The 115343-nt window shown below is 50.1% G+C and carries 99 protein-coding genes, 1 tRNA gene, 3 pseudogenes and 1 riboswitch; of the genes and pseudogenes, 57 read left to right on the top strand and 46 right to left on the bottom strand.

Going from position 1 to position 115343, the window contains the following annotated elements:
• Window positions 1-65: 65 nt before the first annotated feature.
• Window positions 66-1148 (bottom strand): malate/lactate/ureidoglycolate dehydrogenase, encoded by a 1083-nt coding sequence (locus A9B99_RS19470; protein ID WP_064600462.1) that lies wholly within the window; start codon window positions 1146-1148, stop codon window positions 66-68.
• A 326-nt stretch (window positions 1149-1474) separates the two neighbouring features.
• On the opposite strand from A9B99_RS19470, the gene A9B99_RS19465 reads away from it, so the two are divergent.
• On the top strand, window positions 1475-1729 hold the full coding sequence (locus A9B99_RS19465; protein WP_064600460.1) for a hypothetical protein: 255 nt from the start codon (window positions 1475-1477) through the stop codon (window positions 1727-1729).
• A 136-nt stretch (window positions 1730-1865) separates the two neighbouring features.
• Here A9B99_RS19465 and A9B99_RS19460 read toward each other — a convergent pair whose 3' ends face one another.
• From A9B99_RS19460 to A9B99_RS19425, 8 genes and pseudogenes are all read right to left on the bottom strand, one after another.
• Window positions 1866-2051 carry a hypothetical protein gene (locus A9B99_RS19460; RefSeq protein ID WP_064600458.1) on the bottom strand — a complete coding sequence of 62 codons (186 nt, stop codon included), beginning with the start codon at window positions 2049-2051 and terminating at the stop codon, window positions 1866-1868.
• Window positions 2038-2256, bottom strand: coding sequence for a hypothetical protein (locus A9B99_RS19455; protein WP_064600456.1), 219 nt, complete (start codon window positions 2254-2256; stop codon window positions 2038-2040). The genes A9B99_RS19460 and A9B99_RS19455 overlap by 14 nt, the downstream gene beginning before the upstream one ends.
• Before the next feature lie 770 nt (window positions 2257-3026).
• Complete coding sequence (locus A9B99_RS24060) at window positions 3027-3395, bottom strand: hypothetical protein (protein WP_197499298.1); 369 nt, start codon at window positions 3393-3395, stop codon at window positions 3027-3029.
• On the bottom strand, window positions 3386-3823 hold the full coding sequence (locus A9B99_RS19440) for a hypothetical protein (protein ID WP_064600450.1): 438 nt from the start codon (window positions 3821-3823) through the stop codon (window positions 3386-3388). The genes A9B99_RS24060 and A9B99_RS19440 overlap by 10 nt, the downstream gene beginning before the upstream one ends.
• A pseudogene (locus tag A9B99_RS24535) lies at window positions 3800-3925 on the bottom strand (RHS repeat-associated core domain-containing protein); the annotation flags it as partial. The pseudogene A9B99_RS24535 and the gene A9B99_RS19440, both read right to left, overlap by 24 nt.
• 176 nt (window positions 3926-4101) lie before the next feature.
• Window positions 4102-4650, bottom strand: a complete 549-nt coding sequence (locus A9B99_RS19435) for a hypothetical protein (RefSeq protein WP_064600732.1) — start codon at window positions 4648-4650, stop codon at window positions 4102-4104.
• 13 nt (window positions 4651-4663) lie between these two features.
• The gene (locus A9B99_RS19430; RefSeq protein ID WP_082917914.1) at window positions 4664-8902 is read right to left on the bottom strand and encodes an RHS repeat-associated core domain-containing protein; all 4239 of its coding nucleotides are present in this window, start codon (window positions 8900-8902) and stop codon (window positions 4664-4666) included.
• A gap of 12 nt (window positions 8903-8914) precedes the next feature.
• Complete coding sequence (locus A9B99_RS19425; RefSeq protein WP_064600449.1) at window positions 8915-9367, bottom strand: DcrB-related protein; 453 nt, start codon at window positions 9365-9367, stop codon at window positions 8915-8917.
• Between the two features lie 819 nt (window positions 9368-10186).
• Between A9B99_RS19425 and A9B99_RS19410 the strand changes: the two genes are divergently transcribed.
• The gene (locus tag A9B99_RS19410) at window positions 10187-10441 is read left to right on the top strand and encodes a hypothetical protein (protein ID WP_064600444.1); all 255 of its coding nucleotides are present in this window, start codon (window positions 10187-10189) and stop codon (window positions 10439-10441) included.
• A gap of 182 nt (window positions 10442-10623) precedes the next feature.
• Here the strand turns inward: A9B99_RS19410 and A9B99_RS19405 are convergent.
• The 5 genes from A9B99_RS19405 to rpsU form a co-directional block, all read right to left on the bottom strand.
• A tRNA-Ile gene (locus A9B99_RS19405) sits at window positions 10624-10699 on the bottom strand.
• A gap of 307 nt (window positions 10700-11006) precedes the next feature.
• Complete coding sequence (locus A9B99_RS19400; protein WP_231889219.1) at window positions 11007-12305, bottom strand: NCS2 family permease; 1299 nt, start codon at window positions 12303-12305, stop codon at window positions 11007-11009.
• A 479-nt stretch (window positions 12306-12784) separates the two neighbouring features.
• Window positions 12785-14623 (bottom strand): RNA polymerase sigma factor RpoD, encoded by a 1839-nt coding sequence (rpoD, locus tag A9B99_RS19395; RefSeq protein ID WP_064600443.1) that lies wholly within the window; start codon window positions 14621-14623, stop codon window positions 12785-12787.
• 354 nt (window positions 14624-14977) lie between these two features.
• Entirely contained in the window at window positions 14978-16729 is a 1752-nt protein-coding gene (gene dnaG, locus A9B99_RS19390) for a DNA primase (RefSeq protein WP_064600442.1), read from the bottom strand.
• Between the two features lie 121 nt (window positions 16730-16850).
• Complete coding sequence (rpsU, locus tag A9B99_RS19385) at window positions 16851-17066, bottom strand: 30S ribosomal protein S21 (protein WP_001144069.1); 216 nt, start codon at window positions 17064-17066, stop codon at window positions 16851-16853.
• Window positions 17067-17309: 243 nt separating this feature from the next.
• Here rpsU and tsaD point away from each other — a divergent pair, with 243 nt between their 5' ends.
• Window positions 17310-18326 carry a tRNA (adenosine(37)-N6)-threonylcarbamoyltransferase complex transferase subunit TsaD gene (tsaD, locus tag A9B99_RS19380; RefSeq protein WP_064600441.1) on the top strand — a complete coding sequence of 339 codons (1017 nt, stop codon included), beginning with the start codon at window positions 17310-17312 and terminating at the stop codon, window positions 18324-18326.
• Window positions 18327-18374: 48 nt separating this feature from the next.
• Here tsaD and plsY read toward each other — a convergent pair whose 3' ends face one another.
• Window positions 18375-18995: a glycerol-3-phosphate 1-O-acyltransferase PlsY gene (plsY, locus tag A9B99_RS19375; protein ID WP_064600439.1), complete on the bottom strand. Its 621-nt coding sequence runs from the start codon at window positions 18993-18995 to the stop codon at window positions 18375-18377.
• Window positions 18996-19101: 106 nt separating this feature from the next.
• Here plsY and folB point away from each other — a divergent pair, with 106 nt between their 5' ends.
• Both folB and bacA read left to right on the top strand, forming a co-directional pair.
• A complete protein-coding gene (folB, locus tag A9B99_RS19370; protein ID WP_064600438.1) occupies window positions 19102-19467 on the top strand; it encodes a bifunctional dihydroneopterin aldolase/7,8-dihydroneopterin epimerase in 366 nt (121 codons plus the stop codon).
• A gap of 108 nt (window positions 19468-19575) precedes the next feature.
• Window positions 19576-20397, top strand: coding sequence for an undecaprenyl-diphosphate phosphatase (gene bacA / locus A9B99_RS19365; protein ID WP_064600437.1), 822 nt, complete (start codon window positions 19576-19578; stop codon window positions 20395-20397).
• Window positions 20398-20410: 13 nt separating this feature from the next.
• Here bacA and A9B99_RS19360 read toward each other — a convergent pair whose 3' ends face one another.
• Together A9B99_RS19360 and A9B99_RS19355 are read right to left on the bottom strand one after the other, a co-directional pair.
• The gene (locus tag A9B99_RS19360; protein ID WP_064600435.1) at window positions 20411-21652 is read right to left on the bottom strand and encodes a multifunctional CCA addition/repair protein; all 1242 of its coding nucleotides are present in this window, start codon (window positions 21650-21652) and stop codon (window positions 20411-20413) included.
• A 122-nt stretch (window positions 21653-21774) separates the two neighbouring features.
• The gene (locus A9B99_RS19355; protein WP_064600433.1) at window positions 21775-22395 is read right to left on the bottom strand and encodes a TIGR04211 family SH3 domain-containing protein; all 621 of its coding nucleotides are present in this window, start codon (window positions 22393-22395) and stop codon (window positions 21775-21777) included.
• A 319-nt stretch (window positions 22396-22714) separates the two neighbouring features.
• Here A9B99_RS19355 and A9B99_RS19350 point away from each other — a divergent pair, with 319 nt between their 5' ends.
• From A9B99_RS19350 to hldE, 3 genes are all read left to right on the top strand, one after another.
• Entirely contained in the window at window positions 22715-24025 is a 1311-nt protein-coding gene (locus A9B99_RS19350; protein WP_064600431.1) for a CYTH domain-containing protein, read from the top strand.
• A gap of 17 nt (window positions 24026-24042) precedes the next feature.
• Window positions 24043-26883, top strand: a complete 2841-nt coding sequence (gene glnE, locus A9B99_RS19345; RefSeq protein WP_064600429.1) for a bifunctional [glutamate--ammonia ligase]-adenylyl-L-tyrosine phosphorylase/[glutamate--ammonia-ligase] adenylyltransferase — start codon at window positions 24043-24045, stop codon at window positions 26881-26883.
• Window positions 26884-26951: 68 nt separating this feature from the next.
• On the top strand, window positions 26952-28376 hold the full coding sequence (hldE, locus tag A9B99_RS19340) for a bifunctional D-glycero-beta-D-manno-heptose-7-phosphate kinase/D-glycero-beta-D-manno-heptose 1-phosphate adenylyltransferase HldE (protein WP_064600427.1): 1425 nt from the start codon (window positions 26952-26954) through the stop codon (window positions 28374-28376).
• Window positions 28377-28451: 75 nt separating this feature from the next.
• Here the strand turns inward: hldE and ubiK are convergent, their stop codons facing one another.
• On the bottom strand, window positions 28452-28715 hold the full coding sequence (gene ubiK, locus A9B99_RS19335; protein WP_064600425.1) for a ubiquinone biosynthesis accessory factor UbiK: 264 nt from the start codon (window positions 28713-28715) through the stop codon (window positions 28452-28454).
• A 120-nt stretch (window positions 28716-28835) separates the two neighbouring features.
• A riboswitch (FMN riboswitch) is annotated at window positions 28836-28985 on the top strand.
• A gap of 102 nt (window positions 28986-29087) precedes the next feature.
• On the opposite strand from ubiK, the gene ribB reads away from it, so the two are divergent.
• Entirely contained in the window at window positions 29088-29741 is a 654-nt protein-coding gene (gene ribB / locus A9B99_RS19330; protein WP_064600423.1) for a 3,4-dihydroxy-2-butanone-4-phosphate synthase, read from the top strand.
• A 69-nt stretch (window positions 29742-29810) separates the two neighbouring features.
• Here the strand turns inward: ribB and A9B99_RS19325 are convergent, their stop codons facing one another.
• Together A9B99_RS19325 and A9B99_RS19320 are read right to left on the bottom strand one after the other, a co-directional pair.
• A complete protein-coding gene (locus A9B99_RS19325; protein WP_064600421.1) occupies window positions 29811-30752 on the bottom strand; it encodes an AEC family transporter in 942 nt (313 codons plus the stop codon).
• Between the two features lie 373 nt (window positions 30753-31125).
• Window positions 31126-32811, bottom strand: coding sequence for an NAD-dependent malic enzyme (locus A9B99_RS19320; RefSeq protein ID WP_064600419.1), 1686 nt, complete (start codon window positions 32809-32811; stop codon window positions 31126-31128).
• 747 nt (window positions 32812-33558) lie between these two features.
• Here A9B99_RS19320 and ygiD point away from each other — a divergent pair.
• On the top strand, window positions 33559-34350 hold the full coding sequence (gene ygiD / locus A9B99_RS19315) for a 4,5-DOPA-extradiol-dioxygenase (RefSeq protein ID WP_064600418.1): 792 nt from the start codon (window positions 33559-33561) through the stop codon (window positions 34348-34350).
• 80 nt (window positions 34351-34430) lie between these two features.
• Here ygiD and A9B99_RS19310 read toward each other — a convergent pair whose 3' ends face one another.
• The 3 genes from A9B99_RS19310 to tolC all read right to left on the bottom strand — a co-directional run bounded on the left by A9B99_RS19310 (window position 34431) and on the right by tolC (window position 37999).
• A complete protein-coding gene (locus A9B99_RS19310) occupies window positions 34431-35594 on the bottom strand; it encodes a glutathionylspermidine synthase family protein (protein ID WP_064600416.1) in 1164 nt (387 codons plus the stop codon).
• A 3-nt stretch (window positions 35595-35597) separates the two neighbouring features.
• Window positions 35598-36263 (bottom strand): DUF1190 family protein, encoded by a 666-nt coding sequence (locus A9B99_RS19305; protein ID WP_064600415.1) that lies wholly within the window; start codon window positions 36261-36263, stop codon window positions 35598-35600.
• Window positions 36264-36547: 284 nt separating this feature from the next.
• Complete coding sequence (tolC, locus tag A9B99_RS19300; RefSeq protein ID WP_064600413.1) at window positions 36548-37999, bottom strand: outer membrane channel protein TolC; 1452 nt, start codon at window positions 37997-37999, stop codon at window positions 36548-36550.
• Between the two features lie 211 nt (window positions 38000-38210).
• Here tolC and nudF point away from each other — a divergent pair, with 211 nt between their 5' ends.
• The 5 genes from nudF to parE are packed head-to-tail and all read left to right on the top strand — an operon-like array spanning window position 38211 to window position 42627.
• Window positions 38211-38843 carry an ADP-ribose diphosphatase gene (gene nudF / locus A9B99_RS19295; protein WP_064600410.1) on the top strand — a complete coding sequence of 211 codons (633 nt, stop codon included), beginning with the start codon at window positions 38211-38213 and terminating at the stop codon, window positions 38841-38843.
• 2 nt (window positions 38844-38845) lie between these two features.
• Window positions 38846-39268: a DUF1249 family protein gene (locus A9B99_RS19290; protein ID WP_036105661.1), complete on the top strand. Its 423-nt coding sequence runs from the start codon at window positions 38846-38848 to the stop codon at window positions 39266-39268.
• Between the two features lie 24 nt (window positions 39269-39292).
• Window positions 39293-40120, top strand: coding sequence for a 3',5'-cyclic-AMP phosphodiesterase (cpdA, locus tag A9B99_RS19285; protein ID WP_064600409.1), 828 nt, complete (start codon window positions 39293-39295; stop codon window positions 40118-40120).
• Window positions 40120-40695 (top strand): esterase YqiA, encoded by a 576-nt coding sequence (gene yqiA, locus A9B99_RS19280; protein ID WP_064600408.1) that lies wholly within the window; start codon window positions 40120-40122, stop codon window positions 40693-40695. Before cpdA ends, yqiA begins: the two co-directional genes overlap by 1 nt.
• 39 nt (window positions 40696-40734) lie before the next feature.
• Window positions 40735-42627 (top strand): DNA topoisomerase IV subunit B, encoded by a 1893-nt coding sequence (gene parE / locus A9B99_RS19275; protein WP_064600407.1) that lies wholly within the window; start codon window positions 40735-40737, stop codon window positions 42625-42627.
• Between the two features lie 103 nt (window positions 42628-42730).
• Here parE and A9B99_RS19270 read toward each other — a convergent pair whose 3' ends face one another.
• Window positions 42731-43729: a LysR family transcriptional regulator gene (locus A9B99_RS19270; protein WP_064600405.1), complete on the bottom strand. Its 999-nt coding sequence runs from the start codon at window positions 43727-43729 to the stop codon at window positions 42731-42733.
• Between the two features lie 140 nt (window positions 43730-43869).
• On the opposite strand from A9B99_RS19270, the gene argH reads away from it, so the two are divergent.
• From argH to A9B99_RS19235, 7 genes are read left to right on the top strand one after another with little or no spacing between them, the layout of a single operon-like run.
• On the top strand, window positions 43870-45297 hold the full coding sequence (gene argH, locus A9B99_RS19265) for an argininosuccinate lyase (protein WP_064600403.1): 1428 nt from the start codon (window positions 43870-43872) through the stop codon (window positions 45295-45297).
• Window positions 45298-45307: 10 nt separating this feature from the next.
• A complete protein-coding gene (locus A9B99_RS19260) occupies window positions 45308-46186 on the top strand; it encodes an amino acid ABC transporter permease (RefSeq protein ID WP_064600401.1) in 879 nt (292 codons plus the stop codon).
• 12 nt (window positions 46187-46198) lie between these two features.
• Window positions 46199-46963, top strand: a complete 765-nt coding sequence (locus A9B99_RS19255; RefSeq protein WP_064600399.1) for an amino acid ABC transporter ATP-binding protein — start codon at window positions 46199-46201, stop codon at window positions 46961-46963.
• A gap of 16 nt (window positions 46964-46979) precedes the next feature.
• Window positions 46980-47807, top strand: a complete 828-nt coding sequence (locus A9B99_RS19250) for an ABC transporter substrate-binding protein (RefSeq protein ID WP_064600398.1) — start codon at window positions 46980-46982, stop codon at window positions 47805-47807.
• Between the two features lie 14 nt (window positions 47808-47821).
• Window positions 47822-48670, top strand: a complete 849-nt coding sequence (locus tag A9B99_RS19245; RefSeq protein WP_064600397.1) for a polysaccharide deacetylase family protein — start codon at window positions 47822-47824, stop codon at window positions 48668-48670.
• On the top strand, window positions 48660-49565 hold the full coding sequence (locus A9B99_RS19240; RefSeq protein ID WP_082917913.1) for a polysaccharide deacetylase family protein: 906 nt from the start codon (window positions 48660-48662) through the stop codon (window positions 49563-49565). The genes A9B99_RS19245 and A9B99_RS19240 overlap by 11 nt, the downstream gene beginning before the upstream one ends.
• Complete coding sequence (locus A9B99_RS19235; protein WP_156519106.1) at window positions 49558-50937, top strand: MmgE/PrpD family protein; 1380 nt, start codon at window positions 49558-49560, stop codon at window positions 50935-50937. Before A9B99_RS19240 ends, A9B99_RS19235 begins: the two co-directional genes overlap by 8 nt.
• 130 nt (window positions 50938-51067) lie before the next feature.
• Here the strand turns inward: A9B99_RS19235 and A9B99_RS19230 are convergent, their stop codons facing one another.
• The gene (locus tag A9B99_RS19230) at window positions 51068-51385 is read right to left on the bottom strand and encodes a putative quinol monooxygenase (RefSeq protein ID WP_064600396.1); all 318 of its coding nucleotides are present in this window, start codon (window positions 51383-51385) and stop codon (window positions 51068-51070) included.
• Between the two features lie 30 nt (window positions 51386-51415).
• On the bottom strand, window positions 51416-51997 hold the full coding sequence (locus tag A9B99_RS19225; RefSeq protein ID WP_064600391.1) for an NAD(P)H-dependent oxidoreductase: 582 nt from the start codon (window positions 51995-51997) through the stop codon (window positions 51416-51418).
• A 198-nt stretch (window positions 51998-52195) separates the two neighbouring features.
• Here A9B99_RS19225 and parC point away from each other — a divergent pair, with 198 nt between their 5' ends.
• The 4 genes from parC to A9B99_RS19205 all read left to right on the top strand — a co-directional run bounded on the left by parC (window position 52196) and on the right by A9B99_RS19205 (window position 59355).
• Window positions 52196-54463, top strand: coding sequence for a DNA topoisomerase IV subunit A (gene parC / locus A9B99_RS19220; protein WP_064600389.1), 2268 nt, complete (start codon window positions 52196-52198; stop codon window positions 54461-54463).
• A 235-nt stretch (window positions 54464-54698) separates the two neighbouring features.
• Entirely contained in the window at window positions 54699-55457 is a 759-nt protein-coding gene (locus tag A9B99_RS19215) for a 1-acylglycerol-3-phosphate O-acyltransferase (RefSeq protein ID WP_064600387.1), read from the top strand.
• A gap of 70 nt (window positions 55458-55527) precedes the next feature.
• Entirely contained in the window at window positions 55528-56937 is a 1410-nt protein-coding gene (ftsP, locus tag A9B99_RS19210; protein ID WP_064600386.1) for a cell division protein FtsP, read from the top strand.
• 147 nt (window positions 56938-57084) lie between these two features.
• Window positions 57085-59355, top strand: a complete 2271-nt coding sequence (locus A9B99_RS19205) for a YgiQ family radical SAM protein (RefSeq protein ID WP_064600384.1) — start codon at window positions 57085-57087, stop codon at window positions 59353-59355.
• Window positions 59356-59460: 105 nt separating this feature from the next.
• Here the strand turns inward: A9B99_RS19205 and dkgA are convergent, their stop codons facing one another.
• Window positions 59461-60288, bottom strand: a complete 828-nt coding sequence (gene dkgA / locus A9B99_RS19200; protein WP_064600383.1) for a 2,5-didehydrogluconate reductase DkgA — start codon at window positions 60286-60288, stop codon at window positions 59461-59463.
• A gap of 75 nt (window positions 60289-60363) precedes the next feature.
• On the bottom strand, window positions 60364-61527 hold the full coding sequence (gene yqhD, locus A9B99_RS19195; RefSeq protein ID WP_064600382.1) for an alcohol dehydrogenase: 1164 nt from the start codon (window positions 61525-61527) through the stop codon (window positions 60364-60366).
• Between the two features lie 184 nt (window positions 61528-61711).
• On the opposite strand from yqhD, the gene A9B99_RS19190 reads away from it, so the two are divergent.
• A complete protein-coding gene (locus A9B99_RS19190; RefSeq protein WP_064600381.1) occupies window positions 61712-62644 on the top strand; it encodes an AraC family transcriptional regulator in 933 nt (310 codons plus the stop codon).
• Window positions 62645-62659: 15 nt separating this feature from the next.
• Here A9B99_RS19190 and A9B99_RS19185 read toward each other — a convergent pair whose 3' ends face one another.
• Both A9B99_RS19185 and metC read right to left on the bottom strand, forming a co-directional pair.
• Window positions 62660-63349, bottom strand: a complete 690-nt coding sequence (locus tag A9B99_RS19185) for a DedA family protein (protein ID WP_064600379.1) — start codon at window positions 63347-63349, stop codon at window positions 62660-62662.
• A gap of 135 nt (window positions 63350-63484) precedes the next feature.
• Window positions 63485-64672, bottom strand: a complete 1188-nt coding sequence (gene metC, locus A9B99_RS19180; RefSeq protein ID WP_064600377.1) for a cystathionine beta-lyase — start codon at window positions 64670-64672, stop codon at window positions 63485-63487.
• A 246-nt stretch (window positions 64673-64918) separates the two neighbouring features.
• On the opposite strand from metC, the gene exbB reads away from it, so the two are divergent.
• Together exbB and exbD are read left to right on the top strand one after the other, a co-directional pair.
• The gene (gene exbB / locus A9B99_RS19175) at window positions 64919-65653 is read left to right on the top strand and encodes a tol-pal system-associated acyl-CoA thioesterase (protein WP_156519105.1); all 735 of its coding nucleotides are present in this window, start codon (window positions 64919-64921) and stop codon (window positions 65651-65653) included.
• A gap of 6 nt (window positions 65654-65659) precedes the next feature.
• Window positions 65660-66079: pseudogene (exbD, locus tag A9B99_RS19170) on the top strand (TonB system transport protein ExbD); the annotation flags it as partial.
• 283 nt (window positions 66080-66362) lie between these two features.
• Here exbD and A9B99_RS19165 read toward each other — a convergent pair.
• Both A9B99_RS19165 and A9B99_RS19160 read right to left on the bottom strand, forming a co-directional pair.
• Window positions 66363-66755, bottom strand: coding sequence for a hypothetical protein (locus A9B99_RS19165; RefSeq protein ID WP_064600375.1), 393 nt, complete (start codon window positions 66753-66755; stop codon window positions 66363-66365).
• Between the two features lie 4 nt (window positions 66756-66759).
• Window positions 66760-67170: a hypothetical protein gene (locus tag A9B99_RS19160; RefSeq protein ID WP_064600373.1), complete on the bottom strand. Its 411-nt coding sequence runs from the start codon at window positions 67168-67170 to the stop codon at window positions 66760-66762.
• Between the two features lie 103 nt (window positions 67171-67273).
• Between A9B99_RS19160 and A9B99_RS19155 the strand changes: the two genes are divergently transcribed.
• Complete coding sequence (locus tag A9B99_RS19155; RefSeq protein ID WP_064600371.1) at window positions 67274-67777, top strand: ESA_00282 family adhesion-associated protein; 504 nt, start codon at window positions 67274-67276, stop codon at window positions 67775-67777.
• Between the two features lie 56 nt (window positions 67778-67833).
• On the opposite strand, the gene A9B99_RS19150 is transcribed toward A9B99_RS19155, so the two are convergent.
• Genes A9B99_RS19150 through A9B99_RS19140 form a run of 3 tightly spaced genes read right to left on the bottom strand, consistent with a single transcriptional unit; the run spans window position 67834 to window position 70678 of the window.
• A complete protein-coding gene (locus A9B99_RS19150; RefSeq protein WP_064600370.1) occupies window positions 67834-69135 on the bottom strand; it encodes a TRAP transporter large permease in 1302 nt (433 codons plus the stop codon).
• Window positions 69135-69638, bottom strand: coding sequence for a TRAP transporter small permease (locus tag A9B99_RS19145; protein WP_064600368.1), 504 nt, complete (start codon window positions 69636-69638; stop codon window positions 69135-69137). Before A9B99_RS19145 ends, A9B99_RS19150 begins: the two co-directional genes overlap by 1 nt.
• A gap of 50 nt (window positions 69639-69688) precedes the next feature.
• The gene (locus A9B99_RS19140; protein WP_064600366.1) at window positions 69689-70678 is read right to left on the bottom strand and encodes a TRAP transporter substrate-binding protein; all 990 of its coding nucleotides are present in this window, start codon (window positions 70676-70678) and stop codon (window positions 69689-69691) included.
• A gap of 459 nt (window positions 70679-71137) precedes the next feature.
• Here A9B99_RS19140 and A9B99_RS19135 point away from each other — a divergent pair, with 459 nt between their 5' ends.
• The 3 genes from A9B99_RS19135 (at window position 71138) to A9B99_RS19125 (ending at window position 76727) form a co-directional block, all read left to right on the top strand.
• Window positions 71138-73150, top strand: coding sequence for a heparinase II/III domain-containing protein (locus A9B99_RS19135; RefSeq protein WP_064600364.1), 2013 nt, complete (start codon window positions 71138-71140; stop codon window positions 73148-73150).
• 556 nt (window positions 73151-73706) lie between these two features.
• Window positions 73707-75482, top strand: a complete 1776-nt coding sequence (locus tag A9B99_RS19130) for a sodium:solute symporter family protein (RefSeq protein ID WP_064600362.1) — start codon at window positions 73707-73709, stop codon at window positions 75480-75482.
• Window positions 75483-75641: 159 nt separating this feature from the next.
• Window positions 75642-76727 carry a mechanosensitive ion channel family protein gene (locus A9B99_RS19125; protein ID WP_064600360.1) on the top strand — a complete coding sequence of 362 codons (1086 nt, stop codon included), beginning with the start codon at window positions 75642-75644 and terminating at the stop codon, window positions 76725-76727.
• Here the strand turns inward: A9B99_RS19125 and A9B99_RS19120 are convergent.
• Window positions 76724-77149, bottom strand: coding sequence for a universal stress protein (locus A9B99_RS19120; RefSeq protein WP_064600358.1), 426 nt, complete (start codon window positions 77147-77149; stop codon window positions 76724-76726). The two genes, A9B99_RS19125 and A9B99_RS19120, sit on opposite strands and share 4 nt — an antisense overlap.
• A gap of 302 nt (window positions 77150-77451) precedes the next feature.
• Between A9B99_RS19120 and A9B99_RS19115 the strand changes: the two genes are divergently transcribed.
• Window positions 77452-78822, top strand: coding sequence for a uracil-xanthine permease family protein (locus A9B99_RS19115; RefSeq protein WP_064600356.1), 1371 nt, complete (start codon window positions 77452-77454; stop codon window positions 78820-78822).
• Window positions 78823-78885: 63 nt separating this feature from the next.
• Here the strand turns inward: A9B99_RS19115 and A9B99_RS19110 are convergent, their stop codons facing one another.
• On the bottom strand, window positions 78886-79128 hold the full coding sequence (locus A9B99_RS19110; RefSeq protein WP_064600354.1) for a hypothetical protein: 243 nt from the start codon (window positions 79126-79128) through the stop codon (window positions 78886-78888).
• A 295-nt stretch (window positions 79129-79423) separates the two neighbouring features.
• Here A9B99_RS19110 and A9B99_RS19105 point away from each other — a divergent pair, with 295 nt between their 5' ends.
• Complete coding sequence (locus tag A9B99_RS19105; RefSeq protein ID WP_064600352.1) at window positions 79424-79852, top strand: TOBE domain-containing protein; 429 nt, start codon at window positions 79424-79426, stop codon at window positions 79850-79852.
• 171 nt (window positions 79853-80023) lie between these two features.
• On the opposite strand, the gene A9B99_RS19100 is transcribed toward A9B99_RS19105, so the two are convergent.
• A complete protein-coding gene (locus A9B99_RS19100) occupies window positions 80024-80530 on the bottom strand; it encodes a phenolic acid decarboxylase (RefSeq protein WP_036105768.1) in 507 nt (168 codons plus the stop codon).
• Between the two features lie 98 nt (window positions 80531-80628).
• On the opposite strand from A9B99_RS19100, the gene A9B99_RS19095 reads away from it, so the two are divergent.
• The 3 genes from A9B99_RS19095 to A9B99_RS19085 all read left to right on the top strand — a co-directional run bounded on the left by A9B99_RS19095 (window position 80629) and on the right by A9B99_RS19085 (window position 83401).
• Window positions 80629-81510, top strand: a complete 882-nt coding sequence (locus A9B99_RS19095) for a LysR family transcriptional regulator (protein WP_064600350.1) — start codon at window positions 80629-80631, stop codon at window positions 81508-81510.
• 75 nt (window positions 81511-81585) lie between these two features.
• Window positions 81586-82644, top strand: a complete 1059-nt coding sequence (locus tag A9B99_RS19090) for an ABC transporter substrate-binding protein (protein ID WP_405027779.1) — start codon at window positions 81586-81588, stop codon at window positions 82642-82644.
• Between the two features lies 1 nt (window position 82645).
• Window positions 82646-83401: a substrate-binding domain-containing protein gene (locus tag A9B99_RS19085; protein WP_064600348.1), complete on the top strand. Its 756-nt coding sequence runs from the start codon at window positions 82646-82648 to the stop codon at window positions 83399-83401.
• Here A9B99_RS19085 and A9B99_RS19080 read toward each other — a convergent pair.
• Window positions 83375-84355: a GGDEF domain-containing protein gene (locus A9B99_RS19080; protein WP_064600346.1), complete on the bottom strand. Its 981-nt coding sequence runs from the start codon at window positions 84353-84355 to the stop codon at window positions 83375-83377. The two genes, A9B99_RS19085 and A9B99_RS19080, sit on opposite strands and share 27 nt — an antisense overlap.
• Before the next feature lie 183 nt (window positions 84356-84538).
• On the opposite strand from A9B99_RS19080, the gene A9B99_RS19075 reads away from it, so the two are divergent.
• The 4 genes from A9B99_RS19075 to A9B99_RS19060 all read left to right on the top strand — a co-directional run bounded on the left by A9B99_RS19075 (window position 84539) and on the right by A9B99_RS19060 (window position 87555).
• Window positions 84539-85438 carry a LysR family transcriptional regulator gene (locus A9B99_RS19075; RefSeq protein WP_064600344.1) on the top strand — a complete coding sequence of 300 codons (900 nt, stop codon included), beginning with the start codon at window positions 84539-84541 and terminating at the stop codon, window positions 85436-85438.
• Between the two features lie 109 nt (window positions 85439-85547).
• Window positions 85548-85958 (top strand): DoxX family protein, encoded by a 411-nt coding sequence (locus A9B99_RS19070; RefSeq protein WP_064600342.1) that lies wholly within the window; start codon window positions 85548-85550, stop codon window positions 85956-85958.
• Between the two features lie 27 nt (window positions 85959-85985).
• Window positions 85986-86945, top strand: coding sequence for a glutathione S-transferase family protein (locus A9B99_RS19065; RefSeq protein ID WP_064600339.1), 960 nt, complete (start codon window positions 85986-85988; stop codon window positions 86943-86945).
• Between the two features lie 10 nt (window positions 86946-86955).
• Window positions 86956-87555, top strand: a complete 600-nt coding sequence (locus tag A9B99_RS19060; protein WP_064600338.1) for an alpha/beta hydrolase — start codon at window positions 86956-86958, stop codon at window positions 87553-87555.
• Window positions 87556-87563: 8 nt separating this feature from the next.
• On the opposite strand, the gene A9B99_RS19055 is transcribed toward A9B99_RS19060, so the two are convergent.
• Window positions 87564-88313, bottom strand: a complete 750-nt coding sequence (locus A9B99_RS19055) for a hypothetical protein (RefSeq protein ID WP_064600336.1) — start codon at window positions 88311-88313, stop codon at window positions 87564-87566.
• A 494-nt stretch (window positions 88314-88807) separates the two neighbouring features.
• Window positions 88808-90469 (bottom strand): methyl-accepting chemotaxis citrate transducer, encoded by a 1662-nt coding sequence (gene tcp / locus A9B99_RS19050; RefSeq protein ID WP_064600335.1) that lies wholly within the window; start codon window positions 90467-90469, stop codon window positions 88808-88810.
• Window positions 90470-91006: 537 nt separating this feature from the next.
• Here tcp and A9B99_RS19045 point away from each other — a divergent pair.
• Together A9B99_RS19045 and mrdA are read left to right on the top strand one after the other, a co-directional pair.
• Window positions 91007-91684, top strand: coding sequence for a hypothetical protein (locus A9B99_RS19045; RefSeq protein ID WP_064600333.1), 678 nt, complete (start codon window positions 91007-91009; stop codon window positions 91682-91684).
• A 367-nt stretch (window positions 91685-92051) separates the two neighbouring features.
• A complete protein-coding gene (mrdA, locus tag A9B99_RS19040; RefSeq protein WP_064600331.1) occupies window positions 92052-93974 on the top strand; it encodes a penicillin-binding protein 2 in 1923 nt (640 codons plus the stop codon).
• Here the strand turns inward: mrdA and A9B99_RS19035 are convergent.
• From A9B99_RS19035 to A9B99_RS19025, 3 genes are read right to left on the bottom strand one after another with little or no spacing between them, the layout of a single operon-like run.
• Entirely contained in the window at window positions 93971-94732 is a 762-nt protein-coding gene (locus tag A9B99_RS19035; protein WP_064600329.1) for an inositol monophosphatase family protein, read from the bottom strand. The genes mrdA and A9B99_RS19035 overlap by 4 nt on opposite strands.
• Window positions 94729-95778 carry a LacI family DNA-binding transcriptional regulator gene (locus A9B99_RS19030; protein WP_064600327.1) on the bottom strand — a complete coding sequence of 350 codons (1050 nt, stop codon included), beginning with the start codon at window positions 95776-95778 and terminating at the stop codon, window positions 94729-94731. The genes A9B99_RS19035 and A9B99_RS19030 overlap by 4 nt, the downstream gene beginning before the upstream one ends.
• Window positions 95775-96539, bottom strand: coding sequence for an MBL fold metallo-hydrolase (locus A9B99_RS19025; protein WP_064600325.1), 765 nt, complete (start codon window positions 96537-96539; stop codon window positions 95775-95777). Before A9B99_RS19025 ends, A9B99_RS19030 begins: the two co-directional genes overlap by 4 nt.
• 156 nt (window positions 96540-96695) lie before the next feature.
• Between A9B99_RS19025 and A9B99_RS19020 the strand changes: the two genes are divergently transcribed.
• From A9B99_RS19020 to ggt, 5 genes are all read left to right on the top strand, one after another.
• Entirely contained in the window at window positions 96696-97718 is a 1023-nt protein-coding gene (locus tag A9B99_RS19020) for an ABC transporter ATP-binding protein (protein WP_064600323.1), read from the top strand.
• A 61-nt stretch (window positions 97719-97779) separates the two neighbouring features.
• Window positions 97780-98904, top strand: coding sequence for an ABC transporter substrate-binding protein (locus A9B99_RS19015; protein WP_369937221.1), 1125 nt, complete (start codon window positions 97780-97782; stop codon window positions 98902-98904).
• Between the two features lie 66 nt (window positions 98905-98970).
• A complete protein-coding gene (locus A9B99_RS19010) occupies window positions 98971-99804 on the top strand; it encodes an ABC transporter permease (RefSeq protein WP_064600319.1) in 834 nt (277 codons plus the stop codon).
• Between the two features lie 59 nt (window positions 99805-99863).
• Window positions 99864-100664 carry an ABC transporter permease gene (locus A9B99_RS19005; protein WP_064600720.1) on the top strand — a complete coding sequence of 267 codons (801 nt, stop codon included), beginning with the start codon at window positions 99864-99866 and terminating at the stop codon, window positions 100662-100664.
• Between the two features lie 221 nt (window positions 100665-100885).
• Window positions 100886-102649, top strand: a complete 1764-nt coding sequence (gene ggt / locus A9B99_RS19000; RefSeq protein ID WP_064600317.1) for a gamma-glutamyltransferase — start codon at window positions 100886-100888, stop codon at window positions 102647-102649.
• A gap of 108 nt (window positions 102650-102757) precedes the next feature.
• On the opposite strand, the gene A9B99_RS18995 is transcribed toward ggt, so the two are convergent.
• A complete protein-coding gene (locus A9B99_RS18995) occupies window positions 102758-102925 on the bottom strand; it encodes a DUF4223 family protein (protein WP_064600315.1) in 168 nt (55 codons plus the stop codon).
• 634 nt (window positions 102926-103559) lie between these two features.
• Here A9B99_RS18995 and A9B99_RS18985 point away from each other — a divergent pair.
• Window positions 103560-104837, top strand: a complete 1278-nt coding sequence (locus A9B99_RS18985) for an OprD family outer membrane porin (protein ID WP_064600310.1) — start codon at window positions 103560-103562, stop codon at window positions 104835-104837.
• Window positions 104838-105084: 247 nt separating this feature from the next.
• Here A9B99_RS18985 and A9B99_RS18980 read toward each other — a convergent pair whose 3' ends face one another.
• Window positions 105085-106413 carry a glycoside hydrolase family 28 protein gene (locus tag A9B99_RS18980; protein WP_231889216.1) on the bottom strand — a complete coding sequence of 443 codons (1329 nt, stop codon included), beginning with the start codon at window positions 106411-106413 and terminating at the stop codon, window positions 105085-105087.
• A gap of 1113 nt (window positions 106414-107526) precedes the next feature.
• Here A9B99_RS18980 and tssK point away from each other — a divergent pair.
• From tssK to A9B99_RS18945, 7 genes and pseudogenes are all read left to right on the top strand, one after another.
• Window positions 107527-108876, top strand: a complete 1350-nt coding sequence (tssK, locus tag A9B99_RS18975; RefSeq protein WP_064600308.1) for a type VI secretion system baseplate subunit TssK — start codon at window positions 107527-107529, stop codon at window positions 108874-108876.
• Complete coding sequence (tssL, locus tag A9B99_RS18970) at window positions 108873-109598, top strand: type VI secretion system protein TssL, short form (RefSeq protein ID WP_064600306.1); 726 nt, start codon at window positions 108873-108875, stop codon at window positions 109596-109598. Before tssK ends, tssL begins: the two co-directional genes overlap by 4 nt.
• Window positions 109598-111280: an OmpA family protein gene (locus A9B99_RS18965; protein ID WP_064600304.1), complete on the top strand. Its 1683-nt coding sequence runs from the start codon at window positions 109598-109600 to the stop codon at window positions 111278-111280. Before tssL ends, A9B99_RS18965 begins: the two co-directional genes overlap by 1 nt.
• 4 nt (window positions 111281-111284) lie before the next feature.
• Entirely contained in the window at window positions 111285-111500 is a 216-nt protein-coding gene (locus A9B99_RS23665; RefSeq protein WP_082917918.1) for an Hcp family type VI secretion system effector, read from the top strand.
• Between the two features lie 167 nt (window positions 111501-111667).
• On the top strand, window positions 111668-111904 hold the full coding sequence (locus A9B99_RS18955; protein WP_064600300.1) for a hypothetical protein: 237 nt from the start codon (window positions 111668-111670) through the stop codon (window positions 111902-111904).
• Window positions 111904-114258 (top strand): type VI secretion system Vgr family protein, encoded by a 2355-nt coding sequence (locus A9B99_RS18950; protein WP_064600298.1) that lies wholly within the window; start codon window positions 111904-111906, stop codon window positions 114256-114258. Before A9B99_RS18955 ends, A9B99_RS18950 begins: the two co-directional genes overlap by 1 nt.
• 11 nt (window positions 114259-114269) lie before the next feature.
• Window positions 114270-115343: pseudogene (locus tag A9B99_RS18945) on the top strand (hypothetical protein); the annotation flags it as partial.

Raw genomic sequence — 115343 nt, 5'->3', positions numbered from 1 at the left:
TGCTGTAAGGCTGGGGTAATGAAATGACCAGGGCGTGTTTCCGCACCCTGGTCTGAAGGGAGTAATTAATGAACGAGCAGGCGAAACTGCTCCAGTTCTTCTTGTGGCATACCTGCTTTCAGTGCGGCTTCACAAATAGCCTGCCAACTGCCATTATCCAGCGGGATCCCTTCAGCCCTGCGTATTGCACGGTTGGTTGCTTCCCATTCACCAGGCACCAGAATAGGCTCATCTGCTGCCTGCGGTGAGGATTTCACCCAATTGATAAACGCATCCGTTTCTTTTTCCATTTCGGGCGTACCGAACATTTCCGGGTTAAGAATAATGGTTGTCATGCCATTAAAAATCGCGTCAACGCTGCCGTGCAGTGTTTCTTTATGGGTTGTTTTCCCGCCAGATAACGCGCCACCCAGAATTTCACACATGGTTGCCAGCGCATACCCTTTATGCTGTGCGAAGGTGAGCAGCGCGCCTAAAGGCGGGGTCTGCATCACGGCCGGGTCGGTGGTGGGAGCACCTTGTGAATCAATCAGGCAGCCTTCCGGCACCTGCTGGCCTTTATGCCAGGCAACCCGGGTTTTACCAAACGCAATGGCGCTGGTGGCGAAATCCAGCAAGAGCGGGTCTTTATCTTTGCGTGGGAATACCACGCAGAAAGGGTTGGTGCCAAAACGGCTGTCGGTGCCGCGGAAAGGGGCGACCATTGGGTCGCCAGGGACATTCACAAAATGGATAGAGATAAACCCGGCAGCGGCGCACTGTTCAGCCCAGTAACCGATACGGCCAATGTGGTGTGCGTTATGTAATGCCACGGCAGCAATGCCAAACTGCTTCGCCTTTTCAATCCCCATATTGATAGCTTCCAGCGCCGCGACCTGACCAAAGGCGGCATTGCCATCAACCGTGACGATGGCACCGGCATCCCGCACGACTTTTGCGTGCTGGTTCAGTTGTAAATAACCCAGTGCCAGTGAGTTGATATAGCTTGGGATCATGCCGGCGCCATGGGAGTCGTGCCCGGATAAGTTCGCCGCGACTAGGTGGTCAGCCACCCGGCTGGCTTCTTCGGCTTCACTTCCCGCATGGCGAAAGAGCGCTTCAATAAACTGATGGAGGTGTTGTGCTTGTATACGTATTCCTGTGTTCACGTTGTATTCATCCTCTTGCGTGCCCCTTGTCGTTCACGTTACGCGCACAAGGCTCCACTGTCCTCAGAAGGTGGATGAAAAGGCGTAGCCTGGGGTACGGCAACGTGAAATCGATGGGGTTATTGGTCTTTTTTTATCTGTCCGGGTTTTATACTGCGCCAATGGTGGGCTGAGCTCAAGGCGTGAATCGATGATGAGAAGACTTTAAAATGTTTGTGGTTTTTTTGACATGATTTGACACATTTATCCTGATTTGTGCCGCAAATTACTCACAATTTTTGGTGGGGATGGGGCCAGAATAAGCAAAAAACTTCTGGGACAATAATATGTGTAAATTTGCGATAGTGCTACTGGCCGCGGCCAGCGCCATGTTTACTTTTGCCAGTGTTCAGGCTGCTGAACCGGCATCCACCACTCACCCGGTAGATTGCAAAAAGCCACCTGAACCACCAAAAGGTAGTGATGGTAAACCACTTCCTCCACCAGAGGGTAAACAACCCCCCATGGGAAAAGATGGTAAGCCACTGCCACCACCAGATGGATGCAAGCCGCCGAAAGAGGGTGTGGCGCCTGGGAAGTAAGCCTTACCTTAGACACGCAACAGAAAGGCTTTTCCGTTGCGTGTTCCTGTAATTATTGCTTTTGCTGATTGCATCCTCAGAAATATTGAGAAGTGCCGGGTGATAACAAATTGTGCTCACAATGGTTTTTATGGGTTCAATAACCTTTAATTTTGTTGCGACTGGTGTGTTTTTTACCCTGTGAATGTTGAACACTCTTCATCTGGGATAACGCATCCTGAACCGCAATGAATGCTTTTATAAACGCATCTTTAGGGGTGGCTTCATTAGCTAAAATAGTGAATTGCTTTTCTGTGTCACTTAATGATTTATGATTTTTCACCCTCATACTCATCTTTTCCTAAGTTAATGAGCAGTTCGCCATTGATACCACTTTCCCCTGAAGCCAGTCCTTTAGGCTCAGTTGATTTGTTTTCGCCCATTTCCTTGATGAGATTTTCCAAACCAGATTTTATTTTCTCTTCTTGCTCTCGGGTATTAGACTCTTCATGGTGCACTGACGCTGGTTTCTTTGCCTTTTTATTCATCAGACAATTCTCCGAATACAGCCATTGGATCTCTCATCATAACAAAAGCCTTTGCTTTCGTAATAATCCAGAACATCACTGTTAATTGGATTCATTATTTTTACATGGGTGGCACCTAATAGCGCAGCATAAGCATAGAGAGCAAGATACGTCAGGTCTAAATGTGGCCCGCTTGCTTCTGGCGATTTTTCTATGTAATCAAGCCTGAGCCCAGAAGACTGGTAAGTGGGACGCCCCATCGAAAATCCGATAAGACGATTACCATTCCAGGTTGCGCATTCAAATCGCTTTGGGTTGTTTTGTGATAATTTATTGCTAATTGCTAATTGCTAATTGCTAATTGCTAATTGCTAATTGATTTTTATGTTATGTTTATGCGTGATTTATGGAGGTGATTTTTTAATTTTTTAATTTATTTTATATACTACTAGTTTAGATGAGTGTCGTGATGGTTGATTTTTCATCTTCTTTGCATTTCCTATTACATAGAATATGGTTGTATGTTTAAATTTATTTTCACAATCAATTTTTATAGCCTCGATATCTAATTGAGGCTATATTTTATGAGTTTAGGAAAACTGCCAAAACCCTGCGATTATATTTCCTGATGATTTATTCCTATATAAATATAAGGCTCCATATCCAAAGATATAATTACCTCTAAGAGTACTATCAGTATAATAATCCTCATCTAGTTGGAGGTAAAACTCATAATTATCTTTCAAAAGATTTTCTGTATAGTAGCTCTCATCTTGAATTAGTTGGGGGTGTTAGTTTGTGTGATAAATCCAAAAGTGTCGCTTTTTTCCTCCCGATATCCATATATCATTGATTGATTTATTTATTGTTTGTATGGTTAAATCTTCTTTTTGGCTTTCTTCTGATTTATCATGAAGAAAAATTCGCACAGAACAATTAGGGTAAATATTTTTTTCAATCATTGTGTTGTAATCATTTGGGACGAATATTGAAATATATTTTTCATTATTTTCAGGATCTTGAAATGTTGCATAAAATCTCATATTGATAAGTTCTTTATTATTAACCTCAAGGATTTTAGGTATATTCCCACCAACTCGCCCTATTACATCCCCAATGTCTGGTTGCTCTATTTGTGTTATAAAATTATTTATTTGCATGTTGTTAACCCATTACTTTTGGCAAAATTTGAGGCTTCTTCGCGTAGATGTAATGATACACTTGTTGCATACTTTTTAGCATTCACTTTCTCCCACCCTCTATTATTTACTAAGTCCATATAAATCCCTTTTCTGGTTAGTGCAGTATTCTTTTTTATATTTTCAACTGCTGTTTGGTTTTTGAGAACTACAGGGTTATGTAATCCATATTTAGATTGTAAGCTGGATATTGTTTTATGCATCTTGTTTTCTTGTAAGGCAATTGCCGGATTTTCTTTGGCTATACCTGATGTTCTGCCAGATACAACTCCATTGTTTCTTAACCAAGCATTCTGTAATAACTCATGGGCACTAAAGCCATCTTTAGCATGCAGAGGACTGCCATATCCTGCAATATCAAATTCGTTTAAAAGTCCTAACGGATCCACCCACCCCAGCGGATTCGGCGCATACTGATACAGGTTCCAGCCACCGGCCAGCCCAATCGGGTCCTGGGTGGTAAAGCGGCTTATCGTCGGGCCGTAGTAACGATGTCAACAACACTGACACTGCCTAATGATCGCTTTGGGGTCTTATATCTGTGTTGCTGACATTCCTTCACTGTCCTGTGTCTACCCGAACAGCAGGCCAAAGCTGCCGCTCCAGCGGTGCGTCATTAAAGTCCGTGATGAACAAGCGATGAGTAATCTATCCAGCTCCCCTTATCTTATACCGGACTATCAAAATTTATTTTCAGATTTTTAGAGTGGCAAAAATCCACAAAAGATTGAGAAACAACCAAGCGCTCTTTAAAATCAACGTCACGCGCAATAATGAAATCATCCTCAAAAGTATCTTTATATACAGCCTTTGATAAAATCTTCTCTCCATCACTTAGCACTCTAAAGAAAGATTTATCCTTATCAATTAAACTCAGATATCTATTTACCTTGCATAAATTACAAGCAACATCACGTCCCTCGCATGAAATAATGATCTTATACCATTCTAACTTGCCTGGAATAAAATCATCAATTTCATTCATGGCTTTTTCTGAGAAAATTGGTACTCCAATATTAGCAGAAAGGAAATCCAACTCAGACACATCAGAATATCTTATTTTTTTTTGCGCCACCCCGTGTGGAGTCATGAAATTCAAAAAGCTACCATTGCCTTCACTCCAGATAAAGTAAGAGGATATTCTTCCTTTAGGATCACTGATATCAATTACATCTCCACCAGAATTAATTTGACTTTCAAGGCTATATAGTTTCATTTTAATCCTCTCATTAAGCACACGTATATCTTCCAGTTTTAAAACCAGCTCTTCTCTCATGTTGCAAATTGAGTACTTCTCTTTGAGCTCGTCGATAGTCCCAGTTATTTTTTACGGCTTTCTGTTCTAAAGCATCAAGCTCTGCTCTAATTTCACGATTATAATCCGCATGCTCTGCTGTCCACCCTCTATGTAAACCAAGATTTGGATTTGGATCAATTCCGGGGGCTACAGGCAAGCGCATCATATTAGATGCACCATTTATATCCATTCCAGAGCGAGAAAAGAATGGATGCTCTTTCAAAGAATAAGGAATTAAATGCTGTCTCTGATACCCTCTGGTTGTCTCCATCCAGGATGGGAAACGGTCGGGAGTTAACCCCCACGGATCCACCCACATCAGAGGGTTCGGCGCATACTGATAAAGATTAATCCCACCAGCCAGCCCAATCGGGTCCTGGGTGGTAAACCGGCCCACCTCCGGCTCATAGTAACGGAACAGATTATAGTGCAGGCCGCTTTCATTGTCCTGGTACTGCCCGGCAAAACGCAGGGGCTGGGCGTAAGCCGCGCCGGTGCGCAGCCCGGCACTGCCGGGTGTCTGGCCGCGCAGTTTCCCGAAGGTGTCGTACTGCCCGGACCAACGCAGGTTACCGTCTTCATCGGTGACTTCCAGCGGTGCGCTGTTCAGGTCGGTGTGCAGCCAGTAAATGTCGGCCTGCGGTGCGTTCCCCGCCTGCTCAATGGCAGCCAGCGGCGCCCACGGGCTGGCCGGGTCATAGCTCCAGGTGCGGCGGGTGGCGTTATCCCGTTGCTCCTGCAGCAGGCGGTAGCCCTGCCACAGGAAACGGGTGGTTTCCGTTCCCCGGTTGCGGTAATCGACGGTTTTGCGTATCCGCCTGCCCAGGGCATCGTAATGATAGTGTGCGGTGAATTCGCCTTCCGGGCCACGGCCACGGGCGCTTATCAGGCGGTTGTCGGCATCATACGTATAATGCTGCTCATGCTGGCCATGACGGCGGCTGACCAGGTTACCCCAGGCATCATAGCGGTAAAATAACTGCTGCCAGGTGGTGAGGCGGTTGCTCACAATGGCTGCGGGCTGTTGCCGGGCACCACCGGAACTGAGCGGGTCTTCACCCAGCAGGTTATCGGCCAGGTCGTAATGCAGGTGGCGGCTGCGCAGGCTCTGCCGGGGTTCCGTGTGCTGCTGCAGGCGGCCTTCGGCATCATAGCCGTAATGTATCTCGCCACGAAGCGCATCACTCACCCCTTCCAGCTCACCACGGCCGGTATAGCGGAACACCCGCCACAGCAGGCCTTCTTCCGGTTTGCTGATTTTCCCGTTACGGAAACTGCTTTGCCAGCGGCGGCGGCCCAGTTCATCATACTGCCGTTGCTGAAACAGTGAGCCCTGCGTGCGCCCGGTTTCGCGGTGTAACCTGTCGCGGGTGAACTCACTGACCAGTTGCTGGTTAAATTTGATGGCACTGGTATGCCCTGAGCCATAATACAGCCACTGTAACTGGTCGCCCTGGGGCAGGACCAGGGACAGCAGATTCGCCAGCGCATCCCATTCATAATCCAGTTTGCCATTCACGCCCTGTTCAGACAGCAGGTTACCGGCGCTGTCGTAGTGCAGTTGCACGCGGTCTGGCTCAATACCCTGTTCAGCCCCTGCGGCAGTGGGAGTGCGCGAAACCTCATTCAGGCGGCCGGTTGCGCTGTACTGGTACTGCCAGACGGCACTGTCGTTGCTGCGCAGGCAGAGTTGCCCCGCTTCGTCATAGCGGAACTGATGCACCCGCTGTGAAGGCTGTGCGCTGCTGTTCTGTGGGCCGGTCTCCCGGTGTTCAGATAACAGGCCTTGAGCATTGTAATGGTAGAAATGGTCGGTATTATCCGGGCGGCGCTCCCCGGTAAGCCTGCCTGCCGGGTCGTAACTGAACTGGTACTCTCCGCCATTGCCGTTTTCCAGACGGGTGAGCCAGCCACGCGCGTTATAGTGCCAGCGGCGGGTACGGTTGATACGGTCAGTGACGGCGGTTCGCTGCCCCAGTTGGTTATATTGCCAGTGAGTTTCGCTACCCAGCGGGTCCTGATGGCAGGTTAACTGCCCGCGCGCATTCCAGAAAAAGTGTTCTTCACTGCCATCCGGGTGGATGAGCCGTTGCAGGCGGCCCGCTCTGTCCCGCTGGTATTGTGTGAGGTTGCCTTCGGCATCTGTGCTGTGGGTCAGTTCACCAAACACATCCCAGGCATACGTGGTGATACTGCCGGAACAGTCGGTATGGCGCAGCAACTGGCCCTGCGCGTTCCATTCCAGTTTTACCTCGCCACCCAGTGCGTTAATAACAGAAGATGGCAGGCTGTCTTCCTCATCCGGGTAGTGATAGCGGGTGATGTTGCCCAGTGCATCTGTCTGTTGTGTCAGCCGGCCCTGCTGGTCGTGTTGTTCGAACTCCTGGCTGCCATCCGGCCAGGTGACGGAGACCAGCCGGTCAGTGTTGCGTGAGTACTGCCAGGTGGTTGTGCGACCCAGTGGGTCTGTTTCACTGAGTAACCGGCCATAGATGTCCCATACACAACGGCGCTGCCCGCCACCGGGCAGGATCACACCACACAGTTCGCCCTGCTCGTAGAGAAAGGCCAGGCTGCGCCCGTCGAAGTTGGTGAACTGCGCGACGTTATCGTCATCATCCAGTTGCCACACAGCCTGTTTCCCGTCATCGCGCACCACCCGGCGGACACCACCGGCAAAGTCATAAAACATCGAGAGGGATTCACCGGCGCTGTGCCGCCAGGCAGTGACCCGGGGTAAGCCTTCAATTTCCTGCCACTGGTATTCACTTAGTAGCCCGTGTCGGTCCTGGTGGCCTGCCATCAACCCGTTATGCCAGGTAAACTGCCGGGTGATTTCACCGGCACGGTTGGTAACTGTGCTTAGCTGGCCTTCGTCGTCATAGGTGTAACTGACCAGCGGGACATCGCCACCGGGTGTGTGTAACAACACGCAGGCCAGGCGGAGCAGGCCGTTGGCGGTGGTGATGTAGCGGCAACTCAGGTGCTGGCCTGCACTGTCGTCCAGCCCGGAAAGCTGGCCCTCGTCCGTGTAAACCAGAGAAGTCATGTTACCGGTGGCGTCTGTCATCATGACCAGGCGGCCGGGTTGCTCTCCAGCCGGGGCCTGATAATGCCAGGCCTGTTCGCTGACATCGAAAACCTGCCAGGTGCCGTCCGGGTTATGCATCAGCCAGCATTTTTCCGCTTCACAGTAGGTTTTGTGCCCGCGGGGAACGTCCGGGAAGGAAATGTAGTCGCCAGACGGCGCCCGCCATACCAGCCCATCCTGGTACGGTATCAGGCAGCTTTCCCAGAACAGGCTCCAGCCGCGCCCGAGCACGCTGTCGCCGGGGTTACCACTGCGCCAGTAGCGTTGCCATTCAACCGGGAAGCGGGAAGGCAGGACAAAATCCAGGTCATCATCACCTGCGAGAAATTTCTGCCCAGAGATAATGTCCACCGGGCGGGCGATGATACCACCGGCCTCAGCGACAATAGCGACTTTACCCAGGCGGCAGGCTGTTTTCATGAACCAGTTGATGCCTTTGAGTTTGCTGAATAACTTGCCAAGAGCACCCAGTTTACTGGCAGCACCACCCGCGCCACCAAGTAACCCGGCGAACAGTAATGTCAGGTCTGAAGCTTTGTACAGCCAGTTCGGCACTTCAGGGTCGATGGGGAGTGTGGTGGCGGTACCGCCACCAATAGTGACATCAGCCGAACCTTCCATGACCTGGGCGTCACAGTTGGTTTTATCGCCTTTACGTGAAGCGGGTTGCTTGTTGATAAATACGTTGTCAGAGCCCTGTGCCATTTGCATGGCCGGGCCATCCTTGCTGCACGACACCTGGCTGATTGTGGCAATGGCTGCTGGTTTACCATTGATAAATACGTTGGGGGAACCGGTCTGTATGGCCCCGGAGGGCGACAGACTCCCGGCTCCGGCACCGGCAAGGCCATCCCGGGCGGCCGTTGCCAGTTTCCCGGTGAGGTAACCGACCAGAAAGCTGGCACCTATCAGCAACACACCCACACCAAGGCAGGATGCAGCCAGGCCTGCGGTAAACAGTGCCCCGGCAGCGATACCGCCCGCGGCAGCAATCAGCCCACCCACAAGGGTGCCGGCAATCATACCGGTCAGGGCATGTGAATGCCCAATGGGGTCTCCGAGGCGTGCAGCTTCACTCATGAAAAATCCCTTTTATGGCTGTGTGGTTACGTCGGCGGCGGGCTGGTAGCTTTCCAGCACCTGCCGGAGCAGGGCCTCATCCTCTGGTGATAATTTGCGGGTCATGGCGAGGGTGAACACCAGAACGTGACCACCCTGTAATGCGAATACAGCCTGGCGTTGCCAGATACGGCGGCCATCGCGCAGGTAACTTGCCAGCACGCATTCTCCAGGTAGTGCATCCTGGCCAAGCGCCACGGGTTCCCGGCTTTTCAGTACCCAGCCTTTCAGCCCGGTGGAAAGTGTATCCAGCTGGCGTGTCACATAATCGGCCAGTAATTCATTTTCCTGCAGGGCATCGCGGGAGATATTCAAAGAAGGGGAGGCATCATCCCCCGCCAGCAGCACGTTCACGGTGCGGTCGCGGTAACCTTCAGGTAACGCCACACTGCCTTCCGTAAAGCTACAACGTGAAAAGTCGGGCATCTCGCAGGGTCCTTTTGCTTCACAGGGTTAAACACTGTATCTAAAAAGATGAATAACATTTCCCCGGAATGCGTTGCATAGCAGCAGGAACGGCTTTGGCTGTAGTGAACCCGCCTGGTTTGCGCCAGCGGGTGGTAGCAATAACCGGTTCACTTATATCGGGAAAAGGGTATTTCACCTTTCGGTTTAACCAGTGGATATAGGTTTTGTCTGAATTTGGTTTTTTGTTTGTGCGAGTGTAAAGCACCGTTATTTATTGCCGGGGGAGCAAGGAGTATTGGGTTAACCCAGGTCACGTTATGGGCCCGTTCATGTGAATGGGTTAAGTCCACTTGCTGTAGCGGATATAAACATATGCAACAATTATAATCCACAGTACGACAAACACGCCCGGGTGAAAGGGAACAAAACGAAGAATTATAAATGCTCCGACAATAGTGAAAATGGCAGGGACGAGATAAAAAAAAGACTGTAATAGCCACAAAACCAACCGCTTCATTTTTTTAAAATCTCATATAAAGCATCACCTATTACTTCAGGTTTGTTATCTCCTGATTGTATCTGGTAAATGATTTTCTTCATATGTGGTTCGATTATAAAATACAGCATTTCTAAATTTTCTTTATACAGGAGGTGATAATATTCCAGGTCCTGAAAACGCAATCTGTTAACAGCGCAAGCTGCAAAGTGCGCCTTTCCATATATCGATGTTCCGGCAATAAATAATGAGGAAAATCGGTTAATCATACTGATGTGACTTCTTTTGAAATCACCGGAGCTTATAATTGACCATAACTGTTAGAAAGGGCAAGGAAGATAATGAAAAAAAGTGGTAAGGCGGCAATTTACTTTTTGGTGGTGATTGTTTTCTTTCTAACTATCCCGGAGATTGTGATTCGTGTACTGACCCCGGAACAATTTGCACGGCTGAGTGATTTTTCTAGCCTTGGAGGGTTGTTCAGCAACCTTCTTTCGATACTGATTTTCCTCGGTATTGTTTCTATTTTGCTGGGAGTTCTGGCAATTTTTCTGACGAAGAAAATTTACCGATATCTGTATCGCTCCAGAGGCTGATCGATATGACTTCTGCATGCTTTTGATCATTTTCTCTTACTGCCCGCCGTGTGCGGGTTTTTTTATGTGCTCAGGAAAGTGGCGGTAAAAAATCCACCGCCATTTCATCGCCACTAAAAATTCAGGCAACAAAAAAGCCACCGCATTGGGTGGCTTAAGTGTCTGTATTAACAGCTAAAATCTGGTGGCCCCTCCCCGGCTTGAACGGGGGACCAAGCGATTATGAGTCGCCTGCTCTAACCACTGAGCTAAGGGGCCGTGGCGGACGATTATAATGGAACTGACTGCCTCAATCCAGCCATTATAATGCGTATGCTGATTTTATAAGCAGTGTTAACCCGTTAGAAAATCAACAAGAATTAGAAATGCCCGCTTGTCAGTAGCCTCGTTGCGGATGCACTGGAGTATTAAACGCGTTAAGAGTAACTGTATGGGCTCCAGAGCCATTGCAGAGGAGAAGGTGAGTCGGGGCCGTTAAGGTCACTTGCTATGGCATATATGCAGTATGAAGGAGAAAGGGCCGCTACCCGAAGGTCGCAGCCCTTAGTGCTAATCACAAAACTAATCAGGCACTCAGCCAGCCGAGTTTGATAACAAACAGGATGGACATGATAATCAGTGCCGCATTCACTTCTTTAGTGCGGCCGCTCAGCAGTTTTACTACTGTCCAGGTGATAAACCCGAAAGCAATACCGTTAGCGATGGAATAAGTCAGCGGCATGGTCAGTGCGGTTACGGTAACCGGTGCAGCAGTGGTGACATCTTTCCAGTCAATCTCTGCCAGTCCTGAAGTCATCAACACAGCAACGAACAGTAATGCCGGTGCAGTTGCATAAACCGGTACGCTGCCAGCCAGTGGTGAGAAGAACAGGCTCAGCAGGAACAGAATTGCAACCACAATTGCTGTCAGACCCGTGCGGCCACCGGCGCTCACGCCTGCGGCAGATTCCACATAACTGGTGGTGGTGGAAGTACCCAGCAGTGAACCAAACAGTGCTGCAGCGCTGTCGGCAACCAGTGCACGGCCCATTTTCGGCAGGTTACCGTCTTCATCGGCAAGACCGGCGCGTTTGGTTACACCCAGCAGTGTGCCGGTGTTATCGAATACATCGACAAACAGGAAGGCAAAAATAACGCTTACCAGGCCCACATTAAATGCACCGGCAATATCCAGTTGCAGGAAGGTTGGGGCGAGTGATGGCGGAGCAGAGAATACGCCACCGAACGGTGTCAGGCCAATCCCCATAGACAGGAAGGTAACAATCAGAATACCTATCAGTACTGCGCCTGTTACACGGCGGGCTTCCAGTACCACAATGATGATAAAGCCTAACAGTGCCAGCAACGGACCTGGTTTGGTCAGGTCGCCCAGGCCAACCAGCGTTGCCGGGTTATCAACCACAATCCCGGCACCTTCCAGCGCGATCAACGCCAGGAACAAACCAATGCCTGCGGCAATCCCGGAACGTAGTGGTAACGGAATACTGTTGATAATCCATTCACGGATTTTGAATATCGACAGCGCAAAGAAAATACAGGCAGAAAGAAATACCGCACCCAGCGCAATATGCCAGGTGTAGCCCATGTGTAATACCACGGTGTAAGTAAAGAAGGCATTCAGCCCCATACCCGGTGCCAGCGCAATGGGGTAGTTGGCGATAAGGCCCATCAGCACACAGCCAATTGCCGCAGCCAGGCAGGTGGCAACAAACACCGCACCTTTATCCATGCCGGTGGCACCAAGGATGCTGGGGTTAACAAACAGAATATAGGCCATTGCCAGGAAGGTAGTGATACCCGCGATAACTTCGGTGCGAACCGTTGTATTGTGCGCTTTTAGCTTGAATAGTTTTTCTAACATCATCATCTCTCGTGATGGGGAGACGTCACTGACGTGCGTTCTCTTGCCAATAATGGGTTGCATGCGCGTTATTGTTTCGGGAAAAGGCTGACAGCTGCATGCTCGGCTATCAATCCGGCGATTTTTCGCCAGCGCCTTGTATACCAACTCCTTTCCCTGAATTCACATAGCAATTGCTATGCCATGCCTGGACGCAATCGTTTACCTTCTTCGTTGCATCACTGGCTAAGACTATTCCGAACCAGAATGAGGCGTGATTATGGTGCATTGCACCATGTGTGCGCAATCGTTTTCCCACATGAAAACAGCATGGCTGGTTCTGGTTATGCGGGTTTATTTAGTGAACGGTACAAAAGACAAGGCGTTGAAGGAATGTTGAAGGAATAAGGCAGGTTTCTGTGTATGTTTTTCCGTGCAGCAGGTTACAGCGTACCAATAAAAAAGGCCCCGTAGAGGGCCTTTTCACGTTGGAAGATTATATATTAATCATCCAGGAAGCTGCGCAAGACTTCCGAGCGGCTTGGATGGCGCAGTTTACGCAGTGCTTTCGCTTCAATCTGACGAATACGTTCACGGGTTACGTCAAACTGTTTACCCACTTCTTCCAGAGTATGGTCAGTATTCATATCAATACCAAAGCGCATACGCAGAACTTTTGCTTCACGGGCTGTCAGGCCGGCGAGAACATCGTGGGTGGCGGCACGCAGGCTTTCCGTTGTGGCGGAATCCAGCGGCAGCTCGAGGGTGGTATCCTCGATGAAATCACCCAGATGCGAATCTTCATCATCACCAATTGGTGTTTCCATGGAGATAGGCTCTTTGGCGATTTTCAGTACCTTACGGATTTTATCTTCTGGCATCAGCATGCGCTCAGCCAGTTCTTCCGGAGTGGGTTCACGGCCCATTTCTTGCAGCATCTGGCGTGAAATACGGTTGAGTTTGTTGATGGTCTCAATCATATGTACCGGAATACGGATGGTACGCGCCTGGTCAGCGATAGAACGCGTGATAGCCTGACGAATCCACCAGGTGGCATAAGTTGAGAACTTGTAACCACGGCGGTATTCGAACTTATCCACTGCTTTCATCAGGCCGATGTTACCTTCCTGAATCAGGTCGAGGAACTGCAGACCACGGTTGGTGTATTTCTTGGCGATAGAAATAACCAGACGCAGGTTTGCTTCAACCATTTCTTTTTTGGCGCGACGAGCTTTCGCTTCACCAATCGACATACGACGGTTGATGTCTTTAACCTGCTCAATGGTCAGGCCGGTTTCTTCTTCAATCTGACGCAGTTTTTGCAGGCAACGCTGAACGTCTTCTGTTACTTCGTTCAGTTTTTCAGACCAGGGTTTGTTCATCGCGATAGCCGCGTTGAACCAGGTTTCGCTGGTTTCGTTGCCGGTAAACAGTGTGATGAAGTTTTTCTTCGGCATTTTGCATTGTTCAACACACAGTTTCATGATCAGACGTTCCTGGGTACGAACACGGTCCATCATGGCACGCATGTTGTTTACCAGGTAATCAAACTGTTTTGGCACCAGGCGGAACTGTTTGAATACTTCAGACAGTTTCAGGATTTCTTCCTGTGCAGCTGCGTGGCTACGGCCTTTCAGTTTGATAGTGTCACGAGTAACAATGTATTGTTCACGCAGTTCAGTAAATTTCTCGCGCGCCAGTTCCGGGTCGATGCTGTTATCGTCGTCGCTGTCGTCGTCGTCTTCATCTTCGTCGTCGTCATCGTCCATATCTTCCTGGGACAATTCAGAACCAACGTGAGTGGCAGTCGGGGCAAGATCTTCTTCTGCGTTCGGGTCAACAAAGCCCGTAATCAGGTCTGACAGACGAGCTTCTTCTGCTTCAACACGATCATACTGTTCTAACAGATAGGTGATAGCTTCCGGGTATTCGGCAACAGAGCACTGTACCTGGTTGATCCCATCTTCAATGCGCTTGGCGATGTCGATTTCGCCTTCGCGGGTCAGCAGTTCAACGGTACCCATTTCACGCATGTACATACGTACGGGATCGGTGGTGCGGCCAATTTCAGATTCAACACTTGAAAGCACTTGTGCGGCTGCTTCAGCGGCATCTTCGTCCGTGTCATTCGTGTTTTCAGCCAGCAACAGATCATCGGCATCCGGCGCATGTTCCATCACCTGGATGCCCATGTCGTTGATCATTTGGATGATGTCTTCGATCTGGTCGGAGTCGACGATATCCTCCGGCAGATGGTCATTGACCTCGGCATAGGTCAGGTAGCCTTGCTCCTTACCACGAGTGACAAGAAGCTTGAGCTGTGACTGCGGGTTTTGCTCCATAAGACGGTATCCACACTTAAGTCATGAGAGTTGGTGTTGGTCGGCGAAACTGCCAACAATAACGTTATACCCGTTTCTTTCAAACTGCGGCGTTGTATGACCTGGTCTGTGTTCACCCGGCGGTTTCTTTCCGCCCGGGCCACGCCATCACTGTCATGCTGCACCCTGAAAAATCTCAGGTACGGCGGGCTGGTTTATTTTCTGGCCGCTGCCCGTCTTTGCGGCATTCGGGGTCTTCCCGAGGTATATTCGGCAGTTAAGCCGCTTAAATTCTTTCTCGTCATACTTCGCGCCGCAGGTGTGTTTTCACTTCCTTCACAACACAAAGCATGTTAATTCTGTAGTGCCTCGCGCCTATTTCTTTGCGCGTTTTAACGCTTCAGTAATCACGCGAACTTCTTCGCGTTCGGCAGCGTTTAAGCCTTCGGTCCTTGACCGTGCGATAAGCTCAGTAAGCCTGAGTTCGAGCACCGTATCAAACATATGGCTGAGCGCATCGGTGAAGGTTTGTTCTGCGATGTCCTTATCTGCTATATCGTCCCAGGTTGCCAGTTTTTCAAGGGTTGGCGCTTCTTTTCTTCCACGATAAAGCTCAAGTAATTGCCCGGTGTTCAACCCAGGTTGCGCCAGACAGGCTGCAACCAACTCAGAGAACAACCCCAGTCCTGGCAATTTGGCCTGTTCCAGCCCTGCCAACGAAGGAACCAGCGGTGCAAGCTGTGGGTTTTGTATCAACAACCCTATCAGTATACGCATGGTTGTCCGTTTTAGCCCGGCTGGCTGCGGATTTACTGGTGTTTCCGCCTGGCGCGGCATCAACCGTTCCAGTTGTGTTTCGTCCAGAATACCGAGTTTGTTACCCAACTCCTGGCGCAAAAAAATGCGTAATGTTTCGCCGGGTACCTGGCTGATTAATGGCAAAGCCAGTGTACTTAACTGTGCCCGCCCATCCGGTGAACTCAGATCTACCTGTGGCAGCAAACTGTTAAACAGAAACGCAGAGAGCGGCTGAGCCTGCTCAATCCGGGTTTCAAAGGCGGCTTTGCCTTCTTTGCGAACCAGTGTATCCGGGTCTTCGCCATCGGGTAGAAACATAAAGCGTAGCTGACGACCATCAGTCATGAAAGGCAGCGCTGTTTCCAGAGCTCGCCACGCCGCGTCACGACCTGCCCGGTCGCCGTCATAACAACAAACTACGGTGTTCGTTGCCCTAAACAGCAATTGAATATGATCTGCTGTTGTTGACGTACCCAGAGAGGCAACAGCATAGTTAATGCCATACTGCGCCAGCGCCACTACGTCCATATAACCTTCAACCACTAATAACCGTGCAGGAGAAGGCTGGCTTTGCTGTGCTTCATAAAGGCCATATAGCTGGCGGCCTTTATGGAAAATATCAGTTTCCGGTGAGTTGAGGTATTTCGGAAGCCCGTCACCTAACACGCGACCGCCAAAGCCAATGACTCTGCCGCGTTTATCCCGGATAGGGAACATAACGCGTTCCCGGAAACGGTCATAACTACGACCGTTATCGTTGGTTACCAGCATCCCGGCATCAATCAACGCCTGTTTATTTTCGGCATGCTGACCAAAACGTTTAAGCACATTATCCCAACCAGCCGGTGCATAACCGATGGCGAAATGTGCAATAACTTCCTGGCTGAGGCCGCGTTTTTCCAGATACTGGCGCGCGTTTTCAGCAACGGGTTGAGTCAGTGATTGTTGGTAAAATGCATTCAGCCCATCGAGCAACTGGTACAGGTTTTGCCGCTGATGGCGTTCAATCTGCCCCGGGCCGTTACCGGCTTCGTAGGGAACATCCAGATTGTGCATGGCAGCGAGCTCTTCAACGGTTTCGACAAACTCAAGCTTGTCGTAATTCATTAAAAAGTCGATGGCATTACCATGAGCGCCACACCCAAAACAGTGATAAAACTGCTTCTCGCCATTCACCGTGAAAGAAGGGGTTTTTTCATTATGGAATGGGCAACACGCGTGGTAATTCTTACCTTGCTTTTTCAGCTTTACACGCGCATCGATCAAATCGACGATGTCGGTGCGAGCCAGCAAGTCATTGATAAAAACGCGTGGGATACGTCCAGCCATAGGCCCCGGTTTTTCAGCTCTTAAACGAGAATAAGCCGCGCATTCCTTTCGGAAGCACGGCCTTTACAACTAAAACTCAGTCTGTGTGACAGTTGTATTGCGGAAAATCCGCAGTCAACAATTAGTACAGACGAGTACGGCGTGCGTTTTCGCGAGCCAGTTTCTTCGCGTGACGTTTTACCGCAGAAGCTTTAGCGCGTTTACGTTCGGTGGTCGGTTTTTCATAGAATTCACGACGACGAACTTCCGCCAGAACACCCGCTTTTTCACAGGAACGTTTGAAGCGACGCAGTGCTACGTCGAATGGCTCGTTTTCACGTACTTTAATTACCGGCATGTGCCTCTCACCTTTACTAAATTCGGTTTGCCACTGGCATCAACGCCAGCATATTTCAAAATGGTGCGGAATTTTACTTCAACTATTGCTGCTTTGTAAAGCACCTGCTGCAAGCTGAAGAGGGCTTTTCTGTCAGGCCTTTCTAAAAGTCCGGCATTATACACTACGATGCACCAGGATGAGCAAAGTTTTACAAGCCGCGCATCTGGGCATACACTTCGCGCTGACAAAAGAGGGTGAAGTATGCGTGTACTGGGTATCGAAACATCCTGTGATGAAACAGGAATAGCCATCTATGATGATGAAAAAGGGTTGTTAGCCAACGAGTTATACAGCCAGGTTAAATTACATGCCGACTACGGTGGTGTGGTGCCTGAACTGGCATCACGGGATCATGTCCGTAAAACTGTGCCCCTTATTCAGGCGGCGCTGGCATCTTCCGGGTTATCTGCGAAGGATATTGACGCCGTAGCGTATACCGCAGGGCCTGGTTTGGTAGGTGCATTATTAGTTGGCGCAACCGTTGGCCGCTCACTGGCATTTGCCTGGAATGTTCCTGCAGTGCCTGTTCATCATATGGAAGGGCACTTGTTAGCCCCGATGCTGGAAGATAACCCACCTGATTTCCCTTTTGTTGCATTACTGGTGTCTGGTGGTCATACCCAACTGATTAGTGTGACGGGTATTGGCGAATATGCCTTATTAGGTGAATCCATTGATGATGCCGCCGGGGAAGCGTTTGATAAAACCGCGAAACTGCTTGGCCTGGATTACCCTGGCGGGCCACTGCTTTCGCGTATGGCGCAGCAAGGGCAGGAAGGGCGGTTTGTTTTTCCGCGCCCAATGACAGACCGGCCCGGGCTGGATTTCAGCTTCTCCGGCCTGAAAACTTTTGCGGCGAATACCATTCGTAGCAACAGCGACGACGACCAGACTCGTGCCGATATCGCCAGAGCTTTTGAAGATGCTGTGGTTGATACGCTGGCAATTAAATGCAAGCGCGCACTGGAGCAAACCGGGTTCCGTCGCCTGGTGATGGCGGGTGGGGTCAGTGCTAACCGGGCACTGCGCGCGAAACTGGCGCAGGTGATGGAAAAACGTGGTGGCGAAGTTTTTTACGCACGCCCGGAATTCTGTACCGATAATGGCGCAATGATTGCCTATGCGGGCATGGTGCGCTTTAAAGCGGGTAGTGTGTCTGATTTAGGTGTGCGTGTACGCCCACGCTGGCCACTGGCTGAATTACCGCCAGCGCAATAACTGTTCTTGCCTGCCTGTTCTTATTCTGTGCCGTGTTGTGCCACGGCACTATTCTTCACTCTCACCTTTCTTTTTACGCCGCAGTTTTTCCCAAATTTTGGTTTCCTGCCCGCGCCACAACCGCTGAATATTATCGTGATGGCGCAGCAGAATCAGGCATGAAAGCATGGCAACGGGGAAAGTGAACTGAGGTTTGAACCACCAAACATAGAACGGAGCAATCAGGGCGCTGATAATTGCCCCCAGCGAAGAATAACCACTCAGCAACACGGAAAGCAGCCAGGTTACTGCCATAACACCCGTCAGATCCCAGCCAATAGGCGCGATAGCACCAAAAGCCGTTGCAACGCCCTTACCACCCCGAAACCCGAAAAAGACAGGCCAGATGTGCCCAATACAGGCGGCAATGGCAATAAAACCGAGCCACATCGGGCCGACGCCTAATGCCCATGCACCCCAGACAGGCAACATGCCTTTCAGTATGTCAAAAACCAGCACGGCTGCGGCGGCGCCTTTTCCACCGATACGCAACACATTGGTTGCTCCGGGGTTGCCTGAGCCCTGGCCACGCGGGTCGGGGAGACCTGTAAGCCGACAGACAATAATGGCGCTGGATATCGAGCCACAAAGGTACGCGAGGAGCACTATTCCGGGCGCGATTGCACTCATAACGCTGTTCCGTTTTGAAAATGTCGTTTTATTCTCTGCATCAGTGGATAATACGCATATTTCGCCGGAAGTGGTATCCGGCTGGGCTAAAAAGCGGCGGGACGTGATGGATATTGTATTTATAGAGCAACTTTCGGTAATCACCACTATCGGTGTTTACGACTGGGAACAAACGATTAAACAAAAACTGGTGTTCGATATCGAAATGGGCTGGGATAACCAGAAAGCTGCACAAAGCGATGATGTTAATGATTGCCTGAGTTATGCCGATGTGAGCGATGCAATATTAACCCATGTCTCTGGCGGGCGTTTTGCACTGGTAGAGCGCGTGGCTGAAGAAGTTGCCAGTTTGCTGCTGGCCCGGTTCCCCATCCCCTGGCTGCGTCTGAAAGTCAGTAAGCCGGGCGCGGTCGCTGAAGCATCCAACGTTGGTGTGATAATTGAGCGTAGGCAAAGTCTGAAAAGCGAATAACGTCATCTAAATTAAATTATTTCCGGTTAAGCTGGTCTTACGGATAACCATTTGCGGTGGCCTGAATGTCTGCCGTTTTTTTATATCTTTTTTAGGGGTAACGTTGTCATGAGCGATCTGAGTTCGCTTGGTGTTGCGGGTATCTTAGGGGTTGTCGAAGGTTTGACGGAGTTTCTCCCGGTATCCAGCACAGGCCATTTGATCATTGCCGGCCATTTATTGGGTTTTGAAGGTGATAAAGCCGATACTTTTGAGGTTGTGATTCAGTTGGGGTCAATCCTCGCCGTAGTGGTGATGTTCTGGCGGCGGTTATTTGGCCTGATTGGTATTCATTTTGGCGCTGTGCCACATGAAGGCACAGGAACCGGGAAACTCACCCTGTTGCACATTATTGCTGGCATGGTACCTGCGGTTATCCTTGGGCTGGTTTTTCATGATTTCATCAAGACCCTGTTTAATCCGGTGACTGTCATGTACGCGCTCATTGTGGGCGGTTTGTTATTAATAGTTGCTGAGTATCTGAAACCTAAAAAGCCACGAGCTGAAGGGGTGGATGATATGACAATTCGTCAGGCGTTTGTGATTGGGTGTTTCCAGTGCCTTGCATTATGGCCGGGTTTCTCCCGCTCGGGTTCAACAATTTCAGGTGGGATGCTAATGGGCGTGAGCCGTTACGCAGCCTCTGAGTTTTCGTTTCTGCTGGCCGTGCCAATGATGATTGGCGCAACCGGGCTGGATCTCTATAAAAGCATTGGCTTTTTGACCCTGGCTGATGCACCGATGTTCGCGGTTGGGTTTGTGATGGCGTTTGTTGTTGCATTGATTGCCATTAAAACCTTTCTGGAATTAATTAAACGAATCTCGTTTATTCCGTTTGCCATTTACCGGTTTATTGTCGCAGCAGCCGTTTACCTGGTTTTTGTGCATTAATCCCTGGCTGCCCTTAACCCTCAGGTTGAGGGCAGTGCTCTTGCTTCCAGGCTGCAACTGCCTGTATACGGCGGCGTGTCAGTTCTTCCCTAATTTCCGCTCCCTGAAAACCGGCCGCCACTACCGCTTTGCTGTCAACCGAGCGGGCAACCTGCCAGGCGGCACGTAACAACCTTCCCTGGGGGTAATCGCTGGATTCAAAACCGGTTCGCCCACGGGCATCGGCTTCACTGGTTAAAGCCAGTTGCTCAACACGTTCTGGTTTACGCCAGGCATCAAGATTATCAAACAACTTCACCAGGGTTTTTGGCTGCAGTATTTGTATGGTGTGAATCAGGTCGTGGAACTCCGCAACCAGTTTCGCCAGGTCACGGATGGCAACTGGCACTTTATAGCGCTCACATAAACGGGCTACCAGTTTCACCCCTGCAGGGCCATGCCCATGATGGCGGGGCCACAGTTCTGGCGGCGTCAGTCCTTTGCCCAGATCATGGCACAGTGTGGCAAAGCGTACATCCAGTGCCGGGCTGAGCTGGGCCGCAATAGTCAGCGTCATTAATGTGTGAATGCCAGTATCAATTTCAGGGTGCCATTTCGCAGGGGCTGGAACGCCAAACAGGGCATCCACTTCCGGGAACAAAACGCTCAGTGCATCGCAGTCTCGCAGTACCTGGAAAAAGACCTGTGGGTTGCGTGTTAACAGTGCAGCTTCCGTTTCTTTCCAGACCCGTTCAGGTGTCAGGTGAGACAGTTCACCAGCCTGAGCCATTTGTTGCATGAGCGCCAGTGTTTCCGGCGCAATACGAAACCCCAAATGGGCATAACGGGCAGCAAAGCGAGCCACCCGTAACACGCGTAACGGGTCTTCACAAAAAGCAGGAGAGATGTGGCGCAACACACGCTGCGAGATATCTTTTTGCCCGTTCCAGGGGTCAATAAATTCGCCCTCTTCACTTTGGGCAATCGCGTTGATGGTCAGATCACGGCGCAGTAGATCCTGCTCAAGAGTGACGTCTGGTTCAGCGTGGCAGATAAAACCGGTATAGCCGTGGCCATTTTTGCGTTCAGTGCGGGCCAGCGCATATTCTTCATGGGTATCCGGGTGCAAAAAAACGGGAAAATCACGACCCACCTGCTGGAAGCCTTTATCGAGCATTTCTGCTGGCGTGGCCCCCACAACAACCCAGTCCCGGTCTTGCACCGACAGGCCTAACAACGAATCCCGTACTGCACCACCCACCAGAAAAATCTTCACCCGCTACCTCATTGATGGCCACTTTGCCCAATATCATACGTTAAGTGTAACCATAATGGAGCAAGAACAAGAAGAGAACGCCCGGTTTACCAGAATGGTAAACCGGGCGTTTACAAACAGACTTAGTTCATCCAGCGGTCTTTACGGCGGCGACCAGGAATAATATGGGGCAGGATCAGGCCCAGTAACAACCCAATGCCCGCAACACCGCCGCCATACATAAACCATTGCATGATGATGGTCCGCTGCTTGTCATCCAGTTGCAGGTTAGCCATGTTGACCTTTTTCTGGGCAACGGTCAGTTCATTCTTCAACTTCTGGTTTTCGCTTTTCAGTCCATTGATAATACCATCGCTTGCGGCCACTTTTTTCTGCATATCTGCCGTGCGCTGGTTCCAGGTGGCATCAATATTATTGAGCTTGTCGGTCAGGGTTTTCACCTGCGCTTCCAGTGCTGGTACGCGTGTGCGCATGCTGGGGTCAGTATTCAGTTCTTTCAGTGGTATCCAGGCTGTGCGCCCGTCTTTGTCACGAACCTGACCATAATTTGTGTTTTCATTGGTTTGCAGCAATGTGACAGCTTCGCCCGCAGAAAGGGTGCCAACCAGACGGTAGTTGTCCCCCGGCCCGCTGCGCAGCCAGGTGGTGAGATCATCGGATACATAACGTGTTTCATCCGCGACAGCCGTAGCGGAAACGCTTAAAGCAAATAAAGAGAGACAAATCAGGCGTAATTTCTGCATTAGTAAGTCATTATTGTCGTTAATGGTAGAAAGATAGTAATGGCAACAGTCTGACGACGCAAAAACTAAACCTGAATGGGAATCTTCCTGGTGTGATTTTTACCACCAAAAAGTCAGTTTGCGCCGAAGCCAGCTACCCTTAGCGTTATTGGGTGTCACTCACCATCCCTGGGGTTTCATCAGCTGTTACTGCGTTAGCTGGGTTTCTGGATGCAGGTTCATTTTGCAGCCCTGAAACCCGAATTATTTAGAGTATACTGACAGTTAAATGTTTTTTAAGTTCACTTCCCAATTTGTGGAACGACAGTAAGTAGAGACTATGGCACAAGAAATCGAATTAAAGTTCATTGTTCAACCGCAAAGCGGTGATGCGTTATGCGCTTTTCTGAATACGCTTCCCGGCCAGCATAGTGAGCCACGAAAACTGAGCAATATCTATTATGAAACGCAGGATAACTACTTGCGGCGCCATGATGCTGGCTTGCGCATCCGTGGTGTGGATGGCCGGTATGAAATGACGATTAAAACGGCCGGGCATGTTGTGGGTGGGTTGCATCAGCGCCCGGAATATAACGTTGCTCTGGATGCGCCTGTCTTAGCGCTGGATAAGTTTCCGGCTGAAATCTGGCCACAAGGTTGTGATGTGGCCGAACTGGAAAAAGCGTTGCACCCGCTGTTCAGTACCGATTTTTTGCGGGAAAAGTGGGTGGTTACTCACGGTGACAGCGAAGTAGAGATAGCTTTTGACCAGGGCGAGGTGAAAGCGGGTGAGTTCAGCGAAGTCATTCATGAACTTGAACTGGAGCTGATTAAAGGCAATACGGAAGATGTCCTGAGCCTTGCGGGGGTTCTGGCCTCCCGGCCGGGAGTTCGCCAGGGGCTGCTCAGTAAGGCGGCCCGGGGTTACCACCTGGCGAAAGGAAATCCTGAACGCCCTCATCAGGCGTTACCCATTATGCAACTTCCGTTGAAGTCCAGTGTAGAGAAAGGCCTGGAGACGGCACTGGATATTGCGCTCAATCATTGGCTCTACCATGAAGAGTTGTGGGTGCGTGGCGATCAAAAAGCGAAGAACGAAATTATTGAAAGTATTGGGCTTATTCGTGCAACACTGGTGCTGTTTGGTGGCATTATTCCCAGAAAGGCGAGTACTCACTTACGTGACATGCTCACCCATACTGAAAGTGATCTGGCGCTGGATGTCTCAGCAGAAAGCGTGGTATGGGAAACTCGTTTCACGCAAACCAAACTGGCGTTAACCCAATGGCTGGTGACCCGGGGCTGGCGTCCGTTTTTGGATGAGAAAGCACTGCGTAGCCTTGACGAAGGGTTTAAGCGTTTTGCTGATATTAATTTGTCACGCCACAGCGCGGAACTGAAGCGTACATTTACTCACGTAACAGGCGACAGCCTGCGGGATCAACTGCCGCGTCTGAGCCGTGAAGTCCATATTTTACGTCTGTTGTCTGGCTTTTATGATCAAACCCAGGCCAGCCACTGGCTGGATAACTGGCAGGAACTTTGTCTGGCTATCAGGCAGGGCAGCCGCCATGAAGCAGACCACTTCCGCCATGAGGCACTGGCTCAGGCACCTTTCTGGTTACACAGCGGGCAATCAGGGAAACACTAAATTAAGGGAAAATGGTGATGATTCCTCTCTCTCCTGTTTTACAACAACACTGGCAGACGCGCCTGGCGCGCCTGCCGGAATCTTTTGCAACTCAGGCGCTTTCTCAGCAGGCACAAAGCGTACTGGCATTCAGTGATTTTGTGTGTGACAGCGTGCAGGCCTGGCCGCAATGGCTGGAAGAGTTGCAGGTTGCACAGCCAGGCCCTGATGAATGGCAAAACTATGCTTCAGCACTGGAGCGGTTGTTGGACAGTATTGAGAGCGAAGCAGAACTGATGCGCGAACTGCGTATTTTCCGCCGCCGGGAAATGGTCCGTATTGCGTGGGGGCAGGTGACAGAAAGCAGCAGTACTGAACAGTCACTGGTGCAATTAAGTGCGCTGGCCGAAGCGTTAATTGTTGCTGCCCGAGACTGGGTATATCAGGCATGCTGCCGGGAATGGGGAACGCCATCTAATAAAGAGGGCGTCCCTCAGTCGTTATTTATCCTGGGTATGGGGAAACTGGGCGGCGGAGAGCTTAACTTTTCTTCGGATATTGACCTTATTTTTGCCTGGCCGGAAAGCGGCGTGACACAAGGTGGGCGCAGGGAGCTGGATAATGCGCAGTTTTTTACACGCATGGGGCAACGTTTAATCAAAGTACTGGATCAACCAACACAGGATGGCTTTGTCTACCGGGTGGATATGCGCCTGCGTCCTTTTGGTGACAGCGGGCCACTGGTAATGAGCTTTGCGGCTCTCGAAGATTATTACCAGGAGCAGGGGCGTGACTGGGAACGTTATGCCATGGTGAAGGCGAAAATACTTGGCCCGCAAGACAGTCTGTGGAGCAAAGAATTGCACGCGATGCTGAGGCCGTTTGTTTTTCGCCGCTACATTGATTTTAGTGTGATTCAGTCGCTGCGTAACATGAAAAGTATGATTGCCCGGGAAGTGCGGCGGCGGGGGCTGAAAGATAACATTAAGCTGGGGGCCGGGGGGATTCGCGAAGCGGAGTTTATTGTTCAGGTTTTTCAGCTTATCCGCGGTGGGCGCGAACCCGCTTTGCAATCACGCTCATTACTGCAAACGTTGGATGTTATCAACGACCTGAATTTGCTGCCTGCCAGTGATGTAGTTGCGTTGCGTGAGGCCTACTTGTGGCTGCGCCGTCTGGAGAATTTACTGCAAAGTATTCATGATGAACAAACCCAGACATTGCCGGGTGATGAACTGAATCGCGCACGCCTTGCCTGGGCGATGAATGCTCCCGACTGGTCTGTACTGGAAGCAACCTTGCAACACCATATGCAGGCGGTACGCACAATTTTCAATGCGCTGATTGGCGATGAAGAAAGCGTGGAAGCGCAGCATGCGGTGGATGATGGCTGGAGCGAATTATGGCATGACACACTGGATAGCCAGGATACCCCGGATGTACTGGCTCACCTTGCGGATGCTGATCGCCAGCAAGTTCTGCGCCTGATTACCGATTTTCGTAACGATACCAACCGGCGGACTATTGGCCCGAGAGGTCGGCAGGTGCTTGATCAGTTAATGCCGCATTTGTTGCAGGCTGTTTGTAGCCGGGATGATGCGCCAGTTCCGTTCTCACGTATGGTACCTCTGCTCACCGGTATTCTGACCCGCACCACCTATCTGGAACTGCTCAGCGAGTTCCCAGGTGCATTGCAGCATCTGGTGCGTTTATGTGCTGCTTCGCCAATGGTGGCGGAGCAACTGGCACAATACCCTTTGTTGCTTGATGAGCTGCTTGACCCTTCCACGCTTTACCAGCCTACAGCACCTGATGCCTACCGCGATGAACTGCGCCAGTATTTGTTGCGTGTTCCTGAAGATGACGAAGAACAACAACTGGAAGCACTACGCCAGTTTAAACAGACGCAACTGTTACGTGTCGCAGCAGCCGATATCGCAGGGACGTTGCCTGTGATGAAAGTGAGTGATCACTTAACCTGGCTGGCCGAAGCGATAATCGATGCCGTCGTGCAGCGCGCGTGGGCACAAATGGTGGCTCGTTTTGGCAGGCCAGGGCATTTAGCTGGCCGGGAAGGGTACGGGTTTGCAGTGGTTGGTTACGGCAAACTGGGCGGATGGGAGCTGGGTTACAGCTCAGACCTTGATCTGGTGTTTCTGCACGATTGCCCGGCCGACGCGGTTACGGATGGTGAAAAGGAAATTGATGGTCGCCAGTTTTATCTGCGCCTGGCCCAGCGCATTATGCATTTGTTCAGCACGCGGACTTCTTCCGGTATTTTGTATGAAGTGGATGCGCGCCTGCGCCCGGCAGGTGAAGCCGGGATGTTGGTAACCACCGACAGTGCCTTTGAAGACTACCAACGTAATGAGGCCTGGACATGGGAGCACCAGGCGCTGGTGCGTGCCAGAGTGGTATATGGCGACAGCCAAATCCACACCCGGTTTAATGCCATTCGCCAAAAGATTTTGTGTACTGAGCGTAATGAAGACCACCTGCGTACTGAAGTGCGTGAGATGCGTGAAAAAATGCGCACACATCTTGGCAATAAACACCGTGGCCGGTTTGACATTAAAGCTGACCAGGGGGGCATTACTGACATCGAATTCATCACGCAGTATCTGGTATTACGCGATGCAGCAAAAGTCCCTGGTCTGACCCGCTGGTCTGATAATGTGCGTATTCTGGCGTTGCTAGCCCAGCATGGCATTATGCCTGAAGAAGAAGCGCACGCGCTCACGTCAGCTTATGTGACGCTACGTGATGCCTTGCACCATTTGGCCTTACAGGCACAGCCCGGGCATGTGGAGCCGGATGCTTTCGCAGCACAGCGTCAACAAGTGATAACCAGTTGGAATACCTGGCTGGAACAGGCCTGAACAGTGCGATTAATATCAGTTGTGGTATTATCGCGCGCAAATTTGCTATCTCTGCTGGAGAATAAGGAATGAAAGTAACGCTGCCCGAGTACAACCGTGCTGGCGTCCTGGTGGTAGGCGATGTCATGCTGGACCGCTACTGGTATGGCCCTACCAGCCGAATTTCCCCTGAAGCGCCTGTTCCGGTGGTGAAAGTTGACACCATAGAAGAACGCCCTGGTGGTGCAGCCAACGTCGCGATGAACATTGCTTCTCTGGGTTCCCGTTCACGCCTGGTTGGCCTGACGGGGATTGATGACGCTGCGCGGGCCTTGAGCCAGTCTCTGGCGGATGTGCATGTTAAATGTGATTTCGTGTCTGTGCCAACCCACCCGACAATCACTAAATTACGTGTATTGTCACGTAATCAGCAGTTGATTCGCCTCGATTTTGAAGAAGGTTTCGAAGGCGTTGATCCGGCGCCGTTGCATGAACGCATTCAGCAGGCTTTGCCTGAAATGGGCGCGATTGTGCTGTCTGACTATGCCAAAGGGGCACTGGCTTCTGTACAGCAAATGATAGCCCTGGCGCGTCAGGCGGGCGTACCCGTATTAATCGACCCGAAAGGCACTGACTTTGAGCGTTACCGCGGGGCAACGTTGTTGACGCCAAACTTATCTGAATTCGAAGCTGTGGTGGGTAAGTGCACTACAGAAGAACAAATTGTTGAACGCGGTTTGAAACTCATTGCTGATTACGACTTGAGTGCTTTGCTGGTAACGCGCTCGGAGCAGGGCATGAGTTTATTGCAACCGGGCAAAGCTCCTTTGCATATGCCCACTCAGGCACAGGAGGTATACGACGTCACTGGTGCCGGGGATACTGTGATTGGCGTGCTGGCCGCGACGCTGGCAGCCGGAAATTCACTGGAAGAAGCCTGCTATTTTGCTAATGCCGCAGCCGGGGTTGTCGTCGGTAAACTCGGTACATCTACAGTTTCGCCAATTGAGCTGGAAAACGCGGTGCGTGGCCGGGCAGAAACCGGCTTTGGCGTGATGAGTGAAGCTGCGCTGAAACAGGCGGTCAGTGATGCCCGTAAACGGGGGGAAAAAGTGGTCATGACGAATGGTGTGTTCGACATACTGCATGCCGGCCATGTTTCCTACCTGGCAAATGCCCGTAAGCTGGGTGACAGGCTGATTGTGGCTGTCAACAGTGATGCCTCGACGCGTCGCCTGAAAGGGGAAACCCGGCCGGTCAATGCGCTGGAGCAGCGTATGATTGTGCTGGCGGCGCTGGAAGCGGTAGACTGGGTTGTTGGGTTTGAAGAAGACACTCCGCAGCGCCTGATAGCCGATATCCTGCCTGATTTACTGGTAAAAGGCGGCGATTACAAACCGGAAGATATTGCCGGGAGTAAAGAAGTTTGGGCAAATGGCGGTGATGTGCTGGTGCTCAACTTTGAAGATGGCTGCTCAACCACCAATATTATTCGTAAAATTCAGAATCAGTGATTCTGAACAGAACCCTGTGAGCCACCAACGGTTGGCAGTCTGTTAATGTTACCAGCCGTTGGTTTTTCAGGGTTATTACTGTTCGTCACTTTCTTGTTTCTGAGTACTTTCAAGTGCGGCAAGGCGTTGTTCCAGCACAGCAAGCTTTTCGCGAGTCCGCAGTAAAACTTGTGTCTGAACATCAAACTCTTCACGGCTCACCATGTCCAGGCGCGTCAGTTGTGACTGCAGCGTCTGGCGGATTTTTTTCTCAACATCTTCACCAAAGTCACGCATGCCTTTAGGCATTGATTCGTGAATCTGACGGGCTATCTGCTCAATTTTTTTTGGATCAATCATTGTCTTTTCCGGCAATAAAGTGAGGTGATTCTTCTATTGTAATCGCTGAATCCGGGGGGATAAACCAGAAATATTTTTAAGCCCGTTGCCGGGTTAGGGGATTGGCGTTATAGTAACTGCGTTTATTCTCAGGGCGGGGCGAAATTCCCCACCGGCGGTAAATCAGCGCCTTGCTGAAAGCCCGCGAGCGCTTCGCTGTCATGGCGGAGGTCAGCAGACTCGGTGTAATTCCGGGGCCGACGGTTAGAGTCCGGATGGGAGAGGATAGCGATCCAGTCGGGTGAAAGCCCGCTCGCGTTATTTATTTGCCTTTTGGCACTCCTAAGACTGCCCTGGTTCTGGTAATCCATAAGTTTAATGAGGTTTCTTACCATGAATCAGACGCTGCTTTCTTCTTTTGGCACGCCTATTGAACGCGTTGAACAAGCGCTTGCTGCATTACGTGAGGGACGTGGTGTAATGGTCCTTGATGACGAAAATCGTGAAAACGAAGGTGACATGATTTTTGCCGCTGAAAATATGACGGTTGAACAAATGGCACTCACCATTCGCCATGGCAGCGGTATCGTTTGTTTGTGTATTACGGATGAACGCCGCAAGCAACTTGACCTGCCTATGATGGTAGAAAATAACACCAGTGCGTTCGGTACCGGTTTTACCGTTACCATTGAAGCTGCTCACGGTGTGACTACCGGTGTTTCTGCGGCCGACAGGCTGACCACGGTACGTGCTGCAATTGCTGATGGCGCAAAACCCAGTGATTTAAACCGCCCGGGGCATGTTTTCCCGTTGCGTGCTCAGGCTGGTGGTGTGCTTACCCGCTGTGGCCACACTGAAGCGACGGTAGATTTAGTTACGCTGGCCGGGTTCAAACCAATGGGTGTGCTGTGTGAACTGACTAACGACGATGGCACTATGGCTCGTGCGCCGGGTTGCATCGAATTTGCTGGTAAACACAACTTAGCGGTTGTCACCATCGAAGATATCGTAGCTTATCGTCAGGCTAATGAGCGTAAAGCCAGCTAACTGGCAATGACTTTTTATTTCCTGTGGCAGCTATTTGGCTGCCACAGTGCTTTTCGGGGCCTGATAGCGTTATGAAACTAGGTAAATCATGATGCCTTCAGTCACAATGCCCAGTGCGGTCCCCAGTAAAATGGATGATGAGGCTGATTCCACATAAGTATCACTGCGTATGGCAAACATCCCGGCAGCTATAGCTGAAGGGGTTGCACCAATAATCACCACTTGCTGCATAAACGTGTGGCTGAGGCCAACAGCCAGCCCGGCGGCAACCATTAATGCAGGCTGGATCAGGTTCTTGATACTGATATTGGTGAGTGTATGTATATTGAAGGCGGGGCGTTCACCATAGAACAGTAACCCCAGAGCAAACAGTGAAATCCCTCCGGCCGTTTTCCCCATCATCTCAATTGGTGACTCCAGCAATGCCGGGATTTTAAGGCCACTCAGGCTCAGCAATACTCCCAGAATAGGGATCCAGACAATAGGGTTGCGAATGGCTTTAAATAAATTCGCGGCTATCATACTGCCCAGTCTGACTGCTTCTGATTCGTTACCTTTCTCCCCCATGCGAATCAGCATAATAGTTAGGGGAATCATCAACACACTGGTTATCAGGTTACCTATCAGGACACCCAGAAAACCTTCCGGGCCAATTAATACCGCCAGCACGGGCGCACCAAAGTAAGCCATATCCGGGAAGGCACACACCAGTGACTGAATTGCACTGGTTTTAATATCATGGCGAAAGACAAATCGTGAAATAAGTAATGCCAACAACCACGAGCCCATCAGGCCAAATACCAGAACGGCCATAAATGGCAGGTTTTGAATTTTCTCTGGATCCGTTTTCAGTGCACCCATAAATAAATGCAAAGGCAGAGCAAAGCGGATAACTACGGTTGCTAATACCGAAGCATCTTCGCGGCGGGTATAACCTAGTTTACCACTTAACCATCCAAGAACCATAATGAACACAAGTGGAAATAATGAGGATAAGAGTAATGTTGGCATAATATTACCTTGTAATTGTATTGAGTGGAAACAACCTGGAGATCACCTTCAGTGATGTTTTCTCATGTTGAGATTTTTCTGGTTAACACACTGAGTGATAAGCCTTTATTTCACTATTTGTAAATGAATAAATAATCGTTATGATGAGCTGAATATATAGTTGCTGTATTCTTTTGTGAGTGATATCAGTCACGGCAAGGGGCTAACATTAATTACTAAAGCCTGTTTAAATTTAATAAAGTAACGGCTGCGTTTTTTTGGTTTGGGAAGATATTTTTTTGTGAATTAACAGAGGTAATCGACAGGGGAAGTTGATGCGGGAAATAAAAAATGCGCCAGTAAATGGCGCATCATTAACAGGTAAGAAAATAAATTAAAATGCCGCGTGTTTATAAGGCTGGTATTCTGCTTTCCAGAACGTTTTATCAATAGCGGAAAGAATAGCATCGTCATCCATTTGTGGTGCGACACCATCCTGTTGCGCGGCTTTTGCCACAGACAGTGCTATTGCTCGAGAAACCTGTTCTATCTCTTCAATAGGAGGCAGTAACTTGCCACGTTCTGTCTGCACCAGTGGTGAATGATCAGCCAGTGTCTGGCTTGCTGCCAGTAGCATACCGTTCGTGACACGGCGTGCTTTCGCTGCCAGAATGCCCAGCCCCAGGCCCGGGAAAATATAGGCATTGTTACATTGGGCAATGTCATAAATATTATCCTGGTAGCATACTGGTGGGAACGGGCTTCCTGTGGCAACCAGTGCAGCGCCTTCCGTCCAGGCAATCAAGTCTTGTGGTTTGGCTTCCGCGCGTGACGTTGGGTTGGACAACGGCATAATAATAGGATGCGGGCAGTGGCGATGCATCTCTTTAACGATTTCTTCACTGAATAACCCCGGTTGCCCGGAGACGCCAATTAACACAGTGGGTTTCGCGTGGCGGACTACATCCATCAGGGAAATTGTTCCGGCTTCATTACCCCAGCCCTGTACTTTTTCCCGGCTGGTGACCAGACGGTGCTGGAAATCCCGCAGGTTTGGCATGTCGTCAGTCAACAGGCCAAAACGGTCCACCATGAAGATTCGTGAACGTGCTTCTTCTTCACTGGCACCATCTGCCACCATACGTGCAACGATAGTTTCCGCAATACCACAGCCTGCGGAGCCTGCACCCAGGAAGGCAATACGCTGGTCGCGCAGTGTTGAACCTTTAGCCTGTGAACCGGCAATCAGTGTACCTAGTGCAACGGCGGCTGTACCCTGAATATCATCGTTAAAGCAGCACAGCTCGTCACGGTAGCGGTTCAGTAATTGTGTGGCGTTATTCTGAGCAAAGTCTTCAAATTGCAGCAGAACATTTGGCCAGCGCTCTTTTACGGCATTGATAAACATATCCATAAATTCACGGTATTCACCATCTGTGATACGTGGGTGGCGCCAACCCATATACAGAGGATCATCCAGGCGCTGGGCATTATTCGTGCCGACATCCAGCATGATGGGCAATGTAGATGCCGGGTTAATACCACCACAGGCTGTGTACAGCGATAATTTACCGATAGGGATGCCCATGCCGCCAATTCCCTGGTCACCAAGGCCGAGAATACGTTCGCCATCAGTCACAACAATGACTTTTATGTCATGGCGGGAAAAGTTTTGCAGCATGTCATCAATACGGTGGCGGTCTGGCCAGGAAATAAATAACCCACGCGCGCGGCGGTAGATATCAGAGAAGTGTTCACAGGCCTCACCCACTGTAGGGGTATAGATGATGGGCATCATCTCTTCGAGGTGTGAGCGCAGCAGGTTATAGAATAATGTCTCGTTAGTATCCTGGATATTTCGCAAATAAATATGGCGGGAGAGGTCGCGTTTAAAGTGATTAAACTGGGACCATGCGCGTTCAGTTTGTTCAGTGATGGTCTCGACTTGTTCAGGCAACAGGCCAATTAAATTTAATGCAATACGCTCTTCATGAGAAAATGCCAGCCCTTTATTTAACAAAGGGTTTTCCAGCAACATAGCCCCAGTATACGGGGTATAAACAGAATTTTTTTTTAACATCTGAATGCTCCAGAGACGATCATACTGCCACGGCGCATAAGAGAAAAAATGTCACCACGTAAATATACGTCTGGCGTATGATGTAGGGGTGTAACGGTTTAATTTAACCCCGATTGTATTCCTCATTTTTGCAGAATTTTAATTACTTTAATTGCATTAAACTTTAATTAGTTTTTTTAGTGTTTTTTGTTTGATTATTATCCAGGGATGGATGGCGGGTAACTATCAACGTGAATCTGCTAACCCATATAACGGTATTAATGCGTTATATAATACCAGATGTTTTATTTTATGTGACGAGGTTAAATATTTCAATAAATGATTGTGGAAAGTATGAGTTAAATATGTATTTAGTTTCCTGCCTTTGTCCGGTGTTTTTGTGCGTTTGCCTGATATTCATTTGATGCCAACACCAGGCGGGTTGCACCCAATAAAAGTGCAGAGCTCCATACCCTGTAATGCAGTCAGGCTTAACCCCATGACCACCATTATGCACAGTGCGCCAATAAATGGTGAACTACCCGCTAACAGAGTCGGAACCAGCGGTACAGGCATAGCACTTAAATTGGATAATGACTGTCATTTTTATCTTTGATTCAGCTGCGTGTCGAGGGCTGTGCGTACGTTTTGCATAATAATATATTCAAAATTTCTGATGATCATCATCATGGTTATCTGCGTTTATTTGCACGCTGAAAGCCGTAATCTGGCAGTAAGTAATCTGACACGGTAATTAAGGATATAATGATGAACACCTCACGTATGCCTGCACTGTTTGTTGGCCATGGCAGCCCAATGAATGTGCTTGAAGATAACATGTATACCCGCTCCTGGCAGCAACTGGGTAAAACACTACCTCGCCCGAAAGCGATAGTGGTGGTTTCTGCTCACTGGTACACGCGAGGTACTGGCGTTACCGCTATGCCTAATCCAAAGACTATTCATGATTTTGGCGGGTTCCCGCAGGCGCTGTTTGATACGCAATACCCGGCTCCTGGCGCACCGGATTTAGCACAGCACTTAGTGGATTTACTGGCTCCTGCTGCTGTCATTAAAGATGACAGTGCATGGGGGTTTGACCACGGATCATGGGGTGTGGTTATCAAAATGTACCCTGATGCCGATATACCTATGGTACAGCTGAGTATTGATGCTACCCAGTCACCGGTCTGGCACTATGAAATGGGCCGTAAGCTGGCAGCACTGCGTGATGAAGGTATCCTGCTGATAGGTAGCGGCAACGTTGTACACAACCTGCGTACTATTCGCTGGCAGGGTGGGAGTGAGGCTTATCCCTGGGCAACCGCCTTTGACCAGTACGTTCGCGATAATTTGACCTGGAAAGGTGAAGCGCAAGACCACCCGTTGGTTAATTATATGGACCACTCAGGCGCTCAGCTTTCATGCCCGACACCAGATCACTACTTGCCGCTGTTGTATATTTTGGGGGCGTGGGATGGTGAAGAGCCAGTGAGTATTGTTACTGAAGGAATTGAAATGGGTTCTCTGAGTATGCTGTCTGTGCAGGTTGGCGCATAACGACATTGCCACCGGGTACTGTGTCAGAACCCGATGAATACTGAATAAGGCCGCGCCTGATTAACAGGCGCGTGCAGTCATTATTCAGGGGTGAAGCTGTGTGGGTAAAAGCGTGAAAGATCCTGCGTGATCAGTGCCCTGTCTTCCCGTATACCGATCCCGGCGGGTTGGTCATTAATCAGCCAGGATCCAATTAGCGTATAACTGTCACCAAACCTGGGTAATGGGTGGTATTGCTGGACAATCATACCTTCTTCACCATATGGACCCTCCGCCCGGGCTATTTCTTTCCCTTGTTCAATAATCTGGATATTGGCACCTTCGCGGGAGAAAATGGGTTTCACCACGTAGCTCTCCATGGCGGGATGATCATCTGCGGCAAACCAGGCGGGCAAAAGATTCGGGTGCCCTGGAAACATTTCCCACAGCAATGGCAGTAATGCTTTGTTAGATAAAATACTCTTCCAGGCCGGTTCCAGCCAGCGCACACCAGCATCTTCAAGTTTTGTCGAAAACATCTCCCGTAGCATGAACTCCCACGGATAGAGTTTAAACAAATTGCTGATGACCTGGTCCTGCATATCGGTAAACTGACCTTTTTCACCCAGCCCAATTTGATCCATAAACAGGAATTCGGTTGGCAGCCCGGCTTCGGCTGCGCAGTCCTGGAGATACTGCACTGTGCCCCGGTCTTCAATGCTGTCCTGGCAGCAGGCCATGTGAAGCAAATTGAAGCCATACTGTTCGCGCAATACACGAAAACGCTCGATTAACTGCTCTTGCAGGCTGTTGAACTGATCACTTCCCGCAGGCAGGTTACCAGCGTTGATTTGATCTTCCAGCCAGATCCACTGGAAAAACGCAGCTTCATATAATGAGGTTGGTGTATCGGCATTGTTTTCCAGTAGTTTAGGTTCCCCGGTACCACCCCAGGCAAGATCCAGCCTGGAGTAGAGAGACGGCTGGCGGGTTGCCCAGCTTTGGCGTACGAAACCCCGGGTATGGCGCGGGATGCAAAATTTATCCATCAGCGCATCACTGGCAACCACGCGTTCCACGGCTTTCAGGCATAACTGGTGTAATTCAGCAGTAACATCTTCCAGTTTTTCAATTTCCGCCAGGGAGAACTGGTAATATGCATCTTCACACCAGTAGGGCTCGTCATACATGGTGTGAAAGTTGAAACCAAATTCGCGGGCTTTATCCTGCCAGCCTGGACGTTCGGTAATAGGCAGACGTTTCATGACTTAACCACCCATTGTACGACGCGTTGTGCCACTGGTACTGGATCGCTGCATGGACGCTTGTTTGGCGACGCTTTCACCAAAACCACCACGAGTAATTGTGCTGGTAGTTGTGGGTTTCGGCGCCATAGCGGTTTTGGGCACAGTCATGGTGCGCCCAGGCGTTGCTGCGCCGTAGCTTTTACCACTGGCATCTGTGTAACGGCCATAAGCCGGGCTGGAGGGGTTTTTCGAACTGAACAGCGGCTGTTGAGCATAAGAGCCGCCCATCATACGCCCCATCATGTACCCGGCCATTAATGGCATCCAGAAACTCCCACCTGACTGAGCCTGTGCCTGATTGTCACCGGCGACACTCGCCTGGGAGGGCGCAGGCTGGCATTGGCCTTCACCAAATTCGGCAACACAATCCTGACGAGTCGCGTATTTAGGTGCGGTGCGTTCAGCTTCTTTCAGGGCGTTGTTATAGGCTGTTGTACATTGCTGGCTTTCACCTGGATTGGCTGCACTACAGTCATCCGCATTTTGGTAGAGTTTTACTGTTTCATCGCTTTTTTCACAGCCAGCGAGTAAAAATGCTGCCGTAACAACCAGAGCAACTGGCGTCAAATGCCGTGCATTCCAGCTTTTGCGAAAGGCGGCGAGTTGTATTGTTTTGGTCCTTTTCATCATTCTTTTCCTTGCCCAGTGGTAGAGATTACTTGGAGTGCAAAGAATAGAGGAACACTGATTATATTTGAAGCAATGTGCAGAATTGTGGCGTCTTCTTTACGAAGCCTTACGTTTAGAAAAAAAAGAGCCAAAAGGTTCTCTGAGGCTGATAACAAACTTCATGTCCACACAGAACGAGAGGATGTCACCCAATGAGAAACACGGAAACTTAATTCACAGAATTTCGGCTGCTAACTAAAAGAGAGCCAAAAGGCTCTCTTTAGATAAAACAAAATGGCCAATCAGTGGCTCAGCATTTTTTTGCTGCTGGCTCTTTTGACTGTTTTTTGTCCTGTTGTGTCATTGTAACCATCTGCTCTCGCATCCTGCTGCATATTATCGGGCGCAATGCTTTCAGGTGAAGTCGAAACCGGTTTGCTCAGTTCGCTGTTCAGTGTGACCAGATCCTGCTGGTTCAACGTACCCAATGCAGATTTCAGTGTCAGGGTATTGATCAGGTAGTTATAACGTGCGTTGGAGAGTTCCTGCTTGGCGTTATACAATGTAGACGTTGCATCCAGGACATCAACAATAGTACGGGTACCGACAGAGTAACCGGCTTCCATCGCATCCAGTGAGCTTTGTGCCGACACTACTGCCTGTTTATAGGCATTGATGCTGCTGATGGATGCATTGATGTTGTTCCACGCTGAACGGGTGGTTTGCACAACACTGCGGTGAGCACTTTCCAGTGATTCGCTGGCACCCACGAAGTTATATTGCGCCTGTTTCACCTGTGAAGTCACAGACCCACCGCTGTAGAGCGGTAAAGAGAAGCTCAGGCCAACCGAGTTCTGCCCAATGTCTCTGTCTGCATAGTTTGAACCGACAGCGTTATGACCATTGTATTTGGTGTTGGAAACACTACTGGACGCGGTCAGATTCAGGGTAGGCATATGGCCGGTCTGGTAGTAGCGAATTTGTTCACGAGCCAGGTCCTGGTTCAAACGTGCCTGCAATAAAGATAAGTTACGGTTTTCCGCTTCTTTGAGCAGGTTCTGAACGGCCTGAGGCTTGGTGACTTTCATATCCGCAACGTTGACGGAGGCCAGTTCAGGGTAGTAATTGCCGGTAATCTGGCGCAATGATTCCAGTGCATTATCCAGATTGTTACGAGCGGTGACTTCATTAGCCAGAACGCTGTCGTACTGAGCACGGGCGTTTTGTACGTCAGTAATCGCCACTAAACCAACATTAAAACGCTGGGTGGTTTGGTCAAGCTGGCGGTAAATAGACTGTTTTTCCGCTTCAACGTATGACAACGAGTCGATAGCGCTCAATACGTTAAAATACGCTGTTGCGGTATTGAGAATCAGCGCTTGTTCGTCAGACTGGTAGGAGACATCCTGTATTCCCGCCGTTTTTTCCTGGATGGTCAGCGCACGCCATTTTGACATATCGAAAATAACTTGCGTAAGCTGTAAGGACGCGCTGGTGGCATTGGAGTTAATGCCATTGTTGTCACGGTAGCCGTTATTGTAGGTATAGTCGGCTCCCAGGCCCAGTTGAGGTAATAATGGGCTGCGTGATTCATTGATTTTCTCAAATGCCGCATCGCGATCAGCTGCGGATTTACGCAGGTCAGGGTTACTGATACGTGCCTGCTGATAAACCTGCAACAGGTTTTCTGCCTGGCTCATGGTACTGAACGCGATAAAGCTCAGACCGATAAGTGTGGGGAGCAGTTTCTTCATTTGCATTCCTTGTTGTGAAGCAGAAATTGTGTGTAATAACGCTGACTGATGCCAAAAATGATCGCCGATTTTAGCAGGTTCAGCGTTGACAACGTCTTGGCGTTAAGTGCCATCTGCCCTGAAAATTCATCAATCTACCACAGAGTGGTTGAAACAACATTCCTGATGGATTGAAATCAATAAAACAATCACTGTTCGAGCAGGTCTACTGATGGATAAAGAAAACAAAAACATCACAACGTTTACAAAAAACGATGTAGAAATTATTGCACGGGAAACAGTTTGGCGTGGTTTTTTTTCGCTGGATGTCTGGCGTTTTCGTCATCGTATGTTCAATGGCGGAATGAGTGAAGAGGTTCGTCGGGAGATTTTCGAACGTGGCCACGCGGCAGTATTGTTGCCCTATGATCCGGTGCGTGATGAAGTGGTGATTATTGAGCAAATTAGAATTGCTGCTTTTGATACCAGTGAAACCCCATGGCTGTTGGAAATGGTTGCCGGCATGATTGAAGCGGGCGAGTCTCCGGAAGATGTTGTGCGCCGTGAGGCAGAAGAAGAGGCCGGGTTGCATGTGAAGCGTACCCGGCCGGTATTAAGTTACCTGGCAAGCCCTGGCGGAACCAGTGAACGGTTGTCTATTCTGGTCGGAGAGGTGGATGCAATGACTGCGACCGGAGTCCACGGCCTGGCGGAAGAAAATGAAGATATCCGTGTTCATGTCGTCAGCCGGGAAACGGCGTACCAATTAGTTGAGGAAGGGAAAATCGACAACGCCGCATCTGTCATCGCCTTGCAATGGCTGCAGTTGCATTATCAACAATTACGACAAGAGTGGAACGCATGACAATGAAGCGCTATACACCTGATTTTCCTGAGATGATGCGTTTGTGCGAAACAAACTTCGCCCAGTTACGCCGGTTGCTGCCACCTGTTGATGCAATCGGTGAAAAAATCAGCTACCAGGTCAATAGTGCTCAGTATCGGTTAACGATTCTTGAATCAACTCGCTACACTACGCTTGTTGAGATTGAACAAACGCTACCCTCTGTCACATACTGGAGTCTTCCTTCCATGTCTGTCAGGCTCTATCATGACGCCATGGTTGCTGAAGTGTGTTCAAGTCAGCAGATCTTCCGTTTTAAAGCACGTTATGATTATCCTAATAAAAAGTTGCATCAACGCGACGAAAAACATCAAATTAACCAGTTCCTTGCCGATTGGCTACGTTACTGTTTAGCGCATGGAGCGATGGCGATTCCGGTTTGTTAGCGTCGTGAAACCTAAGGACACCATTTGGAAAGCCTGTTGACAATACCTGCTGCTGATGAAGCCAGTATCAGGATACTACAAATTACTGACACCCATTTATTTGCCGGGAAAGATGAAACGCTGTTGGGCGTTAACACCTGGTCAAGTTATCGGGCAGTACTGGCGGCCATCCACAAAGAAGCCCGTCCGTTCGACCTGATAGTTGCCACAGGGGATTTAGCACAGGATCAGAGCAACGAAGCTTATCAGCACTTCGCTGAAGGGGTTTCTTCGTTGGCGGTACCTTGTGTCTGGCTGCCTGGCAATCATGATTTTCAACCCGCGATGTTCAGTTCGCTGAAAGAATCGGGTATTTCGTCTTCAAAGCAGGTACTGGCAGGGAAAAGCTGGCAGGTTTTGCTGCTTGATAGCCAGGTTTTCGGTGTGCCTCATGGTGAGCTGAGCGAGTACCAGCTTGAGTGGCTGGAAAAAAAACTGGCTGAAAACCCTGACAGGCAAACTTTGTTACTGTTGCATCATCATCCTCTGCCTGCCGGATGCAGCTGGCTTGATCAACACAGCCTGCGTAATGCCCAGGCACTTGATGATGTGTTGCAACGTTATACCGGGGTGAAACATTTGCTGTGTGGGCATATTCACCAGGAAATGGATGTGGACTGGAATGGGCGCCGGATGATGGCTACGCCGTCCACCTGTGTGCAGTTCAAACCACATTGCGCCAATTTTACACTGGACACGGTTGCGCCGGGCTGGCGCTGGATAACACTGCATCCGGATGGTTCGTTGACAACTGAAGTTTGTCGTTTGTCGGGCAGCGCGTTCAGCCCCGATACTGATTCTGAAGGTTATTAATGGCCACTCTTCTTTATCTCCATGGTTTCAACAGCTCACCGCGTTCGGCAAAAGCCACCAGTATGAAAAACTGGTTGGCTGAGCACCACCCGGATATCACCATGGTTATCCCTCAGTTACCTCCTTACCCGGCCGATGCTGCAGAAATGCTTGAATCTATTGTAATGGCCAGAGGGGGAGAACCGATGGGTATTGTGGGTTCATCATTAGGTGGGTATTACGCCACCTGGTTGTCGCAATGTTTTATGTTGCCTGCGGTGGTTGTGAATCCGGCTGTACGCCCTTTTGAATTACTGGCAGATTTTCTCGGAGACAATGAGAACCCATACACCGGCCAGCAATATGTGCTAGAGTCTCGCCATATTTATGATCTCAAAGTTATGCAGGTTGACCCGCTGGAAGCACCCGATTTGCTTTGGTTGCTACAGCAAACGGGTGATGAAGTGCTGGATTACCGCCAGGCAGTGGCTTATTACGCCCCTTGCCGCCAGCTCATTGAAGAGGGGGGTAATCATGCATTCACCGGCTTTGAACATCATTTCACACAGATTATTGATTTCCTGGGGCTGAGTTAGTACCAGGTATCTTCTTCCTTAGTTGAGCAGCGAAAAACCATGACGCAATCCTATAACGCTGATGCCATTGAGGTACTTACCGGGCTTGAGCCGGTTCGCCGTCGCCCGGGTATGTACACTGACACCACGCGCCCTAACCACCTTGGTCAGGAGGTTATTGATAACAGCGTGGATGAAGCGCTGGCAGGCCATGCCAAAAAAGTTGACGTAATTCTCCATGCCGATCAGTCGCTGGAAGTTATTGATGACGGGCGCGGCATGCCTGTCGATATTCACCCGGAAGAAGGTGTTCCGGCGGTTGAGCTTATCCTGTGCCGCTTGCACGCCGGGGGAAAATTCTCCAATAAGAACTACCAGTTTTCTGGTGGGTTACATGGGGTGGGCATCTCTGTTGTCAACGCGTTATCCAAACGGGTTGAAGTGACAGTTAAGCGTGATGGTCAGGTGTATGGCATTGCGTTTGAGAATGGCGATAAAGCTGAAGAACTGCATGTAAAAGGGACCTGCGGTAAACGCAATACCGGCACCAGCGTGCATTTCTGGCCTGATGAACAATTTTTTGACAGCCCGCGTTTCTCTGTCTCTCGCCTGTCGCATTTGCTGAAAGCAAAAGCAGTACTGTGTCCTGGTGTGGAAATCACCTTTCGCGATGAAGTGAACAACACTGAACAGCGTTGGTGTTACCAGGATGGCCTGACAGACTACCTGAGTGAAGCCGTTAATGGTTTGGTGACGCTGCCGGAGAAACCCTTTGTAGGTAATTTCTCTGGTGAAACCGAAGCCGTTGACTGGGCGCTACTGTGGCTGCCGGAAGGCGGCGAGCTGCTGACTGAAAGCTATGTCAACCTGATCCCTACCATGCTGGGTGGGACCCATGTTAATGGCCTGCGCCAGGGGTTGCTGGATGGTATCCGCGAGTTTTGTGAATTCCGCAATATTCTGCCGCGTGGTGTGAAATTATCTGCTGATGATATTTGGGAACGTTGTGCTTACGTCCTGTCGGTCAAAATGCAGGACCCTCAGTTTGCCGGGCAAACCAAAGAACGTTTGTCATCTCGCCAGTGTGCGGCATTTGTTTCTGGTGTGGTAAAAGATGCTTTCAGCTTATGGCTGAACCAGAACGTGCAGGCGGCAGAACAACTGGCTGAGCTGGCGATTGCCAGCGCGCAGCGCCGGCTGAGAGCGGCCAAAAAAGTTGTACGTAAGAAACTGACCAGCGGCCCGGCACTGCCTGGTAAACTGGCAGACTGTACTGCCCAGGATTTGCATCGTACTGAGCTTTTTCTGGTGGAAGGGGATTCCGCTGGCGGTTCTGCCAAACAGGCGCGCGACCGCGAGTATCAGGCCATCATGCCTTTGAAAGGTAAGATCCTGAATACCTGGGAAGTGTCTTCAGACGAAGTGCTGGGCTCCCAGGAAGTGCATGATATTTCTGTCGCCATTGGTATTGATCCCGACAGCGATGATTTAACGCAACTGCGCTACGGTAAGATTTGTATCCTGGCGGATGCAGACTCCGATGGTCTGCACATTGCTACATTACTTTGTGCGCTGTTTGTGCGCCATTTCCGCCCGCTGGTGAAGGCAGGCCATGTGTATGTCGCTATGCCACCACTGTATCGTATCGACCTGGGTAAAGAAGTCTATTACGCCCTGACTGACGAAGAAAAAGATGGGGTTATGGAGCAACTTAAGCGTAAACGTGGTAAACCAAATGTTCAGCGCTTTAAAGGATTGGGTGAAATGAACCCACTACAGTTACGTGAAACAACGCTGGATCCCAATACCCGCCGCCTGGTGCAGTTAACCATTAGCGATGACGATGAAGAACGAACCCAGTCGATGATGGATATGTTATTGGCGAAAAAACGTTCTGAAGACCGCCGAAACTGGTTGCAGGAAAAAGGCGATATGGTGGATATTGAGGTCTGATTTATTGCCGGTTAACAACCCTGATGATAGAGGCGTAAAGCCTTATCTCAGGGTTTTTTATGCCCGTTGGAGCGTATTTGTTCATCAGTATAAGCGCATTGCCTCATAATGATGCAACCGCAGATTCACTGATCGATAACGCCTGCATAAATAAATTAATTATCGGATTAATTTTTTTTCCTTTCTTCAGCATCAGGTAGAAAGGCGTTTTTGCCACCAGTTTTTCATTACTGAGTTCCTGTAATAAACCCCGATCAATATAGCTTTGCGCATAATGTTCTGGAAGATAACCAATAAAGTGTCCGGTTAATATTAACATGGCGACTGATTCAACCTGAACAGCCTGTATTTTTGTGTCGTGAACAGGCAGGAGGCTACTGCTATCGCGGTGTGAAACATACATGTGATTAATCATTTTTTGTTGTTTTATTATATCAATAGACACGTTATTTTTCTCTTCTTCATTAAATAGTTGGTGAGAGGAGGAACAATAAATTTTCGAAATTTCGTGATATAAAATAAAATACTCAAATGCTTCTTTTTTTTCATATACGGGGCCGATCCCGCAATGATAACGCCCCTCGCTAATACCCCTTTCTATATCTTCTAATTGCGATGTTTGCAGACGGATATTTACTTTTGGTGCATTCTGGTGCAATTGTTGCACCGCTTTGGTGACAGGCGACTGAGTATCAGAAATAGTATTATCGACCACGCTAATCGCAATATCGCCGAGAACTTCATTGCGACTACTGTGAACCCTCTCACGGAAAGTATTAAGTGAAACAAAGAGTTCCAGCGTTGCCTGGTATACATTTACGCCGTATTCTGTCAGTTCAAAGCCTTCTCGCCCACGGCTGCATAATGTCATCCCAAGGCGTATTTCAAGGTCGGAAACCTGTTTGCTAATTGCAGCAAGGCCAATATTCAGCTCATGGCTGGCCGCCGTCATTCCTCCGGCTTCCACCACACATTTAAAAACCCGCAGCAATTTTAGGTCGATGTTATTTAATGAAAGAGTTGTTCCATCATTACGATTCATCGCGCTGTTTCCATTGCCCGGATTTGCCATGTTTCCATAATGAGAAACTTTACTTTCCATTTTTACTATTTAACTCCGTAAATATTGCGGTAAAAGTACAGTGAACATGAAATGAATTAAGTTTTCCAGTGATAGTAAAAATAAGTTTTTATTATTGCCGGAGACGAACTCATTTATCACCGTCTTGAAAGGGAAACAGCATGTCTGAAAATGCAGAGCGCCTTTGGGGAGCGCGTTTTAAATCCGCTCCAGCCGCCAGCCTGAGTGCGTTATCACGCAGCCCGGAGCACTATTTCTCACTGGCTCCCTACGATCTCGCCGGGTGTCGGGCCCATGCCAGAGAGCTGGAAAGAGCCGGGCTGCTCAGCGCTGAAGAGTTATCAGCCATGCTGGTGGCGATTGACAAGCTGGACCAGGATTTTCGAGCCGGACTGGTTTCACCAATTACTGCGGATGAAGACGTTCATACATTTATTGAACGTGTACTGGTTGAACGCCTGGGGGAATTGGGCGGGAAGTTACGCGCTGGCCGTTCTCGTAATGACCAGACAGTGAATGATTTGCGTCTCTACCTGCGGGATAACGGGCGTCGTGTTGCCAGTGCATTGCTGGAGTTACAACAGGCGCTAATGGGCCAGGCAGCCCGACATCTTCACAGTGTTGCTCCGGGTTTTACTCACCTCCAGCAGGCCCAGCCCATTGTTTTTGGGCACCAGTTGCTGGCTCACGCTCAGGCTTTCGCCCGGGATATTTCACGTATGCAGGACTGGGATCAGCGCAGTGCATACTGCCCTCTGGGTGCCGCAGCAATGGCAGGTTCAGCTATTGCCCGCCAACCCGAACTTGCAGCTCAGGAACTGGGGTATATCGCAGCCTGTGAAAACTCCATTGATGCCGTTGCCAGCCGTGACTTTGCTGCGGAGTTTTTGTTTGTGACTGCCATGATAGCTGTCAACCTGTCGCGCTTGTGCGAGGAAGTCTGCCTCTGGTCATCTCGCCAGTTCCGCTGGGTGGAGCTGGATGACAGCTATGCTACTGGCAGCTCGATTATGCCGCAGAAGAAAAACCCGGATATTGCCGAGCTGACGCGTGGGCGCAGTGGGCGTCTGGTCGGTAACCTGATGGCATTACTGACTACTATGAAAGCGATGCCACTCTCCTACAACCGGGATTTAAGTGATGACAAGCGTAATGTCATTGATGCAGTAGAAACCCTGTTGCTGGTCCTGCCTGCCATGTCTGGCATGGTTGCCACCCTGAAATTCGATACACAGAGAATGGCGCAGCAGGCGCCGGAAGGCTTTACCCTGGCAACAGAGGTGGCGGACTGGCTGGCCATGCGCGGGGTGCCATTTAAGCATGCTCATGAAATTACCGGCCAACTGGTACAACTGTGCGAACAACAGCAGTGCGGGCTGGATGCACTGAGCGATGCCGAACTGAAATCGGTAGATGAGCGCCTGACGCCTGACGTTCGTGATGCCCTGACACTGGATGCGGCATTAGCGGCCCGCCACGGTTTCGGTGGCACCGCACCGCACTGTGTTGAACAACAGTTAGCCCGCCTGCAAACGCTGACCGAATCCCAGCTAAGCTGGACCCGGAATTACACTGGGCCGCGAGCCTGAAGGAGGCAGGATGGAACAATCAACCCCGCTTACAACATCATCACCGGCGCACAACAGCCACACACAATATGACCTGGACAAATACCAGGTCGTCCCGCGCCGCTATTATGGGCGAATTACTGCCTCGGTTGTGATTTTGCTCCTGGTGGCAATGCTGGTGAATGCTTTTGCCCACGGCAATATTGAATGGCGTTATGTCGGCCAGTTTTTTACTGCCACAGCCATTCTTCAGGGGGTGATGAACACTCTGATTATGTCGATTTTAGCCATGATGCTGGGCGTGGTTTTTGGTGTGGTGGCGGCAATTATGTATATGTCGCCCAACCCGGTGTTGCATTACATCGCAGTGGCCTATGCCTGGATTTTTCGGGGCACCCCACTGATTCTGCAATTGCTGCTGTGGTTCAACCTCGCGCTGGTATTCCCGGTGATTTCTATTCCCGGCCTGTTCAGTGTGCAGACCGTACATGTCATGACACCATTCCTGGCTGCTTTGCTGGGGCTGAGTATCAACCAGGGCGCGTATACCTCTGAAGTGGTTCGCGCCGGGTTGTTGTCTGTGGATATTGGCCAGTATGAAGCGGCGAAATCCATTGGTATGCCGCGCCTGCAGGCTTTACGCCGCATTATTTTGCCTCAGGCGATGCGAGTTATTCTGCCGCCTATTGGTAATGAATTTATCAGCATGATCAAAACGACCAGTCTGGCGAGCATGATTCAGTATTCCGAATTGCTCTACAACACGCAAAACATCTACTTCGCTAACGCGCGTGTGATGGAGCTGCTGTTTGTGGCGGGGATTTGGTACCTGATGATTGTCACGGTGCTCTCTTTTGGCCAAAGCCAACTGGAGCGTTATTTCTCCCGCGGTCATCGCCGCCGCCAGTAACTGGAGTTCCTCATGAGAAACATTGTTCGCGCCATGAAGGTGAACAAATATTTTGACCAGTTCCACGCGCTGAAAGATGTCAGTCTGGAAGTGAATTACGGCGAGGTGATGTGCATTCTCGGGCCATCGGGCTCAGGGAAAAGTACCTTTCTGCGTTGTATTAACCAACTTGAAAAGGTGGACCGTGGTGGGATCTGGATAGATAACGAGTTGGCTGGTTATCGCATTGCAGGCGACAAGCTCTATCCACTCAATGACAAACAAATTGCCCGCCAGCGCCTGCATACCGGCATGGTCTTCCAGCGTTTTAACTTATTTCCCCATAAGACTGCGCTGGAGAATATCACTGAAGGCCCATGCAATGTGTTATTGCGCCCAAAACGCGAAGCAACTGAAGAGGCGATGGCATTACTGGAGCGGGTTGGTTTGGCAAACAAAGCACACGCCTACCCACAGTCGCTCTCTGGCGGGCAACAACAGCGCGTTGCCATAGCCCGGGCACTGGCAATGAAACCAAAACTGATGTTGTTTGATGAACCCACTTCGGCACTGGATCCCGAAATGGTGGGGGAAGTGTTGGCTGTCATGCGTCAACTGGCGCAGGAGGGCACAACAATGCTGGTGGTGACCCATGAAATGGGCTTTGCCCGCGAGGTTGCCAACCAGGTGGTGTTTATGGATGAAGGCCAGATTATTGAGCAGGGCGCACCAGAAGAGATTCTGCTCAACCCGCGTAACCCGCGAATGAAAAATTTCATTAATGCCATTCTCCTTTAATTAACCGGGGTAAACCATGAAAAACCTGTTTCTGAGCGTGATAGCAACTGCACTCGTTGTCCAGTCCTCCAGCAGCTGGGCGGCAACGGAATTGCCAGCATCCATCAAGGCAAAAGGCGAAATTACCGTGGCAATTATGCCGAACTACCCGCCAATGGATTTTAAAGACCCGGCCAGCAATCAGTTAACTGGTGTGGATTACGACCTGGGCGTAGCCATTGGCAAAGAGCTGGGTATCAAAGTGAACTGGCAGGAAATCGCTTTTGAGCAGATGGTCAATGCTGTGGTAACCAAACGCGTCGATATGGTGATGTCAGGGATGACAGATACCAAAGAACGCCAGAAAGTGGTCGATTTTATTGACTACTTCAAAACCGGCCCACAGTTTTACACGCTGACCGCCCGTCAGGATCTCCAGCATGATATTGATTTGTGTGGCAAACATGTTGGCACCAGCCGCCGCACTACATTCCCGCAGGAAATTGCTAACTGGAGCAAAGCTCATTGCGAAGCTGCGGGGAAACCGGCTGTTGTGGTTGTGGGTACTGAAGGTAGCGCTGATGCGCGCACGCAGTTACGCCAGCGCCGCCTGGATGCAGCCGTGCAGGGGAGCGAAACGCTGCCTTACATTATGAGCCTCGAAAAAGGAACCTTTAAGCCACTGGATAAAGCATTCGCTTTCCAGTACACCGGGATGGCGATTGGCAAGGACAACACTGCATTACGCGATGCCATTCAGGGCGCGCTGAATGACATGATAGCCAATGGTACCTACCAAAAAATCCTCACTAAATGGGGCTTATCAGATAACGGCGTAGCCAAAGCCACCGTCAACCAGGGCTGAATCAGGAGCAGATGATGCAATCACCGGGTGAATTGCGTTGGCCTGAGGGAAAACGCGGTTGTATGGCGCTGGCGTTTGATTTAGATGGCCCGACTGGCGATGCCATGCTTAATGGCAGTATCTGGTCTTCACCAGAGTACTTTACCTTTGGCTCTTATGGGCCATTTCGGGCACTCGGTCGTTTGCTCGATTTACTGCAAGACTTTCAGTTACCGGCCACTTTTTTTGTTCCGGCCTGGGTTGTTGAGCACTGGCCGGAACAATGCCGCGCCATAGTGGAACAAGGGCATGAAGTGGCATTTCATGGTTATCGGCACGAATCGTTTTTTGCCCTGAGCCCTGATGAACAGCATGCAGTGATGGCGAAATCCGCAGAAATTTTTCAACGCTATTTAGGTATTACCGCACGAGGGTTCCGTACCCCGTCGGGAGACTGGCAAGCCAGTACTCCTGAAGTGCTCAAGGCTGCAGGGGTTCTCTATTCGAGCAGTATGCGTGGCGATGACAGACCTTATTGCATTGAGGTTGCGGGTTTCCCGCCACTGGTGGAAATCCCCGGCAAGTGGGAAATGGATGACTATGCCTCACTGGCCTATACCCGTAACCCGGATTTTCCCAAAGGGGGAGACCGCACTGCCAGCTATGCACTGACGCTGGATAACTGGCAACGGGAATTTGATGGCGCCATGGATGAAGGATTATGCCTGACCACGTTGTTTCACCCCAAAATCTCCGGGCAGCCAGGCCGCATTTTGTTGCTGGAGAAATTCTTTGCCCATATGACTTCCCGTGGCGACGTGTGGTTTGCCCGTTGTGATGCTGTCGCAGCGTGGTATATGCAGGAGTGTCAACATGCCGGATAAAAACACAATGCTTACCGGGAGTACTTCGCCCTGGCCGCAGGGATACCGTTCTGCTGCGGTTATCACCATTGATTTTAATGATATCTACGGCATTTTGTCCCAGGCTCCTACTGTTGAAGGACGGGATAAAACATTGTCTGTCTGGCGTTATGGCACACTGCGCGGTGTGGACCGTTTACTGAACCTGTTGGCGAAAAAACAGGTGAAAACCACCTGGTGCCTGCCAGCTATTGTGGCGCAAGAACAGCCATTGCTGCTGGAGCGGATTTTGGCAGCAGGGCACGAAGTTGCCTGCGCAGGTGACCAGCACGAAGATTTTTCCGCTATGAGCCTGGAAGAACAGGTGGCTTGTGTCCGCCGCGCTACAGAGAAACTGACGGCGTTATGTGGCCGTGCCCCCCGGGGGTTTCGTACCCCCGCCGGGCAGTGGAAACCCGGGTTTGCCCAGGCACTGAGCGGCATGGGGTTTCAGTGGTCTTCCTGTTGGCGAGGCGACGACCTGCCTTATTTCCATCCGGGCACCTCTCTGGTTGAGTTACCGCTGCATTATGAACTGGAAGATGAACCCTATTTCGCGTTTAACCTCAGCCCGGCAGTACCACCAGGCCAGTCGCGTATCGCGTCATACCAGGAAACACTGGCGAATATGACCCAGGATTTTTACGGTTATCACCGGTTTGGTTTGTGTTACTTACTCCGTTTGCACCCGGAAATTATGGGTACGGCAGGCCGCATTTCATTACTGGAGGCGCTGATTGATACGCTGCAACAGCAACCTGTCTGGTTAACCACCGCGCAGTCTGTGGCCGAACACTGGCGTTCTTCTCAGCCCGCTAATACGCCAGACCACCCGGCGGAAGTATTCCAGCGGTTGTGGGCGCAACATCATGGCTGAATCCATGATTGATTATACGCACATGCTGGGGGAATTCATTGCCACTACAGGCTACAGGGATTTCCCTCCACACCTTGTTGAAAAAGCCAAACGCCACTTTTTAGATACCCTGGGCGCGACGCTTGCAGGCACAGACAGTGATATCTGGCATCAGTGTGCTGCCTTAGCCAGAGAAGAAGGCGGGCATGCACAGTCTCTCCTTGTGGGGCAGGCGTGGCGGGTAACCCCGCGCCAGTCAGCCTGGCTGAATGGTGTCGCTGCGCATATGTATGAACTGGATGATACCGGTGGCTGTGATCACTCCGGAGCAGTGGTAATGCCTGCCATTCTCGCGGCGTTACCACTGGTGGAGGAGGCCGTTGACGGGCAGCGTTTATTGACCGCGTTTATTATTGGTTATGATATTGGCCGTCGTGTGCTGGAAGCCTGTGGCGGTTACAACGCTCATAACGAAGCTGGCTGGCACTCGACAGCAACCTGCGGGGTATTTGGTGCTACCGCCGCAGTGTGCAGCCTGCTGCAGCTTTCTCCGGCTCAGTGTAGTGCTGCTCTGGGTATTGCGGGCAGTTTCAGTAGTGGCCTGTGGGCTTTCATTCATGATGGTTCGCAAACTAAAAAACTGCATGCTGGCCGGGCTGCCGAGAGTGGGCTGTTTGCCGCGCAACTGGCACAGAGAGGCATTCAGGGACCGGGCGCTGTTTTCGCTGAAAAATGGGGCGGTTTTTTGCAAACCATAGCGCCTCACAGCCAGCGCCCTGATGCACTGGTGGCATCGCTCGGGCAAGTCTGGAAACTGGCGCGTTGCTCAATCAAACCTTATGCATCATGCCGGGGAACCCATTCTGCGGTTGACGCACTGAACCAGTTGTTATCTGTGCAACCTTTGGCTCAGGTGAAGCGCATACATGTCAGGCTTAACCCATTTTTAATGGAGATGTGCGGTGGCCGGTCAACTGGCAGCCTGGCGGCGGCACAAATGAGCCTGCCTTATGCGCTTGCTGCCCGTCTATGTTATGGCAGCGTCGGGCTGGAAAGCTACAGTGAAGAAAAGCGGCTTTCGCCACAAGTGAGCGATATGCTGGCGCGCATTACTCTGGAGGTTGATGCGCTTCAACAAGGTGATGAAGAACCGGTTGTTATTTTACATACCACCCGTGGCAGTGTGACACAGGTACAGGTACCAGTGCCTTCGGGTTCGCCAGGCAACCCGCTGAGTGATGGAGCGTTGTTGGCTAAATTTGACCAACTGGCACGTCAGGTGTTATCAGCAGCGTCTTGCCGGGCACTGGAGCATGTTTGCCTGCATCTGGATGAATACCCGGATGTCGCTGTACTGTGCGGATTGCTGGGCAGGGAAGATGAGGAAACCTGAGTGATGGCGCAGGCGTGATAGCGAAAAATAACATTATGAACCGCAATAAAAAGAAGGAAACTGACTTCCTTCTTTTGTAGCAAATGTAGCGAGTTCATTGTAGTGATGTGTTTACTTTGCTGGAGTAAACTCAGGCAATGCCGGGTTTCAGAATGCGAATGTGCATATCCAGCACATCATTCCTGGTTTTTTCCCCGAATGCTTTCATATGCGGCGTTTCCAGGTGCGCTTTGAGATGTGCAGCACTTTCCCACACTTCAACCACGACAATGGAATCTGGCGCTGTTGCCTGAAAATCCAGAGCGGTATTCTCATCCACCATTGGGGTGTAGCCATGGCAACCTTCTTCCTGAAGAACAACAGGTACCAGGGTTTTAAATTCATTCAGCACGGCCTGGCGATGATGAACGCCTGGACGTGTGCGAATTTCAGCAATCACTGTCAGCATAAATTCACTCCTTTTTAAATGTGTTAACAGTTAAGCAAAAATCGCCCGCAGATGCTCGCGATATTGTGCAATATAATGTGGCACATCCGGTTGCTTAATCACATCATTGGCGATATATGTCGGCAGGCTTTCCAGGCCAATAAACTGATTGGCTTTGTGGAACGGCAGGTAGACGCCATCAACACCTGCGCCGTGGAAGAACTGCTCTTTGTCCGTAAACGCTTCCAGTGGTGCGTTCCAGGTGAGTGACAGCATATATTTCTTGCCCTGCAACAGCCCCCCTGAGCCATATTTTTTGCTGGCATCTGAACGGGTACGGCCATCACTGGCGTACAGGCTGCCGTGGCCAGCAGTGAACACATCATCCATGTATTTTTTAACGGTCCAGGGCGCACCCATCCACCAACCGGGCATTTGCCAGATAATAGCGTCAGCGGCCAGGAAGCGGGCAACTTCATCTTCCACATTATAATCGCTGTCGGCTACGCTCACTGTTACCTGGTGACCCAGCTCACGTAATTGAGCTACAGCTTCTTCGGTCAGTGTATTATTCAGTTGACCGGCGGAGTGCCCAAAAGATTTGGCGCCATTAACAATCAGTATGTTACTCATGGTCTCTTTCCGATAAGTTAAGATGCGGAGGATTTTATCGTGATGTGTATCACGCCTGTAGTGGAAAGACAGGCAAAGACTTTTGCTCTGAGGGCAATAATGCGCTTCTTGTGACTCTCCACGCCAGATAGGGTACTATCGGCCACAATATTGCCATTCAACTTTGCATTGGCCAGTCAGTTTGAGGGTTAAAAATTAATGAGTGAGATTACTCATGACGGCGTAGAACGCCGTGCTCTGCATGAATTTACGGAAAGTGCGTATCTCAATTACTCCATGTACGTCATCATGGATCGCGCATTACCATTTATTGGCGATGGCCTGAAACCCGTTCAGCGGCGCATTGTGTACTCCATGTCTGAACTGGGGCTCAATGCAGCGGCGAAATTCAAAAAATCAGCACGTACCGTCGGGGATGTGCTGGGTAAATACCATCCCCATGGCGACAGTGCCTGCTACGAAGCAATGGTACTGATGGCGCAACCCTTCTCTTACCGCTATCCGCTGGTAGATGGGCAGGGGAACTGGGGGGCACCGGATGATCCGAAGTCCTTCGCAGCGATGCGTTATACCGAATCCCGCTTGTCGCGTTATGCTGAAGTGCTGCTCAGTGAACTGGGCCAGGGAACGGTTGATTATGTCCCTAACTTTGACGGGACGCTCAGCGAACCGAAGATGCTGCCAGCCCGTTTGCCAAATATTCTGTTAAACGGCACCACCGGGATTGCTGTTGGTATGGCGACAGATATTCCGCCTCATAACTTGCGTGAAGTGGCTCAGGCAGCAGTAACCCTGATTGAAAACCCCAAAACCTCGCTGGATGCCTTGCTGGATATTATTCAGGGGCCGGATTACCCCACGGAAGCGGAAATTATTACTTCTCGTGAAGATATCCGTAGAATTTACCAGAACGGGCGTGGTTCTGTACGTATGCGTGCTGTCTGGAATAAAGAAGACGGTGCTGTGGTTATTACTGCACTGCCTTACCAGGTTTCCGGTGCGCGAGTGCTGGAACAAATCGCCAGCCAGATGCGGGCGAAAAAACTGCCGATGGTTGATGATCTGCGCGATGAATCCGACCACGAAAACCCAACTCGTCTGGTGATTGTACCGCGTTCTAATCGCGTGGATATGGAACAGGTGATGAACCACCTGTTTGCCACTACCGACCTTGAGAAAAGCTATCGCGTTAACCTGAACATGATTGGTTTGGATGGCCGCCCTGCGGTTAAAAACCTGCATGAAATTATCAGTGAGTGGTTAGTTTTCCGTCGTGACACAGTACGCCGCCGGTTGAGTTTCCGGCTGGAGAAAGTACTGAAACGGCTGCATATCCTCGAAGGTTTGTTGGTTGCGTTCCTCAACATTGATGAAGTTATTGAAATCATCCGCACTGAAGATGAACCGAAGCCCGCACTGATGTCGCGCTTTGGTATCTCAGATACTCAGGCGGAAGCAATTCTTGAACTGAAATTACGCCACCTTGCCCGCCTGGAAGAAGTGAAAATCCGTGGTGAGCAGAGTGATCTGGAAAAAGAACGCGATACACTGCAGGGCATTCTCGCTTCTGAGCGGAAAATGAATAACCTGCTGAAAAAAGAGTTGCAGGCAGATGCACAGGCTTATGGCGATGACCGCCGTTCTCCGTTACACGAACGTAGTGAAGCGAAGGCGATGAGCGACCATGAGATGATGCCGTCTGAACCCGTCACGATTGTGTTGTCGCAAATGGGTTGGGTTCGCAGTGCCAAGGGCCATGACATTGATGCCGCCGGGTTAAATTATAAAGCGGGCGACAGTTTTATGGCGGAGGCTAAAGGTAAGTCTAACCAGCCAGTGGTATTTATCGACTCAACCGGGCGTAGCTATGCGCTGGATCCTGTGAACCTGCCGTCTGCTCGTGGGCAAGGGGAGCCACTCACTGGTAAGCTGACGCTACCGCCGGGAGCGGTGGTTGAACAGGTTCTGATGGCACCGGATGAGCAAAAACTGTTGATGGCTTCCGATGCCGGTTACGGCTTTGTGTGTACCTTTAATGATCTGGTTGCCCGCAACCGCGCAGGCAAAGCAATGATTAGCCTGCCGGAAAATGCCCGGGTATTGCCGCCGTTATGGGTAAATCATGATGACGATATGTTACTGGCGATTACTGCCGCCGGGCGTATGCTGATGTTCCCGGTCCGTGATTTACCGCAACTCTCAAAAGGTAAAGGGAATAAAATTATCTCAATTCCTGCGGCGGAAGCCGTAAGCGGGAAAGATAAACTTGCCTGGTTGCGTGTTCTGCCGCCACAAAGCACAGTGACTATTCATGTTGGTAAGCGGAAACTGAAACTGCGTCCGGAAGAGTTACAGAAAGTCCATGCAGAGCGCGGGCGTCGGGGAACGGTGATGCGCGGTTTGCAGCGGATTGATAATATTGAAATAGACTCACCAGCCCGCGCTGACGATGACAGCGAGTCATAAACAGAACAGGGGAGTGGCGCTTCACTTCCCTGAATTCGTATGATTTTTTCACCTCACCATTGTTTGTGATGGCAAAGCGCCTGACAATGCATTCTCCAGTTATAATGGTTTGCTGGTCTGCAAATAGTGGTTGTTAATGTTATTCAGGGGACAGGATAAAAGGCGTTGAAACCTGCCTGAAACTGAAATTATACCAGGGCTCTGGTGAACATCGCCTGTGTCTTCAGAGGTTGCTATGCTTTTGATTATTCGTTTTATTATTGTTGTGCTCTACAGTCTTTTGGTGTGTGTTTTCGGTTCAATATATTGTCTCTTCAGCCCCAGAAACCCACGCCACGTTGCTACGTTTGGTCATCTTTTTGCCCGCCTGTCTACCGTATTTGGGTTAAAGGTGGAAATCCGCAAACCGTCCGGTGCAGAAAACTTTGGTAATGCTATTTACATTGCCAACCACCAGAACAACTACGATATGGTAACAGCGTCGTATATTGTTCAGCCAACAACCGTAACAGTTGGCAAGAAAAGTTTATTGTGGATCCCTTTTTTTGGGCAACTTTACTGGCTGACTGGCAATCTGCTGATAGACCGCAATAACCGGGCAAAAGCACATGGTACGATTGCCCAGGTCGTTCAGCAGATTCGCGAGCGTAATATCTCCATCTGGATGTTTCCAGAAGGGACACGAAGTCGTGGTCGTGGTTTGTTGCCTTTTAAAGCCGGGGCATTTCATGCAGCATTGGCTGCCGGAGTGCCTGTCATTCCCATCTGTGTTTCCAACACCAGCAATAAAATTAAACTCAATCGCTGGTGTAATGGGTTGGTGATAGTTGAAATGTTGCCACCTGTTGATACCAGCAACTTCGGTAAAGATCAGGTTCGTGAATTGTCTGCGCATTGCCGCCAGTTGATGGAAGAAAAAATTCGCGCACTGGATGAAGAAGTTGCTTTGCGCGAAGCGGGAAAAGTTACGTCCGAGAAAAACGTACAACGTTAGGCCTCTTTCCGGTCATTTTTAGGCGGGAAAGGTGTCCCGCCAAATTTCATTCAGTTTACATGGAGCAATTATGTCACTCAGCCGGCGTCAGTTTATTCAGGCATCTGGCATTGCACTGGGCGCTGGGGCGTTGCCGTTAAAAGCCAATGCGGCTACCCAGTTGCCTCTTCCTGTTCCGCCATTGCTGGAGTCCCGGCGCGGGCAACCTTTGTTTCTGACGCTGCAAAGCGCTCACTGGTCTTTTGCACCCGGAACGCGTGCTCAGGTATGGGGTTTTAACGGGCGCTACATGGGGCCCACCATTCGTGTATGGAATGGTGATGATGTTAAAATGATTTACAGCAACCGGTTAACGGAGAATGTCGCGATGACAATTTCCGGGTTGCAGGTTCCGGGGCCGCTAATGGGTGGTGCGGCACGCATGATGACACCCAACGCTGACTGGGCGCCAGTGCTGCCCATTCGCCAGCAGTCCGCCACATTGTGGTACCGCGCAAATACGCCAAACCGTTCCGCTGAGCAGGTTTACAAAGGGCTGGTGGGAATGTGGCTGGTGGAAGATGACATCAGTAAATCATTACCTGTCCCTAACCACTATGGGGTGGATGATTTCCCGGTCATCTTGCAGGACAAACGGCTGGATAACTTTGGCGCGCCAACCTACAGCGAACCTTCCGATGGCGGGTTTATTGGTGATACCTTGCTGGTCAATGGCGTACAGGGTCCTTATGTCGACGTCTCGCGAGGCTGGGTGCGCCTGCGTTTACTTAATGCGTCGAATGCCCGGCGTTACCTGTTACGTATGTCTGATGGCAGACCGCTGCACGTTATCTCCAGTGATCAGGGTTTTTTACCGGCACCCGTATCCGTTTCTCAGCTCTCTCTTGCCCCCGGTGAACGTCGCGAAGTGCTGGTGGATATGAGCAATGGTGATGCCGTCTCCATTACCTGCGGGGAATCTGCTGGCATAATGGAACGCATTCGTGGCTTTTTTGAACCATCCAGCATCCTGATTTCGACGCTGGTGTTGACGCTGCGGCCGACAGGCTTGTTGCCCCTGGTGACCACTCCACTTCCTGCCCGTCTTTTGCCAGAAGATATTATTGCCGGTAGCTCAACGCGCAGCCGTGATATTTCACTGGGTGATGATCCGGGTATTAATGGTCAGTTGTGGGACGTCAACCGCATAGATATTGAGACCTTGCAAGGGACCTGGGAGCGCTGGACCGTACACGCTAATACGCCCCAGGCTTTCCATATTGAAGGTGTCATGTTCCAGGTGCGTAATGTGAATGGCGCATCCCCCTTCCCGGAAGACCGGGGCTGGAAAGATACCGTCTGGGTTGACGGGCAGGTGGAATTGCTGGTGTATTTCGGCCAGCCGTCCTGGCCGCATTTCCCCTTCCTGTATTCCAGCCAGACACTGGAACTGGCCGACAGGGGCTCAATTGGGCAGCTATTAGTTCAACCTGCATCCTGATGCTTATCCACCTGATATCACTGAGCATTCAGGGGTATCAGGTGGCAGTTAAGTGAGCATAATTTGTTCAGCCCTCTTCTTTTCCGGCACTAACCCGGCGTATAATCGCGGCCCTTTGATATCTTTTTACTTTTTTTCGGAAGCAATATGAGCCGTACCAGCCTGATTCAGCCCGAGCGCGACCTTTTTTCATGGCCCCAGTATTGGGCTGCCTGCTTTGGTCCTGCCCCTTTTCTGCCCATGTCCCGCAAGGAGATGGACCAATTAGGCTGGGATAGCTGCGATATTATTCTGGTTACCGGTGATGCCTATGTTGACCACCCGAGTTTCGGGATGGCGATTTGCGGCCGTATGCTGGAAGCGCAAGGGTTTCGTGTTGGGATTATTTCCCAGCCAGACTGGACCAGTAAAGACGCGTTTATGGCACTGGGCAAACCCAACCTGTTCTTCGGTGTGACCGCGGGCAATATGGACTCCATGATTAACCGCTACACAGCAGACCGGAAATTGCGCCACGACGACGCATACACACCGGATAACGTCGCAGGTAAACGCCCGGATCGTGCTACCCTGGTTTACACTCAGCGCTGCAAAGAAGCCTGGAGCGATGTGCCGGTTATCCTTGGCGGTATTGAAGCCAGCCTGCGCCGCACTGCGCATTATGATTACTGGTCTGATACCGTTCGCCGTTCCGTGTTGATTGATGCCAAAGCAGATATGCTGATGTTTGGCAATGGCGAGCGCCCACTGGTAGAAGTGGCACACCGCTTATCGCAGGGTGAGCCCATCAGTGAAATTAAAGATGTGCGCAATACTGCGATTATTGTTCGTGAAGCGCTGCCAGGTTGGGAAGGGGTGGACTCCACTCGCCTGGATACTCCTGGTAAGATAGACCCAATCCCGCATCCTTATGGCGAGGATTTGCCTTGTGCGGATAATAACAAAACCGTTGAAGTGGGCGCGGGGGCAAAAGCAGAAGCCATCGTGGTACAGCCGCCAAAACTAAAGCAAAAGCCCTGGGAAAAGACCTACATTCTGTTGCCATCCTATGAAAAAGTGAAAGGCGACAAAGTCTTGTATGCCCATGCATCACGGATCCTGCACCATGAAACCAACCCTGGTTGTGCACGGGCATTAATGCAAAAACAGGGTGACCGGTATATCTGGATAAATCCACCGGCCATTCCGCTTTCCACCGAAGAGATGGACAGCGTGTTCGCACTGCCTTATAAACGCGTACCGCATCCGTCATATGGCGACAGCCGTATCCCTGCCTATGAAATGATCCGTTTTTCGGTCAATATTATGCGTGGCTGCTTCGGTGGGTGTACTTTCTGTTCAATCACCGAACATGAAGGGCGCATTATCCAGAGCCGCTCAGAAGATTCAATCATCAATGAAATTGAAGCGATCCGCGATACTGTGCCGGGCTTTACTGGTGTGATTTCCGACCTGGGCGGGCCAACAGCCAATATGTACATGTTGCGCTGTAAATCCCCGCGTGCTGAGCAAACCTGCCGCCGCTTATCCTGTGTCTACCCGGATATCTGCCCGCACATGGATACCGATCACCAGCCGACGATTGACTTGTATCGCCGGGCTCGTGACCTGAGTGGTATTAAAAAGATCCTGATAGCTTCTGGTGTACGTTACGATCTGGCGGTTGAAGACCCGCGCTACATTAAAGAACTGGCAACCCACCATGTGGGCGGTTATTTGAAGATTGCGCCTGAACATACCGAAGAAGGTCCGTTATCGAAGATGATGAAGCCAGGTATGGGAAGCTATCATCGTTTCAAAGAGCTGTTTGACAGTTACTCAAAACAGGCTGGTAAAGAGCAGTACCTGATCCCTTACTTTATTTCTGCGCATCCAGGTACGCGAGATGAAGATATGGTTAATCTTGCATTGTGGTTGAAGAAACACCGTTTCCGCCTGGACCAGGTACAAAACTTCTACCCGTCGCCGCTGGCAAATGCCACCACGATGTATTACACCGGCAAAAATCCGTTGTCTAAAGTGAATTACAAGAGTGAAGATATTGTGGTGCCGCGTGGCGATAAGCAACGACGCCTGCATAAAGCTTTGCTGCGTTACCATGATCCGGCTAACTGGCCGTTGATTCGCTCTGCACTGGAAGCGATGGGGAAAAAGCACCTGATAGGCCCACGGCGTGAGTGCCTTGTGCCGTCACCAACGATGGAAGAAATGCGCGAAGCACGTCGCCAGAATCGTAAGAGCCAGACCGCACTGACACGCCATACACCAATGGCTCATCAACGCCGGTCTCCTCAGTCGGCAACGGGTCGCGCACCTCAGTCTGCAACTACAAGTACAGGTCGCACATCTCAGGCTGCACCTGGGCGCTCACCCCAGGCCGCGCAAAAGCGCCGTAAACCTCAGTCCAGACAAGGCTAAAGCAGGTTGGCTTAACAAATGAAACAACGCCCTTCGTAATGAAGGGCGTTTGTTTTTTGCGAGGCGCTTATATCGCCCTGCTTTGGCAAGATGCCAGTGGCAGCCTTATGCCCCAAACTTATCCGGATCCGGGCCAATCCGCTTACCACAATCCAGTTTTGCCATCTCTGCCAGTTCTTCTTTTTCCAGGCGGAAATCCCAGACATTGAAGTTTTCAGCAATGCGCGATGGGGTTACCGATTTTGGTATCACAACCAGTCCGTTATCCAGGTGCCAGCGGATAATAATTTGCGCGGGCGATTTCCCGTATTTGTCTGCCAGATGACGAATAATCTTCTGCTCAAAAATACCTTCACCAGCCCGGGCCAGTGGGCTCCAGGATTCCGTTTGTATTTGGTGGGTGGCATTCCATGCATGCAATGCACGCTGCTGAAATAACGGGTGCAGTTCAATCTGATTAATCACCGGGTGAACGCCCGTTTCATCAATAATGTGCTGCAGGTGATCAATATTGAAGTTGCAGACACCAATACTCTTCACCAGCCCTTGCTGTTGAAGGTCAATCATACTTTTCCAGGCTTCAATGTAGTGGCCTTTCGCCGGGACTGGCCAGTGCATCAGCCACAGGTCGATATAATCAAGCTGTAGCTTTTCAAGACTTGCCTGAAGTGCCTGCGCAGGTTGCAGGTGGTCACTGTTCCAGAGTTTGGTGGTGATAAATAAGTCTTCGCGGGGGACATGACTGTTTTTTAATGCCTGGCCAACGCCTTCTTCGTTGTGGTAGGCGGCTGCGGTATCTATGGCCCGGTAGCCCACATCCAGTGCACTACTTATGGCGGTCAGCACTTCTTCATTGCTGGCCTGCCAGACACCTAAGCCAAGTTGCGGCATCAGGTTTCCATCGTTCAGCTTTATTACACTTGCATTCGCCATTCTCTCCTCCTTTATTGAGCTGCCACCCGTAGCAGGTGGCAGCGAAGGGTCGAAATCAGGATTGGTGCAGACTGGTTAGCGAGCCGCCTCATAAATCCGGCGGCTTACGTCCAGGGTAATATCCTGATGCTCACCCAGGTTGGTCATGCCGTGTTCTTCCAGTTTAGACAATAAGGCCGGAATAGTGCTGCCATCCAGACCATAATCGGATAAATGTGTCGGAATCCCCATATTTTCAAAGAACTGGCGAGTGGCATTAATGGCCGCATCAATGCGGGCGTCTTCACTTCCTTCAGTGATATTCCATACACGTTCAGCATACTGCAGCAGTTTTTCACGCTTCTGCTCGCGTTTTTCATTCAGCAAAGCGGGCAGAACAATGGCCAGCGTTTGACCGTGATCCAGGCCGTGCATTGCTGTGAGCTCGTGTCCCAGCATGTGTGTTGCCCAGTCTTGCGGTACACCTGCACCAATCAGGCCATTGAGCGCCATGGTGGCAGCCCACATGATATTCGCACGGACATCATAGTTCTCAGGCTCTTTCAACGCGACAGGGCCTTCTTCTTTCAGTGTCAGTAACAGGCCTTCTGCAAAACGATCCTGAACTTTCGCGTTAACCGGATAAGTGATGTATTGCTCAACAGTATGAACGAATGCATCAACTACACCATTTGCCACCTGGCGGGCTGGTAACGTGTAGGTATAAACTGGATCGAGAACAGCAAACAGAGGCTGAACATGAGGCGACATAAATGCGCGTTTGTCACCCGTTGAACGGCGAGACACCACGGCGCCACTGTTGGATTCGGATCCGGTTGCTGGCAGTGTCAGCACGGAGCCGAGCGGCAGAGCGTCTTTGATATTGCCGCCCCAGGTTTCCAGTATTTCCCAGGGATCCACGCCATCCTGATATTTTGCCGCTGCGGCAATAAACTTCGTACCATCCAGCACGGAACCGCCACCCACAGCCAGTAAGAATGTGATGTTTTCTTGCTTAACCACTTCTACGGCTTTCATGAGGGTTTCATATGCCGGGTTCGGTTCAATGCCACCAAAAGTTTGAACATTTAAACCATCCAGCGCAGTGAGCACCTGGTCAAGCACGCCAGTCTTTTTCACGCTACCACCACCATAGGTGATAAGAATGCGGGCATCTGCCGGAATATTTTCGCGCAGTGAAGACAGCGCACCTTTACCAAATAAAATGCGGGTAGGGGTATGTAAATCGAAATTGTTCATGGGGTGTACCCTTCAATAATTAGTTATGCCCTGTGGGGCGTTGGCGGTTATTGTCTGATTCTGCGCCCGATTGCTCAATGCTCATTTCTGCAATTGATTTGCCTATTTCTACAAAACAATGGAGAAAGAATTCATTTTGAGTACACTACCTCTTGTCCGAATACTCTCTGCCTGGTAAGTAAAAATGAGCCGTGAAGAAATTTGTTTAACCTTAAAAAATAAGGTTAATCATCTGATAAACATAAAAAATACTTCGAATTTTTTTGATGGTGAAATTAGCCTGCTCTATGGGGAGTCTCCGTATCCCCGCACGCCGGTAATGTACGAACCAGGTGTTGTTTTTCTCTTTTCGGGCCACAAAACGGGTTATCTGAATGATCGTGTTTTTCGCTATGATGTAAACGAATATTTATTGCTGACTGTGCCACTGCCTTTTGAATGTGAAACCACAGCAACACCAGAAGAACCGCTTGCCGGGCTACGTATCAACATTAATATTATGCAGTTACAGGCTTTGCTTATGGATATTGGTGAAGAACCGGAATTCCAGCCGCATCCGGTTTCCAGTGGTATTCATTCCGCACCTTTATCAGAACCGATTTTGTGTGCCGTGGAACGGTTGCTGGATGTACTGGAAAAACCGCTGGATGCGCGCATCCTGGGTAAAGCCATCATTCGGGAAATTCTCTACCATTTACTTACCGGGCCAGTGGGGGGAGCATTGCTGGCCCTGGTCAGCCGCCATACCCATTTTAGCCTGATCAGCCGGGCATTGCGGCGCATTGAAACTCAGTATCGTGATAACCTGACTGTCGACCAGTTGGCGATGGAGGCGAACATGAGCGTATCAGCGTTTCACCATAATTTTAAATCCGTCACCAGCACCTCACCGTTGCAGTACCTGAAAACCTACCGGTTACACAAAGCGCGTTTATTGATGCTGCATGACGGGATGAAAGCAGGAGCAGCGGCCATTCAGGTGGGTTACGAAAGCCCTTCTCAGTTCAGCCGGGAATTTAAACGTTACTTCGGGCTGACGCCCGGGGAAGATATTCTGAGAATGCGGGCGACACAAACGGGCACCCGCAATCTGCTGAACACCACTGGCCGCCAGTAGAATTCTGGCCGTAGCCTAGTTAACCGGGCGGTTATTGTTTGTCACAACGCCGCCCATCGGCTTTTTTTTAACGGCAACAATGATGGCGCCCAGTAACCCGGCAACCAGCAGAACAACCGGTAAAATCATTAAACCAGTCATGACCTGGTCTTCATGGCGCTTTACAAACGGAATCATACTCAGCGCATAACCCAGACCAGTAACTGTACCTACCCACAACACAGCACTCAGCCAGTTATAAAACTGGAACCGACGGTTAGACAGCCCGGACAACCCGGCAATGACGGGCAAAATGGTACGCACAAACGCTAAAAAACGCCCCACTAACAGTGCCAGCAGTCCGTGACGGTCAAATAAGCAGGTGGCACGCTGGTGATATTGTGAAGGCAGTTGATGTAACCAGCCTTTGACGATGCGGGTATTGCCCAGCCAGCGGCCCTGCAGGTAGCTCAGCCAGCAACCAAGGCTGGCGGCGGCGGTGAGCAACAATAATGTAGAAGTAAAATCCATTACTCCCCGGCCAATCATTGCGCCAGCGAGTAACAGCAGGCTGTCCCCGGGAAGAAAGGCTGCAGGCAACAAACCATTCTCAAGGAACAGTGTCGCGAACATGATGCAATACACGATACCGATAACATGTGGATTAGTCAGAGCCACAAAATCATGATGCCAAAGTGCAGCGATGATATTTTCGATAACAACCATGAAACATCCCGTGGAACAGCTTAAATTATAGTAATTGTACCTGACGGATACAGTTTAACACCTTGATCCGGCGCTCAACATGGCACATCCCATACTCATGTATGACAACTTTTTGCAGACTTAAACCAAACTGAGTTAACCAATGCGCTCCAGCCCGGCGGCGAGGTCGTCAATCAGGTCAGACACATTCTCAAGACCGATATGCACGCGTACCAGGGTGCCAGTAAAGTCTACCTCACTCTCCGGCCTGATGGCGGCAATTTCTTCAGGTTGATTCGCTAAAATGAGTGACTCAAACCCGCCCCAGGAGTAGGCCATGCTGAAATGGCTGAAGTTGTCCAGAAAATGGGCAAACTCAGCTTCACTAAGGCGTTTTTTCAAAATAAAAGAGAACAACCCGCTACAACCGGTAAAATCGCGCTTCCAAAATTCATGGCCTTTACTGCCGGGTAAAGCCGGGTGGTTAACGCGCTCAACAGCCGGGTGCTGCTGCAACCAGGTGGCAACAGCAATGCTGCTTTCCTGATGTTGTTTCAGGCGCACACCCAGGGTACGTAAGCCGCGACTGGTCATATACGCGGTATCTGCATCCACCATTTGCCCCATCAGGTAAGCATTTTCACGCAACTGTTCCCAGCAACGGGCGTTGGAAACTGCTGTGCCAACCATCGCATCGGAATGGCCAATCAAATATTTCGTGCCAGCCTGAATTGAGATATCGACACCAAAATCCAGAGCTTTAAACAGCACACCCGCAGACCAGGTATTGTCCATCATGATGATGGCATTGGGGGCTTTCTCTCGTACTGCTTTGACGATAGCCGGGACATCATGAACTTCCATCGTGATGGAACCCGGCGATTCCAGAAAAACAATACGCGTTTCCGGGCGGACCAGTTTGGCAATATCTGCGCCAGCCAGTGGGTCAAACCAGGAGGTGGTAACGCCTAACCGTGAGAGGATTTTGGTGCACAAATCCTGGGTCGGTTCATATGCTGTGCGGGTTACCAGAATATGATCACCTTGTTCAACAAAGGCCAGAATGGTATTAGCAACGGCGGCAGCTCCGCAGGGGAACAGCGCGCAACCAGCGCCACCTTCCAGCTCACACATAGCTTCCTGTAAGGAGAAATGTGTGAGGGTGCCGCGTCGGCCATAAAATAACTCACCTGTTGCCCTGCCTGCTGTGGCCTGCTTTTTGGCACTGACGGACTCAAATACCAGCGAAGATGCCCGCTGGATAACACTGTTCACAGAGCCCTGGGTATAGCGCTTGTTACGGCCAGCAGTAATCAGCGCGGTTTCAAGATGTTTCTCTGACATTGCCTGTCCCTTTATACGTCTGGATGTCTAAATAAGTTAACACGCTTCTGGCGGAACCGGCACAGGGAAATGACCTTCATAAGAAAAAGTGCGATAAATAGCAGTCAATTGCTGTCCTGGCGCAAAGAAACAGAGTGTGAGCCAGATCATTATGTAAATAGTAATGAGAACGACTATCAATTCGACACTATTTTGATATGATACCGACAATATTCGTTTTTTTCATGTTGGTCCTGGAGATTGACTGTGGCAGAAAATTTGATGCAGGCGGATTTGTCCGTCTGGGGTATGTATCATCATGCCGATATTGTGGTGAAACTGGTCATGATTGGCCTGTTGTTCGCCTCCGTGGTCACATGGGCGCTGTTCTTTCGCAAATTTACTGAACTGCTTGCCTGGAAACGCCGCCTTAATGGTGAGTATTCCGCACTCTCAAGTGCCCGCTCTTTAGATGAAGCCAGCGAAACTGCGGCAGGTTTTCACACCAGCAGTTTGAGTGCTCAGTTAATTAATGAAGCACAAGACGAGTTGGTCCTTTCAGAAGGGAGTACTGATAACGAAGGCATCAAATCGCGTACCAGTTTCCGTCTGGAGCGCCGTGTTGCGGCAACCGGGCGTTATCTGGGGCGCGGTAATGGCTTTTTGGCGACTATTGGTGCAATTTCACCGTTCGTTGGGCTGTTTGGTACAGTCTGGGGCATCATGAACAGCTTTATTGGTATTGCGCAGTCGCAAACAACGAACCTGGCCGTTGTGGCTCCAGGCATCGCTGAAGCGTTGCTGGCAACCGCAGTTGGCCTTATCGCTGCGATTCCAGCCGTGGTGATTTATAATGTTTTCGCCCGCATGATTGGCGCTTATAAAGCATCACTGGGTGATGTGGCCGCACAAGTGTTGTTACTGCAAAGCCGCGATCTGGATTTGGCTGCGAGCTGTGAAACACGTAATATCCAGCCAGCTCAGAAACTGCGTGCAGGTTGATGCCTTATGGCTATGCATTTTAATGAGAACTCAGACGACAGCGCCGAGATGCACGATATCAATGTCACACCTTTTATTGATGTGATGCTGGTTTTGCTGATTATCTTTATGGTGGCTGCACCACTGGCGACAGTTGACGTAAAAGTGAACTTACCGGGGTCATCCAGCGAGCCGCAACCCAGGCCGGAAAAACCTTTGTATCTGTCAGTCAAAGCAGACAAAACATTGTTTATCGGCGATGAACCTGTGACTGAGCAGAACATGGTGGATGTCCTGAACACCATGACAGAAGGGAAGAAAGACACCACTATCTTTTTCCGTGCGGATAAAACGGTGGATTATGAAACCCTGATGCATGTGATGGATATGCTGCAACAGGCCGGGTATCTCAAAATTGGCCTGGTAGCGCAAGAAAGTAACCCTGCGGCCGGGGCAGCAGCAGGCCCAACGGGTGCCTCACCACAACCCGCGCAATCATCACAGCCGTCAGGTGCGGCAGCGAAGTAATTTACATCGGAGTGACTGTTTGATGACCTGTTGGTTCATCGCGCAGGTTCTCTGCCAGTCAGTTTGATGAAAATAGCCGGTTTTTATCTGTTCCCGGTAAGAAAGCTGGCTTGCTCTGCTTCTTACCGGTATCGGGGCGTGGCATTGGCCACGCTTTTTTTATGTGTGAAAGAACGTGCCAGAAAACTGAGAGGGAATAAGGCTAGCTTTCGAGTGCTGAAGACGTTTTAAACTGGCCGTCAACCAGTTTGCGGGACACTTCCAGTGTTTGTGCTTCATGAGTACGAAACTGCTGGTAATGTGCCTCAATACGCGCCATGACTTTTTCTTTTAGCTCCGGGTTGTTAGCCAGTAACTGGCACAACACGCTGCCATAAACTTCTTCTTTCACCTGGAATGCGTACAGCGCTTTACGGTTTTGCCACTTCAACTCAACCAGAGCCGCCGGAATGCTGGAGACTTTACGGGTATAACGGTCTACCACCTCGTTTTTATAAAGCCGCAGTGACTGTAAATTTCTACTTAAGATAAATTGGTGCTTATTTTCAGTATTTAAAGTGAAATTTTTATTAATTGATTGAGCCTGTTCAGACATAGGGCTAATCCTCAAACCGGTAAAACAAAGGTGATTTAACTTCGCTGGTAATTAAATTAAGCCAAATTTTTTCACCCTGCTCATTTGTTTCTACGGTCTTTTGTGTGATTAGCTCAGAAAGAGCTTCCTGGGTAATTTCATTTTCTGCGACTAATTCTTTTAGTACCCGGGCAAAGGTTTCTATTTTAGCAACGCGAAATAATCGCTCTTTGAAATAGCGGTCGTGTTCTTCCAGAAGGGCGTTCTTCGGCAGGCCAATACGCCCCGGTTGAGAGACGCTGCTGAGAATTTCAACCTCGAGTTCCTGAAGCTTTTCAGTAACTAAAGTGAAATCAGATGGAGTGTCAGAACTTTCTTGCGGTGATTCCGGAACTATATAGTGATACCGCCCGGGCACCAGGTTATCTGGCAGCATAACTAATAAGCCTTTTATATCAAAAAGATAAAATTATTCAGGGCGAGTGTAACGTTGACAATAACATGTTGTAAAATTAAAATCAAAAAAAAGGAGTGTAAATGTGAGCCTCACTATTTATCTCGTCTTTATATTATTAATACTACTGGGTGGGGTGCTTGTTTTAATGCGCGATAATAAAAAGAGCGCAAAACAGGAACAGCAACAGCCTTTATATTCACAACCCTCATTAACACCAGAGCAAGGGGAGGATCAGTTTGCCCGTTTGATCAACCACATTACCCCACCCTGGTACTGGCGGGTGAATAACGAGTACATTGATTTTGTCCGCATAACAGTTAAGCAAATGGGCATTGATAAAATCACGTCGACACCTGGGTTGTTTGATGCCCAGCGGCGTTGCAGCGACCTCAACTCAGCGGTGTACAAATACTATGACAATCTGAAAAAGCGCTGTATGAATGGGGAAGTGATTGGCTACTCAGATATTGAAGTGCTGAATCTGCGCCAGTGTTTCTATGAGTTCAGCCTGAGTGCTTATCCGGAACTGGTTGCGATTGTGTGGCCTGCTTACCAGCGCCCTGTGGTTTCGCTTGGGGATGTATAACGGTTATGCAGAAGGAAACCCGGCCAGGCGAAGAATTAGCGCCTGCCGGGTAAGTATCACATCAGCCCCAGCAATTTCGGTATGAACAGCGAAATTTCAGGGATATAGGTTATCATCATGAGTGAAATAAACAGGGCGGCATAGAAGGGCAGCAACGGTTTAATCAGGTTCTGGATCTTCACGCCAGAGATGGAACACCCGACAAACAGCGCACTCCCTACAGGTGGTGTCAGCAGACCAATACACAGGTTGGCTACCATCATTATTCCGAAATGTACCGGATCCATTCCCAGTGTCTGCGCAATCGGCAGGAAAATAGGGGTGAAAATCAGTACTGCGGGCGTCATATCCATGAAGATACCTACCACCAGCAACACTACGTTAATCATCAGCAGAATAACGAGCGGGTTATCAGAGATACCCATCATGGCATCACTAATCATGTAGGGGATATCGGCGTTGGTCATAGCCCACGACATGCCCACTGAGCAGCCAATCAGCAACAACACGATGGATGTGGTGACAACAGACTCCAGAATAAGCCCGGGCAAATCACGCCATTTTACTTCCCGGTAAACCAGCACTGAAAGGATAAAGGTATACACCACAGCGATGGCGGAAGCCTCGGTGGCGGTAAACACCCCACCTAAAATCCCACCCATAACGATAAACACTAATAACAGGCTGGGCAGTGCATCCAGAAGCGCTTTCAGCGCCTGGCGAGCTGTTGGGCGTGGCGACAATGGATAGTTGCGTTTACGTGCCAAAAACCAACAAACCAGCATGATGGAAAAACCCATCAGAATGCCCGGCAGGTAACCCGCCATAAACAGCGATGCCACAGAAACGCCGCCAGCTGTCAGTGAAAAGACAATCAGCACGTTTGATGGCGGTATCAATAACCCGGTAATACAGGAAGAAACGTTAATGGCTGTTGAAAACTCGGGGGCATACCCTTCTTTTTTCTGAATAGGATCCAGAGTGCCACCTACTGCGGCGGCAGCTGCAACAGCTGAACCTGAGATGGAACCAAACATCATGTTAGCCAGTACGTTGACATGGCCCAGAGAACCCGGCACCCGGCCAACCATCACTTGCGCCAGGTTGATTAACCTGATGGCTATTCCACCACTGTTCATCAGGATCCCCGCAAAAATAAAAAACGGGATGGCGAGTAGTGCGAAGTTATCCAGACCATTAGCCAGGCGCTGGGTGACGGTGATAATGGCGATATCCCACGGGAACATCAGCGCCATGGATGTGACAGTCGCTATCCCGATTGAAAACGAGATAGGCACGCCGATAAAAACCAGAATAAAGAAACTACCAAACAGGGCGAGAGCAATATAACTTTCCATTACGGGGCAACCTCATCCGGATGGCGTAAGCGGTGAATATCATGGGCAATAAACCATAAGGAATAGAACATCATGACGGCGCCACTTAACGGCAGAACAAAATAGACATAACCCACAGGAATTTGCATGGCTGCAGACACTTGCGCAGTGGCAAGGGTTTTTTCAATCAGCTTCAGGCCGCCGGAAATAATCACGCCACCCGCAAACAGAAAAATAAACAGGTTAATTAAGATGTTGAGAACCTGTTTCTTCCGCTCACTCAGGCTGAGCGCCAGAATATCAATTGATAAATGGCGTTGTGCCCCTACGGTATAGGCGGCGCCCAGTAAGCCTACCCATATCATCAAAAAGCGTGCCAGCTCATCTGTCATGGTACTGGGCTGTCCTAGCACATAACGGCTGAATACCTGCCAGACGACGCAGACAACAAGGGCTACCATTACCAGGATAGAAAAGGTCGCAATAATCCGGTCAACCACCCATTTAATACGGTCGAAGATCATTTTTGTTTTCCTGATTAAAAAAGGCGGGCTTCAAGCCCGCCAGAGGTCCGTCACTGTGGCGCGGCGGCTTCAAACTTGGCAAGCAAGGCTGCTTGTTTAGGATCTTTGGCAAAATCGTCGTAAAGCGGTTTAACAGCAGCACGGAACGGCGCTTTATCCACTTTTACAAAAGTGGCTCCCATTGAAATGGCTTTCTCGCGTGACTCTTTGTCCACTTCATCCCACAGTTTCTGTTCATAAACTTCAGAATCGGTAGCAGCTTTAGCCAGAATCTGCTGTTGTTCTGGTGTCAGCTTGTTCCATGTTTTGGTCGACATCACCAGAAAATCAGGAATGGAGGTGTGTTCATCTTCAGAGAACACTTTGGCAATTTCGATATGACGTGTTTGTACCCAGGATGGCACATTGTTTTCAGCACCATCCACCACGCCTTGCTGCATGGCTGTATACACTTCACCGAAAGAAATAGGGGTAGGTGAACCGCCCATTAACTCAATCATTTTCAGTGTGGTTGGGCTCGCCTGGACACGAATTTTCATGCCTTTCAGGTCTTCAGGTTTAGTAATGGGTTTTTTCGCGTAGAAACTACGGGTTCCGGCAACATAGGCTGCCATGGTGAAGAAGCCTTTATCCTTGGTGGAGTTCATGATTTCTTTGCCCACTTCACCGTAGACGACATTGTTAAAGTGCTGCTGGTTTTTGAACAGATAAGGCAGGTTGTAGATGGCGTATACGTTGTCGAATGACTCCAGATCGCTGGCTGAACCTTTTGTCATATCCAGCGCACCATTTTGCAGTAACTCCATGGTTTCTCTGGCGCTGCCCATTTGGCTACTGGGGTAAATACGGATTTGCATATTGCCGTGGGAAAGCTCTTTGACTTCTTTCGCCATCTGTTCAAAGGCTTTGTGAACCACATGGCTGCGCTCAAGGTTATGAGCCAGTTTAAGCGTAACTTTTTCTGCAGCACTGGCATTGCCGGCGCAGAGGGTCAAAATTGCTGCGCCCAGCAGGCTACGGGAAAAAGAGGTCAGTTTCATAACACATTCTCCGAAGGATAATTAAGGCGTAACGCTTGTGTAATAAAATGTAATTATTGGTTTTGATGTATGACATCTTATCTTACTTGTCGGATAGCATTTGTTAGTTTGGTTCACATTTTTCCGGATGAAAGCCCTGGATGACTATTTCTGTGAATGAGATCACCTGAATTAACTTCATCAGGTTATTCAGTTTTCAGCCTGTCGCGCGGTGCAATAGTTACTGATGACACTTATCAGTCCGCAATATTTTCCTGCTTTATTCATGTCATAGTGTGTTTTAATTGGTTACTTAAAAGTGCTATTTGAAATAGGTATGACAACTTCTTGTATTGGTCTGTTGCCAGCGGGAAACCTGAGTATTGATGGTTCTCTGCTTTAAATTATAAAAATGAAACGTTGGTTTATTTTATTAGGGAAAATTGTTCTAATAAAAAAAACGCCGACAGGGATGCAGAAGTGATTCAGTTTAGTAACTCAGATTTTTCGACGTGCAAGGCGCGCTTTCAGGGTCACCCTGGGTTTATTCAGGCTCTTCGTGAAGATAACCACGCTATTTTGTCCTGGCCAGTACTGGTGCCTGAAACCGCAATTGCGACATGGAACCTTTACTATTTTTGCCCGGAACACGGTGTACGGCTTAACTGGAACCGCCAGTCTCCAGACGCACATTGCTGCCCGGTAGATGGCAAAATATGGCGTGGCCAACCTTGGGATGGCGCATGGTGGCGTGGGCTTAATGGTCTTAATGCAAAAGCTTGTTATCAGTTAGGGCTACTCTGGCAACTTACCGGGGACACGGAATATCTCGACAAAGTACGCCAGATATTGCTGGGTTACGCCAAATATTATCCGGACTATGAAGTCCATGGTGGCATTCCCTGTAATGGCCCTGGAAAAGCCAATGCCCAAACATTGTGTGAAGCGAATTGTCACCTGGAGTTTGCTCTGGGCTATGACTTCATTCGTGATGCGCTTAGCCATGAAGAACAGCGCTATATTGGACAACGGTTGTTGCGGGAAGGCGCTGATTTTCTGATAGCGCACCGCGTCAGGCAATTACATAACCATGAAGTAAAAATCAGTGCCACAGTGGGAGTTATTGGTTTAATTCTCGGGGATACAGACTACCTGGAGTTCGCGGTTAACAGTGATTATGGGTTGCGTTATCAACTTGAGCACGGGTTACTGGATGAAGGATTGTGGTTCGAGGGATCGGTCCATTATCATTTTTATGCACTGCAAGGTTTCTGTGCTTTTGAAAAACTGGCCCGTGGAACCCGCTGGAGTTTGTTGTCACTACCCGGCTACCAAAAGATGCTTGATTTTCCGCTGGATTTACTGCTGCCTGACGGCACTTTCCCACCCATAAATGATTGTATTACCGGCCAGCAAGCACTCACGCATTCCCATATTTATGAGTTTTTCTATGCGGTATACGGCAAGCCGCGTTATGGTGCAGTGCTTCACACTATCTACCAAAAGCAACCCCGTAATAATCTGGATGCCTTGCTATATGGCGTCAGCATACTGCCAGATACCTTCCCGGCTCTGGTTCCCGACGAAACCCTCCATGCACCGGGAGCCGGGTTGACACTACTGCGCCAGCCTGGCTCTGACCAGGCGTTATTGCTAAAACACGCCCCATTTGGAGGTGAGCATGATCACCATGACTGTCTGGGAATCATGCTGTTCAACCAGGGCCACCACTGGTTGCCAGACCTGGGAACAACAGGTTATGGCGCACCTGCGCATTACCAGTATTATAAAAACAGTGCTACCCATAACACACTGAGTATTGGGCGAACCAATCAGCCTCCTGCTATACCCCAGGTTATCAACTGGCAACAAGAGCCAGCTTTTTGTTGGTTACAAACCAAAGTGAGTTGGGAAGGTGTGTTGCCACCGCTGGACAGCCATTACCCACCCGCAACAGATACCGAACTTTGGCAGGGGGTTGTTTTTCGCCGCAATATCTTGTGGTTAGCGGGTATGGCTGTGGATGTGGTTGAAGTTGAGAACCCGCACCAGCAGGAACTGGACTTTACTCTGCATGTGGACGCAAGCCTGGCTGAAAGCCCTGCGGGCAAGGCGTGCCAATGGCCCGGGCAAGGAGTGGATGCGTATTTTCATTCTGTCACCCGTCGCCCATTCAATGGGGTGATGCCACTTCATTTTCACCACGAAGATAAACAGTTACCGGTGTGGCTGGCGAGTGAGCAGGAAACCGCTTTATACACAGCTCTGGCTCCGGCGAACCCGGTAACCCGGAATATCAGCTACCTGGTGGTGCGTAGCAACCAGGCTCGTTACCACCTGATCACGCTGTATGATTTAAGCGGGAGAAACAGTATTTCGCTTATTGATGTTGCATGGCAACCAGGAAGCGTGGCGCTTCACATTAACCAGTGCGGGGCACGCCAGGTGATGACCCTTCCGTGGAACAAAGGGACTCCGCAGATTATTGATTAACCAGCCCTGATCCGGGCGGTACTGTCTTCGGGTATACCGCCTGTTTATTCCTCCCCGGTATTGATTCTCACCAGGGCTTTATCTCTGAAGTCCGAATACGTGTTTGTGTTGCTACCTGTTGGTTAGTGCTGAGTAGCCCCGCTATGTTGCTTTATATCCAGTTTGAGTATTGGGGTGTGTTTATACAGCAGTCATCTTTCTGGTGCTAAAAATACCAAAAATGACGAATGAAAAATCCTAAAAATAGCCATCATGATAATTATTTATCCACTAACCGTTACTTTTCTGATTCTTTATCTTTATGAAATTTAAGAAGTTATCTTTTCCCCATTTGAGTTACTTTTTCTCGCCATTACTGAAACCATTCAGCCTGCATTAAATGTGATTGAGATCATAAATAAGTGTGACCTGTTTCATAATAATTCCACAAATAAAAACCACGTCACATTTTTTTTAAAACACTGTTTTATAATTTATGCAGATTTCATGGATTGGGTGATTTTTTCAGTGAGACTGCGTTTGCCAGAGCAAAAGCAGGTGGCTCAGAGGTAATTAAATGAGTATTGATATCCTGGTAATTACAGGCTATTTCGTCCTGATGGTCGTAATAAGCCTCGCTTTCAAAAAAATGGCCAGCCAGTCGGCCAGTGACTATTTCCGAGGTGGTGGCCGCATGCTGTGGTGGATGGTCGGGGCGACAGCCTTTATGACTCAGTTCTCCGCCTGGACCTTTACCGGTGCTGCTGGTAAAGCATTTACAGATGGCTTTGCTGTTACCTTCGTATTCTTCGGTAATATTTTGGGTTACATGGCTTCCTGGTGGTGGTTCAGCCAGCGTTTCCGCCAGATGCGTGTTGATACACCAACAGAAGGTGTTCGTGCTCGTTTTGGCAAGGGTAATGAACAGTTCTTCACCTGGGCGATTATCCCCCTGAGTATATTGAATGGTGGTGTGTGGCTGAATGGCCTGGCTATTTTTGTCGGCGCGGTATTTGGCTACGACATGGCAACCACTATTTGGGTTACCGGGATCTCTGTACTGCTTATTTCTATGCTCAGTGGCGCCTGGGGGGTGGTGGCCAGTGACTTTGTTCAGACACTGGTTGTCGCAGTGATTTCGGTAGCCTGCGCAATTGTTGCACTGGTGGCTGTTGGTGGCCCGACCAACATGCTTGAGCAATTCCCTGGCGACTTCATGATGGGCCCGGATATGAACTACGGCCTGTTGCTGGTGGGCTCATTTATCTTCTTCCTGGTGAAACAGATGCAAAGTATCAACAACATGCAGGACTCTTATCGCTTTCTGAACGCGAAAGATTCCGGCAACGCCCGCAAAGCCGCTTTGTTGGCAATGGGGCTGATGGTGGTGGGTACTATTATTTGGTTTATCCCGCCCTGGGCGGCGGCTGTTCTGTTACCGGATGCCGCAGCGTCTCATTCTGAACTTGGCAACAAAGCGTCCGACGCCGTGTACCTGGTGTTTGCAGAGAAAATGATGCCAGCAGGAACCGTCGGCTTGCTGGTAGCAGGTCTGTTTGCCGCCACGATGTCTTCCATGGATTCTGCTCTGTGCCGTAACTCGGGTATCTTTGTGCGCAGCTTCTGGTCGCCAATTGTATGCCGTAACAAAGTGCGGTCAGAAAAACAATTGCTGCGTACCAGTCAGATTGTCACCGTGGTCAATGGCATCCTGGTCATTCTGATTGCGCAGTTGTTTGCCCAACTTAAAGGTCTGAGTCTGTTCGAACTGATGATGCGAGTGGCCACATTGTTGCAATCGCCGATTCTGGTTCCACTGTTCTTCGGTATGTTTATTCGTAAAACGCCGCGCTGGGCGGCATGGTCAACGGTCTGCTTCGGTATGGTGGTGTCCTGGCTGGTAATGAATGTCTTTACTGCTCAGTGGTGTGCTGACTTGTTTGGTATCACACTGACCGCGCGTGAGCGTTCGGAACTGACCACTACACTGACAGTTGCGGCGCACCTGGTGTTAACTGGCGGCTTCTTTGCCTTGACGGCACTGTTCTATAAAGAGTCTTCCTTGACACAAGAAGAGAAAGAAAACGTCGATACCTTCTTTAAAAACGTGGATACGCCAGTTGTGGCTGCAGAAGGTCAGGACGAATTTGACCGCCTGCAACGCAGCAAACTGGGCCGTATCACTCTGATGATGGGAACCGGGCTGTTGTTGATGGTTTTATTGCCCAACCCACTGTGGGGCCGAATGTTATTCCTGGGTTGTGCGTTAGCTGTATTGCTGGTGGGTTACTTACTCAAACGCAGCGGCGAAGTACAACAACCTGTGGAACAACTGAAAAAACAACTTTCATAATATTATCAAGTTATTAAACTTGCAGGCCAGTCACTAAAGACTGGCCATTTTCATTACAGAAGGGCCAGGAAAAAACTGCATTAAAGCCTGAAAACCAGGCGTACTGGCTCGAGCAACTATACTTATACGCAAACTTCACATTTCTGCTATGGAGTCTGCATGGAGATACTTCAACGAACAAACTACCTGAATTTGCTGACGTCCTTGCCTTTTTGGACCGATGTGGCATTAGTGATAGTGATAACGCTGGTGACCTATTTTCTGGTTAATCGCCTGATAAAGTTTATTCACCACCGGGTTGATGCCTGGTCGCAAAACACGTCCCACAATACGCAGTTTCACTTCATTTTTTTTGAAGTTTTACATAAAACCAAAAAATTACTGATTCTGTTTGCCGCATTCCTCTTCAGCCTGCAATTCGTTGCCTTGCCTGATACGCTGCACAGTACAATCTCCCATGCCTGGTTTCTGGTCCTGGCATTGCAGATTGCGATTTGGTTTGACCAGGGGATCCAGTCATGGATGAAAAAGTTGCTTTTTGCTCCTGGCACCTCCCGTAACCCGGTCACACTGGTCATTTTGGGGCTGATATTACGGGCGCTGGTCTGGTCAATCATGCTGCTCTCTATCCTTGCCAATGCGGGGGTAGACATTACCGCACTGGTTGCCAGCCTGGGGGTTGGCGGTATCGCAATTGCTCTGGCGGTACAAACAGTATTGAGTGATGTGTTTGCGTCACTGGCGATTGGGTTTGATAAGCCCTTTGAGATTGGCGATTTCATTGTGTTCAACAATGTCGCGGGCAGTATTGAACATATCGGTTTGAAAACCACGCGGATACGCAGCCTGAGTGGTGAACAAATTGTTTGTGCCAACGCAATACTGTTGCAGCAGATAATTCATAACTACAAGCGCATGAATACCCGGCGAATTGTCTTTACCTTTGGTGTTTCTTACTCCACCACCGCAGCACAATTACGCAAAATCGGCCCACTGCTTAAAGAGGTTATTGAACAGGTTGGCGGGACGAAATTTGACCGTGGGCATTTTCTGTCGTTTGACCAGGACCGGCTGACTTTTGAAGTGGTGCATATTGTCGATACTGCTGACTACAACAAATATATGGATATTCAGCAGGAGATTAATATTCGCCTGATTGAGCGGTTGAATGAAATCAATGTCAGCCTGGCTGTCCCTTGCCGGGTGATTATCCCTCAGGATAATCAGGACCGTGCTGCAGCCTAGTCCGGCGGAATATGGCAAATAAAACAGTCCACATCCAGGTGGTTGATAAAGGCCATGGAGCGTGAGGTCAGTACACCAAACAACCGGTTATGGTGGCCAATAATCACCAGGTCAACCTCCTGTTTGCGGATAAATGTTGCCAGAGCCCTGACCTTGTCTAACGAGATAATCACCCGGGTAGTTACCGGGTAAGGGCTACTGGCTGCCAGGTGGTTAAGTAATGCTTTGATTTCAATAACCTGGTTTGAGCCTGCATCGTTCATCATGCTGTCGGAAATATAATTCATGGCCCGGTAATCAATCATAATATGCGCCAGGGTTATCCGGGCATCCTGGTGAACCATTTGGTTTGCCCGGTGTAACAGCAGTGGACCATCCTGTTCATCGTTAACCAGCACCAAAATATGTTGATAGTGTTTCATATCACCCTCCCGTGCTCTCCCTCTGATGCTAACTATAGCCAGTGCTTTCAGGTTATCGCTGTGCGCTAAAGCGCATTTCTGTTTGTTGCATCAATGTTGTGCAAAAGGAGGTTTTGTGATGCTTTTGGTGAAACGAAAGTAACAATATGGTGCATATGCGATTTTATGGTTTCACCTGGTGCAGCCAATAAAACGGTTCAACACCCACTCTGCACGCGAAAGGTGGTAAAAAGCCTGGTTCCACCATACCTGGCCTGGTTTATGCATTTTACTTTGGTACTCAACGGATCAGGATGCTTACCATGTCAGAAACTAACCAAAAAGAATTGATCTATGGGCTTGAGGAGCGCATTTCTCCCTGGGCCGCACTCCTGACGGCAGTTCAGCATGTGCTGGCCAGTGTGGTGGGAATAATCACACCACCACTGATTATTGGTTCAGTTCTGGGGCTGAATGCTTACCTGCCATATCTCATCAGTATGTCATTGCTGGCATCAGGCATTGGCACTTTTCTTCAGGCTAAACGTGTGTGGGGAGTGGGTGCCGGTATGATTAGCCTGCAGGGCACCAGTTTTGCTTTCCTTGGGGTGATTCTGTCCGGAGGCTTTTTAGTTAAAAGCCAGGGCGGTAGTTCTGAAGATGTGCTGGCGATGATCTTTGGCGTTAACTTCGTCGCAGCATTTATCCCATTACTGGTCAGCCGTTTTTTTGATTCACTGCGCCGGGTTCTGACACCGTTGGTGACCGGCACCGTCATTGCACTGATTGGTATCAGCCTGATTAAAGTCAGTATTACTGACTGGGGCGGCGGGCATGGTGTCGCTAATTTTGGTTCGCCTGCCAATTTGGGGCTGGGTGCACTGACTTTACTGGTTATTATCGCGTTGAACCGTTCTCGTAGCCGGGTTTTGCGCTTGTCAGCTATTGTAATTGGGATTGCGGTGGGTTGTACCGCTGCTGCGGTAACCGGGCATCTGGCCATCCAGCCTTTGCCAGCACAGTGGTTCGCTTTACCTCAGCCATTCCGCTTTGGTTTTCATTTTAGCTGGGCTATTTTCATCCCTATTGCGCTGGTTTCATTTATTTCCATTCTCGAAGCCGTAGGTGACCTGACGGCGAATTGCATGATCTCACAACAGCCAATTGAAGGAGAATCGTTCCGTAAACGCCTGAAAGGCGGGATTATGGCTGACGGCGTAAGCTGTATGGTTGCTGCAATGTTCTCGTCTTTCCCTAACACCACGTTTGCGCAAAATAACGGGGTTATCCAAATGACCGGTGTCGCCAGTCGTTATGTTGGCATGTATATCGGCGTGATTTTATTACTGTTAGGGCTGTTCCCGGTTGTTGGTGGGTTACTGCAACAAATCCCGGCTCCGGTTTTAGGTGGCGCGACACTGGTGATGTTTGGCAGTGTAGTGGCGGCAGGTATTCGGATCATGACGCAAAACCCGTTAGGCCGCAGAGAAATGCTGATCATTGCCATTTCGTTTGGTATTGGTCTGGGTATTGAGGCGGTGCCCGAAGTTCTCGGACAGTTTCCGAAAATTATTGGCAATATCTTTGGTCATGCTGTTACCAGCGGTGGGATTGCAGCAATGGTACTTAACCTGTTAATGCCACATGATGAACCACAAATAGTGAAAGCTGGTGCGGCAACCTCTGCGCGCTGATTAACGCGCTGAATGTTCCCGTCTCCTGAGCATTTAGAGCGTATCTTGCTGAATGGCGCAGCATTAACCTGCGCCATGTTCTTTTTCAGATACAGCCTGATTACCGTTAATAGGGTCCGGGCGGTAAAGTTTACGGTACCACGCAAGGCGCTGGGCAAAAAAATCCTGATATTCGGGCGGAATATCATGAGTCAGTGTTGCAGGATTGCCCTGCTTATTCAGGTACTCCAGGAAAGCCTGGGTTGATGCCATGAAGTCGATTGCTTTATCAACATGAACAATATGTTGGCCGGGTTTGCGTGGCATAGTCAGTTCCTTGTTTTAAAAATTTATTGGGGACTGCCAGTAAAGCGTAGCAAAGCAATTTATCTTTGGAGGCGACAGATTTCTCATAAGTCAGGACAGAACGCTAAAATTGCTGCTTACGTAGGGGGTTTCCATGATTATCTTTCAGTACCTCCGGGTTGCTGCTCCAGTCTCCGGGCTGCGTCTTACCCCATTCTGATGATTATCAGTTTTATCTATTGTCGGTTGTGATTATTTCCTGTCATTCTGTGTGGGTATTCTTTTTTGTGCGGTTTATCACATACAGGAGCAGGATATGGCTGTTTCAGCACGTAACCAGTTAGCCGGTGTTGTCTCTTTGGTCGCCGATGGCGCGGTAAACGATGAAGTTGAACTGACCCTTGCAAGCGGCGCTAAACTTGTCGCGGTTGTCACTCATACCAGTAAAACGGCAATGGGGTTGGCCGTGGGCAAAAGTGTGGTCGCGTTAGTTAAAGCCCCCTGGGTTATTCTGGCATCTGAAGACAGCGGGCTAATTTTTTCAGCTCGTAATCAGTTTGCTGGCGTGGTGGAGTCCGTGCAAAAAGGCGCAGTGAATACCACCGTTCATGTTAAGACTGATGCCGGTTTTACCCTGATTTCCGTTATCACTAATGAAGGTACTGATGAGATGGGATTAGTGGCTGGGAGCCGGGTTATTGCTCTGGTCAAGGCCTCCAGTGTGGTACTGGCTGTTAAAGCTTAACCGCCTGTTTGTGCCCACCGCCTGGCTGAAACCGGTAAGCATGTCTGCTTTTGATGACGTGGTTACCGGTTTTTTCTAATTCATATACAAAAAGAAGGAAACGTTGTTCCCTCTTTTACGCTATGCAGGTATGTGGCATACCCTGTTAATCACTGAACTGCGCTATTAACCTTATTTCAGGTTATTGGGGAAATCTTTCGGCAGTTCGCTGGCTGCACAGGCGATGACGCTTTCATTATTTTCACCACAGTCACGGATAAAGGTAATGGTCGCGAATTCATCAATGACTTCGGTAGGATAAGCCGGGCCTGCAGCGCGGTAAGCTTCCATTTCCGGGATATGGTCATTCTGGAAACAAATAGTTTTTTCCGGGTTATTGATTATCCAGCGCGGGAAGAAGATGGTGCCATGGAACAGACGATCCGCCAGGTTAACAATCAGGCTGACATCGGTACCAGTTGGTTCGGTCCATGAGATCTTATAAATGCTTTCCCCCACACGGGCGATAAAGACACGTTGATCTTTCACCCAGCGGTTACCGACGATCCCACTGTGAATACGGTAATCCATAGTGCGATCATTTTTAACGTAAATTTCGTAATTCCAGCCATTATCGTAAGTATAAACCAGGTGTTTTCCTACCAGACCTTGCAAATCGTGTTTATCAAAGGTGCTCATTTTGTCTCTCCTCTGTGGAATGAATACAGCTTACATCTTCATTTTTTGAATGAATAACGCTAATTTTGCATTAAATTGAGTTAAAAATTGGATGGGTTATGCACAAAACAACACTTGAACAGTGGGGGTTGCTGGACCAGGTGGTACGGCTGGGCAGTTTTGCGAAAGCCGCGGAAGCAACCAGCCGTAGTCAGTCTTCAGTCAGTTATAATTTGGGGTTACTGCAAAGCCGCCTCGGGGTGGAGTTATTGCGTCAGGTGGGGCGCCGGGCAGAGCTGACGCCTGCCGGGCAGGTACTGTTAACTCAGGTGAGGCCGCTGCTGAGTGCTTTTGATTATGTGGAGGCGCGCGCTCAGTCAATGCGTAGTGGTATCAGGAGCCGGTTAGACCTGGTGGTAGACAGCATTTTTCCCCGCGCACTGCTGTTTTCAGTATTACGCCAGTTCCAGCAACGCCATCCTTATACCCAGGTTAACCTCACCGAAGTGCTGGAAAACCATGTGGATATCAACACAGATGCTGATGTCATGATCCTTTCCCGCCGCCAGGATATAACCGGTCGTGGTGAGTGGCTGATGAATATTGATTTTGTCGCGGTTGCTCACCGCGACCACCCATTACACCAGGTCACTCCTTTCCCCGGGGAGGACGCGTTGTCACGTTACCCTCAGGTACGCATCGCAGAACTCGACGGCGCTCAGGATACACACCAGATTTCAGCAACTGAATTTTGGACATTTTCCACCTTTGAAGCAGCCATCGAAGCTGTATTGTACCAGGTAGGTTATGGCTGGCTGCCACAAGAGCGCATCGCCGGGCACCTTGCTGCCGGTATCCTGAAAATATTGCCATTGCCTCATGGTGTAAAACGCGCCACCCCTTTGCATTTGATCGTGAAAAAGGATCTCACACCGCCGGATCAAGTCGTACAGACATTAACCGCCTTGTTCAAACAGGCAACTTCCGGCCCGGAGTGTTAAAAGCCGTATAGTTTGTCTGTTCATCGGTAATTCATTCGTTATATAATTTTTTACATAACGAATTGAGGGGACATGATGAAACACGCCACTATTACAGGCTGGATGGCAGCCTTGTTTTTTTGCTGCCTGACATTTACTGCACAGGCTTCGCGCACAGTAACGGATCAGTTAGGCAGGCAGGTGACAATTCCTGACCAGGTGGACCGGGTTGTGGTGCTGCAACACCAAACACTGAATTTGCTGGTACAAATGCATGCCGGGAACAAAATTGTTGGTGTGTTGGCAAACTGGAAACAGCAATTAGGTGAAAATTATTTGCGCCTGGCCCCCTTTTTGGCAAACACACCGGGGCTTGGTGATCTCACACATGTGGATACCGAAAAACTGGTAGCGCTTCACCCGCAAGTGGTGTTTGTGACGAATTACGCTCCAGCAGCAATGATAGACAGCATTACACAACTGGGGATTCCGGTAGTTGCTATTTCGCTGCGTCATGACGCGACACCTACAGACGCCTCCAGGTTGAACCCAACCCTTGCCAATGATGAACAGGCGTATGACCAGGGGTTGCGTGAAGGCATTACCCTGATTGGCGAGATAGTTAATCACCAGGCGGATGCCCGCGCACTGAATGAGGCGGCATTTGCATACCGCAAAGAAGTGGCTTCCCGGCTGAAAGACATCCCGGCAAGCGAAAAAGTACGGGCTTATATGGCAAACCCGGATTTAACCACTTATGGCTCAGGAAAATACACCGGGCTGATGATGTCCCGCGCTGGTGCTGTGAATGTCGCTGCCAGTACAGTAAAAGGCTATAAGCAGGTTTCCATGGAGCAGGTGATTAACTGGGATCCTCAGGTTATCTTTGTCCAGGCGCGTTACCCACAGGTGGTGTCTGACATCACTCACTCACCTCAGTGGCAGGTGATTGATGCTGTGAAGCACCACCGGGTTTACTTAATGCCGGAGTATGCCAAAGCCTGGGGGTACCCGATGCCGGAAGCTGTAGGGCTGGGCGAGTTATGGATGGCGAAAAAGCTTTACCCGCAACGCTTTAGCGATATTGATATCAACAAAGAGGTTAATCGTTGGTATCTGCGGTTTTATGGTACTCATTACCAGGGTGAACACTAACATGAAAGCACTTGTTGCCGGGAGTTTACGGGCTGTCTGGCAGCCGTTAATGGCTGCATTTTATGAGCTGAGTGGTGAGCGTGTGGATACTGGGTTTGGCCCGGCAGGCCTTCTGCGAATGCGCATTGAACAAGGTGAATCTTGTGACTTATTTGCATCAGCAAACCTTGATCACCCGCTCTCACTGTTTATGGCTGGCAGAGCGCACCAGGTGATGCCCTTTGCCACCAACCGTTTATGCCTGACAGTAAAAACAGACTGCCTGATACCTGGTGACACCTGGCTTTCCGTGCTCTCCCGGCCTGAACTGCGCCTGGGGACATCCACCCCGGTCAGCGATCCTTCCGGTGACTACACCTGGCAACTATTCCGCCAGATCGAATGGCGTTATCCCGGTCAGGGAATGGCTATTCAACAACGTGCGCAATGCCTGGTTGGCGGGAGTGAAACACTGTCTGTTCCTCCAGGAGAAACAGCTGCAGGCTGGCTGATAAACCAGGGGCGCGTTGATATGTTTATCGGTTATGCCAGCTATGCCGCCAGACTGCGTCGTGTCACCGGGCTGACAGTTCTGGATATTCCTGAAGATATGGGTGTACAGGCGCAATATACGCTGGCGCTACTGGATATGCAGGCGGAATGTTTGGCTGTGTTTCTGGGCTCGCCTTTGGCACAAAAAATTCTGATTGCCGCGGGGTTTGGGCCGGGTGGCGATGAAATTTTCGCGAACTTACCGGCGGCGGTTGGGTGCCGGTGACGGTGGTGGGCTGCCAACAGCAATACCTGATTTACCATTGTGCTTAATGGAGTACATAGCTTCGTCTGCACGTAAAACCGCATCGGCAAATGATTCATGACTGCCAACATCAACCAAACCAACTGAAGCGCCAATGGTGGCCTCGCCGTTATCCAGCTCAAATGGCACCATTGAGACATCCAGAATTTGCCTGGCAAGATGCAGCGTTTCAGGCTGGCTTACGCTCCAGGGAAGAATCAGCAAAAACTCATCTCCACCCAGCCGACCGGCAACACAATCTGATGGGCATATCTCGCTAATGCGCCGGGCGAGTTGTACCAGCAGATTATCACCACTGCGGTGCCCCAGAGTATCGTTGACGGTTTTGAAATTATCCAGGTCGATAAATGCGATGGAAAAGACTGACTGTTTCTGTAGCTTCTTATAGTGGTTGGTCAGTGCGTGGCGGTTTGCCAGCCCGGTGAGCGGATCGTGGTTTGCAAGACGGGCAAGTTGTTGTTCATACTGTTTTTCTTTTGTCATATCAATATGTGTGCCCGTCACTTTCAATGGCCGCCCTTCGTCATCCCACTGTGTGACTCTGCCTCTGTCCAGCACCCAGGTAACAGATCCATTTTTGGCTTTCATGCGGTGTAATGCTTCATAGAACGGAGTTTTGCCTTCAATATGGTTATAAAAGGCAGCCAGCACAAAATCACGGTCATCCGGGTGCAGGTGATCGCGCCAGACCTCAAAATGTGCATTTAGCTCTTTTGGCTGAAACCCCAGCATGGCTCCCCAACGGCGGTTAAAAATAACCAGTTTTCCGGAGGGAATATCCAGTTGCCATAAACATAACCCTGTGCCATCCAGCGCCGCACTTAATTTATCTCTGGCATCGTGGGCAATACGCTTTAATCTGGCATTATGTTTTTTGAGATTTTGTATTTGTTGCTTTAATGTTTCTTCCGACATAAGTCAGCTATCTCAGATGCGCAGTTTAATTCTGTGTCTTGAGACAAATCTCAAACAGAACATAATTTACTCGAAATACATATTACTAAGATATCAACCATTCGAACCAGACAGGTAACATAATTTATGTGTCCTGCTATGGTTTCATAGCCAGTAAGTAATAAAACTGCATGAGAGAATAAGATGGATCGTCTGGACTGTGATCGTATGTTTGTAATGGTGCTGGAGCTTGGTAGTTTTGCCCGGGCAGCGCAACGCCTGAATACCAGCCATGGTCAGGCATCCCGGTTGATTTCACGGCTGGAGAAAGAACTGGGGATCCAGTTATTTAAGCGTTCCACACGCTCTCTGGCACCCACGGATGTGGGGCTGGCTTATTACGAGCGCGTGAAAGTGCTGATTGATGCCTTTGAAGCACTGGATGCAGATGTACGCCATACGGCCCGTGACCCTTCCGGTAAGTTGAGGATTTCTGCACCGGTTACTTTTGGCACGCGCCAACTGACGCCTGTGATGGTAAATTTTGCCCGTGAATATCCCAATATTGAACTGGATGTCAGTTTTTCAGACCGGAGGGTGAATATTGTTGAAGAAGGGTTTGATATGGCGTTGCGTATCGGTAACCTGGAAGACAGCAGTCTGATAGCCCGCAAACTGTGCGATATACATATCACGACGGTTGCATCACCCACTTATCTTGCCAGCGCCGGTACACCTGAACACTGGCGGTCACTGGCAGATTTCGATTGTATTGTTGACTCGAACTTTCGCGACCCAAATCACTGGCATTTTCATGAAGGTGGTCAGCTCATTCCTTTTCCCGTAAAAGGACGGTTACGTTTTTCAAATGCCGAAGCCTGCCTGAGTGCAGTGGTGGCGGGTTTAGGTATCGCCAGGTTACCTACTTTTGTCGCCGGTGATGCTATCCACCGCGGAGAAGTTGTAAAGCTGCTCGCTCAGTGGGATACACCGCCACTGGGTTTGTATGCCATTTATCCACCATCGCGCCATCTTGCCCATAAATCCCGGACGTTTATTGATTATCTGGTCACTGCTTTCGCTGCGCAGTCCTGGTTTGATTAGTGCAGAAACGGAAATAAATAATCTCACTTTGCCCGGATAATCATTTAATCAGAAATAACGTAGTCTTGCCTTATCGACAATATATGTTCTGCTGATAAAGGAAAAGACCATGATTGATAACCGTACTGCGCCCTGGGCTGCTTTGGTAATGCGTATCGCACTGGGTATTCTGTTTTTAGCTCACTTTGGTTTAAAAGCCTTTGTATTTACTCCGGCTGGTACCGCGAAGTTCTTTATTTCACTGGGCTTACCGGGTGGGCTGGCTTATATCACTATGGCCTGGGAGTTGGTTGGCGCGATGGCATTAATTTTGGGTATCTGGCCCCGTATTGCCGCCGTTGCACTGATTCCGGTGTTACTTGGCGCGATTTTTACCGTGCATGGCCCGGCCGGGTTCTTCTTTACCAACCCTAACGGTGGCTGGGAATTCCCCGGGTTCTGGATAATTGGCCTGATTGTGCTGGCTCTGACTGGCGATGGTGCACTGGCACTGAAACCGACACCATTTGGCCGTAAATAAACCTTTTACTGTAATCAGGAGGTAACCATGCTGGTAGATGGCAAATGGACCACCGAGTGGCATCCGGTTCAGGCAACCGATGAGAAAGGCGGTTTTGTCCGGCAAACCTCCAGTTTCCGCCACTGGGTTACGCCGGACGGTACGCCTGGCGTAACCGGAGACGGGGGATTTAAGGCTGAGGCCGGGCGCTACCACTTATATGTTGCGTATATTTGTCCCTGGGCATCCCGGGTGCTGATGGCGCGTAAACTGAAAGGGCTGGAGTCCGTTATTTCAGTCAGTGTGGTGGAACCACAGCTATTTGACCAGGGCTGGCACTTTGGGCACTTTCCTGGTGCGAACCTTGATGAACTGAATGGGGCTGAGTGGTTACATGAGCTCTATACCCGGGCTGACCCGCATTTTACAGGGCGGGCAACGGTCCCCGTTCTGTGGGATAAGCTTTCCGGTACCATTGTGAATAATGAATCCGCCGATATCCTGCGCATGCTGGACAGCGGCTTTGGTGACCTGGCCAGTAATGCATGGGATTTATATCCGCAACCATTGCGTGAAGAGATAGACAAGCTGAATGCGGTTATCTACCCACGGCTGAATAATGGTGTTTATCGTGCCGGTTTCGCGACGACGCAAGAAAGCTATGAAGACGCATTTAATGATGTTTTCACTATGCTGGAACAGTTGGAGTCACGCCTGAGCGATGGGCGACCATTCTTGTGTGGTACACAACTGACAGAGGCGGATATTCGCCTGTTCGTTACGCTGATTCGTTTTGATGTGGCTTACTACGGGTTGTTTAAATGCAATCTGAAACCGGTGCGTGAATATGCATTCCTCAACCCGTATATGCAGCGGGTACTTGATATTCCGGGGGTGCGCGATACGGTGAACATTGCCCATATCAAACATGGTTATTATTCCATTAAGGCGCTGAATCCACCGGGAATTGTTCCGACAGGGCCAGATATGAGCGCTTATGGGTTGTAAGGAGCCGGACATGACGAAGAAACTGGTGATTTTTCTGCACGGCGTGGGCAGTAGTGGTGCGGATTTGGCTGTGCTCGGGCCGTTATGGCAAGAACGTTTACCCGACACCCACTTCAGCGCTCCAAATGCCCCGCAGGCCTTTGGGCAGGGTGGTGGCTGGCAGTGGTTCAGTCTTAATGGCATTACAGAAGCGAATCGCCCACAACGAATTGTTGAGGCTCGCCCGGAATTCGACCGCACTATTCAGGCTGTTTGCCAGCAACAGGGGGTAGACCCTTCACAGGACAAATTGGCATTTGTGGGTTTTTCTCAGGGTTCGATTATGGCACTGGACGCGCTGGTATCGGGCCGCTGGCCGCTGGCCGCGGTGGTGGCGTTTTCTGGCAGGCTGGCAACGTTTCAGGGAAAACCCGTGGGCAGTGTGCCCACATTGCTGGTACATGGGCAGCGTGACCCGGTCATTCCCTGGCAGGAAAGCCAGCAGGCACAGGAAAAACTAAAGGCGCTGGGTATTCAGGCACAGGTTGCCTGGGATGCCACAGCAGGCCACACGATAACGCAACAAGGTGTTGATAAAGCAGGTGAGTTTCTGGCTAAACACCTTGTGTAATTCGCCTGTTACTGTACCCGAATCCATGTACCATTGGCCGTAACATTGTGACCAAAACCACACTGTCGCGGCCTGTCGGTGGTGACCGTTAACTGGTCTGGCGTGAACTGCAGATGAATATTGCAGTGAATGCTGTAATCACTGTCGGTGTCATTATCGGTGATGTCATCGTCATCATCGCGTAATTTCACCGTCGCGTGGTCGCCCGACAGGGCAACAGTACGCACGAAATGCCCCATATTTGGCCCGTTATACAGGCCCATCAGCCCAAAAGCATACCCTTCAAAATCCACTTTTATTTTGTTATTCCTGGCTCCCGATACTTTGATGCTTTGCCAGATACCCCGCCCGGCGTATTTCCACCACACTCCATCCGGTGAGTCAGGAAAAGGTTCAGCGGCCAGTTTGTCTTTAATTAAAGCCAGGTTTTGCACAGATTCAGGGTAACCAGGGGCAAGCATCAGCCACGCCTTCGCCCGGTGGTAATCTGCCTGCTGTATATAAGTGCGTGCTACCGCATTATAAGCCGCAGCAATCTGGTCATCAGGCAGGTCGCACTGCTCGCTCCAGCTTACCTGTTCTTCAAACGCAGCACGCGCAGCAGCAAACTTATTTGCCGCCCACGCCGCCTTACCATCAGCCGCATAATGACTCACTTTAGCGCAATCAGCAGTAATTCTCGCCTCAGTAATATCGGCCTGCGCACCAGCCGAAACCGTAAGCACCAAAGCGACCAAACATTTAAGATGAAAAGACATAACCCCAGGCTCACACACATTATCGCCCCCACATAATACGGCATTCTGCGTACCAGCCACAGTCAGCAGAGTGCAAAGTTAGGGTTTCAGGCTAAGGCTAAGGGTAAACAAATGTGTTCAGGCGCGTCATTCTTCGCACTACAGGTGTGTTGGCTGCCTCGCTCACACCGGTCACTTACTAATGTAAGCTCCCGGTGACTCGCTGCGTTGCCGCCTTCCTGTAGCACGAATAATTTAGCGCCTGGCGGGGCGTTTTTTGCACTAACAGGTCTGTTGGCTGTCTCGCTCACACCGGTCACTTACTAATGTAAGCTCCCGGTGACTCGCTGCGTTGCCGCCTTCCTGTAGCACGAATAATTTAGCGCCTGGTGCGTCATTCTTCGCACTACAGGTGTGTTGGCTGCCTCGCTCACACCGGTCACTTACTAATGTAAGCTCGAGGCAGATTCGCTGCGTTGGGTGGGGAAAGCTCTCATTCCTGAGGGGGAGGGAAATCAGAACGTTTCCCAGTTATTATCGCTGCCAGCAGGCGGCAAGGCATGAGTTGCTGCGCGTGCAGTGGGTGGGGTGGGGCGGGAGGAAGTCGTTGGGCTCGGCATACCATTAATCCTGAACACATCCACCACCTGGTGGAGCTTGCCTGCCAGCGCTTCCAGTGCCGCTGCAGCGGTAGCAGACTCTTCAACCAGGGAGGCGTTTTGCTGAGTGACTCCATCCATTTGTGCGACGGCCAGGCCAACCTGCTCAATGCCACGGCTTTGCTCGTCTGATGCGGAAGCTATTTCCCCCATAATATCTGTTACCCGGGTAACAGCCTGCACTATATCCTGCATGGTGGAGCCCGCGGTTCTGACCTGACCGGAACCGGTATTCACCCGGGAAACTGCGTTGTCGATAAGCTCCTTAATCTCTTTTGCCGCTTGTGCACTGCGCTGTGCCAGGGTGCGTACTTCTCCGGCAACAACAGCAAAACCGCGGCCTTGTTCTCCTGCCCTCGCTGCTTCAACGGCAGCATTGAGCGCCAGAATATTAGTTTGGAAAGCAATACTGTCAATAACGCTGGTTATATGGGCTATTTGTTGTGAACTGTCGGCAATGGCGCTCATTGTGTGCACGACGGTATTGACCACTTCACCACCTTTGAGTGCCGTCTCCGAGGCCGTTTTCGCTAATTGCGCCGCCTGGCGCGCATTGTCGGTATTCTGTTTAACGGTTGCTGTCAGTTCTTCCATACTGGCCGCAGTTTCCACCAGGGAAGCGGCTTGTTCTTCAGTACGTGAAGACAAATTGTGGCTACCAGAAGAGATTTCACTGGCACCAGTGAAAATAGAGTTTGACGTTTCACGCACCGCGCTAACGGTACGAACCAGCGACCCCTGCATGGCTTTAACCCCGGCAGAAAGTTGCCCCATTTCATTATTGCCAGTTGCGTCGATACTACGTGTCAGATCGCCATCAGCAATGGCGCGGATATGTTCCATTACTTTGCGTAAAGGGTGTAACAAAATAACCTGAAGGCCACGCCACAAAACGACAATAGTGACCACCACCAATAGCAGAATCACGCCCAGCGTCCATTTCATACTGTTATAGCTGTTCAGATTTTCCTGTCCGGCATTTTGTAACAGGCTGGCATTCTGTTTACGCCACTGGTTGTACATCCCTTCCAGCTCATCCTGTGCCTGCTGTGCATCCAGATTTCCATATGCCGGGTAGTTACCTTCTCCCAGATACTGAATGGACATCTTCATTACATCATGCATGGCCTGGTACTTTTGCTCCAGTTGGCTGGCAAGGGTTGTATCCTGCCCACTGATGTTTTGTGACCCTTTGTATTTAGCAAAAGAACCTTCTGCCTGGATCAGTGATTTTGCTGCACTGTCCAGCAACCGTTTCATTCCATCAATGGCAGCCTGGTCTTTTTGGTTCTTCAGAAAACGAATGGCAACCCGGTTAATAGTCACACGGGTTTTGATAAGCGTGAGAATACTGTCAGTAAGTTGTGACTGCTGGTAGTTCAGCACATCTGAGTTTTGAAAGTTATGGCGATCATTATTAACCGCGGAATAAAAAAAACCACTGGTAACCAGCTGTAGTACCGAAAATATCACCAATATTGCAATGATACCGGTTATGACTTTCAGATTTTTTATCATGTCTGTAATCCATTATTGAATATACCAAGAGATAGTGAATTTATCGGTAAGTGCTGCTAAAACTTTATTCGGTAAAAATTACTTAAATAACTAACGTTTTGATTTTTTTGTATATATTAACTGATGTATTTTTTCTTCGTTTTTATATTCATTAATATTTGGTAGGAAAATGCGTATTTTTCTAATGCTTTATTATCAGTGAGTGGGTGTTTTTATTTTTCACCATGAAAAATGAAAGTGCTTTCCTTTATTTTTAAATGGCATTTTCGAATAAAATAGCTTTGTGGTTGCAAAGAGGGTTGGTGGCCTTAACACATGCTGATGTGTTGACGGTTCGCTGTAGTACGATGAAATTTCCCTTATGGGTAAAAATTGACCATTACATGATTAACTATAAAAAAACAATAGGATTATTACCTGTTTATATCGATCAAATCGCATGAATTGATAGGCATTAACACGTATTTAATCGATCAAAAATGTTGTATTAATTGGTTTTACCGATCATTTAAGCAGTGTTAAACAAGGATGTCAGTTATGGAACAATACAATGTAGCACTTGCCCGGTTGGAACAGGTTTCTGTGCCAGGTGGCTCAGCGGCCATCATTGGTGAAACCGGGAAATTATGGGGGATAATGTCAGGAGAACCTCCTGGGCGATATTTACCGGCAGCGTTTTCAAAAGAGCATGCCAATATAAACTGGTTTGAGAATCAACTGAATTTTATTAGCCGGGCTGCCCATGTGTTTAACCACCGAGGGCTGTGTTATCTGTTGCATATGGATTTTGAACAGGCTGCTTACCTGGTATCTTCACCAGAATTGCTGCGTCAACTCTCACTAACACCATTTGTGACGTTAATGGTCAATGAGTCTTTCCCGAATCTGGCTGATGCCCAGGATAACCCGCTATTGAATGCGTTAATGGCGGATGTGCATCTGGGGCTGAGCGATGCCGGTGCTGGTATTATTCCATTTTCTGTTGTGTGTAGCGGGATGTTTGCCGTCACTGTGCTGGCCTCCGCATTTTACCAACAGTACGTCATGTCGCCAGCGTTGGCTGTTGTGGCTGAAAAGATAACGGATTGCGGGAGTATACTGGTGCTCAATGGCGTAGATACACCTCAGTTATGGCAATTAGGGCAAACAATTCCAGAAGCGAAAATGATGGGAAAGTGTTTCGATTGTTCAAAACCTGCAGGCAAGCCACACTGAAGGATTTCTGGTACAGAGTGCCATTATCTTAATGTATTTATTGCATTATTATTCTTCATGCTATTCGGGGGTGAGCATAATCGCACGACACACTTAAAAAAATAGAAACAAAATCAGGTATGGAAAGTACAGCTTCAGGGTAGGCGTATCACTTACTGTGTGCTAGTTTCCTCACAAAAGCAACTGACCTGTTTGCTGAGTGCTGGCTTAAACCCGCCTGGACGCTTCATCTCAAATTATAAGTGAGTTGGCTGTCCTCGCTTATCCCGGTCACTTAACCGTGTAGGCTCCGGGATCCGCTGCGTTGCCGCCTGGCTGCAACTCGAATTATCTTGAGTATAAGAGCATTTCTGTACTGTAAATTGATATGCAAAAAACACCCATTCGTGATTTTGACGCAGAGAGAAAACTCTTTGTCTACAGGGTTTCCATTGCGTTCGCGCTGGTGATCGTCTGTTTTTGTATTCTGATTGTTAACTTATACCGCCTGCAGATTTTGGATAACAGCTACTATAGTGAACGATCCAGCCAGAACGATATAAAACTGCTGCCAATCGCGCCTACTCGCGGGATAATTTATGACCGCAATAACACGCCGCTGGTCAAAAACGTTACCCGATATGATATTCAGCTTACGCCTTACAAAATTAAAGATCTCAAAACCACGATTGCTGAATTAACACCTGTGGTGGGGCTGACACCGGACGATATCGATAACTTCTGGCATACGCTGCACAATAGTAGCCGTTACAAGCCCGTTATCCTGAAAGACGAGTTGTCGGATCAGGCTGTGGCGCGGTTTTCGGTTGAACAATACCGTTTTCCAGGTGTGGGGATTGATACTTACCAGGAACGCCAGTACCCCTGGGGCGCGTCGCTGGCGCATGTTATCGGCTATGTTTCCAAAATTAATGACAATGACCTCAAACGCCTGAGTGAAGAAGGGGAAGCTGAGAATTACGCTGCTGACCACGATATTGGCAAACAGGGTATTGAGAGCTATTACGAATCGCAGCTGCATGGCAAAACGGGTTATCAGGAAGTTGAAGTGGATAATCACGGGCGTATTGTCCGGGTTCTCAAACAGATACCGCCTGTGGCGGGTAAAAATATCTGGCTGACACTCGATCTTCCTTTGCAACAATTTATCGAAAAACAGTTGGTTGGTCAGCGAGCCGCCGTGCTGGTGGAGAACCCTCACGATGGTTCAGTGTTAGCGATGGTCTCAACACCTTCTTATGATCCGAACCCTTTTGTCGAAGGGATTAGTGCCAAAGGTTACGCTGCTTTACTCCATAATCAGGACTTGCCGTTGATAAACCGGGTTACACAAGGGCTTTACCCTCCGGCATCGACAGTCAAACCTTACATGGCGATGTCGGCACTGATTAACCATGTCATCACGCCTGAAACCCATCTGTTCAGTGGATCAAGTTGGGTATTACCGGGCACCAGCCGTCGTTACCGCGACTGGAAAAAATCGGGGCACGGCAATATTACGGTTACACAGGCTATAGAAGAGTCGTCGGATACGTTTTTTTACCAGGTGGCGAACATGATGGGGATCGACATGATCCATAAAATGCTCAGCCAGTTCGGCTATGGTAAATACACGGGGATAGACTTGCATGAAGAGTACCAGGGGTTGCTGCCCAGCCGGGAGTGGAAGCTCAAAGTTCACAAAAAACAGTGGTATCGCGGGGATACTATCTCCGTTGGTATCGGCCAGGGTTACTGGGTTGCCACGCCAATCCAGATGGAAAAAGCGCTGGTAACGCTGTTAAACAACGGGCATGTGATTATTCCTCATTTGATGGCGAAAATGGCGTTGGGGAAAGCCGTGTCTTTCTACCGGGCGCCCAAAGAGCAGCAACAAGTTGGCGACCCTGCATCACCATTCTGGGGCGTGGTTCGCCGGGCCATGTTTGGGATGGCTAATGCCCCTAATGGTACCGGATATAAGTACTTTCATACGGCACCTTACGGCATTGCGGCCAAGAGTGGAACGTCGCAGGTGTTCAGCCTGAAAGAGAACCAGGTTTATAACGCAAAAGCTATCCCACTACGCCTGCGCGATCATGTGTTTTATACCGCGTTTGCGCCTTATAACGACCCACAGGTTGCTGTGACACTTATTCTGGAAAATGGAGGCGATGAAGGTGTAACCGCTGCGCCTATTATGCGTAATATCATGGACTACCTGTTTGCCGGGAAGACGGATGTACCTCCACCCACTCCACCCGGCGATTCTTCTGGCGCTGTTACCCGCCCGGTATCACCGGGAGGCTAGTCAAGCAACAAAGGCGATAACCGCTGCCATACTCGCGGTGTCGCCGCCCACATCACATTACCTTGTATCAGGCCATTGTGAGCCAGAAAAGGGTTAGCCTGACCGCCAGCTTCCAGAATCAGTAGCAAACCGGCCAGTGCGTCCCAGCTATTGAGATGCGCCTCAAAGTACCCGTGCACCTGCCCGGCGGCGACATGGGCGAGCATCAGCGCACCAGCACCAAACCGGCGGTATTCCACTCCCTGGTCGGCCAGGTGTTGTAATGTTTTCAGGTAGCCATCCAAAGAGGTCCGGCTGGAACGGCCAAGGCCAATAACCACCTGTTCCGGGTTGGGTTCTCTCAGGTGCAGAGGATGCCCATTTAATGTGGCACCTTTTCCGGCTTCAGCTACAAAAAACTCGTTGCGGTCAGGTGCATAAATAATACCGAGTACAACCTGTTCGCCTTCAACACAAGCCACGGAAATGCACCAGTAATCCATTCCTGAAATATAGTTTGTGGTGCCATCTATTGGGTCGATTACCCAGGTGCGCCCGTTACCCGTTTGCAACCCGCTTTCTTCACCTAAAAAACCGTCGGTGGGAAAGTGTTGTGCTAACCAGTGCCGTAACTGTTGTTCCACCCAAATATCGGCCTCAGAAACAAAATCTTGCTGGCCTTTACTGTCAATTTTCAAACCCTGGTTACGCAATGCCTGAGCATGCTGCCCGGCGTGTTTAATCAGGGTAAATAACGCCTGTTTTTGATCAGTTGTCATAACGTGTCTGTCTGCTCTGTTACGCAAGGTGAAGTACGGCGATGGACAAGCTCCACCGCCACCGGGATGACCTGAGCAGCACGTTCCGGATGCCTTGCACGTTCACGCAGACAATCCAGCGCTTTTGCTGCCAGTTCATCCACTTGCTGATGAATCGTGGTGAGCTGGTAACTCTCCCATGCGGTCTGGGGGGTGTTATCAAAGCCAATTAAATGAAAATCGGTCGGAGCGTTTTTCCCTTGCTGGCGCATGCTATCCAGAAAACCACAAGCCAGCAGCGCATTGGCACAAAATATACCGGTAGTGGCCTGCGGGCGTAGTAAGTTACTGTGTTGTGCCGCCAAAAAGCCGCCTTCATACCCGTCCTGTGGTGCCTGCAATTCTCTCAGGTATTCTGGCGCGATACCCTGCACGGTAAGTGCATGACGAAACGCCTCGCCACGCACCCGGCCTGCCCAGGTTGAACCCTGGTAGTTAAGCCAGATAAACGACTGGCATCCTGCCGCACAGAGTTGTGATGCTGCCAGCATAGCGCCAGCCTGGTTATCTGAACAGACAACATCCATGGACGGGCCACTCTGTGCCCGGTTAATACCCACTACAGGGATATGGTGCTCAATACACTCCCGCACAATCGATTCCGGGGGTTGCCCTGAGGTCACGACCACGCCCGATACCCGAAATTGCGTGAAACGGCGCAGTGACAGGCCGGTTTCTTGTTCATCAGTAATTTCAGTGACCAGCGCCTGGTATCCCCTGGCCTGAATTGCTGATAACAAGGCATTGACCAGAGTACTGCGAAACGGGTCAGTTAACCGGGCCACCACCACGCCGATTAACTGGCTACGCTGCCGGTTAAGTCCCTGAGCCAGAAAGTTAACCTGATAACCTAACTGGCGTGCCGCGGCTTCCACTCTGGCGCGGGATTGCGGGGAAACACTGCCATTGTTGCTGAGTGCTCTGGAAACCACAGCACGGGAAACTCCCGCCAGGCGGGCAACATCCTGCGCCGTTACTGTAGGTTTATTGGGGTTGGGTGCTTTCACAAGGCCGCCTGTAGCCAGTTTGGTTTCTCCAGGTCGAACAGGGTACCGTCGTTGCTGAGCCGTAAATTCGGGTGAAGTGCGCAGGCCCGGGTAATGGCGGTCCGGTCAGCATCCTGGGTGTGGTACAACACCATCAGGTTTAACGCCAGCTTCTCACATAATGCCAGGCAGGCAGGGTAATCGCCATGGGAAGCATCTGTAGTCAGAGGTTGCCAGGATGCGCATTCCTGAAAAGCCAGCGTACTGCCAGCCATCAGAGACTGGGTGGCGTCTGTTGGCCTGCCATCACCACTGTAAAACAGCACATGGTTATCGGCCTCAATGCGAATGGCCTGGCTTGGAATTTCATGCTGCGCGAAGGCTGTGCGAATCTGCCAGCCACGCCACTTCCATTCCGGCTGGCTGTTCAGGATTTCAATGGGAAAGGTCAGCTCTGTGTGTGGCCAGTTTGCCAGCGCGATTTGGTTAACCAGCACAGTCTGTTGTTCAGACTGGCAATAAATTTGTAGTGGTTTCACGCGCCCGAAACTTTTCCAGTGGTTAAGTAATACCGCAAGGCCCGCGCAGTGATCAGGGTGAATATGCGTGAAAAAAATCACATCAATCGCATTGATATCCACTTTCCGATTCCATAACGCACGCGGAACGGTAGGGCCACAATCAATTAGCCATTGTGCCTGCTGGTTATCAATAATACGAATAGCCGATGTGGTGTGGTGTAAAGAAAATGCGCTGCCACAACCCAGAACATCAATTCTCATTCTGCCTCGCTAAATTTCTTCCCGACTTAATTAAAGTGTCACAAATACACGACAAAGTAGGTTCACATCATGTCGATCCAAGGTTGCATTTTTTTTACAGACAAGTGAACACGTGTTCATTCAGGAAAAAAACAACCGAACTCAGGTTAAAAGGCAATGAGCTATTTACAAATCAGCCAGTTAACTTCCGGATACGGGAGACAGATTATTCTGCGTGACATTGATTTGTCGGTGAATAAAGGCGAAATGCTTGCATTGTTGGGGCCTTCTGGCTGCGGGAAAACCACTTTGCTAAATACCTTATGTGGGTTTATTCCTGCATTGTCTGGTGAGATTTCTGTTGGTGGGCGCAATATTACACTGCTGCCTGCTGAACAACGTAATATCACCATGGTTTTTCAAAGTTATGCGTTATGGCCTCATTTAACCGTGGCGCAAAATATTGGTTTTGGGTTGAAGGTGCGTAAAGTCGGCAAGTCTGAAAGCCAGCGCCGAATAATGGATTTACTCGCCATGGTCAATCTGGAAGGGATGGCGGATAAAAATGTGGCGGCATTATCTGGTGGTCAGCGGCAACGAGTGGCTCTGGCCCGTGCTCTGGCTATTGAACCTGATGTATTAGTGCTGGATGAACCACTTTCAAATCTGGACGCAAAAGTGCGCCTGAGCGTACGCCATGAAATAAAAACATTGCAGGAAAAACTGGGTTTTACCTCGTTAATTGTTACCCACGACCAGGAAGAGGCGCTGGTGATGGCAGACCGGATCGCGGTCATGAACCAGGGGACCATTGAGCAACTCGATACCCCTGAAAACGTGTATCAACACCCGGCAACGGCATTCGTTGCCGACTTTATGGGAGCAGATAACCGGCTGGTCTGGTTATCAGATCAATTGCCTGACTGTGTCAGGCCACAGCCGGAAAGCTGGGAAAGCGAAATTTATTTTCGCAGCACGGATGTCACCATTACCAGTGAACATACTGACCACACCTGTCCCGGGCTGTGCCTGCACGGGGTTGTCGAACAGTCGGCTTTTCTCGGCCACAACTACCGCCATGGTGTGCGGGTCAATAATCAAATGCTGTTTGCTGATGCTCCCAACTGTTGGGCGCAGCAAACCCCGGTAACACTCCATATTCCAGCGCCATCCTTGCACATTTTTGCTCGTGCAATGTAACGGCTTATTGTTCATTAATATTTTGGGGATAATTATGTTTTCCATAAAAAAATTGGCAGTAATGGCGTCACTTTCCTGCGGGCTGCTTACACCCTTAGCCTGGGGGGATACAGTGCTTAATGTGGCAACAGCCGGTGACCAGAACATGGTGGATTACGTGAAAACGTTTTTAGCACCGAAATTCGAAGCAACACATCCTGGCGTTAAAGTGAACGTTATAGGAACAGGGCCGGGAGATGCCGGTTCGAATAAAATTATGGAGAAGCTATCGGCACAGCAGGCGAGTGGCGTAAAACAGTGGGATATGGATGTTGCCGTGGTGCACCAGAAAGCAGGTGGTGAGTTGGTGGAAAAAGGCTTGCTGGCACGTTACCGGGATTCTATTCCTGAAGGCAAAATGGTCAGTGCGCAGAATGCGAAAAATGCATTGGGTGTGAATGTCGATGGCTATGTCATGCCGATGTTTTTGAGCCAGACGGCCATCGCCTGGAATAGTGACCTGGTAAAAAAACCACCAAAAAGTTATAGCGAGTTAGTGCAGTGGGTAGAAAAACACCCGAAAGCCTTTGGGTATAACGGTATCAAAAACGGGATGTCGGGTGTCAGTTTTGTGGTGGGGTGGATCTATGCCTGGGGCGGTACAGATGCCATGCGTCTGTCTGCTGGTCCCTATGATAAAGCCATTGAGCAAAGCTGGGTGCCAGCATTCCAGAAACTTAAAGCCTTTAATCAGAATGTGACATTTACACCGGGTAATGCAGGTACTCTCGACATGCTGAGCCGTGGTGAGATAGCTATGGGCCCAGTGTGGGTGGATATGTTTTATAGCTGGAAAGACCAGGGCAAATTGCCTCCGTCAATTAAACTTTCGCTGTTAGCGCCAGGGATGCCCGGGCAACCAATGTATTATGTCCTGCCTGCTAAAGCTGCACACCCTGAGCTGGCGCGAGATTTTATCAGCCTGGCAACCAGCCCGTCTGTTCAGGCTCAGGGGATTGTGAAGCAATTTAACTGGTATCCGGGGATTGACGCGAAATATGTAAAACCAGAGCTGGATACCGCTACCTGGGAAAAGCTGTTTGCTGAAATTACACCTCAGGCGCTGGCTGAATACGGCAAAAGTTTTCCTATAGCACCTTATTTTGATGACATCAAAGAAGGTTATGAAAGCCAGGTCGCAAATTAATTATTCAGCCCGGGTTGCTCACCCGGGCGTATTTTTGTCATTAATTCTGTAGTCGGACAGCCTGGGATGAGAAATAAAAACATTCAGTTATATCTGTTAGTCGCACCTGCCGCACTAATGATAAGCCTGCTGTTTATCTGGCCGATGGGGGCTTCTCTGGTTACCGCATTCACCGGTAAGCAGGCAGAATTCAGCCTTGAGCCAATGCGTAAAGTCTTTTCGCTCTATTCGCATGATATTGTTTTTTCTGTAGTTATCGTGCTGATTTCTCTGGTGTTACTGGCAGTGATTTCAGTAACAGTTTCCGCAGTAGTTGTGTTATCTCCCTGGCAAAAAGTAGTCCGGTTACTGGGCTTATTGTACCGGTTACCGCTGTTTATTCCCTTTATTGTCACGGCGCAAATGATGCGAACGTTCCTGGCAAAAAATGGATTAATGAACAATGCGCTGGTGGCGACCGGCCTGGCTAACCCACTGGAAACTGTGTCATTTTTAGGGTGGAAAGGCATTATTATTACCTTTGTCTGGAAGCAATTTGCTTTTGTCACGTTATTAGTTGCCGGGGCGATGGCGGCGGTAGATCCGGCGCAAATTCAGGCAGCACGGAATTTGGGCGCGTCCAGAATACGCATTTTATTTACTATTATTCTGCCGCAAGTTCTGCCCACCCTGGGTGTGGCATTGGTGTTGTCCACGGTGATGATGTTGTCTGTGCTTTCTGTCCCTTTAATGATTGGCACCGGTTCCCCCGGCATGTTGACAGTTGATATGGCTTTTCGTGTGAACTCTTATGGTGATTACCCGGTTGCCAGTGCATTGGGTATTGTTTCCTGGGGAATCTGTGCTGTGTTGTCCTGGTTTTATTTACGCTACAGCCTGAAAGAAAAAGGGGGCCAGTAATGGCATCGGCAATGTTACCTGTTCCGGTATCAGTCAAATTACCTCGGCGTATTTTGCAGATGTATAGTGGGCGGTTTTGGCAAACACTGCTGGTTATTTTTCTGGTGTTAGTTCTGCTTGGACCGGTTGTTAATTTACTTATCTGGAGTGTGGCGGAAAGCTGGTTTTTCCCTCATGCACTGCCCAGCCAGTGGGGTTTAAAATACTGGTTTCAGGTATTCAGCCCTTATAGTGATGTTTCTGGTTCATTATTTACCAGCCTCGGAATTGCGCTACTGAGCGTGTTGGTTTGCCTGGTTGTCTCTGTGCCTGCGGGTTATGCCCTGGCTCAACGTACTATGCCGTTACGCCTGGTGTTCATGTTGCTGTTTCTTGTCCCACAGGCATTCCCAAACCTGACTGTGTATATGAACGTTGCCCGCCTGTTTTACCTGTGGGGGCTTAATGGTACGGTACTGGGGGTGGTTCTGGTACACAGTGTGCATGGGTTAATGTATTCCGTCTGGATAAGTGTTGCTGCGTTTTCAGCCACAGACCCATTGCAGGCCAGAGCTGCCCGTAACCTGGGAGCCGGGCCGGTATACACTTTCTTCACCATTATTTTGCCTCAGGCAGCACCCGGGATAATCGCCGCGAGTATCTTTGTTTTTCTGGAATCAATGGATGAATTTACTGGCACTTTTTTTGTTGGTGCGCCGGATATTTCGACATTGCCGATTATGCTTTATACCGCCAGCATGTCTGGTAATTACCAGATATCGTCGATAACCGCGTTAATTCTGTTACTGCCTTCGGTGCTGTTTATGCTGGTCATTCATAAATTTATGCGCCCGGAAATGCTATCCCGTCTGGGGAAATAGCTTGCACCGACGGTGTGCATAGTTTTTATCTGTTTATAAAGGCATAAAAAATATATGGTTAAAATGTTTGCTGTTGAGAATATATCTGGCTGTTTTATAAATAATTAAATAAGCACTCAGCCTGGATTTGCCTATAGTTAAATTGGCCTGCCTCTTGCACGAATGGATTACCCTTCCTGCAAAGTTGCAGGCTTTTTTTACATAACAGGCAAGGAGTAACAATGCTAATAAGAAAATGGCAAGGGGCGCTTTCCATCGCAGCGTTATTGGTCAGTAGCCAGATTTATGCGGCTTCGGCGCCAGCAACAGAAGCACGACATGGGATGGTCGTAACATCTCAGGACCTGGCGACCAAAGTCGGGTTGGCAATTTTAAAGCAAGGGGGAAATGCCATTGATGCGGCGGTTGCGGTAGGTTACGCCGAAGCTGTAGTAAACCCTTGTTGTGGAAATATTGGCGGCGGTGGATTTATGACAATCCACCTCGCTGACGGCAAAGATACCTTCATTAATTTTCGCGAGATGGCACCGGCTGGAGCCAGCGTCAGGATGTACCAGGATGCAAATGGTAACCTGGTCAAAGGGGCGAGCCTTTATGGCTGGCTGGCATCTGGTGTACCCGGCACTGTGCTGGGCATGGAAACGGCGCGCCAGAAGTACGGTAAGTTGACGCGTGAGCAGGTTATGGCTCCGGCCATTAAGCTGGCCCGGGAAGGGTACATTCTCACCCGGGCGGATACGGACGTCCTCGACACAACGGTGGAGAGGTTCAAAAAGGACCCGTACATCGCCAGTATTTTCCTGCGCCCGGATGGCTCTCCATTACAACCAGGGGACAGGCTGGTGCAGCGTGACCTGGCAAAGACTTTGGAAGCAATAGCGAAACAGGGGACCGATGCTTTTTATAAAGGCCGTATTCCACAAGCAGTGGCTGCCGCGGCGAAAAAAGGCGGTGGGGTTATCTCAGCCGCAGATTTTGCCAATTATCGGGTGACAGAAACCGCGCCTGTTACCTGCACATACCGGGGTTACCGCTTCGTTTCGGCACCGCCGCCCAGCTCAGGGGGCGTCACGCTGTGTGAAACGCTGAATATACTGGAAGGGTATGATTTGAAATCTATGGGGTTCAACTCCGCTGCGGCTATCCATACTCTGACAGAAGCAATGCGCCATGCCTACCTTGACAGGAATACCTATCTTGGCGACCCGGCGTTTGTTAAAAACCCTCTGGACAGACTGCTCAGTAAGGATTACGCAGCAAAAATCCGGGCAACCATTCCTGCAGATAAAGCCACGCCTTCATCATCCTTAAAGCCTGGGGTTGCACCTCATGAAAAACCGGAAACTACCCATTATTCCATTGTGGATAGCGCAGGCAATGCCGTCTCCACCACCTATACCATTAATGGACGTTTTGGGGCGGTGGTGATGGCACCGGGTACTGGCTTTTTTATGAATGATGAAATGGATGATTTCACTACTAAGGTGGGAGCTAAAAACATGTATGGGCTGGTTCAGGGGGCGGCAAACAGTATTGCACCGGGCAAACGGCCTCTCTCTTCAATGAGCCCAACTCTGGTCACTAAAGACGGGAAAATTTTTCTGGTGCTTGGGTCACCTGGTGGTTCACGCATTATTACTATCACTCTGGAAACAGCTCTGAACATTATTGATTTTGGTATGGCGCCGCAGGAGGCGGTGAATGCACCACGTATCCATCACCAGTGGTTGCCAGATGAGGTTTATTATGAGCAACGTGGCGTCTCGGCAGATACACTAAAAATCCTGGCAGGGATGGGGTATAAAATGGTGGAACAAACTCCCTGGGGTGCGGCGGAGTTGATTATGGTTGGGCTGCCAGGCGCTGCGGGTGTCAGTACTGCCAGTTCAGGGAACGATAGTGCGGTATCAGGGAAAGTACGTGAAGGATATTTATATGGGGCAAATGATGTACGCCGCCCGGCGGGTTCAGCAAGAGGCTATTAACGGTTCTTGTTGATTAACCAGCTACAGCAAGAGTTTTTGCTGTACAGTTATAATTATTCCGGCCATATGATTATGTTGGCCGGAATAATTATTTTCAGACAAAGTGGGTTATTTTGCTGTGTCGCCACAACCACCAATAATTTTAGAGATGGAAACCGCCGGGTGCAGCAGGTAATCATAGCTGCAGTCTTTCTCTTTGTTCTGAATAGTGCCGCTGCATGCAGTTAAGGTAGAAATAACGGCCAGTAAAGCAAATACTTTTGCAGTTTTTTTCATTTTATAAATCCATATTAGTTGATAAATATTCATCCATTGTTGAAATTACTTTTCTCAACGGCGACAAAAATAGATATACGTGATTTTTTTGTCAATTAGTTAATGGGGTATTTGGTGTCGGTAATGAGTATTTCGGAAGTTTTCTTTAAGTTATTTATAATTCTTATGAGAATGACTAACGACTTATTGTAAATGTAAATAGTTATGGTCAGCCTGGCCGTGGTGTTCTTTGTGCTGTTGCCCGGGAAAGTTCCTCCGGGTTCTTGCTTTGCATACCCTTGCCGAAATTACTTATAGTGTAACCGCCATGGTAAAGCGGATTTTGTCAGTGATCGCGCGGCGAACGAAAGCGCTGTTCGACCGGTTTATTGTTAGTTTAAAAGGTGTTACTGCCAGTGCCATTCAGGAAAAAATGAAAAATAGCAATTTTTGGCTGTTTTTTATACAAAGCTGCTGTTTTCCTTACTATTGAGCACACAGTCTGCTAACCATCGCACCAATTGATAATACTTTTCGTTTGTTTGCCTGGTAAAAATGACAAATTGTATGCCTGTGTAACCTGTAGTTACATTGAGGTGTATGTTTTTCATTCAAATAAGCAATTATACAAACAGACAACACAGGTAAACACAACGTGAAAAAATCACTGCCTTTCGCCGCCTTGCTGGTCTTGTCGGCAAATGCGGCTGCGGCCGACTCAGGGCAACAGACCAGTAACGGCTTTCTGGAAGATAGCAACCTGGATGTATTGCTGAAAAATGCCTATATCAAGCGTGATTATAAAGACGTTGGTGTTCGCGACCGGGATGAATGGGGTCAGGCCATTATTGCGACATATAATTCCGGGTTTACTCAAGGGCCGGTTGGCTTTGGTGTGGACGGTATTGCTCAGTATGCAGTACGCCTTGACGGTGGGCGCGGGCGTAGCGGTGCGGGCGGAATCGACTTCTTTGCTCAGGATCAGGATGGCAAAGCGAAGTCTGACTTAGCCAAATTTGGCGCGCGTGCCAAAATGCGCTTTTCCAATACTGTGTTGAGCTACGGTAATCAGCGCCCGGCATTGCCCATTGTTACTGCCGACGAATCCCGTTTGCTGTATGAATCTTTTACGGGCTTCATGCTGGATTCGCAGGAACTACGGGGGCTGGATATCAGTGCAGGCTATTTCACAGCAGAACAGCAAAAAAGCGACGACAGCCATGACAGTGGGTTAAACAGCCTGGCTTTTGCTGGCGCGCGTTATGCCTTTAATAACCAGTTTAATGCCGCTTTTTATGCGTCATCTGTGCAGGATGTGCAAAACAAGCAATATCTTGGCATGACGTTCACCCAACCGCTGACCAATGACCAGAAATTAATTCTGGACTTCAACGGCTATAATTCTCGCCTTGACCAGTCTTATGCCGACAGCCTGAATACTGGGCGCAGTAATACGATTTGGAGCCTGGCAGCAAGCTATGTGTTGTGGGATATCCATACCTTCAAAATCGCCTGGCAACAGAGCAGTGGCAGCACGGGTTACCATTATGGCGGTTATCGTAAAAATGGCGGTATCGGCGATGGCGGCAACACGATTTGGCTGGCTAACTCTTACTGGTCTGATTTCAATGGTGAGGACGAGCGCTCCTGGCAAGTGGCTTATTCGGTTGACCTGAGCGGGCTCGGTGCTCCGGGGCTGAGTTACGATGTGGCTTATGTGCGTGGTGACAACATTAAAACCTCTGCCAGCAGTAATGGTCACGAACATGAGTTCTTCAATCAGGTGCAGTACAAAGTGCCAAATGGCATTGCTAAAAACCTGAAACTGAAACTGCGCTATTCCGTATTGCGCGTCTCTTCTGATGCGGCGGATTACAACATTGGCGGTAATGAAATTCGCGTGTTTGTCGAATATCCGTTCTCTGTTATGTAAACCCGTTTGGGTGGCGGCAAAAATATGCAACCACCCAGTACCTTCTTCCCGGATTCAATACGCCATGGCTGTTTTGCACAGTAAAGCGCGGCATCAGCCACAGCAATACTCTCACTCGTATTCTTCCCGTTTTCCAGAACTTGCCAGCCCCATACTCACTGTTACCTGGTCTCTCACTTCAGATTCTTCGTTCAGCCAGACTCTGGCAACGGATACAGGCGGCCTGCTCTACAACCCCGTGACCAGCTTACCGTTTTATGGGAATTGCCGGGAAAGTCTGCTCTTTATTTTTGGCCGGAAAAGGCACCCAGCGTTGGCTGCAACCAACGTAGACATTTGTACCCAGAGGCTTTCCGGGTAGCGCTGGACGGGTTCCTTCTGGTCCGGTTTGTATCTGCGCGAATTCAACCTGCCAGTGTGCGTCCATGTTGAAGCGAACTCCATCCAGCATGATGCCCAGAGGATGGGCTGCGTCAAAGCCACGCAGTACCAGGTTACCCGATGTGCCGACGACATCGCGAAGTATGATATTGCGATAGACCGGGATCTGGTTGCCCCGTGCGTTGGGAGTGTAGTGAGTATCGAAATCCAGTGGGCGGCGGTTGTCGCGCAGGCAAATGTGTTCGTAACGTACATTACGAACCAGCCCGCCGCGGCTGACATCACTTTTGATGCGCAGGCCCGAGGTGGTGCCATCCAGCGTCAGGTTCTGTACCAGTATGTCGCTGACACCGCCAACCGTCTCGCTGCCGATGGACAGTCCATGTCCCCAATAAAAGTGGTTGTCGATCAGTGATATGTGGGAGGTAGTGCCGCTACCGGCCTTGATAGCCACGTTGTCATCACCGGTGCGGATGAAGCTGTGAGTTATGGTCACATCCTGTGAGGCACCCGGATCGATGCCGTCAGTATTGCGTGCATCAGCTGGCGTATCAATGCGTATCCCCCAAAAGGTTGCACCCTCGACACCTTTCAGGGCCACATGGAAATTTGGTGAATTGTGCAGCGTGATTTGGTAGAAGGTGATGTCGCGCGAGTTATCGACCTCGATCAGACGTGGCACGTTCTGTCTGCCGCCTTCAGTTTGCGCGCGACGAGCCAACTGCCACCAGGTCTCTTTATGCCCGACCATAGTCTCACCTCCTTGCCCATCGATCACACCCTCACCAACGATGCCACCGCCTTGTGTGCCCCGAAACAATATAAAAGGTCTGCAGCCGTTTCCCTTGTCGTCAATGCTGCCGCAATGCCCGTCTTTGTCGTAAACCCGTGGATCGGTGCTGGCAGCCAGTACCGCATCGCGGTCAACCCAGAGTGTGACTCCAGATTTGAAGGTTAGCGGGCCGCTGATAAAGCGGCCGCTGGCCAGGTGTACCGCAGCTCCTGCAGGGCATCGATTGATAGCGTCCTGTATACGGAGGGTATCGTTGCGGGAAGATGAATCAGAAGCAGGTTCCAACGTGGTGCAGACATTCCTGGGCAAGGTTGGCTCAGCAACCTGTCGTCTGTCCTGAGCCACGGCAGCAGCACTGACCAGCAATCCTGCCCAGACATAAACACTGTACCCATATACCAAAAGTCTACGGTGATTCATGAGCATAAGATTACAAGTCCAGAATAGTGAAAGGGGTATTTTATTCCAGGCACATGACCGGCTAATGAAAATTTGCTGGCATTTGACGCTGGTATTGCGTGTATCTGGGGTGAACGTTCCGGTGAGGTGCGTGATATAGCTCAACGTTGGCGTATTCTACCGGGCAATAGTGTCACTGGCTTGATTGTGGCTGGCGGCATTAGTGAATGTGGTTTATTGGGTTAGCACCAGCTAATAAATATCGGTAATAAAATAAGCTGTAACTTATAAAAGTCAAAATAATGAAATTGTAATTGATGAGAAAAATTATCCCTGTCATGTTTTGTTTCGGGGTGGCAATGCTGTTGCTGCCTGGGTAACTGGCTTATTCCTCCTGTCAATTGACACAAAAGACATTACATACACTGTCACTGACTTCCGTCTAAGAAAAGCGTATAGCGCCCGTAATACTTACAGTTGGGCTATAACCTATTAATAAATAATATTTATTACTGCTTGTTTGGTATGCCAGGGGAGGGAAAGTGATAGCTGATCCCGCTGGAATATCTTGAAGCATTTAATAGTGCTACTGCTCTCCCCATCCTTCTTTATCTCTCCTGTGGTTCCTTATCTACTTTATTGATTGTTAATAGTTATTTGATTTTTTTACGCCTTGATTTTAATCAAATTAAATTACTTTTTCTAATAACATCCTGCAGATTTCAACCTCTTCAACATAAATGTTTGCTTTCTGAACTCTGGGTGGCGTGTTGTTCTAACACTTTAGTATTATTAATGATTGTAATGCAGTATTAAATTCTTAAGAATATTCTAATTAAGAAATTAAGATCTGAAAATTTGATCTAAACTGGATTGTTATACTATTATCGTCCGCGATGGCTGTAGTGCGAAAAGTGTACTAAGCAATATTCAGAGGGATGATTAGATGTCTGATAGCTTTCAGGACGAAGTATTACTGACACTTGTTTGCCTGAAATTTAACGGGAGCGCAAAGGAGACGTTATGTCGCTCAGTATTTTCAGGCAAAAGACAAGGATGTGAATTTTTCACTGATTTTATGGGCGCGAAAAGCCAAAGCCAGGAGTGGTCTCAGGGATGAAAATTTACCGTCCATTATGGAGCGAAGGCGTATTACTATCCCCGCAACAGTTTCAGCAGCAGGCTGAATGGGAATCTTTTTCTCGGGCTGGGTTGTCCCTGTTGTCCAGCCCCTTTCCGTGGGGAGTTGAACGCGCAGAGCTAAATGATGCGCTTCTCGCATCTGGCCGTGTGCAGGTACAGACTCTACGTTTGTGGCTACCTGATGGCACGCTGATTGACACACAAAACAGTGAGTTACCGCCAGAGCCGCGGGAAGTGGTGCTACCTGATCCTGCTCGTGCGGACAGTGTGATAGTGCTGGTTGCGTTACCAGTGATGCAACCCGGCATCGTCAATGTTCAGGCAGAATCAGTACCAGTTGAACGCCCGTTACGCTATCGCGAAGAGTGGGTTACTGTCCAGGATGCGTTCGGTCAGGAAGAAGAGCCAATCGCCGTGGCTCGTTTCAACATTATGTTCCGCTTTGATAGTGAAAGTAATGATGCATGGCAAACCTGTGCTATAGCTCGCCTGTTGCGTGATGGGCAGGGTGGCTGGCGTCAGGATCCAGAGTTTGTTCCTCCGATGGCAATGTTCTCCGCAAGCAAACTGTTACACGAGCGTCTGGTGTTGCTGAACCGCCAGTTGCGCTCTCGCCGCCAGCGCCTTATGTCCATGCGTCGCGAAAGTAATGACCGCATGGCGGACTTTGCGGTTGCCGATGTCTCGTTGTTCTGGTTACTGAATGCATTAAATAGTCACGCCCGTGTGTTGACTGAGTTCGAACGCTTCCCGGCCCGCCATCCTGAACAGGTATGGGCAGAGCTGGCGAGACTGGCAGGCAGTATGCTGACGTTTTCACTGGACCGCGATCTGGATGCAATCCCGGGATACGATCATCACTTCCCAGAAAACACCTTCCCGCCGCTATTTGATCTTATCAGTGAACTGCTGGAAGCCAGCCTGCCTTCACGTGTTATTGCTGTGAATATGACCCGGCAGGATGAGCAGACCTGGAAAGCAGTGTTGCACGATATTCGTTTGCGCGAAGAAGCCGATTTCTACCTCTCCGTCCGTTCAAATCTGCCAGCCTGGCAGGTGGCTGATAAATTCGCCGAAATGGCCATGGCTGGCACCCCGGATGATGTGGGGCAGATTAGCGGTGTAGCAATGGAGGGTATTGGTCTTATTCCTCTTAGCCGGGTTCCGGCTGCACTACCGATACGCCTTGAAAATCAATACTTCGTTCTGGATATGGAGAGCCGTGCGGCGCATGAAATGCTGGAGCAGGGGGTATGCCTGTTTTATGTACCGTCTTTGCTGGGGGAACTTGAACTTGAACTGTTTGCGGTACTGCGCTCATGAGAAAGGATATCGATATCGACAGCCTGATGGCGGACACATGGCTTACCGTGGCGCAGTTGCGTCATGGCGGTACAGCTCCGGATGGCAAGGTGCTCTATAAAAACTGCTGTGCCCAGGTGGAAAGCGTACGCGAGATGCTCGAAAGTGCTGGTTACGACAGCGAGAGCATCACGCATATTTCCTACGCGCAGTGTGCCTTGCTGGATGAAGCCGTGATGAACCGTAAACCGGTGCCTGGTGAGGCAAAAGCCGGTTTGCCATACGCTGAGAGTCAAACTGAGGCTCAGCAGAAGACCAACGTGGACGAAGGTATCAAGGCATGGCGTTCCGCGCCACTGCAGGCCCGTTACTTTGGATCACTACGCGCTGGTGAAGCCTTGTATGACCGGATTTCAGAAGTGCTGAGTCACCCTGCACCGGTTCCTGCGGTGCTGACTTGCTATCAGCGGGTTCTTGCACTGGGGTTTCAGGGGCAATTTGGCCTCTCTGATGTTGGACAGGCGCAGCGAGAAGAAGTGATTGCGGTTCTGAATAAGCGCGTGCAGCCGCTTGAAACCGGCACATCTTTGGTGGTGCAGAAGACCGGACGACGCCGTTACAACCTGCTGCGTTCTGTCTGGTTCTGGATTGTACTGGCGGTGGTCCTGACTGGTGCTGTATGGCTGGGCGGTCATCTGTGGCTGCAGGACCTGATACACCAGCAACTACCGGAGCACCCTTGATGCGTGGACGAACATTATTCCGGGCTGTGCTGCCAGTATTGCTGTGCCTTGTCGCTGTGTTGTGGCTGGCCTGGGGGTTTCTCGCATGGTCAGTCGCAGGTAAATCGGTTCTGACGCTGCTCGTTATGCTGGTTTCCGCTGTTCTTATCCGTCGGCGTTACCGTCAAAAATGGCCTGCACAGCAGACCGATGAAGGCGCTCACTTTCCGCCTGAAAGCCATACCGGACCAGTGGTGCTGGTTTGTGGGGATGTGAATGATGGCATGTTTGCGGCAGGCCCGAGCCGGGGCACAGCGCAGGGCTGGTATCTCCGGATAACGGAACTGACCGGACTCATGCCTTTTGCAGAGCGTCTGCTGGCCCGTACTCCGAAGATGGCAGGACAGCTCGCCGTGATGTATCGCTGTCTGCCGGTCCAGCATGAGGATGAGGCGTTGTTGCGTGCCTCCCTGAAAGCGCTGCGCCTGCAGATGAAGCAGTTACGGGAACTGACTGGCTATAGTGTGCCAGTGGTTTTGAATACCGAATTCAGCGGGCCGGAAACTCCCTGGATAGTGGTGTGGGGCAATACTGCCCTGGTGTGTCCGGAAGGTGAACCTGCCGTCACTCTCAGCGAGTGGCAGCAGTCCTCGCAGACGGCCTTTATTCAGCCGTATTTGACACAGGCGACATCGCTGCTTCACTCCGTGATGCTGGATGAACTGGGCAAAGCGGACAGGCTGTGTCCGGCCGTGCGACCGTTTGCTATTACCCTGCGTCTCGGGTCGGTATCCACGTCGGTAGCCGCGCTGTGGCCACAGCTATTGTTTCGCCAGACCCGCATTGCCATTGCAGGCCATGTCACTGCATATGAACCGTGCTGGCATTTTGCTGATGCGGTACTCCCACTGTTGGCCCCCTGGACCACTCCGTTGCCGGGTGGAAAAACTGGGCGTCAGGTGGTGATGGTTCTGTTGTTATGCGCCCTTGGTGCTATTGCCCTGTCCGTGCGGCATAACCAGTCGCTTATCCGCAAGATCAGTGCCGATCTTCAGCGCTGGCAGGCTATCCCGATGGACAACTATGCCCCGAAAGCGCAGGCCTTGCATGCCTTGCAGCAGGATGCACTGTTGCTGGAGCGCTGGCAGCGTCAGGGAGAACCACACCGTTATGGGCTAGGGCTGTATCCGGGCAACCGCCTGTGGCTGGCGGTGCAGCAGGCCATTGATACCTGGGTGCCTCCGCCGCCATCGCCAAAACCGAAGCCAAAGCCGGTACCGAAAATTATTCGTCTCGACAGTATGTCGCTGTTCGACTCCGGGAAAGCGGTGCTGAAAACCGGTTCGACCAAAATGCTGGTGAACTCTCTGGTCGGCGTTAAGGCGAAGCCGGGCTGGCTGATTGTGGTAGCAGGTCACACGGATAACACTGGCAATGTGCAACTGAACCAGACGCTGTCACAGAAACGTGCTGAAGCGGTACGCGACTGGATGCGGGACACCGGTGACATGCCGGAAAGCTGTTTTGCGGTGCAGGGCTATGGTGCAAGCCGTCCGATCGCCACCAATAACACCCCGGAGGGCCGTGCGCTCAACCGCCGTGTCGAAATCAGTCTGGTACCGCAGGCCAACGCCTGCCAGATACCGGGCCACACCCAGGTGCCATCGCAGGATGATGGCGTATCACAACACAATGGCGAGTAATTCCATGGCAATACCAGTTTATCTTTGGCTGAAAGATGATGGCGGCGCGGATATCAAAGGTGCGGAGGGCGTTCAGGATCGTGAAGGCAGCATCGAAGTGGTGGCACAGAAGCATAACCACATTGAGCAGAAAGAGCAGCGTTACGAAAAAATCACCTGGACCTACAAAGACGGCAACATCATCCATTCAGATTCCTGGAACGAACGCGCTACGGCGTAAGCCACTCGCGGGCAGAGCTTCTCTGTCCGCTTTTTTGCTTTTGCTGAGTGTATGCCTGTGCGGGCGTTCAGCAAAAACATCACATTCCGGAAACAGACCTTATGGGCCTCGGTAACGGCCAGGGGCGGTAGCGTGCCTGAACGGTCCTCAACAGTGAGCAAGCAAACATGGAAAACCCGACAATCCTGCTTCGACGCCTTAGTCCTTTTTGCGCCCGCGTGATGGAAAGGAGCGCCTCTCCGTGTCAGGCCCGCGCTCATGCGAAAATTCTGCCAGTGCTGAGCCAGCAACAGCTGATTCACATGGCTGCGAAACAAAAACGACACACCCTGACGCCTGCCTGTAATGACAAAGAGGAGACAGGGCTGGAATTTGATAACATGGACACCGCAGGAGAGGCGTGATGATGGAGAACCCGACCAGTCTGGCTCAGAAGAAAATAGACGAAGCTCTGGGGCTATCCCGCTACCGCGTGGATGTCCATGAGTGCCCGCATTTCCTCGACGTCCTGCGCTTTCGTGCCAGTGAAACCCTGAGTCAGCCCTGGCGCTATGACGTTACCGTCACCTGTGCCGCGAATATTGCTGGCAGTGAGCTGATGCTCAAACCGGCCTCTTTTACCTTCCAGACGCCGCTTTATAACGGTACGCCAGCAATACCGGTGCGCACAGTGTATGGGGTGGTGGATGATTTCCGCCGTATCTCCGTGTCGGGAGATGAAACCCTCTACGCCCTGCGGCTTGTGCCGCGTATTGCCCTGATGCGGCACACCGAACGCTGTGCGGTGTATCTGAACCAGTCAGTGCCGGAAGTCGTGGAGCAAGTTCTGCGTTCTCACGGGCTGGAAGGGACAGATTTTGAATTCCGCCTGTCGCAGAACTACCCGGCCCGCGAGCTCATTACCCAGTGGCGTGAAACGGACCTGGCCTTTGTTCAACGCCTGCTGGCTGAAGTCGGTATCTTCTGGCGCTTTGAGATGGACGATCGCATAGAGCAGGATGTGGTGATTTTCCAGGACAGCCAGATGCAGTATCAGTTTGGTGTGAAGCTGCCCATTATTCCGCCGTCACGTACCAGTGATAACGGTCAGGAAAGCGTCTGGAACATCCAGCCAAAAGACCATGTGGTCACCGGCGGCGTGGTCACTCGCGACTATAACTACCGCGCTGCGCTGACCCCGCAGGACAGTTCAGTGACCATCCGCCTGGAGGGCGCGGTCACTACCGGGGAGGTGTATCACTATGCGGAGCCATTCCTGAATGAAGGGGATACGGAAACCCCCGAAAGCGGGGCCTGGTTTGCCCGCCTGCGCCATGAACGCTACCTCAATACCCAACTGACAGTTACGGGACGTGCGAGTAGCCCGGTCCTTGTCCCAGGCGAGGTACTGGAACCACAGGGCTGTGGGCTGCCCGATTCGCTCAAGGGCGGCATCGTCATCACCGGCGTTCACACTTCCGGGGCGCGCGATAAGGGCTTCCAGTTGCACTTTACGGGCATTCCGTACAGTGAAACGGTCTGCTACCGCCCTGCGCTGCTGAATCGCCCGGTGATGGCCGGCTCCCTGCCAGCCCGGGTGGAAAGCGATGAGAAGCATGACACTTATGCTTATCTCGACAACCAGGGGCGCTATCGCGTCCGGCTCGATTTTGACCGTAACAGCACCGAACAGGGGTATGCCTACCTCTGGCTGCGTCTGGCAAAACCATACGCCGGGGATAATTACGGATTCCATGCTCCCTTGCTTGATGGTACCGAAGTGTCGGTGATGTTTGACGCCGGAGACCCTGACCGCCCGTACATTGCCTACGCTCAACACGATTCTGAACACCCTGACCACGTCACGCGTGACAACCACACACGTAATATCTGGCGTACGGCAGGGGACAATAAATTTCGCCTGGAAGACAAGCGTCAGGAAGAGCATTTCAAACTCGCGACGCCGTTTGGCAAGACGCAACTCAACGGCGGCCACATTGTGGACAGTGCGCGTGAGCCCCGCGGTACCGGGTTTGAACTGCGTACCGATGAGTACGGTGCGCTGCGTGCCGGGCGGGGAATGTTCCTGACAGCGGATGCGCAGCCAGCGGCGCAGGGCAAAATGCTGGACATGGCACCGGCTATTGAGCGCCTGAATCAGTCAGCGGCCGAAATGAAGCGGCTCAATCTGCTCGCGCAGCAAGCTCAGGCACTCACCTGTGACCTTGAAAGCCAGAACAGACTGCTGGAAAACCGCCTGAGAAACCTTCAGTCCGCCGTCCTGCTGTGCAGTTCACCGCAGGGTGTTGCGTTCACGTCAGGGGAGCACCTTCAGATGACCAGCAAGCAGAACACCATACTGAATACGGGCCAGCATCTGGATATGGGAGCAATGAAGAACATCACGCTGGCTGCCAGTGAGTCTGTCGGGCTGTTTGCTCATCAGTCCGGGGCGAAGCTGATTGCATCTCAGGGAGATGTTGAGGTCCGCGCAGGGGCGAGCTCAATGGAGATGACATCGGAGCTGCTGTTTACCATCCGCAGTAACAAGGATGAGCTGCTGATCAGTGCGCCTAAACTGCGACTTAACGGCGGCGGCTCCAGTATCACTCTGGACAACGGCGGCATTGTGGAAGAAACCCCGGGTGATTACCAGGTCAAATCTGCGCATTATCGTTCATCAATGGCGGGCGGCAGTATGGACACCGCGGCGCCTCAGTTCAGCCAGACGAACGCCAGCGTGACGCCGCCCAAAACACGTAATATCCCTTCACGTTAAGGATAACCGAAATGAAAATCTGCTTTCCTGCCCGAAAAGCGAATGGTGAACAATACGCCACCCTGGATGACATGATGCAGCCACTCTGTCAGGAGCCACACGGCTCCTGGCTGGCCGGAACTAACAATATGTGGCACGGTGGGGTCCACATCACCAGTAAGAGCGCCCCCGGCTCCGTGCTGGCAAGGGAGACTGCAGACTCCGCGGTGCCGCTTCAGTTTATGGCGGGCGGTGAAGTGGTGGCCTGGCGTATTAATCAGGACTACCTCACCGGTAAATACATCAATAACCCGCTGCAGTATTCCAGTACGTTTGTGCTGGTCAAATCCACCTGTACCCCGGATCCCGAAAAGAAGGACAACAGCCTCGTTTTTTACTCGCTGTATATCGGGCTTGCTCCGCTGTCTGCCTTTCCAGAACACAAGCTGTATCAGGTTACTGCGAAGGGGGACGAGCTGAGTCAGCGTGAATATACCGGCAAAGAAAAAGACGGCGATAAGGCACCGGTTGCGAAGAGTAAACTGAAAACCGGCGACAGCGTCATTGTGCTGCGTGAGCTCACTTTCGACCTGAAGGGACAGAAGCAGGCGTTCGGGCTTGCCCGGATGCTGAACAGCAAATCCGAAATGACCGGCGGGGCGTTCTGGGTGTCGCTCGACCCGCAATATATGACCCTCGTGGGTAAACAGAGGGCATACCTGCCGGCCTGGATGCAGCAGGCTGTAGCACAGGGCACATTTGATACCGTTGTTAAACCGGCAACCCGGGTTGAGGTTGCCGCAGGTTATGCGGTGGGTTACCTGGCGGAAGACATTGCCCCTGACGGTATGAACGGTGTGGAGAAAAGCGCGTTCGTCCATGTTGAAGTGCTGAGTACGGACAGCCGGATGAGCGATTTTCTGAGCAACAGGGCACAGGTGCAGAGCGGCCCGAAATACATTCATATCCACCCGGAAAGCTTCATTTATAGCCGTTCCGGCGACAGCTTCACCCGGACCAGAGGGCAGGTGAAGAAAGACAGTCACAAAATCCTGCTGCAGGACAAATGCCACCCCTTCACAGACAAAGACGGTAAACGCTGGTTT

Source organism: Mangrovibacter phragmitis (assembly GCF_001655675.1).
In the GTDB taxonomy this organism is placed as follows: Bacteria; Pseudomonadota; Gammaproteobacteria; order Enterobacterales; family Enterobacteriaceae; genus Mangrovibacter; species Mangrovibacter phragmitis.
This window is presented reverse-complemented; position numbering and strand designations above follow the sequence as displayed.

What these genes read in the sequence shown, in the direction of transcription:
- bacA (WP_064600437.1), top strand. Translation starts at nt 19,576, where the DNA reads ATGAGCGATCTGAGTTCGCTTGGTGTTGCGGGTATCTTAGGGGTTGTC.
- tssK (WP_064600308.1), top strand. Translation starts at nt 107,527, where the DNA reads ATGAAAATTTACCGTCCATTATGGAGCGAAGGCGTATTACTATCCCCG.
- A9B99_RS19075 (WP_064600344.1), top strand. Translation starts at nt 84,539, where the DNA reads ATGGATCGTCTGGACTGTGATCGTATGTTTGTAATGGTGCTGGAGCTT.
- A9B99_RS19430 (WP_082917914.1), bottom strand. Translation starts at nt 8,902, where the DNA reads ATGAGTGAAGCTGCACGCCTCGGAGACCCCATTGGGCATTCACATGCC.
- A9B99_RS19150 (WP_064600370.1), bottom strand. Translation starts at nt 69,135, where the DNA reads ATGGAAAGTTATATTGCTCTCGCCCTGTTTGGTAGTTTCTTTATTCTG.
- A9B99_RS19260 (WP_064600401.1), top strand. Translation starts at nt 45,308, where the DNA reads ATGGAACAATCAACCCCGCTTACAACATCATCACCGGCGCACAACAGC.
- parC (WP_064600389.1), top strand. Translation starts at nt 52,196, where the DNA reads ATGAGTGAGATTACTCATGACGGCGTAGAACGCCGTGCTCTGCATGAA.
- A9B99_RS19125 (WP_064600360.1), top strand. Translation starts at nt 75,642, where the DNA reads ATGGAGATACTTCAACGAACAAACTACCTGAATTTGCTGACGTCCTTG.
- A9B99_RS18995 (WP_064600315.1), bottom strand. Translation starts at nt 102,925, where the DNA reads ATGAAAAAAACTGCAAAAGTATTTGCTTTACTGGCCGTTATTTCTACC.
- A9B99_RS19350 (WP_064600431.1), top strand. Translation starts at nt 22,715, where the DNA reads ATGGCACAAGAAATCGAATTAAAGTTCATTGTTCAACCGCAAAGCGGT.
- A9B99_RS19255 (WP_064600399.1), top strand. Translation starts at nt 46,199, where the DNA reads ATGAGAAACATTGTTCGCGCCATGAAGGTGAACAAATATTTTGACCAG.
- A9B99_RS19090 (WP_405027779.1), top strand. Translation starts at nt 81,586, where the DNA reads ATGAAACACGCCACTATTACAGGCTGGATGGCAGCCTTGTTTTTTTGC.
- A9B99_RS19015 (WP_369937221.1), top strand. Translation starts at nt 97,780, where the DNA reads ATGGCGTCACTTTCCTGCGGGCTGCTTACACCCTTAGCCTGGGGGGAT.
- A9B99_RS19065 (WP_064600339.1), top strand. Translation starts at nt 85,986, where the DNA reads ATGCTGGTAGATGGCAAATGGACCACCGAGTGGCATCCGGTTCAGGCA.
- A9B99_RS24060 (WP_197499298.1), bottom strand. Translation starts at nt 3,395, where the DNA reads ATGCAAATAAATAATTTTATAACACAAATAGAGCAACCAGACATTGGG.
- A9B99_RS19465 (WP_064600460.1), top strand. Translation starts at nt 1,475, where the DNA reads ATGTGTAAATTTGCGATAGTGCTACTGGCCGCGGCCAGCGCCATGTTT.
- A9B99_RS19455 (WP_064600456.1), bottom strand. Translation starts at nt 2,256, where the DNA reads ATGAATAAAAAGGCAAAGAAACCAGCGTCAGTGCACCATGAAGAGTCT.
- metC (WP_064600377.1), bottom strand. Translation starts at nt 64,672, where the DNA reads ATGTCAGAGAAACATCTTGAAACCGCGCTGATTACTGCTGGCCGTAAC.
- A9B99_RS19235 (WP_156519106.1), top strand. Translation starts at nt 49,558, where the DNA reads ATGGCTGAATCCATGATTGATTATACGCACATGCTGGGGGAATTCATT.
- A9B99_RS19290 (WP_036105661.1), top strand. Translation starts at nt 38,846, where the DNA reads ATGAAGCGCTATACACCTGATTTTCCTGAGATGATGCGTTTGTGCGAA.
- A9B99_RS19310 (WP_064600416.1), bottom strand. Translation starts at nt 35,594, where the DNA reads ATGAAACGTCTGCCTATTACCGAACGTCCAGGCTGGCAGGATAAAGCC.
- A9B99_RS19020 (WP_064600323.1), top strand. Translation starts at nt 96,696, where the DNA reads ATGAGCTATTTACAAATCAGCCAGTTAACTTCCGGATACGGGAGACAG.
- A9B99_RS18965 (WP_064600304.1), top strand. Translation starts at nt 109,598, where the DNA reads ATGCGTGGACGAACATTATTCCGGGCTGTGCTGCCAGTATTGCTGTGC.
- argH (WP_064600403.1), top strand. Translation starts at nt 43,870, where the DNA reads ATGTCTGAAAATGCAGAGCGCCTTTGGGGAGCGCGTTTTAAATCCGCT.
- ribB (WP_064600423.1), top strand. Translation starts at nt 29,088, where the DNA reads ATGAATCAGACGCTGCTTTCTTCTTTTGGCACGCCTATTGAACGCGTT.
- A9B99_RS19045 (WP_064600333.1), top strand. Translation starts at nt 91,007, where the DNA reads ATGGAACAATACAATGTAGCACTTGCCCGGTTGGAACAGGTTTCTGTG.
- A9B99_RS19230 (WP_064600396.1), bottom strand. Translation starts at nt 51,385, where the DNA reads ATGCTGACAGTGATTGCTGAAATTCGCACACGTCCAGGCGTTCATCAT.
- A9B99_RS19035 (WP_064600329.1), bottom strand. Translation starts at nt 94,732, where the DNA reads ATGACAACTGATCAAAAACAGGCGTTATTTACCCTGATTAAACACGCC.
- A9B99_RS19010 (WP_064600319.1), top strand. Translation starts at nt 98,971, where the DNA reads ATGAGAAATAAAAACATTCAGTTATATCTGTTAGTCGCACCTGCCGCA.
- A9B99_RS19190 (WP_064600381.1), top strand. Translation starts at nt 61,712, where the DNA reads ATGAGCCGTGAAGAAATTTGTTTAACCTTAAAAAATAAGGTTAATCAT.
- A9B99_RS19400 (WP_231889219.1), bottom strand. Translation starts at nt 12,305, where the DNA reads ATGATGTTAGAAAAACTATTCAAGCTAAAAGCGCACAATACAACGGTT.
- tolC (WP_064600413.1), bottom strand. Translation starts at nt 37,999, where the DNA reads ATGAAGAAACTGCTCCCCACACTTATCGGTCTGAGCTTTATCGCGTTC.
- A9B99_RS19120 (WP_064600358.1), bottom strand. Translation starts at nt 77,149, where the DNA reads ATGAAACACTATCAACATATTTTGGTGCTGGTTAACGATGAACAGGAT.
- A9B99_RS23665 (WP_082917918.1), top strand. Translation starts at nt 111,285, where the DNA reads ATGGCAATACCAGTTTATCTTTGGCTGAAAGATGATGGCGGCGCGGAT.
- A9B99_RS19060 (WP_064600338.1), top strand. Translation starts at nt 86,956, where the DNA reads ATGACGAAGAAACTGGTGATTTTTCTGCACGGCGTGGGCAGTAGTGGT.
- A9B99_RS19410 (WP_064600444.1), top strand. Translation starts at nt 10,187, where the DNA reads ATGAAAAAAAGTGGTAAGGCGGCAATTTACTTTTTGGTGGTGATTGTT.
- A9B99_RS19145 (WP_064600368.1), bottom strand. Translation starts at nt 69,638, where the DNA reads ATGATCTTCGACCGTATTAAATGGGTGGTTGACCGGATTATTGCGACC.
- A9B99_RS19105 (WP_064600352.1), top strand. Translation starts at nt 79,424, where the DNA reads ATGGCTGTTTCAGCACGTAACCAGTTAGCCGGTGTTGTCTCTTTGGTC.
- A9B99_RS19005 (WP_064600720.1), top strand. Translation starts at nt 99,864, where the DNA reads ATGTATAGTGGGCGGTTTTGGCAAACACTGCTGGTTATTTTTCTGGTG.
- A9B99_RS19100 (WP_036105768.1), bottom strand. Translation starts at nt 80,530, where the DNA reads ATGAGCACCTTTGATAAACACGATTTGCAAGGTCTGGTAGGAAAACAC.
- A9B99_RS19245 (WP_064600397.1), top strand. Translation starts at nt 47,822, where the DNA reads ATGCAATCACCGGGTGAATTGCGTTGGCCTGAGGGAAAACGCGGTTGT.
- hldE (WP_064600427.1), top strand. Translation starts at nt 26,952, where the DNA reads ATGAAAGTAACGCTGCCCGAGTACAACCGTGCTGGCGTCCTGGTGGTA.
- parE (WP_064600407.1), top strand. Translation starts at nt 40,735, where the DNA reads ATGACGCAATCCTATAACGCTGATGCCATTGAGGTACTTACCGGGCTT.
- A9B99_RS19435 (WP_064600732.1), bottom strand. Translation starts at nt 4,650, where the DNA reads ATGAAACTATATAGCCTTGAAAGTCAAATTAATTCTGGTGGAGATGTA.
- A9B99_RS19115 (WP_064600356.1), top strand. Translation starts at nt 77,452, where the DNA reads ATGTCAGAAACTAACCAAAAAGAATTGATCTATGGGCTTGAGGAGCGC.
- nudF (WP_064600410.1), top strand. Translation starts at nt 38,211, where the DNA reads ATGGATAAAGAAAACAAAAACATCACAACGTTTACAAAAAACGATGTA.
- A9B99_RS19425 (WP_064600449.1), bottom strand. Translation starts at nt 9,367, where the DNA reads ATGCCCGACTTTTCACGTTGTAGCTTTACGGAAGGCAGTGTGGCGTTA.
- plsY (WP_064600439.1), bottom strand. Translation starts at nt 18,995, where the DNA reads ATGAGTGCAATCGCGCCCGGAATAGTGCTCCTCGCGTACCTTTGTGGC.
- rpsU (WP_001144069.1), bottom strand. Translation starts at nt 17,066, where the DNA reads ATGCCGGTAATTAAAGTACGTGAAAACGAGCCATTCGACGTAGCACTG.
- A9B99_RS19185 (WP_064600379.1), bottom strand. Translation starts at nt 63,349, where the DNA reads ATGGTTGTTATCGAAAATATCATCGCTGCACTTTGGCATCATGATTTT.
- yqiA (WP_064600408.1), top strand. Translation starts at nt 40,120, where the DNA reads ATGGCCACTCTTCTTTATCTCCATGGTTTCAACAGCTCACCGCGTTCG.
- A9B99_RS19140 (WP_064600366.1), bottom strand. Translation starts at nt 70,678, where the DNA reads ATGAAACTGACCTCTTTTTCCCGTAGCCTGCTGGGCGCAGCAATTTTG.
- A9B99_RS19250 (WP_064600398.1), top strand. Translation starts at nt 46,980, where the DNA reads ATGAAAAACCTGTTTCTGAGCGTGATAGCAACTGCACTCGTTGTCCAG.
- A9B99_RS19110 (WP_064600354.1), bottom strand. Translation starts at nt 79,128, where the DNA reads ATGCCACGCAAACCCGGCCAACATATTGTTCATGTTGATAAAGCAATC.
- A9B99_RS19320 (WP_064600419.1), bottom strand. Translation starts at nt 32,811, where the DNA reads ATGTTAAAAAAAAATTCTGTTTATACCCCGTATACTGGGGCTATGTTG.
- A9B99_RS19055 (WP_064600336.1), bottom strand. Translation starts at nt 88,313, where the DNA reads ATGTCTTTTCATCTTAAATGTTTGGTCGCTTTGGTGCTTACGGTTTCG.
- A9B99_RS19165 (WP_064600375.1), bottom strand. Translation starts at nt 66,755, where the DNA reads ATGTCTGAACAGGCTCAATCAATTAATAAAAATTTCACTTTAAATACT.
- A9B99_RS19355 (WP_064600433.1), bottom strand. Translation starts at nt 22,395, where the DNA reads ATGCAGAAATTACGCCTGATTTGTCTCTCTTTATTTGCTTTAAGCGTT.
- A9B99_RS19225 (WP_064600391.1), bottom strand. Translation starts at nt 51,997, where the DNA reads ATGAGTAACATACTGATTGTTAATGGCGCCAAATCTTTTGGGCACTCC.
- ggt (WP_064600317.1), top strand. Translation starts at nt 100,886, where the DNA reads ATGCTAATAAGAAAATGGCAAGGGGCGCTTTCCATCGCAGCGTTATTG.
- A9B99_RS19270 (WP_064600405.1), bottom strand. Translation starts at nt 43,729, where the DNA reads ATGGAAAGTAAAGTTTCTCATTATGGAAACATGGCAAATCCGGGCAAT.
- tcp (WP_064600335.1), bottom strand. Translation starts at nt 90,469, where the DNA reads ATGATAAAAAATCTGAAAGTCATAACCGGTATCATTGCAATATTGGTG.
- tssL (WP_064600306.1), top strand. Translation starts at nt 108,873, where the DNA reads ATGAGAAAGGATATCGATATCGACAGCCTGATGGCGGACACATGGCTT.
- A9B99_RS19080 (WP_064600346.1), bottom strand. Translation starts at nt 84,355, where the DNA reads ATGTCGGAAGAAACATTAAAGCAACAAATACAAAATCTCAAAAAACAT.
- A9B99_RS19305 (WP_064600415.1), bottom strand. Translation starts at nt 36,263, where the DNA reads ATGAAAAGGACCAAAACAATACAACTCGCCGCCTTTCGCAAAAGCTGG.
- ubiK (WP_064600425.1), bottom strand. Translation starts at nt 28,715, where the DNA reads ATGATTGATCCAAAAAAAATTGAGCAGATAGCCCGTCAGATTCACGAA.
- ftsP (WP_064600386.1), top strand. Translation starts at nt 55,528, where the DNA reads ATGTCACTCAGCCGGCGTCAGTTTATTCAGGCATCTGGCATTGCACTG.
- A9B99_RS19240 (WP_082917913.1), top strand. Translation starts at nt 48,660, where the DNA reads ATGCCGGATAAAAACACAATGCTTACCGGGAGTACTTCGCCCTGGCCG.
- yqhD (WP_064600382.1), bottom strand. Translation starts at nt 61,527, where the DNA reads ATGAACAATTTCGATTTACATACCCCTACCCGCATTTTATTTGGTAAA.
- A9B99_RS19025 (WP_064600325.1), bottom strand. Translation starts at nt 96,539, where the DNA reads ATGAGAATTGATGTTCTGGGTTGTGGCAGCGCATTTTCTTTACACCAC.
- A9B99_RS19070 (WP_064600342.1), top strand. Translation starts at nt 85,548, where the DNA reads ATGATTGATAACCGTACTGCGCCCTGGGCTGCTTTGGTAATGCGTATC.
- ygiD (WP_064600418.1), top strand. Translation starts at nt 33,559, where the DNA reads ATGAACACCTCACGTATGCCTGCACTGTTTGTTGGCCATGGCAGCCCA.
- tsaD (WP_064600441.1), top strand. Translation starts at nt 17,310, where the DNA reads ATGCGTGTACTGGGTATCGAAACATCCTGTGATGAAACAGGAATAGCC.
- A9B99_RS19215 (WP_064600387.1), top strand. Translation starts at nt 54,699, where the DNA reads ATGCTTTTGATTATTCGTTTTATTATTGTTGTGCTCTACAGTCTTTTG.
- A9B99_RS19095 (WP_064600350.1), top strand. Translation starts at nt 80,629, where the DNA reads ATGCACAAAACAACACTTGAACAGTGGGGGTTGCTGGACCAGGTGGTA.
- A9B99_RS19130 (WP_064600362.1), top strand. Translation starts at nt 73,707, where the DNA reads ATGAGTATTGATATCCTGGTAATTACAGGCTATTTCGTCCTGATGGTC.
- folB (WP_064600438.1), top strand. Translation starts at nt 19,102, where the DNA reads ATGGATATTGTATTTATAGAGCAACTTTCGGTAATCACCACTATCGGT.
- mrdA (WP_064600331.1), top strand. Translation starts at nt 92,052, where the DNA reads ATGCAAAAAACACCCATTCGTGATTTTGACGCAGAGAGAAAACTCTTT.
- A9B99_RS19205 (WP_064600384.1), top strand. Translation starts at nt 57,085, where the DNA reads ATGAGCCGTACCAGCCTGATTCAGCCCGAGCGCGACCTTTTTTCATGG.
- A9B99_RS18950 (WP_064600298.1), top strand. Translation starts at nt 111,904, where the DNA reads ATGATGGAGAACCCGACCAGTCTGGCTCAGAAGAAAATAGACGAAGCT.
- rpoD (WP_064600443.1), bottom strand. Translation starts at nt 14,623, where the DNA reads ATGGAGCAAAACCCGCAGTCACAGCTCAAGCTTCTTGTCACTCGTGGT.
- A9B99_RS19085 (WP_064600348.1), top strand. Translation starts at nt 82,646, where the DNA reads ATGAAAGCACTTGTTGCCGGGAGTTTACGGGCTGTCTGGCAGCCGTTA.
- A9B99_RS19160 (WP_064600373.1), bottom strand. Translation starts at nt 67,170, where the DNA reads ATGCTGCCAGATAACCTGGTGCCCGGGCGGTATCACTATATAGTTCCG.
- A9B99_RS19325 (WP_064600421.1), bottom strand. Translation starts at nt 30,752, where the DNA reads ATGCCAACATTACTCTTATCCTCATTATTTCCACTTGTGTTCATTATG.
- dkgA (WP_064600383.1), bottom strand. Translation starts at nt 60,288, where the DNA reads ATGGCGAATGCAAGTGTAATAAAGCTGAACGATGGAAACCTGATGCCG.
- A9B99_RS18955 (WP_064600300.1), top strand. Translation starts at nt 111,668, where the DNA reads ATGGAAAACCCGACAATCCTGCTTCGACGCCTTAGTCCTTTTTGCGCC.
- glnE (WP_064600429.1), top strand. Translation starts at nt 24,043, where the DNA reads ATGATTCCTCTCTCTCCTGTTTTACAACAACACTGGCAGACGCGCCTG.
- dnaG (WP_064600442.1), bottom strand. Translation starts at nt 16,729, where the DNA reads ATGGCTGGACGTATCCCACGCGTTTTTATCAATGACTTGCTGGCTCGC.